The 115,343-nt window shown below is 62.0% G+C and carries 106 protein-coding genes and 6 pseudogenes (2 of these 112 running past the window's edge); 68 read left to right on the forward strand and 44 right to left on the reverse strand.

Going from position 1 to position 115,343, the window contains the following annotated elements:
* Positions 1-387, reverse strand: the 5' portion of a protein-coding gene (locus A0257_21245) for a hypothetical protein (protein ID AMR29372.1). Its footprint begins 60 nt before the window's first position; the window shows 387 of its 447 coding nt (coding positions 1-387); its start codon is at positions 385-387; its stop codon lies off the left edge, out of view.
* A gap of 841 nt (positions 388-1,228) precedes the next feature.
* Between A0257_21245 and A0257_21250 the strand changes: the two genes are divergently transcribed.
* The 3 genes and pseudogenes from A0257_21250 to A0257_21260 all read left to right on the forward strand — a co-directional run bounded on the left by A0257_21250 (position 1,229) and on the right by A0257_21260 (position 4,732).
* The gene (locus tag A0257_21250) at positions 1,229-1,690 is read left to right on the forward strand and encodes a hypothetical protein (protein AMR29373.1); all 462 of its coding nucleotides are present in this window, start codon (positions 1,229-1,231) and stop codon (positions 1,688-1,690) included.
* 423 nt (positions 1,691-2,113) lie between these two features.
* Positions 2,114-3,487 (forward strand): annotated as a pseudogene (locus tag A0257_21255) (DNA methyltransferase).
* Between the two features lie 372 nt (positions 3,488-3,859).
* Positions 3,860-4,732, forward strand: a complete 873-nt coding sequence (locus A0257_21260) for a hypothetical protein (protein AMR29374.1) — start codon at positions 3,860-3,862, stop codon at positions 4,730-4,732.
* Between the two features lie 4 nt (positions 4,733-4,736).
* On the opposite strand, the gene A0257_21265 is transcribed toward A0257_21260, so the two are convergent.
* From A0257_21265 to A0257_21335, 15 genes are all read right to left on the reverse strand, one after another.
* Positions 4,737-5,348, reverse strand: coding sequence for a hypothetical protein (locus tag A0257_21265; GenBank protein AMR29375.1), 612 nt, complete (start codon positions 5,346-5,348; stop codon positions 4,737-4,739).
* Positions 5,349-5,404: 56 nt separating this feature from the next.
* Entirely contained in the window at positions 5,405-6,001 is a 597-nt protein-coding gene (locus A0257_21270; protein ID AMR29376.1) for a cyclic nucleotide-binding protein, read from the reverse strand.
* Between the two features lie 54 nt (positions 6,002-6,055).
* The gene (locus A0257_21275) at positions 6,056-7,033 is read right to left on the reverse strand and encodes a hypothetical protein (protein ID AMR29377.1); all 978 of its coding nucleotides are present in this window, start codon (positions 7,031-7,033) and stop codon (positions 6,056-6,058) included.
* 268 nt (positions 7,034-7,301) lie between these two features.
* On the reverse strand, positions 7,302-8,453 hold the full coding sequence (locus tag A0257_21280; protein AMR29378.1) for a hypothetical protein: 1,152 nt from the start codon (positions 8,451-8,453) through the stop codon (positions 7,302-7,304).
* On the reverse strand, positions 8,422-9,246 hold the full coding sequence (locus tag A0257_21285) for a hypothetical protein (protein ID AMR29379.1): 825 nt from the start codon (positions 9,244-9,246) through the stop codon (positions 8,422-8,424). Before A0257_21285 ends, A0257_21280 begins: the two co-directional genes overlap by 32 nt.
* 171 nt (positions 9,247-9,417) lie before the next feature.
* Positions 9,418-9,894, reverse strand: a complete 477-nt coding sequence (locus A0257_21290; protein AMR29380.1) for a hypothetical protein — start codon at positions 9,892-9,894, stop codon at positions 9,418-9,420.
* Between the two features lie 69 nt (positions 9,895-9,963).
* Positions 9,964-10,944 (reverse strand): hypothetical protein, encoded by a 981-nt coding sequence (locus tag A0257_21295; GenBank protein AMR29381.1) that lies wholly within the window; start codon positions 10,942-10,944, stop codon positions 9,964-9,966.
* Between the two features lie 49 nt (positions 10,945-10,993).
* Positions 10,994-11,443 carry a hypothetical protein gene (locus A0257_21300; protein AMR29382.1) on the reverse strand — a complete coding sequence of 150 codons (450 nt, stop codon included), beginning with the start codon at positions 11,441-11,443 and terminating at the stop codon, positions 10,994-10,996.
* Between the two features lie 169 nt (positions 11,444-11,612).
* Positions 11,613-12,554: a hypothetical protein gene (locus tag A0257_21305; GenBank protein AMR29383.1), complete on the reverse strand. Its 942-nt coding sequence runs from the start codon at positions 12,552-12,554 to the stop codon at positions 11,613-11,615.
* 258 nt (positions 12,555-12,812) lie between these two features.
* Positions 12,813-13,565, reverse strand: a complete 753-nt coding sequence (locus tag A0257_21310; GenBank protein ID AMR29384.1) for a short-chain dehydrogenase — start codon at positions 13,563-13,565, stop codon at positions 12,813-12,815.
* A 94-nt stretch (positions 13,566-13,659) separates the two neighbouring features.
* The gene (locus A0257_21315; protein ID AMR29385.1) at positions 13,660-14,610 is read right to left on the reverse strand and encodes a transcriptional regulator; all 951 of its coding nucleotides are present in this window, start codon (positions 14,608-14,610) and stop codon (positions 13,660-13,662) included.
* 177 nt (positions 14,611-14,787) lie between these two features.
* Complete coding sequence (locus A0257_21320) at positions 14,788-15,654, reverse strand: ureidoglycolate lyase (GenBank protein ID AMR29386.1); 867 nt, start codon at positions 15,652-15,654, stop codon at positions 14,788-14,790.
* Between the two features lie 37 nt (positions 15,655-15,691).
* Entirely contained in the window at positions 15,692-16,111 is a 420-nt protein-coding gene (locus A0257_21325; protein ID AMR29892.1) for an ester cyclase, read from the reverse strand.
* A 307-nt stretch (positions 16,112-16,418) separates the two neighbouring features.
* Complete coding sequence (locus A0257_21330) at positions 16,419-16,976, reverse strand: hypothetical protein (protein AMR29387.1); 558 nt, start codon at positions 16,974-16,976, stop codon at positions 16,419-16,421.
* 706 nt (positions 16,977-17,682) lie between these two features.
* A complete protein-coding gene (locus A0257_21335; GenBank protein AMR29388.1) occupies positions 17,683-18,063 on the reverse strand; it encodes a transcriptional regulator in 381 nt (126 codons plus the stop codon).
* Positions 18,064-18,203: 140 nt separating this feature from the next.
* On the opposite strand from A0257_21335, the gene A0257_21340 reads away from it, so the two are divergent.
* The 5 genes from A0257_21340 (at position 18,204) to A0257_21360 (ending at position 22,861) form a co-directional block, all read left to right on the forward strand.
* The gene (locus tag A0257_21340) at positions 18,204-19,157 is read left to right on the forward strand and encodes an NmrA family protein (GenBank protein ID AMR29389.1); all 954 of its coding nucleotides are present in this window, start codon (positions 18,204-18,206) and stop codon (positions 19,155-19,157) included.
* A gap of 237 nt (positions 19,158-19,394) precedes the next feature.
* A complete protein-coding gene (locus A0257_21345; protein ID AMR29390.1) occupies positions 19,395-19,694 on the forward strand; it encodes an ethyl tert-butyl ether degradation protein EthD in 300 nt (99 codons plus the stop codon).
* 358 nt (positions 19,695-20,052) lie between these two features.
* The gene (locus A0257_21350; protein ID AMR29391.1) at positions 20,053-20,892 is read left to right on the forward strand and encodes a short-chain dehydrogenase/reductase; all 840 of its coding nucleotides are present in this window, start codon (positions 20,053-20,055) and stop codon (positions 20,890-20,892) included.
* A gap of 209 nt (positions 20,893-21,101) precedes the next feature.
* Positions 21,102-21,950 (forward strand): AraC family transcriptional regulator, encoded by an 849-nt coding sequence (locus tag A0257_21355; protein ID AMR29392.1) that lies wholly within the window; start codon positions 21,102-21,104, stop codon positions 21,948-21,950.
* 80 nt (positions 21,951-22,030) lie between these two features.
* Positions 22,031-22,861, forward strand: coding sequence for an epimerase (locus A0257_21360; protein ID AMR29393.1), 831 nt, complete (start codon positions 22,031-22,033; stop codon positions 22,859-22,861).
* 111 nt (positions 22,862-22,972) lie between these two features.
* On the opposite strand, the gene A0257_21365 is transcribed toward A0257_21360, so the two are convergent.
* Positions 22,973-24,034 carry a hypothetical protein gene (locus tag A0257_21365; GenBank protein AMR29394.1) on the reverse strand — a complete coding sequence of 354 codons (1,062 nt, stop codon included), beginning with the start codon at positions 24,032-24,034 and terminating at the stop codon, positions 22,973-22,975.
* A gap of 577 nt (positions 24,035-24,611) precedes the next feature.
* Positions 24,612-24,896, reverse strand: coding sequence for a hypothetical protein (locus A0257_21370; protein ID AMR29395.1), 285 nt, complete (start codon positions 24,894-24,896; stop codon positions 24,612-24,614).
* Between the two features lie 460 nt (positions 24,897-25,356).
* Between A0257_21370 and A0257_21375 the strand changes: the two genes are divergently transcribed.
* The 4 genes from A0257_21375 to A0257_21390 all read left to right on the forward strand — a co-directional run bounded on the left by A0257_21375 (position 25,357) and on the right by A0257_21390 (position 28,655).
* On the forward strand, positions 25,357-26,286 hold the full coding sequence (locus A0257_21375) for a transcriptional regulator (GenBank protein AMR29396.1): 930 nt from the start codon (positions 25,357-25,359) through the stop codon (positions 26,284-26,286).
* 114 nt (positions 26,287-26,400) lie between these two features.
* The gene (locus tag A0257_21380; GenBank protein AMR29397.1) at positions 26,401-27,198 is read left to right on the forward strand and encodes a short-chain dehydrogenase; all 798 of its coding nucleotides are present in this window, start codon (positions 26,401-26,403) and stop codon (positions 27,196-27,198) included.
* A 31-nt stretch (positions 27,199-27,229) separates the two neighbouring features.
* Positions 27,230-28,240, forward strand: coding sequence for a hypothetical protein (locus A0257_21385; GenBank protein AMR29398.1), 1,011 nt, complete (start codon positions 27,230-27,232; stop codon positions 28,238-28,240).
* A gap of 67 nt (positions 28,241-28,307) precedes the next feature.
* Positions 28,308-28,655 carry a hypothetical protein gene (locus A0257_21390; GenBank protein AMR29399.1) on the forward strand — a complete coding sequence of 116 codons (348 nt, stop codon included), beginning with the start codon at positions 28,308-28,310 and terminating at the stop codon, positions 28,653-28,655.
* A gap of 435 nt (positions 28,656-29,090) precedes the next feature.
* Here the strand turns inward: A0257_21390 and A0257_21395 are convergent, their stop codons facing one another.
* From A0257_21395 to A0257_21410, 4 genes are all read right to left on the reverse strand, one after another.
* Positions 29,091-29,507 (reverse strand): hypothetical protein, encoded by a 417-nt coding sequence (locus A0257_21395; protein AMR29400.1) that lies wholly within the window; start codon positions 29,505-29,507, stop codon positions 29,091-29,093.
* Positions 29,508-29,563: 56 nt separating this feature from the next.
* Positions 29,564-30,517 (reverse strand): ketopantoate reductase, encoded by a 954-nt coding sequence (locus tag A0257_21400; protein AMR29401.1) that lies wholly within the window; start codon positions 30,515-30,517, stop codon positions 29,564-29,566.
* A gap of 176 nt (positions 30,518-30,693) precedes the next feature.
* Positions 30,694-31,317, reverse strand: a complete 624-nt coding sequence (locus A0257_21405; protein ID AMR29402.1) for a TetR family transcriptional regulator — start codon at positions 31,315-31,317, stop codon at positions 30,694-30,696.
* Between the two features lie 389 nt (positions 31,318-31,706).
* Positions 31,707-32,786, reverse strand: a complete 1,080-nt coding sequence (locus A0257_21410) for a hypothetical protein (protein ID AMR29403.1) — start codon at positions 32,784-32,786, stop codon at positions 31,707-31,709.
* A 318-nt stretch (positions 32,787-33,104) separates the two neighbouring features.
* Between A0257_21410 and A0257_21415 the strand changes: the two genes are divergently transcribed.
* On the forward strand, positions 33,105-33,428 hold the full coding sequence (locus tag A0257_21415; protein ID AMR29404.1) for a hypothetical protein: 324 nt from the start codon (positions 33,105-33,107) through the stop codon (positions 33,426-33,428).
* Between the two features lie 236 nt (positions 33,429-33,664).
* Positions 33,665-33,979, forward strand: a complete 315-nt coding sequence (locus A0257_21420) for a hypothetical protein (protein AMR29893.1) — start codon at positions 33,665-33,667, stop codon at positions 33,977-33,979.
* A gap of 17 nt (positions 33,980-33,996) precedes the next feature.
* On the opposite strand, the pseudogene A0257_21425 reads toward A0257_21420, so the two are convergent.
* Positions 33,997-34,927 (reverse strand): annotated as a pseudogene (locus tag A0257_21425) (NmrA family protein).
* 426 nt (positions 34,928-35,353) lie between these two features.
* Between A0257_21425 and A0257_21430 the strand changes: the two are divergent.
* The 3 genes from A0257_21430 to A0257_21440 all read left to right on the forward strand — a co-directional run bounded on the left by A0257_21430 (position 35,354) and on the right by A0257_21440 (position 37,791).
* Positions 35,354-35,806 carry a hypothetical protein gene (locus A0257_21430; GenBank protein AMR29405.1) on the forward strand — a complete coding sequence of 151 codons (453 nt, stop codon included), beginning with the start codon at positions 35,354-35,356 and terminating at the stop codon, positions 35,804-35,806.
* A gap of 86 nt (positions 35,807-35,892) precedes the next feature.
* Positions 35,893-36,873 (forward strand): AraC family transcriptional regulator, encoded by a 981-nt coding sequence (locus A0257_21435; GenBank protein ID AMR29406.1) that lies wholly within the window; start codon positions 35,893-35,895, stop codon positions 36,871-36,873.
* 42 nt (positions 36,874-36,915) lie between these two features.
* The gene (locus A0257_21440; GenBank protein ID AMR29407.1) at positions 36,916-37,791 is read left to right on the forward strand and encodes a hypothetical protein; all 876 of its coding nucleotides are present in this window, start codon (positions 36,916-36,918) and stop codon (positions 37,789-37,791) included.
* A gap of 119 nt (positions 37,792-37,910) precedes the next feature.
* Here A0257_21440 and A0257_21445 read toward each other — a convergent pair whose 3' ends face one another.
* The 4 genes from A0257_21445 to A0257_21460 form a co-directional block, all read right to left on the reverse strand.
* Positions 37,911-38,651 carry a hypothetical protein gene (locus tag A0257_21445; GenBank protein AMR29408.1) on the reverse strand — a complete coding sequence of 247 codons (741 nt, stop codon included), beginning with the start codon at positions 38,649-38,651 and terminating at the stop codon, positions 37,911-37,913.
* 62 nt (positions 38,652-38,713) lie between these two features.
* On the reverse strand, positions 38,714-39,271 hold the full coding sequence (locus A0257_21450; GenBank protein ID AMR29409.1) for a hypothetical protein: 558 nt from the start codon (positions 39,269-39,271) through the stop codon (positions 38,714-38,716).
* 242 nt (positions 39,272-39,513) lie between these two features.
* Positions 39,514-40,167: a hypothetical protein gene (locus A0257_21455; protein ID AMR29410.1), complete on the reverse strand. Its 654-nt coding sequence runs from the start codon at positions 40,165-40,167 to the stop codon at positions 39,514-39,516.
* 243 nt (positions 40,168-40,410) lie between these two features.
* The gene (locus tag A0257_21460; protein AMR29411.1) at positions 40,411-41,106 is read right to left on the reverse strand and encodes a transposase; all 696 of its coding nucleotides are present in this window, start codon (positions 41,104-41,106) and stop codon (positions 40,411-40,413) included.
* A 100-nt stretch (positions 41,107-41,206) separates the two neighbouring features.
* On the opposite strand from A0257_21460, the gene A0257_21465 reads away from it, so the two are divergent.
* A complete protein-coding gene (locus A0257_21465; GenBank protein AMR29412.1) occupies positions 41,207-41,482 on the forward strand; it encodes a hypothetical protein in 276 nt (91 codons plus the stop codon).
* On the opposite strand, the gene A0257_21470 is transcribed toward A0257_21465, so the two are convergent.
* Entirely contained in the window at positions 41,479-41,781 is a 303-nt protein-coding gene (locus A0257_21470) for a hypothetical protein (GenBank protein AMR29413.1), read from the reverse strand. The two genes, A0257_21465 and A0257_21470, sit on opposite strands and share 4 nt — an antisense overlap.
* A 283-nt stretch (positions 41,782-42,064) precedes the next feature.
* Between A0257_21470 and A0257_21475 the strand changes: the two genes are divergently transcribed.
* Both A0257_21475 and A0257_21480 read left to right on the forward strand, forming a co-directional pair.
* Positions 42,065-42,289, forward strand: coding sequence for a hypothetical protein (locus A0257_21475; protein ID AMR29414.1), 225 nt, complete (start codon positions 42,065-42,067; stop codon positions 42,287-42,289).
* Between the two features lie 128 nt (positions 42,290-42,417).
* Entirely contained in the window at positions 42,418-42,819 is a 402-nt protein-coding gene (locus A0257_21480; GenBank protein ID AMR29415.1) for a hypothetical protein, read from the forward strand.
* 153 nt (positions 42,820-42,972) lie between these two features.
* Here the strand turns inward: A0257_21480 and A0257_21485 are convergent, their stop codons facing one another.
* Positions 42,973-43,341 carry a hypothetical protein gene (locus A0257_21485; protein ID AMR29416.1) on the reverse strand — a complete coding sequence of 123 codons (369 nt, stop codon included), beginning with the start codon at positions 43,339-43,341 and terminating at the stop codon, positions 42,973-42,975.
* A gap of 915 nt (positions 43,342-44,256) precedes the next feature.
* Between A0257_21485 and A0257_21490 the strand changes: the two genes are divergently transcribed.
* Together A0257_21490 and A0257_21495 are read left to right on the forward strand one after the other, a co-directional pair.
* Positions 44,257-44,685: a transposase gene (locus A0257_21490; protein ID AMR29417.1), complete on the forward strand. Its 429-nt coding sequence runs from the start codon at positions 44,257-44,259 to the stop codon at positions 44,683-44,685.
* Between the two features lie 405 nt (positions 44,686-45,090).
* Positions 45,091-45,357: a hypothetical protein gene (locus A0257_21495; protein AMR29418.1), complete on the forward strand. Its 267-nt coding sequence runs from the start codon at positions 45,091-45,093 to the stop codon at positions 45,355-45,357.
* 73 nt (positions 45,358-45,430) lie between these two features.
* Here A0257_21495 and A0257_21500 read toward each other — a convergent pair whose 3' ends face one another.
* Positions 45,431-45,949: a hypothetical protein gene (locus A0257_21500; GenBank protein AMR29419.1), complete on the reverse strand. Its 519-nt coding sequence runs from the start codon at positions 45,947-45,949 to the stop codon at positions 45,431-45,433.
* Between the two features lie 466 nt (positions 45,950-46,415).
* On the opposite strand from A0257_21500, the gene A0257_21505 reads away from it, so the two are divergent.
* On the forward strand, positions 46,416-47,354 hold the full coding sequence (locus A0257_21505; GenBank protein AMR29894.1) for a hypothetical protein: 939 nt from the start codon (positions 46,416-46,418) through the stop codon (positions 47,352-47,354).
* 14 nt (positions 47,355-47,368) lie between these two features.
* Here A0257_21505 and A0257_21510 read toward each other — a convergent pair whose 3' ends face one another.
* A complete protein-coding gene (locus tag A0257_21510) occupies positions 47,369-47,638 on the reverse strand; it encodes a hypothetical protein (protein AMR29420.1) in 270 nt (89 codons plus the stop codon).
* A gap of 192 nt (positions 47,639-47,830) precedes the next feature.
* Positions 47,831-49,338 (reverse strand): annotated as a pseudogene (locus A0257_21515) (biopolymer transporter TolR).
* 275 nt (positions 49,339-49,613) lie between these two features.
* On the opposite strand from A0257_21515, the gene A0257_21520 reads away from it, so the two are divergent.
* Positions 49,614-50,402, forward strand: a complete 789-nt coding sequence (locus A0257_21520; protein AMR29421.1) for a hypothetical protein — start codon at positions 49,614-49,616, stop codon at positions 50,400-50,402.
* A 186-nt stretch (positions 50,403-50,588) separates the two neighbouring features.
* Here A0257_21520 and A0257_21525 read toward each other — a convergent pair whose 3' ends face one another.
* The 8 genes from A0257_21525 to A0257_21560 all read right to left on the reverse strand — a co-directional run bounded on the left by A0257_21525 (position 50,589) and on the right by A0257_21560 (position 65,216).
* On the reverse strand, positions 50,589-51,482 hold the full coding sequence (locus A0257_21525; protein ID AMR29422.1) for a hypothetical protein: 894 nt from the start codon (positions 51,480-51,482) through the stop codon (positions 50,589-50,591).
* A gap of 264 nt (positions 51,483-51,746) precedes the next feature.
* On the reverse strand, positions 51,747-53,078 hold the full coding sequence (locus A0257_21530; protein ID AMR29423.1) for a gluconate transporter: 1,332 nt from the start codon (positions 53,076-53,078) through the stop codon (positions 51,747-51,749).
* 184 nt (positions 53,079-53,262) lie between these two features.
* A complete protein-coding gene (locus tag A0257_21535; GenBank protein ID AMR29895.1) occupies positions 53,263-55,449 on the reverse strand; it encodes a glycosyl hydrolase in 2,187 nt (728 codons plus the stop codon).
* Between the two features lie 283 nt (positions 55,450-55,732).
* Positions 55,733-58,066, reverse strand: coding sequence for a glycosyl hydrolase (locus tag A0257_21540; GenBank protein ID AMR29896.1), 2,334 nt, complete (start codon positions 58,064-58,066; stop codon positions 55,733-55,735).
* A gap of 240 nt (positions 58,067-58,306) precedes the next feature.
* A complete protein-coding gene (locus A0257_21545) occupies positions 58,307-59,797 on the reverse strand; it encodes a hypothetical protein (protein ID AMR29424.1) in 1,491 nt (496 codons plus the stop codon).
* Between the two features lie 50 nt (positions 59,798-59,847).
* A complete protein-coding gene (locus A0257_21550) occupies positions 59,848-63,321 on the reverse strand; it encodes a hypothetical protein (protein AMR29425.1) in 3,474 nt (1,157 codons plus the stop codon).
* Between the two features lie 129 nt (positions 63,322-63,450).
* Positions 63,451-64,497: a hypothetical protein gene (locus tag A0257_21555; protein AMR29426.1), complete on the reverse strand. Its 1,047-nt coding sequence runs from the start codon at positions 64,495-64,497 to the stop codon at positions 63,451-63,453.
* A 122-nt stretch (positions 64,498-64,619) separates the two neighbouring features.
* Positions 64,620-65,216 (reverse strand): hypothetical protein, encoded by a 597-nt coding sequence (locus A0257_21560; GenBank protein ID AMR29427.1) that lies wholly within the window; start codon positions 65,214-65,216, stop codon positions 64,620-64,622.
* Positions 65,217-65,640: 424 nt separating this feature from the next.
* Here A0257_21560 and A0257_21565 point away from each other — a divergent pair, with 424 nt between their 5' ends.
* The 8 genes from A0257_21565 (at position 65,641) to A0257_21600 (ending at position 74,196) form a co-directional block, all read left to right on the forward strand.
* Complete coding sequence (locus A0257_21565; protein ID AMR29428.1) at positions 65,641-67,317, forward strand: GMC family oxidoreductase; 1,677 nt, start codon at positions 65,641-65,643, stop codon at positions 67,315-67,317.
* Positions 67,318-67,336: 19 nt separating this feature from the next.
* Positions 67,337-67,930, forward strand: a complete 594-nt coding sequence (locus A0257_21570; GenBank protein AMR29429.1) for a twin-arginine translocation pathway signal protein — start codon at positions 67,337-67,339, stop codon at positions 67,928-67,930.
* Between the two features lie 166 nt (positions 67,931-68,096).
* The gene (locus A0257_21575) at positions 68,097-69,347 is read left to right on the forward strand and encodes an MFS transporter (protein ID AMR29430.1); all 1,251 of its coding nucleotides are present in this window, start codon (positions 68,097-68,099) and stop codon (positions 69,345-69,347) included.
* A gap of 141 nt (positions 69,348-69,488) precedes the next feature.
* The gene (locus A0257_21580) at positions 69,489-70,640 is read left to right on the forward strand and encodes an oxidoreductase (GenBank protein AMR29431.1); all 1,152 of its coding nucleotides are present in this window, start codon (positions 69,489-69,491) and stop codon (positions 70,638-70,640) included.
* Between the two features lie 10 nt (positions 70,641-70,650).
* Positions 70,651-71,703: an AP endonuclease gene (locus A0257_21585; protein AMR29432.1), complete on the forward strand. Its 1,053-nt coding sequence runs from the start codon at positions 70,651-70,653 to the stop codon at positions 71,701-71,703.
* Positions 71,704-71,890: 187 nt separating this feature from the next.
* A complete protein-coding gene (locus tag A0257_21590) occupies positions 71,891-72,199 on the forward strand; it encodes a hypothetical protein (protein ID AMR29897.1) in 309 nt (102 codons plus the stop codon).
* A 179-nt stretch (positions 72,200-72,378) separates the two neighbouring features.
* Positions 72,379-73,266 (forward strand): hydroxypyruvate isomerase, encoded by an 888-nt coding sequence (locus tag A0257_21595; protein AMR29898.1) that lies wholly within the window; start codon positions 72,379-72,381, stop codon positions 73,264-73,266.
* Positions 73,267-73,404: 138 nt separating this feature from the next.
* Positions 73,405-74,196: a hypothetical protein gene (locus tag A0257_21600; protein AMR29433.1), complete on the forward strand. Its 792-nt coding sequence runs from the start codon at positions 73,405-73,407 to the stop codon at positions 74,194-74,196.
* A 287-nt stretch (positions 74,197-74,483) separates the two neighbouring features.
* Here A0257_21600 and A0257_21605 read toward each other — a convergent pair whose 3' ends face one another.
* Both A0257_21605 and A0257_21610 read right to left on the reverse strand, forming a co-directional pair.
* Positions 74,484-74,936 (reverse strand): hypothetical protein, encoded by a 453-nt coding sequence (locus tag A0257_21605; protein AMR29434.1) that lies wholly within the window; start codon positions 74,934-74,936, stop codon positions 74,484-74,486.
* Positions 74,937-74,971: 35 nt separating this feature from the next.
* On the reverse strand, positions 74,972-75,859 hold the full coding sequence (locus tag A0257_21610) for a xylose isomerase (GenBank protein AMR29435.1): 888 nt from the start codon (positions 75,857-75,859) through the stop codon (positions 74,972-74,974).
* A gap of 297 nt (positions 75,860-76,156) precedes the next feature.
* On the opposite strand from A0257_21610, the gene A0257_21615 reads away from it, so the two are divergent.
* The 6 genes from A0257_21615 to A0257_21640 all read left to right on the forward strand — a co-directional run bounded on the left by A0257_21615 (position 76,157) and on the right by A0257_21640 (position 88,812).
* On the forward strand, positions 76,157-77,821 hold the full coding sequence (locus A0257_21615) for a hypothetical protein (protein AMR29436.1): 1,665 nt from the start codon (positions 76,157-76,159) through the stop codon (positions 77,819-77,821).
* A gap of 765 nt (positions 77,822-78,586) precedes the next feature.
* Positions 78,587-81,664 carry a SusC/RagA family protein gene (locus A0257_21620; protein AMR29899.1) on the forward strand — a complete coding sequence of 1,026 codons (3,078 nt, stop codon included), beginning with the start codon at positions 78,587-78,589 and terminating at the stop codon, positions 81,662-81,664.
* Positions 81,665-81,718: 54 nt separating this feature from the next.
* Positions 81,719-83,323 (forward strand): hypothetical protein, encoded by a 1,605-nt coding sequence (locus tag A0257_21625; protein AMR29900.1) that lies wholly within the window; start codon positions 81,719-81,721, stop codon positions 83,321-83,323.
* 500 nt (positions 83,324-83,823) lie between these two features.
* On the forward strand, positions 83,824-85,203 hold the full coding sequence (locus tag A0257_21630) for a hypothetical protein (protein AMR29437.1): 1,380 nt from the start codon (positions 83,824-83,826) through the stop codon (positions 85,201-85,203).
* Between the two features lie 45 nt (positions 85,204-85,248).
* The gene (locus A0257_21635) at positions 85,249-87,357 is read left to right on the forward strand and encodes an alpha-glucosidase (protein ID AMR29438.1); all 2,109 of its coding nucleotides are present in this window, start codon (positions 85,249-85,251) and stop codon (positions 87,355-87,357) included.
* A gap of 45 nt (positions 87,358-87,402) precedes the next feature.
* Positions 87,403-88,812 carry a hypothetical protein gene (locus A0257_21640; GenBank protein AMR29439.1) on the forward strand — a complete coding sequence of 470 codons (1,410 nt, stop codon included), beginning with the start codon at positions 87,403-87,405 and terminating at the stop codon, positions 88,810-88,812.
* A gap of 80 nt (positions 88,813-88,892) precedes the next feature.
* Here the strand turns inward: A0257_21640 and A0257_21645 are convergent, their stop codons facing one another.
* Together A0257_21645 and A0257_21650 are read right to left on the reverse strand one after the other, a co-directional pair.
* The gene (locus A0257_21645) at positions 88,893-89,714 is read right to left on the reverse strand and encodes a hypothetical protein (GenBank protein AMR29440.1); all 822 of its coding nucleotides are present in this window, start codon (positions 89,712-89,714) and stop codon (positions 88,893-88,895) included.
* A 632-nt stretch (positions 89,715-90,346) separates the two neighbouring features.
* A complete protein-coding gene (locus A0257_21650) occupies positions 90,347-90,541 on the reverse strand; it encodes a hypothetical protein (protein ID AMR29441.1) in 195 nt (64 codons plus the stop codon).
* Here A0257_21650 and A0257_21655 point away from each other — a divergent pair.
* The 30 genes and pseudogenes from A0257_21655 to A0257_21800 form a co-directional block, all read left to right on the forward strand.
* Positions 90,536-90,928, forward strand: a complete 393-nt coding sequence (locus A0257_21655) for a hypothetical protein (protein ID AMR29442.1) — start codon at positions 90,536-90,538, stop codon at positions 90,926-90,928. The two genes, A0257_21650 and A0257_21655, sit on opposite strands and share 6 nt — an antisense overlap.
* Before the next feature lie 151 nt (positions 90,929-91,079).
* Positions 91,080-91,364, forward strand: coding sequence for a hypothetical protein (locus A0257_21660; GenBank protein ID AMR29443.1), 285 nt, complete (start codon positions 91,080-91,082; stop codon positions 91,362-91,364).
* 9 nt (positions 91,365-91,373) lie between these two features.
* A complete protein-coding gene (locus A0257_21665; protein ID AMR29444.1) occupies positions 91,374-91,601 on the forward strand; it encodes a hypothetical protein in 228 nt (75 codons plus the stop codon).
* A gap of 29 nt (positions 91,602-91,630) precedes the next feature.
* Complete coding sequence (locus tag A0257_21670) at positions 91,631-92,476, forward strand: hypothetical protein (GenBank protein ID AMR29445.1); 846 nt, start codon at positions 91,631-91,633, stop codon at positions 92,474-92,476.
* Between the two features lie 207 nt (positions 92,477-92,683).
* Positions 92,684-92,911, forward strand: coding sequence for a hypothetical protein (locus A0257_21675; protein ID AMR29446.1), 228 nt, complete (start codon positions 92,684-92,686; stop codon positions 92,909-92,911).
* A gap of 36 nt (positions 92,912-92,947) precedes the next feature.
* Complete coding sequence (locus A0257_21680) at positions 92,948-93,298, forward strand: hypothetical protein (protein ID AMR29447.1); 351 nt, start codon at positions 92,948-92,950, stop codon at positions 93,296-93,298.
* A gap of 641 nt (positions 93,299-93,939) precedes the next feature.
* The gene (locus A0257_21685; GenBank protein AMR29448.1) at positions 93,940-94,125 is read left to right on the forward strand and encodes a hypothetical protein; all 186 of its coding nucleotides are present in this window, start codon (positions 93,940-93,942) and stop codon (positions 94,123-94,125) included.
* A gap of 101 nt (positions 94,126-94,226) precedes the next feature.
* Positions 94,227-94,730, forward strand: coding sequence for a hypothetical protein (locus A0257_21690; GenBank protein ID AMR29449.1), 504 nt, complete (start codon positions 94,227-94,229; stop codon positions 94,728-94,730).
* 40 nt (positions 94,731-94,770) lie between these two features.
* Positions 94,771-95,637 (forward strand): annotated as a pseudogene (locus A0257_21695) (hypothetical protein).
* 275 nt (positions 95,638-95,912) lie between these two features.
* Positions 95,913-96,146 (forward strand): hypothetical protein, encoded by a 234-nt coding sequence (locus A0257_21700; protein AMR29450.1) that lies wholly within the window; start codon positions 95,913-95,915, stop codon positions 96,144-96,146.
* A gap of 414 nt (positions 96,147-96,560) precedes the next feature.
* Positions 96,561-97,550 (forward strand): hypothetical protein, encoded by a 990-nt coding sequence (locus A0257_21705; protein ID AMR29451.1) that lies wholly within the window; start codon positions 96,561-96,563, stop codon positions 97,548-97,550.
* Positions 97,551-97,915: 365 nt separating this feature from the next.
* On the forward strand, positions 97,916-98,392 hold the full coding sequence (locus tag A0257_21710) for a hypothetical protein (protein ID AMR29452.1): 477 nt from the start codon (positions 97,916-97,918) through the stop codon (positions 98,390-98,392).
* 308 nt (positions 98,393-98,700) lie between these two features.
* Positions 98,701-99,675, forward strand: coding sequence for a hypothetical protein (locus tag A0257_21715; GenBank protein ID AMR29453.1), 975 nt, complete (start codon positions 98,701-98,703; stop codon positions 99,673-99,675).
* Between the two features lie 97 nt (positions 99,676-99,772).
* Positions 99,773-100,369 (forward strand): cyclic nucleotide-binding protein, encoded by a 597-nt coding sequence (locus A0257_21720; protein AMR29454.1) that lies wholly within the window; start codon positions 99,773-99,775, stop codon positions 100,367-100,369.
* Positions 100,370-100,664: 295 nt separating this feature from the next.
* Entirely contained in the window at positions 100,665-101,417 is a 753-nt protein-coding gene (locus A0257_21725; protein ID AMR29901.1) for a short-chain dehydrogenase, read from the forward strand.
* A 41-nt stretch (positions 101,418-101,458) separates the two neighbouring features.
* On the forward strand, positions 101,459-101,752 hold the full coding sequence (locus A0257_21730) for a hypothetical protein (protein AMR29455.1): 294 nt from the start codon (positions 101,459-101,461) through the stop codon (positions 101,750-101,752).
* 15 nt (positions 101,753-101,767) lie between these two features.
* Positions 101,768-102,409, forward strand: a complete 642-nt coding sequence (locus A0257_21735; GenBank protein ID AMR29456.1) for a hydrolase — start codon at positions 101,768-101,770, stop codon at positions 102,407-102,409.
* Positions 102,410-102,526: 117 nt separating this feature from the next.
* Positions 102,527-103,786: an acetate kinase gene (locus A0257_21740; protein ID AMR29457.1), complete on the forward strand. Its 1,260-nt coding sequence runs from the start codon at positions 102,527-102,529 to the stop codon at positions 103,784-103,786.
* Between the two features lie 184 nt (positions 103,787-103,970).
* On the forward strand, positions 103,971-106,343 hold the full coding sequence (locus tag A0257_21745; protein ID AMR29902.1) for a phosphoketolase: 2,373 nt from the start codon (positions 103,971-103,973) through the stop codon (positions 106,341-106,343).
* Positions 106,344-106,506: 163 nt separating this feature from the next.
* The gene (locus tag A0257_21750) at positions 106,507-107,505 is read left to right on the forward strand and encodes a fructose-bisphosphate aldolase (GenBank protein ID AMR29458.1); all 999 of its coding nucleotides are present in this window, start codon (positions 106,507-106,509) and stop codon (positions 107,503-107,505) included.
* 239 nt (positions 107,506-107,744) lie between these two features.
* A complete protein-coding gene (locus A0257_21755; protein AMR29459.1) occupies positions 107,745-108,149 on the forward strand; it encodes a F0F1 ATP synthase subunit epsilon in 405 nt (134 codons plus the stop codon).
* A 2-nt stretch (positions 108,150-108,151) separates the two neighbouring features.
* Complete coding sequence (locus A0257_21760) at positions 108,152-108,487, forward strand: hypothetical protein (protein AMR29460.1); 336 nt, start codon at positions 108,152-108,154, stop codon at positions 108,485-108,487.
* Positions 108,480-108,797, forward strand: a complete 318-nt coding sequence (locus tag A0257_21765; protein ID AMR29461.1) for a hypothetical protein — start codon at positions 108,480-108,482, stop codon at positions 108,795-108,797. The genes A0257_21760 and A0257_21765 overlap by 8 nt, the downstream gene beginning before the upstream one ends.
* Positions 108,787-109,485, forward strand: a complete 699-nt coding sequence (locus A0257_21770; protein ID AMR29462.1) for a F0F1 ATP synthase subunit A — start codon at positions 108,787-108,789, stop codon at positions 109,483-109,485. The genes A0257_21765 and A0257_21770 overlap by 11 nt, the downstream gene beginning before the upstream one ends.
* 33 nt (positions 109,486-109,518) lie before the next feature.
* Entirely contained in the window at positions 109,519-109,794 is a 276-nt protein-coding gene (locus A0257_21775) for a F0F1 ATP synthase subunit C (protein ID AMR29463.1), read from the forward strand.
* A gap of 10 nt (positions 109,795-109,804) precedes the next feature.
* Positions 109,805-110,554 (forward strand): annotated as a pseudogene (locus A0257_21780) (F0F1 ATP synthase subunit B).
* A gap of 145 nt (positions 110,555-110,699) precedes the next feature.
* A pseudogene (locus tag A0257_21785) lies at positions 110,700-112,217 on the forward strand (F0F1 ATP synthase subunit alpha).
* 187 nt (positions 112,218-112,404) lie between these two features.
* Positions 112,405-113,313 carry a F0F1 ATP synthase subunit gamma gene (locus tag A0257_21790; GenBank protein AMR29464.1) on the forward strand — a complete coding sequence of 303 codons (909 nt, stop codon included), beginning with the start codon at positions 112,405-112,407 and terminating at the stop codon, positions 113,311-113,313.
* A gap of 143 nt (positions 113,314-113,456) precedes the next feature.
* Positions 113,457-115,103: a phosphoglucomutase, alpha-D-glucose phosphate-specific gene (locus tag A0257_21795; GenBank protein ID AMR29465.1), complete on the forward strand. Its 1,647-nt coding sequence runs from the start codon at positions 113,457-113,459 to the stop codon at positions 115,101-115,103.
* Positions 115,104-115,142: 39 nt separating this feature from the next.
* On the forward strand, positions 115,143-115,343 hold the 5' portion of the coding sequence (locus A0257_21800) for an alpha-glucan phosphorylase (GenBank protein AMR29903.1). It continues 2,343 nt past the right edge of the window; only the first 201 of its 2,544 coding nucleotides appear in the window; the start codon lies at positions 115,143-115,145; the stop codon falls past the right edge of the window.

The following is a 115,343-nucleotide window of genomic DNA, read 5'->3' on the forward strand; positions in this document are numbered from 1 at the left end:
GACGGGAGGCACCGCATGTGGGGCAGTGAACAGCTGGTGCAGCGTGGCCTGCACGTTGGGCTGGTTCAACGCCGGCAGCAAGAAGCGGTAGGTGTCGGCATTAGGGTAGGGCACATAGAAGTTGCCTACCCCAGCAAAGTTGCTGCACAGGTCGAAGCAGTAGGCCACGTCCATGACGACCACGAAAGGCCGGCGCAACTCCGTACTTGGCAAGGCCCGCACGTAGCGAATGGCCTGTTCCTGGGCGGCCCGCATCATCTGCTCCCACTTGGCCGTGCCGCGCACAGGGTGGCCTTTGCGGCGCTTTTCGGCCGACTGGCCTAGCTCGGCTTTGGCCGCTTTGACAGCTTGGTCGGGCGTGTCGGTACCTTGCTTTGTTTCGAGCACGAAGCAGTTGCGCTTGTAGAGGTCAATGCGGCCGGTATTTTTTTGCCGGTCCCATCGTCAAACGCTACGGCCCGTTCCAGCACGTAGGCGTCCTGGGCAGGGTTGTCGGTGGTGGGGTCGGGCTGGGGCACGGCTTGGTGAGGAACAGGCCGTAATTAGCGCGTTCGGCTCTGCCGGATTGCTGCAAGCGGACTTCAAATTCAGAATAGGTCAAGGCGTAGTGGGCAAGCCACCAATTGGCTGAAGAGGCCAGTGGTGCGGCTTAGAGCCCGAGAATAGGATGCTGGGGGGCTCTTGCCTATTTGCCTTTTTTGAGTGCAGGCACCTACTGTCGGGGGCTGGGTGGCATCGACTGTCTGCCAGGCCACTCATGTGTAGGCTGCTGTTGCGTCTAACATGGCAAGCAGCTCGGCTGCATTGCGTTCATATAACTTGCGCGGGCCTTTGAACGGGGCCAGTAGGCTGGGGTCTGACGTGGACGCAGCAACAGGGCGGGGTATAGGGGGTCAGGATTGAAAAGCGATTAAACCCGTAATCCCTTATTAGCGGCCTGTTTCTATTGTTACTTTGGGCTATCTCAGGCCCTAATCGAATGTAACCAGCTTATTTAGAGGTGTAAATGGCCCCTTAATCTGTTAATTCAGGCTGCAAAACCTGTTTGTAAGGTCCAAATACGTGACAAAAAGCGCTGAAACTGCCTTTTATGCTATTCTTTTATTATCCTAGTTGGGAGAATACACCCTATAAAACGGGAGAATACACCCTAAGAATTCATTTTCAGCTTTTTTAACCCTTGGTTAGTGGGAGAATTCACCTTCGCTTTGCCGCTACACAATTCCTTATGCCTTACCTAAATGACTTGCGACGCGCCGTCACGGTCAATCTAAACCCTGACGATTACGAGCTGCTAGCAGACGATGCCTTAGAAGCGGGGTATGCTTCCGCTGGTACCTACGCAAAAGCCTTGGTGCTGCACCGTGGGGAAGCTCCGCCTCCCATCCGGGACCGTCGTAGCGCAGAGCAAATAGGCCGCTTAGAAGGGAAGGGACAATGGCTCTTGTCGCAATATGAGCAACTGACGGAACAGCTTATTGCGGCAGGCTTGGTGCCGCGCCCGGCCCATAGCAACTTAGACGAACCAATGCCCCGTAGCCGCGGCGCGCAAGAACGCGCCATTAAGGCGGCAGTCGTTGCTGTCAAGCATAAATACGTTGCCCGAGAAGCCAAGCTACAGACCGCTTTGGCCGCGCGAAAAGAGCTGGTGGCTACGCTGCGCCAGCAGTTAGCCGAAGCATCGGGCTAGTAAGGTTAGGTTGATTAAGAACCAGAGCAAGTGGGCAGCCGGTACGCTAAAGGCTCAGGTAAGATTTGGGGCAAGTTCCAAGTCGGATTAAGCTCTTTAAATAGGCTGGTTATAGCTCTAAAATCTTGCTCCCAAAAGTTCGATAATTCTACCTTTAGGCCCACGAAATACCCTTGTAAACTACTGATTTTCAGTAATTTACAAGGGTTATTTTGTTTCATGGGACATGTGGCGGGACAAAAGAACTCCTTTCCTCATCTTTTGAAGCTGATGTGTTCGAGGTAGCTATTATTTATTCTACTTTCAACCGTTGATAGCCGGCCTTCGCACTCCGGCCTATGTTCGTTTTGAAAAAGTAGTAGGTACTACCCAAGCCGTGTGGCACCAGGCAACTTTACCAGTTTATACTATCCTCGTCCACCCGTGGCCAAGCAAAAGAAAGAAACCGTCGAAGAGCCGCTCGAAAAGCAGCTTTGGAAAACCGCCGACAAGCTCCGCAAAAACATTGATGCTGCCGAGTACAAGCACGTTGTGCTGGGCCTCATCTTCCTCAAATACATTTCCGATTCCTTCGAGGAGCACTACGCCAAGCTGCTGGCCGGTGCGGGCGAGTACGCCGGGGCCGACCCCGAAGACAAAGACGAATACAAGGCCGAAAACGTGTTCTTCGTGCCGGAGTACGCCCGCTGGCAGTTCTTGCAAAACAACGCCAAGGGCAGCCAGGTTGCCGTGCGCGACCCTGAGGGCAAGGAAATCATCGTGGCCATTGGCGGGGCCGTGGACAATGCCATGGACTGGCTCGAAAAGGACAACCCGCCGCTGAAGGGCGTGCTGCCCAAGGTATTTGCCCGCCAAAACCTGTACCCCGCCAGCCTGGGCGAGCTGATTGACCTGGTGGGCAACATCGCCCTGGGCGATGCCAAGGCCCGCAGCGCCGACGTGCTGGGCCGCGTGTTTGAGTACTTCCTGGGCGAGTTTGCGCTGGCCGTGGGCAAGCAGGGCGGGCAGTTCTACACGCCGCGCAGCGTGGTGGAGCTGCTGGTGGCCATGCTGGAGCCCTACTAGGGCCGCGTGTTTGACCCCTGCTGCGGCTCGGGCGGTATGTTTGTGCACTCCGAGAAGTTCGTGACCGAGCACCAGGGGCGCGTAAACGACATTTCCATTTATGGGCAGGAGAGCAACCAAACCACCTGGCGGCTGGCCAAGATGAACCTGGCCATCCGGGGCATCGACAGCTCGCAGGTGAAGTGGAACACCGAGGGCTTGTTCTTGAACGACGCGCACCGCGACCTGAAGGCCGACTACATCATCGCCAACCCGCCCTTCAACGTGAGCGACTGGGGCGGCGAGCTGCTGCGCACCGATGGCCGCTGGCAGTACGGCACGCCCCCCACCGGCAACGCCAACCTCGGCTGGATGCAGCACTTCCTGCACCACCTGGCCCCCACGGGGCAGGCGGCCGTGGTGCTGGCCAAGGGCGCGCTCACCTCCAAAAGCTCGGGCGAGGGCGACATTCGCAAGGCCCTGGTGGAGGGCGGCGTGATTGACTGCATCGTGAACCTGCCGGCCAAGCTGTTTCTGAACACCCAGATTCCGGCGGGCCTGTGGTTTATGAACCGCAGCCGCCAGGGCGATGGCCGCTTCCGCGACCGGCGCGACGAGATTTTGTTCATCGACGCCCGCAACCTGGGCTTCCTAGTGAACCGCCGCACCCGCGAGCTGTCCGACGACGACATCCAGCGCATTGCCGACACCTACCACCAGTGGCGCAACCCCGGCGGCAGCTACGCCGACGTGAGGTGGTCGGGTAAAAATGGACACGGAGAAAGTAACTTTCCCTTGTCATGGAAGCAGAAAAATCAGTCGTCAAACGACCTAGAAATAAGTATGATGCCGCCTTCCGGGTCGAAGCGGTCCGCCGGGTAACCCAGGATGGCCAGGCAGCCACGCGGGTCGCGCAGGCGCTGGGCATGAGCGAGGCCCTGCTGGGACGCTGGGTGCGCGCCGCGCGGGCGCAGCACACCCGCCCGGCCGGCAGCGAGGCGTTGGAGCAGGAAAACAAGCAGTTAAGGGCGCAGCTGGCCCGCGCTCAAACGGAGCGTGATAGTTTAAAAAAAGCGCTGACGATAGCCCAAATGCTTGACGCGCATTTTCACAAAAGACGGGCCGATGAAACGCTTCGCTTTCCTTGCTTTACACGCTCACCGCTGGCCCGTGCGCCAGCAGTGCCAGCTACTAGGCGTCAGCCCCAGCGGGTACTATGCTTGGCGCAAGCGTGCGCCCACCCCGGCGGCCGAGCCCGCACCTGCCGCCTGGCAAGTAGCGGCTCAGCGTGTGTTCACCACCCATGCCGGCCGCTATGGCCAGCGCCGGCTACGGGCCCAGCTGCGCCGCGAAGGCCATGCGGCGGGTCGGCAGCGGCTACGCGGCTGGCTCAGCGTCAGCGACTTACGTGCGCTCTGCACCCGCCTCAGTACCCGGCCCCCGCGCACTACCCAGGCCGACCCGCAGGCTATTGTCGCTGCTAACAAGTTAGCCAACTGGCCCGCGGCCACCGCCCCTAACCAAATTTGGGTGGGCGACATCACCTACCTGGCCCTGGCCACGGGGCAGTGGGCCTACCTGGCCTGCTGGCGCGATGCCTTTTCCCGGCGCGTCGTCGGCTGGCACGTGAGCGAGTCCCTGCACACGGACTTGATTCTGACTGCTTTTAACCGGGCGGTGGCGGTCTGCCAGCCGCCACCCGGCCTGCTCGTGCACGCCGACCGGGGCAGCCAGTACACCAGCGACGCTTTTACTTCGCTGCTCACACGCACCCAGGCCATTGCCAGCCTGAGCCGGCCCGGCAATCCGTACGACAACGCTTTAGCTGAGAGCGGCTGGAGCACGCTGAAAACGGAACTGCTGCCACGCGGGGCCTGCTTTGACGACTTGGAAGAAGCCCGCCTCGAACTAGCCGAATATCTCGACCACTACTACAATACGCAGCGGCTGCACTCCGCCCTCGGCTACTGCACACCCCTCGAAATCAAACTCCACTAGCGCTTTAACCTACCTTAGCTCCGTGTCCACTGGCACCCGACCACCTCAGGAACTGAACTTGAGGATTTTGGGCATAGAGCTGGCGCAGCGAGGGCTTGTCGCAGTGGTCGTAGTGCGCGTGCGACACCAGGATATAGTTGAGCCCCGTCAGCTTCGTGGGGTCGAGCGGCAGCGCCGACAGGCGCTTGCCATACGGCAGCTTGCCCAACACCGGGTCAATGAGCAGCGTGATTCCGCTGAGCCGAATAAAGAAGGAGGCGTGGCCCAGCCACACGATAACGTCTTCGGTGCCGCGCAGGAAGGCCGCGGTTTGCCGAACGGGCAGCTGGTAGGGGTCCGCTCGCTTTTCCGCCCGCTGCGGGTTGCGCTCCAACAGCCATTTGGCTACCGCCAAGGGGCTCTGCACAAACGGAAACTCGTGGTTCATAAACCGGCCCCGCGCATCGACGGGCGTACCGGGCCAGCGCGAAGCCGGCAAAATAGTGGGCAGGTTGGGGTTGGAAACGAAGCGTGCGGGCATGGGAGATGGGGACGGGGCAGACTGCCCTACCGCCACGCCCAGCAGCCCAACCACTGCGGTAGCGGAGCCGGTGCGTAGAAACTGGCGACGGTGCATAACGATTAAAAGTAAGGGATGCGACCTGTTTGGACTGGCGCGGGCCGCGCCACTCGTTAGTCGGCTGCTTCGGGCGGACGGCCGAGGTTTTTGCGCACCCGGCTCAACGATTGCGAGGTAATGCCCAGGTAGGAAGCCAGCTGGACCAGGGGCACGCGGTTGGCCACATGCGGGTAGGCCGCCAGAAAGGAGCGGTACTTGGTGGCCGCGTCCTGGTGCCCGAGCGGGCTTACGCGGCTCACTTTTTCCAGCAGCGCCCGCGTAATGATATTGCGCTCCGTCTCGGGCCAGCCCACGATGGTGTGGCCCAGCGCCTGCCAGTCGCGGGCGGCGAAGACTAGTACCCGCGCCGGGGTCACGGCCTGCAAGTACTCGGTGGCGGGCAGCTGGTACTGGTAGCTGCTGAGGTCCACCATGAAGCGGTGTTCCTCCATAAAATACTTGGTGATTTCGGTGCCTTCCTTATCGAAGTAGCACACCCGAAAAATACCCTCCAGCACGAAGCCGACTTCGCGGGCCACCCGGCCAGCTTCCGAGAAATACGCGCCGGCTGGGTACTGCTGCTCCGTCGCTTTGCTGGCAATCAGGGCCAGCTGCTGGGGCGTGAAGTGGTTGAATTGCAGCAGAAACTCTTCTAATTCAGGGTAGGGCATCGCGGAGTAGAGGGGGTAGGGATGGTTGCGCTGCCGTCCGGCGGCTGCCCGGCCTTAGCGGCGCGGAGCCGCCGGGGCCGCCGGGGCCGGCTGCGCGGCCAGCAGCTTTTCGGTGCCGGCCCACAGCTCGGCCCACAGCTTGGGCTGGCGCGAAAGCTCGGAAGAAGGTACGGCCTGGCGGCCTTCAAAATACTTGCCCGTGACACCGGCCACCGCGGGGCTGGCGATGAGCCAGGCCAGATTGCGGCCGGAGGTAGCGGTGGAGTTCACGCCGGGGAAGAGGCGCAGCACGGGCATGACGTTTTTCCAGGCCCAGAGCGCCGCGCCCTTGTTGGCCCGGCCCAGCCCCGTGCCGGGCATCAGGCCGGGGTCGAAAGTGGTCACCGTAACGGCGGAGCCAGCAGCCCGCAGGCGGCGGTCCAACTCGTACATGTAGAGCAGCGTGCAGAGCTTGGAGGTGGAGTAGCGGAACTGATTGCCGGGGGCGCTGTCCGGCTTTAAGTCAGCGGGCACCTCGCCGTGGGCCAGGGGCGCGGCCCCCAGGTACTGGGCGGGCGGCATTCCGAACATCGCGGCCGTCCACAGGCGCGGCGCATCAAAGTGGGTGCCGCTGCCCACCAGGACGATACGGCTGGCCTGCTCCAGGGTGGGCAGCAACCGCTCGACGAGCACCACGTGCGCCAGGTAGTTCACCCCAAACGTCTGCTCGAAGCCGTCGGCGGTCCAGTGCTCGCCTTCGGCAAACTGAATGCCGGCGTTGCAGACCAGGGCCCGCAAAGGCGGCAGCGTGCCGGCCTGCAACCGGCTCAGCAAGTCGGCGGCGAAGTGGCGCACGTTGTTGAGCGCGTTCAGGTCGAGGGGTAGGATGGTGATGCGGCTCGGGGCCTTCAGGCTAGCCGCCGCCCGCTCGGCTACCTGCCGCGAGCGAGTGGCCCAAATGAGGTGCGCGTCGGGCGTGGTAGCCAGCAGGTAGCGGCTGGTGGCCAGGCCGAGGCCGGTGTGGCCGCCGGTAATGAGGATGGAGTGATTCACGGAGCGATACCATTAGTGTGGAGGCAAAGGTCCCCCAGCGGTAAAAGGCACCACTGAACATTTGGTAAGAAATGCCCGTGAGCTACGCCTTGGTGGAAAATTCAGTAACGCCTGATTAAGAAAAGCTTTACCAAAATCAAGTAGCTGGTGGCGAGACTTTTTACTTATACAATCCTGCCACTGGTAGCACCATCAATACCAATGCCTGGCCGATTAAGGCCAGGCATTGGTATTTTTTAGAACTGCCCCAATATATTCAAACTACGTGCTAAACAGCCTCTTGGGGTGACATGGCCCGTTTGATAAGCGCGAGGCGGTCTTCGGAAGAGCCTTCCAAGAGGACTGCCGAGGCTATTGCCGCTGCCTTCCTGGTGCGGGCAAACATGACTTCCTCGTAAGCACTCACTGCCTGGTCGGGGTCCGCCGCCGCCAGCGCACAGGCCAAATCAACGCCATCACGGATGGCCAGGTTGGCCCCCTCGCCGGCCGGGGGCATGACGTGGGCCGCATCCCCCAACAACGTGATGCCGGGCCGGTGGGACCACCGATACCCGATGGGCATGGTGTATATCGGCCACGGCCGAACCGCGTCTCCCGCCGCCGCAAACAGCTGCACCAACGAGTGGCCCCAGCCGGTGAATTCTTCCGTTAATTCCGCCTTCGTTCGGGGCTTAACCGTGGCATAGCCCGTCTTGGTCAGCCCGTCTTCGGGAACGAAGAGCGAGGCGTAGAGGCGCGCGTTGCCCGCGGCATTTCGCTGGCAGGAGATGAGCTTGTTTTCGCCAAACGCCATGTGGAGGCCGTTGCTGATGAAATGGGCTACTTCCGGGTGGTCCTGGTCCACGTTCCTTATCTCTAACTCAAAGAAAGTCAGCCCGCTGTAGTGGGGGCGCACGTCGGTAACGGCCGGGCGCACCTGCGACCGGGCACCGTCCGCTCCCACCACGAAATCAGCGTGTTCCGTCTGGCCATTGTGAAAAACAAGCTCGAATCCGCCACCTGCCGCTTCCCGCACCTGCGCCAGCTCATGGTCCCAGCGGAACCAGTCTGCCGGTATTGATTGCACGAGCAACTCGCGCAGTTGGCCCCGGTCAATCTCCGGTCGCTGGCCGTCGTTCATCTCGAAAGCCAGGTTGCCCTCGCGGTCAAACAAGCGCATTCCCTGGTCTTCAAAACGGGCGACTTCCTGAAACTTGTCAAATAATCCCAGCTGACGGATAGCAGACAGGCCACTATCCTCGTGCATATCCAGGGAGCCGCCCACGGAACGACCGTGGGCATCATCGTCCTGGTCAAAGACGGTTGCCACAAGACCCTGGACGTGCAGCATCCGCGCCAGCGCCACCCCGCCCAGTCCTGCGCCGATAACGGCTATCCGTTGGGGCTGCTTACCCCGTTGGGGGGTAGTTAAGTTGTCCATACAAAGTAAAATTGGTTTTTTGAGCGTGATGCCGCGGCTGTTCCGCTTGCGTCACGCAAAGGTCCGGGTGCTGGGCGAGGCGCAATTGTATAAATCGGTCGTCCCGGCATAATTGCCGGGGCGTGGCCCGCAGGTATTTCTTCAACTCCCGAATGCCGTGCGATTGGTCGTAGTAGCCCAGGGGCAGCAGGTCCGCCGGCCCCAGCCGCTGGGCCGCGGTATAAGCCCGCAGCATATTGCTGAACGTCTTGAGCGAGAGGCCAAATTGCCGGCGAAAATACCGATTAAGCTGGCGGGGTGCCCAGCCGGCCGCGACGGCCAACTGGGCCACCGGTTGCGTGCCGGCTTCCTGGTAAAGTTGCTGAAAAAGCTGTTGCTTGCGCGGGTCTGGGGGGTGCCCGGCCAGGTGCGCCGTGAAGCGGGCGATAAGGTGCGCGGCCAGGGCCGACAGCGTCGGAGCCGGTAGGGTGTGCAGGTCCCAAAAATCAGCGGGCAAGTCGAGTTGCCCGTTGAGCGGCAACGGACCCGGCAACAGGTAGTCGGCGGCCAGCAGCAGGAAGCTCACGCCCAGCCAGGTGGTATGGGGGGGCAACGACAGCGACAAGGGAGCGGTGCCCACCCCAAACAGCCTGGTTTGCAGGGATAAGTCAGGCGATAAGATGAGCACCAAGTCACACTTGCCGTCGGGCAGGACGGTAAACGCTACGGGCTCCGTCGTCGGGTTGTCCAACTGCCAAAACTCACTGATGAGGCTGGCTAGCTGCGCGCTGGGATTTATCCAGTTGTAAGTCATCGGGCTGGCGTATTTCAGGCAACGAAGCTGTTTAGGGAGCGTGGCCGCGCTCCCCAAACAGCTTCGCTGCCTGAAATGTCCGTTGGCTTAATCCAAATGGGGCTTCTAATTTTGGGTTCAGCGGCGTTTTCAAAAACACTTCAAGTGCTCGCTGCCAACGGCTTAGATTCACTAGGCGCTCAGAATTTGCTCCGCCACCCGCGCGTGCTGCTCGTTGGCGAGCTGCGCTTTGTCGCGGCTGGCTTGCATTTCCTGCGCTATTTGGTCGAGGCCGGCCCGCACGGCGTAGGTCCGCCCGGTCTCGAAAAACGCCAGCCAGTAGTGTAGCGCCCGCTGCCCGGAGGCGATGATGCCCAAATCCCGCGTGTCGTCGTCCTGGGCGAAGCTGCGCAGGCGCTGGTCCACCTCGTAGTGGGCTTGCATGATGTGGTTGACCGGCGCGGCCGCACCGCCTAATTCGGCCAGCGCCCGGTCGATGCGGGTGGCCCACTGCTGCGCGGTTTTGGTGCCCTGGTCGAGCACGGCCCGGAGCTGCGGGTTATGGGCATCGTGCCGGATGCCGGTGGCCGCGGCGGCGGCGATGTTGCTGCCGGTCTTCATCGCGGCCAGGCTAAACGTGAGGAGGGAGGTAAGCTGTTCAGTAGTCATTTTTGGAAGGGAAATAGGTGAACGGATGGCAAGCAAGCGGGCCAGCGGGCTGCTTCAGTGGAGGGCCAGCTAGTCAGCTTCACTTTCGCCAACCAGCACCATTTTGCCGTGGACTTTGGGCGCGGGTGCTGGCGGGCCGGTGGCCGTACCGGGGGCCGGGTGGTAGTGGGGGCTGCTGGCCCAGGCCTGCCCCGCCTGCGCCAGCGGATACGTGCGGGCAACATTAGTTTGGAGGATGCCCGCGTCCAGCTGCCGGGCCATGCGAGCCAGGTCTTCGGCCGAGGGCTTCATGCCGAACATCACGCCGTGGATGCCGTATCTGGCGGCTTCTTCCGCCGACGGCGGCTGGTTGACGGCCACCAGGTAGCCGCCGGGCTTGAGCACCCCGAAGGAGCGCTGCTGCACATCGCCGCCCACCAGGTCAAATACCACGTCCACGTCATGCACCACCGTTTCAAAGGGAGTCGCGCGGTAGTCCAGGACCTCATCGGCCCCCAGCGAGCGCACGAAATCCAGGTCCGACCCGGAGGCGGTGGCAATGACGCGCGCCCCCAGTTGGTGGGCAAACTGCACCGCGTAGGCCCCCACGGCCCCCGCGCCCCCGTGAATAAGCACGGTCTGGCCGGCCCGCAGCTGCCCGGCCCGCATCAGCCCCTGCCAGGCGGTGAGCGCCACCACGGGCACCGAGGCGGCTTCCGCAAACGAGCGCGAGGCCGGCTTGGGAGCCACGGCATCGGCCGGGGCTACGAGGTAATCGGCGTAGGCCCCGCCGGCGGAGTTGGTGCCGTAAACGGCGGTGCCGGGCGCGAGCGTCGTCACCCCCGCGCCCACGGCTTCCACCGTGCCGGCGAAGTCGAGGCCCGGAATCCAAGGGAAGGTCAGGGGCATGTGCTGCCGCATCACGCCCGAGGCGAGCACGATGTCAATGGGATTGACGGAGGCGGCGCGCACGCGCACCAACACCTCACCCGGCCCCGCCTGGGGGGTAGGGATTTCTTCGTACCGCAGGTCGTCGGCCGAGCCGTAATCGTGCAATTGGAGCGCTTTCATAAGGAAAAATGGAAAAGTTAAGGGGTTGGAAAAGGTCCGTCCGGGGCTGCTACCCCGCCGTAAGCTCGGGGGCGGCGGCTGGGGTCCGCGGCCAGCTAAGCCAGGTAGCCAGCAGCACCAGCGTTGTCATGCCCAGGTCAATGTAGAGTTGGGGCGGAAACTGGTCCATACTCTGGCCCGGCCCGAGCAGCTCCGGGTCGGTCCAGGCCGCGCCCGGAAAGAGGTTCGCGGCGGCCTGCGACCAGAACAGCGAGCCCGCGGAAAGGGCCGCCGCCAACACGTTCGTTTGCCGGTCGCCGGCCCGCCGCCAGGTGAAGAACAGGGAAGCCCCGGCCAGCAAAACCCCGACGGCCATCGTCTGCCCGTTGTGAAATTTGGCGTGCGGTGGCCAGCGCGGGTTATAGACGTGGGTAGCGTTGAAATCGGCCAGAAAGCCGCCCGTGCCCGTGATGAGCGCGTTCAGGGTAAACAGCCAGCGGCCAGCCGTGGGCTTGGTCATGGGGGGTAAGGGATAATGGGTGGAAGCCCACCGCCGCCGGCCCCAACCGTTGATAGCGCCCGGCGTAGCAGGCGCAACGGCGGCAAAGCCAGGGGGAAGCGGAATTGCTTGCACAAAATTACCGGCCCCTTCCTGACTAAAATACCCAAAAAGACCCCAAAAAATAGTCCTATCCCCGGTCCAGCTCACGCTGCGGCAGTTGCGCCTGGTAGGCTTTAGGATTGAGGCCGTGGTGCTTGGCAAACAAGCGCGTGAAGTGGCTCAGGTTAGTGAAGCCCAACTGGTAACCCACTTCCGACACCGAAAACCGCGCCAGGCTCCGCTTGGCCTCGGTCATGCGGGCGGCCTGGTAGTACTGAAAAATGCTGGCCCCAAAAACCTGGCGAAACAGGCTGCTCAGCTTCGCCTCATTCATCCCGACCGACCGGGCCAGCTGGGGTAGGGAGGGCGGCGTGGCGAGCGCGGCCAGCACCTGGTCGCGCACCTGGAACAGGGTCTCCACGTCGGCCGCGCGCAGGGAGTAGCCCGGCGTGGCGGCCCGCTGGGCCAGTTCCCGAAACAGGTAGTAAACCAGCTCCTGGACTTTGAGCCGGTAGAAAAAGCCGTCCCACGGCTGCGCGGGCCGGGGCGGGGCCAGTTCGAGCAGCACCCGCAATAAGTCGGGGGTGCCGAGGGTGTCATACGCCACCGGGGTGCGGGCCGCCAGCAACGTCCGCAGCCAGTCCGTCGCCGGCGTAAACCAGGTGGCCAGCAGGCTTTTGCTGATGGCCAGGTTCACCGTAAACAGCTCCGTGTGGGCCGGCAGGCGCGTGGTGATGCCCACGTCGTCGGAGGTGAGCAGCACGGCGGTCAGGTGCCAGGCCGCGCCGGCCGCGGCCGGCTTGCGAAGCTGGAAGCTCAGTAGCAGCACGTCGGTTTCGGCCTGGGCCGAGCCGGGCCGGAGCACCTGCTCGTGCAGGTAGCGCAGGTGCCGCAAGGCAATGACCAGGCCCGGCTCGGCGGCCACCAGCGTTACCTGGCCCGTGCCGAGCGTGGGGGGTAGGGCGTAGGTAGTGCTGGCCCCCGGCACGCCGCTGGCCAGCAACTCCGCCATGCGCTGAAAATCCGTCATTGCCCGTTCCGAAACGATGCTCATAGCCTGGGGCGAAAGGTAAAAATAGGACTGCTGGGTAGGCTCGTCCCCGGCGCAATGCGTTGTCGCCAATGCTGACACCGGGGCGCAAGATTCCATAATCTTAGCCTAAAAATTTGGGCTAACCAGTATAGCACCAACGTACCCGCCAAAAACGCGCGCCGCTACTGGAGTAACCAGGAGCGGCGCGCGTTTTTGGGCCAAGCTGACGGATAGGGAATGGCTCGCCTGCTTGCCCTATAAAACCATCCCCCCCGTCAGCTCCAGGCGCTGGCCGTTGAGCCAGCGGGCGGCATCGGTGCATAGAAAAGCCACCACGCCGCCGATGTCGTCGGGCTCGGCGACGCGGCCCAGCGCCGTGGCCTGGGCGATGTAGGCCCGGATTTCGGGGGTGTCGAGCATGGCCCCGCCCCCAAACACCGCGCCTGGGGCCACCACGTTGGCCGCAATGCCCCGGCTGCCCAATTCCAGGGCCAGGTAGCGCGTGAAAACCTCCACGGCCCCTTTCATGGTGGCGTAGGCCGACACGCCCGCGAAGGAGCTGCGCGTGGCCGCCGAGGAAATGTTGATAATGCGGCCACCATCGCGCAGCAAGGGCAGGGCCTGCTGCGTGAGGAAGTACACGCCCTTGAAGTGGACGTTGAGCATCTCATCAAACTGCGCCTCGGTCGTCTCGGCAAAGGGGGCGCTCAGGCTGTTGCCGGCGTTGTTGATAAGGAAGTCAAACCGGTCGGTGCCGAACGTATCGGCCAGCACCGCGGCAACCCGCGCGAAGAACGCGCCGAAGGTGCTGAGGTCGGCGACGTTCAGCGGCAGGGCCACGGCGCGGCGGCCCAGGGTTTCGAGGTCGGCGACGACGGCCGCGGCTTCGGCCTGCTGGCTGCGGTACGTCAGGATAACGTCGATGCCCTGCTGGGCCAGCTTCAGGGCCATGTCTTTGCCCAGGCCCCGGCTGCCGCCGGTGAGCAGGGCGATTTTGGAAGTACGCATAGAAAAGGGGGTTTGTCGGGTTGATGGAACACGACAAAGGTCCCTCGCCGGGCCGCTGGCGGCGTTGTGCCCGCCAATCAGCTTTTTGTAGAAATCAAACCGGCCCCGCGGCCAGGGTCCGAAAGGCACCGGGGCTCACGGCGGCGTAGCGGCGGAAAAAGTGCGAGAAGTGCGCCATATCCACGAAGCCCAGGCTGTCGGCAATCTCCCAGAGCGTCCAGTCGGAGTGGTGCAGCAGCCCTTTGGCCTCCTGCGCCAGCCGCCCGCCAATGAGGTCGGTAGTGGTGCGGCCGGTGCGCTCCTTGAGCACTTTGTTGAGGTGGTTGACGTGGACGGCCAGCCGGTTGGCAAAGTCCCTGGCCGTGCGCAGCGGTACGCGCTGCTGAGGCGTGGTAAGGGGAAACTGCCGCTCCAGCAGCTCCACGAAGCGCGCCGCGAGCCGGGCCGCGGCCGAGTGGGTGGAAAGCAGCGGGGTCGTGGGCTGCTGTTTTTGGCCCAGGTGCAGCAGTTCCAGCGCGTAAGCCCGCAGCAGGTCGTACTTATGGACGTAGTCGGAAGTCAGCTCCTCGTGCATCTGGGCAAACAGCGTAGTCGCCCGCGCTACCGCGGGGGGTAGGAGCTGGAACACGGGGTAGTCGCCGGCCCGGAACAGGGGCAGCTCGTCGGGGGTGCCGCCCCCGAGCACCGGCAGCAGAAACTCGGCCGTGAACAGGCAGACCTGCCCCCGCTGCGCCTCGGTGGGCCACCATTGAAACGGCACCTTGGGGGTCGAAAACACCAGGGCATCGGGCGCAATGGCAATAGTTTGGTGAGCGTACTCGGTATAGCTTCGGCTGCGCAACAGACTGATTTTATAGAAGTTGCGGCAGGCGTAGGAGGCGGCGGGCCGCCGCTGGGCCGGCTGCCACAGGTCGAGGTTGGCCAAATCAAACACGTTGAAGTGGCCCACCTCGCGCTGAATGCCTGCGGGGAGCAGCGTATTTAGGTCGAGGCCGGTGGCGGTAGTCAGTTCCTGGTAGCTGGCGCGCAGCGCGGTCGTCGTCATGGCAGCCGGTTACTTGGGAGAAGAAAAACGCGGGCAAGTTCGCTGTTAAAAACTATGCTTAGTACAGCATAGTTTTCCAGTTGCAAGCTTTTAGCCAACACCCCTGCTGCTGCCTACTGCGCGGAAACTGGCCGCGGAGCGGAGTCGTCAATAGCCAATCTGTCTGCCGTTGGCCTGCTACCCAACGGCGGCCTGCGCGTGGCGAACGCAGTGCTGCCGGGAGCTTCCTAGCCCACTGATACCGGCTTCCACCACATCGCCCGCCCGCAAAAACACCGGGGGCGACTGGTGGTAGCCCGTGCCCGTCGGGGTGCCCGTGGCAATGACATCGCCCGGCAGCAGGGTCATAAAGCGGCTGATGTAGGCCACCAGGTAGGGCACGCTGAACAGGAGGTGGCGCGTCGAGCCCTGCTGCATCAGGCGGCCGTTCACGCGCAGCCACAGGCCCAGGTTGGCGGGGTTGGGCACCTCATCGGGCGTTACCAGGTAGGGACCCAGCGGGGCAAACGAGTCGCAGCCCTTGCCCTTGTCCGCGCTGCCGCCCCGCTCCAGTTGGTAGGCCCGCTCGCTCAGGTCATCAAACAGCGCGTAGCCGGCAACGTAGGCCGGGGCTTCGGCCTCGGATACGTAGCGCGCCGTGCGCTTTATCACCACGGCCAGCTCCACTTCCCAATCCGTTTTGCGCGAGCCGGGCGGCAGCACGATGGGGTCGTGGGGGCCGCTCAGGGCGCTGGTAGCTTTCAAAAAAAGCGCCGGCTCGGTGGGCAGTGGCTGGCCGCTGGCCTGCGCGTGGGCGGCGTAGTTGAAGCCTACCCCCACTATCTTGGACGGGCGCGCCACGGGGCTGCCCAACCGGGTAGCCAGGGGCACCGGCTCCAGCTGCTGGAGCGGCCGGGCCAGGTACTCCCGGAGCCGCGCCAGGCCATCGCCCGCGAAAAAGGCTTCGTCGTAGGCTGCCGTCACGGGGGTAGCACTATAGAGCTGGTGTCCCAGGAGCACGCCGGGTTTCTCGTGGCCAACCGGCCCGTAGCTAATTAGCTTCATCCGGCAGGCCGTAGGTAAGCACTTGGTAAGCGGTTATTTAGGACTTGACTAATTGCTGCATCACGGCCGGCAAGGTATTCACGCCCCAGTGCTCGACGTACTTGCCGTGGCGCACGCGCACCATATCCAGCACGTCAATCGTCACGAACTTGCCCGTTGGGGCCAGGCCCAGCAGCGGGCCGGTGTGCGTGCCCGTAATGGCCTTGCGGGTAGTTACCAGGTCGCCCTCCGCTACTTGCTCGTAGATAATGACCTGCATATCGGACAAGGCGGGCCGCAGCACGTTTTGAAACGTGTTCCACATGCCGTTGGGGCCGTTGTCGGCTCCGGCCGGGGCCGCGTGATTGATGAACTGTTCAGCCATCAGCTCCTGAAAACTGGCGCGGTTGCCCTGTTCAATCACTTCCTGGTTGAAGCGTTGCACTACTGCCTTATTCTGTTCAAGCGCGGTGGTCATATGGTTAATTAAAAAAGATAAGGGGGGGTAGAAAAAGAAAAACCCAACCGCCATACAGGCTTTCTGCCCGGATTTTTTCGTGGCTGGCAGCATTTACGACGCAAATATACGTGAGACTTATAAGTTTACCTTACATTCACAAAAAGAAGAAATTCGCGCGCTCTTTCAGGCTAACCGGCACCGCAACGTAGTGTAATTACGACTGATTGTTAATTATTTACGAATACTTAGTTGTTTCCAACAGGCCCTACCCTCCCTCTCTGGCAGGGGGCTAGAAAGCCAGGAATTGGGTAGGGCACCCGGTGAATCAGGACAGCAGCAGGGGCGTATAAGCCTGCAAGCGTTGGAGCAGGGGCACGGCGGCGGCCAGGGTGTGCTGCTCCTCCGGCGAGAGGCAGGCGCTGATGGCGGCCGCCAGCCAGAGGTCGCGTTCCGTGCGGGCGCGCGCCACGAGTTCCTCGCCGGCCGCCGTGAGACGAATGTGCTGCTTGCGCTTATCCGTTGCGGAGGGCTGGCGCGTGAGGTAGCCCAGGGCGGCCAGGTGCTGCAACACCTGCGACATGGATTGCGGCGCAATGTTGGCCAGCGTGGCCAGCTCGGTGGGGAGCAGTAGCGGTTGCTGGTGCAACAGCGAAAGGGTCGTGGTTTCCGTCAGCGATAACTGCCCGGCGGCGCGCACCTGCCGCCGCAATCGTTTGAAGAGCAGCGAAACCTCGTTGCGCAGCGAGTAAGCCAGTTGTTGCACGTCCATGCGCCAAAAGTAAGCTAACCTGCTCAGGTTACTGAGTACCATCTCCGCGCTGGTGAGCCGGCTCAAGGAAGTCTCGCGGCTCGCTAGCGAGACTTCCGCAAAATCGGCCGTCATTACCACGCGCAGCGTAGCAGTGACGGTCGATTTTGCGGAAGTCCTATTCAGCGCCTTACCTCAATCCTCTATAAATACTAACGCGACCCCAGTAGTAGCTCGCAGGAGCGGGTTAGCTCGGTCAAAGAAAAGATGGCTTATTGGTCGAGGGAAGCCATTAGGTGGGCGGGGTAGCGCTCGCCGGGGGCCGCGCCAGGGGCTACCGGCACCCCGTGAGCCGACAGCAGGGTAAGCGCCTGGTCGTCGGCACTGGTTTCAAAGATTTCCCCTGTGGCCGGGTACTCGCGTACCGTGCGCTGCTGGGCATCTAGGTATACAATATAGGAAGTATTACGGCTTACGGCGGGCGGTACCGCTTACCATATCCTCCAAGCGAGTTTGAAACGCGGGGTCTTTCCGCAGTGCTCCACTAGCTGCACTAGCGTTCAGAGGGGACAGCTTGGTAAAGTACCTTTTGTCCTCGCGTGGAGGTTGTCTCCCGCCTCCACGGTGCGGAGGTACCCCGTATTCCACCACCCGCTGGCCGCCGTAAGTAGCTTCAGGCCACTGGCGCGGTAGCGCGGCTGCTTTAAGACTAGGTGGAGGGGGAACTCGCCCCCTCAAAGGGTGGAGTCGTCTGTAAACAGCTACCTACTGGCGCTGACTTCCTTGGGCATCTCAACCCCTGGGCCGTCTCCAAGCAGCCTGTTTGACTGGCTGCGGCGGTTCACCGCTGCCCGACCGAAACAAATTCGCCTTTTTCCCGAACGACTTGATTGCCCCATGCGGTAATCGCCTCTAAAACAGGGACGAACGTTTTGCCAAAATCGGTTAAGCCGTAAACGACTTTGATGGGTGGCTTCTCCCCGTAAACAGCTCTCGATACCAGACCGTCTTTTTCCAGCTGCTTTAACTGCAAGCTCAAGGTCATTTCGGTAATGGCGGGTATTTCTTTGCGAAGCTCGTGATATCTTTTTGCATCATCCTTTAAATGGTACAGAATGACGGCTTTCCATTTTCCCCCCACCAGGCCCATAGTCAGGCTGACCGTGCAAGGGTAAACCACCTCGTGGAGCTTCACATACTCACTGACACATTCTGTTTGCATTTTTCTTGGCCTATCCTTTTGGATAGTTATTGCAAATGTAATACGCTAAAAATACCTTTGCAACTCTAATTTTTAGAGTCCAAACTTCGCCGCCACTAGCCGGGGAGGAATGGAAGCAAATTTTAAAACAAGCGGAGGCCATGAAACAGGAAGATAAACCGCTCATCACCATCGTCGGGGTTTTGGGTAAGCAGGGCCGCAGTGCGGCACACACGCTGTTGGAGAGCGGGCAGTACCGCGTACGCGGCATTACGCGCCGGCTTGATTCGCCGGAGGCGCGGGCCTTGGCCGAGCAGGGCATTGAACTGGTAAGCGTCCCCCTCGCGCTGGGGCACGGCAAAGAGTTTGTAGAAGCATTCCGAGGCTCGCACGGCGTTTTCATGATGACGCCGGGTATTCTCTCGGTCCTGCCGGAAACCCACGAAACGGAGCTAGGCAAGCAGGTGGCGGACGCAGCGGTTGAAGCGGGGGTTAAACACATCATCTTCAGCGGCTTAGAAAACGTTGATACGCTCACCGGGGGGACGAAATTTGCGCCTCATTTCACGGACAAGGCTCGGGTTGAGGAGTATATCCGCACGCTTCCCGTTACCAGCTCGTTTATCTACCTGGCATTTTTCTACACCAACCTGCAGGAGTTTTATACGCCTCGCCTAGAGGGGGATACGCTCGTATTTCCCATTTATCTGCCGAAGGATTTCCGTGCGCCGTTTGTGGACCCGCTTACGGCCACGGGACCCGCTGTTTTAGAAATATTTTCAAATCCGGATAAATACGCCGGTAAGTCCTTGCCAGTCATTGGCGATATTATTTCACCTCAGGAAATGGTTGACGCTTTTGTCCGGGTCACCGGCAAGAAAGCGGTGTATAGTTCCGCCCTTACCCGGGCGGAGATGCAGCATCATTTTCCGGAAATGAGCGCCAACCAGCTTTTGGTGAGTGAGACTTTGGGGATGGCAGAGTACGCGGTTGAATACGGTTATTTTGGCAAAGACCGTGATTTACAATGGAGCCGCCAAATAAATCCGAATACCCTTGATTGGGAAGCGTTTCTGCGTAGTACCAACTGGCAAGGGGAGCAGGTCTCCTATTAACCATCCGCGTTGGCTCACGCCCTGGCTTTTGCCGAGGCGCGGGCCAACGCCGGCTGGGCTTCCCGCCCGCCCTGGTCGCAAAGGCCCTGCGCGCCCACGGCCATCCCGCTAACTAAGCGCTGTTGCCCTGCTCAGCACCCTGATTTGGGGGAGTGGGCAGGCCGTGTAAATCTGTACCAAACTTTTAACCAAGGCCGGCATCGCCGGCTATTTAGTGTACCACTCAACCTAAATCCAATGACTACCCTCTTCCTAACCTACCCCGGCGATGCCACCACGCGCTTCGACCGCGACTACTACGTCAATTCTCACCTGCCGCTGGTGCGGGCCACCTGGGGGCCGCACGGCCTGCAAACCGCCGCCGCTTTCTTCCCGCCCACTGACGGTGCGGGCACCATCTCGGTTTGCATCTGTGAGTTTGCGAGCGATGCCGCCCTCCAGGCCGCCCTCGCCGCGCCGCAAACAGCGAACATCATAGCTGACGTTCCGCATTTTACTGATGCTGCTCCGGCGCTAAGCCGGGCGGTGGCGCTCTAAGGACAGCACGGGGTTCTTCTTGCAAAAGCAGGACTTACGCAGGCGAGGCGCTGGCTTAGCCGCAACCGAAGGTCAGCGAAGCTAAAGCGGCGATATGTTGGTAGTAAATGCTTGATAGGCAGGCCAGCGCCGCAACCGAAGGTCAGCGAAGCTAAAGCGGCGGCACCTACGCCCGATGCCAAGTGCCGCCGCTTTAGCTTCGCTGACCTTCGGTTGCGGCGCTGTTTAGTTGACTAACTAGCAGACTACCAACATACCGCCGCTTTAGCTTCGCTGACCTTCGGTTGCGGCTACTCCGACTGCGTAAGCCCTAAAACAGTAATTTCTACTTCTTAAACAGTAATTTCTACTTCCGCCCATGACCCCAACCACGCAAAAAACCTGGCTCATTACCGGCGTTTCGTCCGGCCTGGGCCGTGCCCTGGCCGAAGCCGTCGTCGCCCACGGCGACTTCGTTATCGGCACCTTCCGCGACGCGGTACAGGCCGACCAGTTCACCAACCGCCACCAGCCCGACGCGCTGGGCGTGGTGCTCGATGTAACCGACGCGGCAGGAGCCGACAAGGTTTTCGCCCGCCTCACCCACGACTTTGGTCGGCTCGACGTGCTGGTGAACAACGCCGGCTACGGCCTGGCCGGGGCCGTGGAGGAAACGTCCGAAGCCGAAGCGCGCGCCATTTTCGAGGCCAACGTGTTCGGCCCCCTGCGGCTCACGCAGTTGGCGCTGCCGCTCATGCGGGCACAAGGCCGGGGCCATATCGTCCAGATTTCTTCGCACAACGGTTTCAAAGCATCCGGTGGCTTTGGGCTCTACAATGCCAGCAAGTTCGCCCTGGAAGGGTTTTCAGAGGCGTTGGCGCAGGAAGTCGGCCCGTTGGGCATTCGGCTCACCATTGTGCAGCCGGGGCCGTTCCGCACGGGTTTCGCCGGGGGCAGCTTCCGCTTAGCCGCTGCGCAATTGGCTGCCTACGACGGTACGGCCGGGGCCTTTCGCCAGCGGATAGGTGAGGTGAACGGCCAGCAGGAAGGCGACCCGGACAAAGCCGCGCAGGCCATTCTCGGGGTGGTGAACGGGGAGAATCCGCCCTTGCGCTTGCCGCTGGGGAAGGTGGCACTGCATACGATTCAAGCCAAGCTCGACAGCGTACAGGCCGACTTGAATGCCGGGCGCGAGGTAGCGGCCGGGGCAGTGTACTAAAGCCAGTTTCTGCTTTCGGTATAAGGGGTAGCGCAAGAGTAAGAACAGAAATTCCCGTTAAGGCTAGGTAATCGGATTTGGCAATTTGGAGGGTCTCGAAAAACGAGGGTTCAGAAGCCGCTTGCTTTAGGCACTACCCACCGGGAATTTTTACAATCAATTCGTTTTCAAGCCCCAAGCAGACCGCCCACTCCAACCCACACCCCTTTATGGCCAGCAGTGAGTCGTTGTTTCGTGCGCTCAGTCAGCACGAGAGCCTGCCCATTCGGCTGGTAGCGCCGGGCTTTGGTCACGTGTCGCCGGAAGCCGCCGCGCCCTATGCGGCGACGCACCGGCTGTCGTACTACTTCTTTTTTTTCCTGTGGGAGGGCGCGGCCGAATTCAAGGTGGACCTGGAAACCTTCGCGGTAGCGCCGCAGGAGCTAGTGTTCGCGCTGCCGCACCAGGTGCGGCAGGTACCAGCCGCCGCGCCCGGCAACGGGTACTACAAGCTGGGCTTGCAGCAGGCGTGCCTGGCCCGGCTGCCCCGGCACTACCCCTTTTTACTCAATCCGCTCCATCACCAGAAAATCCGGTTTTCCGCCCCGGCGGCGGCCCGGCTCCGCGCTATTTTTGAGCTGCTGACGGGGTTGCTGCGCACGCCGGATGCCAACCCGGAACTCATTTTGGTGCAACTCCATAGCCTGTTCACCGAAATTGACGTGGCGTATTTTGCGGCAGCGGAAAAGCCGGCGGATGAGCGGCTCACCAAGTACCTCCAGTTCAGCGTGTTTGTGGAGGACAACTTCACCGAGCACCCCACCATCGGGCACATTGCCGCCGAGCTGGCCCTGAGCCCCGACATCCTGTGCCAGCTCGTGAAACACTACGCGGGCCTGTCGCCGAAGGAGTTCATCACCAACCGCCTCATGCTGGAGGCGCGGCGGCGGTTACATTATGGGGAGTGGGTTTCCGTGAAGGAGCTGGCGTTTGAGCTGGGCTTCCACGACCCGGCCTATTTCTCGCGCCTCTTTAAAAAAACAACCGGCCAAACCGTCGCCGCCTTTGCGCGGGATTAGTCCTGAACTTCCCGGTTTTCGTCCTGCGATGCGGCTGGTAGCCCCCCGACCTTTGTGCGCACCATTAATCCAACGCACAAATGACCACCCAACCCGAAAAAATCCTACTGACCGGGGTAACCGGCCTGGTGGGAGCCCGCCTGCTCCCGCGTCTGCTCGCAGCCGGCCACGACTGCCGCGTGCTGGTGCGCCGCGCCCAGGATGCACCGGCCGGCGTGCCAGCCGTGGTGGGCGACTTGTTCAACCCGGCTTCGCTGGCCGAAGCGGTGCCGGGCGTAACCACCGTCATTCACCTGGCGGCGGTGTTCCGCACCCCCGACACGGACCTGATTTGGAAGAGCAACCTGGAGGGCACGCGCAACCTGCTGGCCGCCGTGCAGGCCCACGCGCCCACGGCCCGCTTCATCCTGGCGAGCACCTCCAACGTGTATAGTAACGACCAGGGGCACCCCGGCCGGGAAGAGGATGCCGTGGCACCGCTGCAAGCCTACCCGGCCAGCAAGGTGGCGGCGGAAAAAGAAGTGCGCGAAAGCGGCCTCAACTGGGTTGTGCTGCGGTTTCCTTTCGTGTACGGCGACGGCGATGGCCACCTGGAAGACTTGCCCAAGTACGCGGTAGCGGGCAAGTGGCACCCCGCTACGCGCATGAGTACCATCCACCACCGCGACATCGCCACGGGCATCTACCTGGCCCTGACCGGCAAGCTGGACGGCCGCATCGTGAACCTCGCCGACGAGGCCCCGACCACCATCTACGAGCTGGCGCAGCTGGTGGGCAAACCCCTGGACGCCTCGGCCGAGCCGCTGGCCAACCCGTGGTACCTGCTTAGCGATGCTTCCCTGGCGCGCAGCCTCGGCTTCGAGCCCGTCGTCCGGACGGTGTACCAGGCCGTGCAGGAGAATCTTATGTAAGGGGTAGCTCTAGATACTGTGATAAAAGGGTTGCCTATTGGGTAAAATTTCTGTAGTTTTAGCCTTCTAAAAGGAGAGCCTCCGGGTTCATCCTGTGTAGCCTCGGCCCGTTCACGTGGTCGGGGCTACTTCTTTTTCAGCCAGGTGTGCTGGGTGGTAGTGTGGGTCATAGGCGCAATCATTTTTCCAGAGCGAGTAACAGAGTACGAGCAGTTTACGCATGACGGCAATCACGCCAGGCTTGCCACTGGGCTGGCGCGCCCGCAAGCGAGCATAAAAGGCGATTTGTTGCGGGTTATAGCGTAAGCTGCTGACCGCCGGCAAATAAAGAGCCGTGCGCAAGCGTACATTGCCCCGGCGCGAAATGCGCGTGGCATGAGCGGAGAGCCCACTTTGGCGTTGCACCACGTCTAGGCCAGCGTAGGAGGCCAGTTGCCGCTCGTTCTCCACTAAGATAAAGCTATTGGTTTCGGCAACCACCACGATGGCTGTCGTAAGTCCGATGCCGGGAATACTGGTCAGTTGGCCTAGTTTGCGAGCCAGTTCGGGCTCTGCTTTGAGCAGGTCAGCCAGGTCCTGGTCCAGTGCTTTAAGTTGGCTGACCAGGAGTTGCTGCTGCGCTGCCAGCCGCGCTAACGTTCGGCTATCAGGCTGATAGCTATGCTGGTAGGCGTGAGCCCGAATCTTGAGTTGAGCGGCTTGCCGCACCAGCACTTGCCGCTCGCGGGCTAGGGCGCGCAGTTGGCGCAGGGCGGGGGTAGGCGGCTGCCAGGCCGGCAGCGCTCGCTCTAAGCCCAGGCGGCAGAGCAGGCGCGCATCGAGTTGGTCGGTCTTGCTTTTGAGCTCGGTGCTGCGGGCAAAATGCTTCACCTTATTGGGGAGTAGCACACTCAGCAACTGTTGGTTATCAGCCAGAAAGTAAGCCAGTTCTTCGTAGTAGACGCCGGTGGCCTCCACCACGAACCAGAGCGGGCTACCACCAGTATGTTGCTTGGCCACCCAGCTGAGCAGGGCCGCGAAGCCGCTCGCTGAATTGACGAGGGTCGTCTCTTTGCCGAAATGTAGTTGCTGGCTGAGCGTCGCGTGGCCAACGCAGGCCACGAAGCTGTCCTTAGCGATGTCAATGCCGACGACGCATTTAAGTAGGGCAGTGGGGGAAGAGAGCAGGGCCATACGCAAACAGAAGTAAAAAGGGGGAATTGACGTAGCCAGGCTAGGTTTTACCGCAACTTTTCTCGTACAAATGCGGGATGCTCTCAGTCGTACGACTTAGTAGCTCCCTCCATACTGTGCAGTCTTCAGGCAAAACGGGAAACGGGGCACCGTTTCTAGTGCTCAGCGTCAAAACCTCTGGGGTCCCGCGCTTAGAGTAGGATGATGTCCCCGTTTCCTTGTCTGGCTGGCCTCACCCTGAGGCCACGCAATCATACGAGAGTAGGAACAGAAAATAGCGGCAGGGAAAATCTGCGCGGATGAGCGTCTCAGAAAACGGGCGTTTTTAGGTACCGGCAGCCCACCGCCTTTTAGTGGCTGCTAACAAGACGAAACGTGGTACCCGAAACTCCTAGCGGCATTCAAAGTACCCGATAGACACTTTTGGCGGCTTTCTGGTACCCTACTTGAGGCGGCAGGGCCAGCCAGGTAACAGCCGTACCAAGCTGTTAACCAAGGCCGACACTCCGCCCTCCTCGAATCGGGAGGAACTCCAACCCGGCCGACCTGCGCTCCCTACCGTTGTTTTCCGTTCCTACTATTGTGCGACCCCGTAAGGAGGGAAAAGCTGCTGGCTCGTTTTGCGCATCTCTTTGGTGGTGCCCATGTCCTTACGGAACCGCTGAATCTGCCCCTGGTAGTAGTCCCGCTCCCGGCCAACCTCCTGCGCCACTCCCAGCAGGTGGTCGTATTTGGCCTGCGCCACCTGGGAGAAGAGCCCCATGAAGGCCTGGGTTAGCAGCACCAGCACGAGGGGGACGAGGGCCACCAGGCCGGCAGCTTTCCAATTGGTAAAGCCCACTACCTCTCCCTCAATGGACACTTGGCGCGGAAAGCCGGCCTTGGTTAAAAGTTTGGTCCAAAAGTCGCATTTGGCGGGGCGAGCTTTTGGGTAGTTGACTTCTCTGGAATCTTCACCTTGGCAAAATGCAGGATTTTGTAGCGTATGCGGCGAGAGTCAAGTTGGAATAGTCAATGAGCTGGCTGGCAGATTGCTGGTGGGCTAAGTCAGGGCTTACGCCTCAAAAGTTTAGATTGCCCGATACCGCTTGGCGACTGCATATCAGCGCCTGGGGGGCCGAAGGGCGGATTTATCCGCTAAGCTGGCGGTGAGCATTTCCCGGCGCGCAACCGGGTTAGTTGCTCCGCCGGCTTCCCATCATCTTGGTAGAGCGAGACCACCACCCGGCCTGAAAGCAATTCGGGGAAGCCGGGGTCAACAGGGGCTGGGTGGCCCCTTTCCCCCGCCTGCTTACCTTTGGATTTCGCAACTCCTGCCTCCCATGAAGACCGTCTCCGTTACCGACTTGTACCAGCAGCTGGCTACGGCTGCCGACGCGGAGCTGAGCGCGTTGCTGCCCCCCGATATTCAGCAGGAAATCGGGCACTTTAACGTCTTCAACGTGGCCGACCTTTTTCGGCACCACCGCGAGAAGCCGCCCATGCCCTACGACCGGCGGGCGTACTACAAAATCAGCCTCATCCGGGGCCGCAGCCGGGCCGAGTACGCCGATAAGGTCATCGAAATCGAGCAAAACGCGCTGCTCTTCGCCACGCCCAAGGTGCCCTACCATTGGCTGCCGGAAGACCGGGCGCAGGATGGCTTCTTCTGCGTGTTTACCGACGAGTTTTTGCTGCCCGCCAAGAGCGGCGTGCGGCTGGATGAGCTGCCCCTCTTTCAGCCGGGCGGCTACCCCGTCTTTGCCATCACAGACGCGGAATACGCCGAAATCAACGCTATTTTTCGCAAGATGGCCCGCGAGATTACCTCGGCCTACGCCTATAAGTACGACTTGCTGCGCACCTACGTGCTGGAGCTGATTCACTGGGGCCAGCGGCTCCAGCCCGCCACGGCGCTTTACCCGGCGCACACGGCCTCGGCGCGGGTTACGTCGCTGTTCGTGGAACTGCTGGAGCGGCAGTTTCCCATCGAAACGCCGCAGCAGAAGCTGCAACTGCGCACGGCCAAAGACTACGCCGACCGGCTGGCCGTCCACGTCAACCACCTTAATAAGGTACTCAAGGAGAACACCGGCCGCACGACCACCGAGCTGATTGGGGGCCGCGTGGTGCAGGAAGCCAAGCTGCTGCTGCGGCAAACGAGCTGGAACATCTCGGAAATCTCGGACAGCCTGGGTTTTGCGGAGGTAGCCCACTTCTCCAACTTCTTCAAGCGCCAGACGGCCGTGTCGCCCGGCGCGTTTCGGGGCTAGCGCGGGGTTGGTCGAGGCTGATTTGAATTTCGCAAACAATGGATTGGTCGCCGCAAACGCGGGGGTAGGGGCGGAGAGGACCTTTGTGAGGTCATTAATCAATTCCCCCACGTCATGGAACTGCACCAGCGCACTATCCTTATCACCGGCGGCACCAGCGGCCTGGGCCTGGAGTTTGCCCGCCAACTGCTGGCCCTGGGCAACACGGTCCTGCTCACGGGCCGCGACCCGGCCAGGCTCGCCCAAACCCAGCGCGAATTGCCGCAGGTCCATACTTTTCAAAGCGACGTGAGCGACCCGGCCGCCATCGAGCAGCTCTACGCGCAAGTAACCACGCATTTTCCGGCCCTGAGCGTCGTGATTAACAACGCGGGCGAAATGCGCAAGCTCGACTTGCAAGACCCCGCGCTGGATTTGCGCGATGTGACGCGGGAGCTGGATAGCAATCTGGCGGGGCCAATTCGGATGGTGCAGCAGTTTTTGCCCCACCTGCTGGCCCAACCGACGGCGGCCATTCTCAACGTGACTTCCGGGCTGGCCCTCGTGCCCTACCCCCTCGCCCCGGTGTACGGGGCCACCAAGGCCGGGCTGCGCTCCTACACCAAGGCCCTGCGGGTGCAGCTGCAAAATACTCGGGTGCAGGTAGTTGAGCTAATCGCGCCGGGGGCCAAAACGCCGCTCAACGACTCTTTTGCCGGCGACGTGCAGGAAAAGGACCTCATGGACCCGCGCCCGCTGATTGCCCAAACCCTGCGGGCCATGCAGCAGGATAAGTCGGAAGTATATCCCGGCATCGCCACGGCCCTGCGCTACCTGAGCCGCCTAGCCCCCGGCTTGCTGCTCAAGCAGCTCAGCAAAGGCGTGGCCGAGTCGCTGGCCCAGCTAAAACCGACCGCGCCGGCGGCCCGCTAGGCGGGCTGACCAAAGCCACTTCCTTTTTCTTATGCAAGCACTTAAAAACCTGCTGGGCAGCGCAATAGTCTGCTCTAGCCTGCCCCAGGCCCCCGCAGCCAGTCCCCTGCCTACCCCGATGAACTCACTGGAAACTGCCCGCGCGGATGCGCCGGGCCAGCCCGCGCTGGCCGCCGACCCGGCCTTTCGCCTGGATTCGGTCGTGTCGAAAGACGGGACTAAAATCGGCTACCGCATCTACGGCCAGGGGCCGGGGCTGCTTATCGTGCAGGGCGCGATGGGCATCGCCTACAACTACGACCAGCTGGCGCGGGCGCTGGCCCCCCACTTTACGGTGTACGTGCCCGACCGTCGGGGTCGGGGGATGAGCCCCCGGCCGTTCACCCCCGACCATACTATCGAGCGGGATGTGGAAGACCTGAACAGCGTGGTGGAGAAAACCGGGGCGCATTGGCTTTTTGGGCTTAGCTCGGGGGCTATTATCGCCCTGGAGGCCACGCGGGTGCTGCCGGCCATTCAGCGGACGGTGCTCTACGAGCCGCCATTCTACGTGGACGGGGTGCCGGTGCAGCACATCGAGCGGCTCAACCGGGAAATCGCGGCGGGCAAGCTAAACTCGGCGCTGGTCAGCATCTTCAGGACCACCAAAGTAGGCCCCCCGGTCTTCAACGTGCTGCCCCGCTTCGTGCTGAAGCCGCTTACGGCGGCCTTCCTGAAGTCCGAGGCTAAGAAAACCCCCGGTCAGTACGCCCCGATTCCGGCGCTCATTCCTTCGACCCGCTATGATTTTCAGGTGGTGCTGAACCGGGGCGGAGCCGTGCAGTCGTACCGCACGGTGGACAAGCAAATTCTGCTGCTAGGCGGCTCCAAAAGTCCGGCGTACCTGAAAAAGTCACTGACCACCCTGGCCACTACGCTACCCCACGCCCACCGGGTGGAGTTGCCCGGCCTCGACCATTCCGGCCCCTGGAACGCCGATATCGGCGGTAAGCCGACGGTCGTGGCGGAGCAGATACGCCAGTTTTTGCAGCCGCAGCCGTAGGCCGGGTCCCCGGCTGCGGGCCGCCGGTGGCCCGGACGCAAGTTATAACCCTCAACTACTCAATAACATGAAAATCATTAGCGGCCTGTTACTCCTGGTTTCCGTTGGCCTCACTGCCCGGCACGGCTGGGCGGGTATCACGGGCAACGTGAGCCCGGAAGCGGAAAAAATGATTGGTGGGCTGGGCATTGCCCCGCCCATCTTGGTGGGCCTGAGCTGGCTGAACCTGCTGGTGGCGGGGCTGCTGCTCTTCCCGGCCACGTTTTTTGCCGGCAACCTGCTCAACGCGGCCACCATTCTACTGCTCATCGCCTATGCCCTGCGGGCCGGCAACCTTCAAACGGCGCTGGTAGAAGTGCCCTTTCTGCTGCTGCCGCTGGCCCTGATTTGGCTGAAGTATCCGCTGGCCAAGTGAAGCACCTGGTGGGCGGGATATCCGCATTACGCACGCCTTATTTTCTCACCCGCTTCCCCCGCGGCCCCGGCGCGAGCCAGGTACGCGCTGGTAACCTTTATTTAACTCCTAACCTCCTGTGAGCACTCACAAAATAATCCTGATATAAGGTCGTCCTTAGGCTAGCAACGCCTTCTGCTACCGCACGATAGTAGGAGGCGTTTGCGTTGTTGGCTGCTCCCCTGAGTCTTCCATGCGGCCTACTGCCACCCGGACGGATTTATTTACGGAATTCCTTCTATTTTTGAGCATACTTGTAACCGGTAAGCTATGTCTAACTGCTTGCTAAATTGGTTTTTAGACAAGCATTCATATAGGAGTTGAGCAATGGTTTCCTGCTTGGCCTACCCCCGCGTAGGTGCCCCCCGCGCCAGGCGGTGCCGGGGGCCGGCACCGCTAGGGCTGGCGGGTCCACGTTTCGGTGCGGCCGAACAGGGACAAGCCCACGTAGCCCCGCACTTCCAGCGCGTTGGTTGCTTTCAGGCGCAGAATGCAGGCGTAGGTTTTGCCGTTGTTGGGGTCGTAAATAGTGCCGTTCGTCCAGGCCCCGTCGGCGTAGCGGAAGCCTTGCAGCAGGGTGATGCCCAGCAGCGGGCGGTGGCGCTGGGCCGGGTCGGGGTTGCGGGCATCGAGCCGGACCGGCGTGAGCGGCCCCACGACCTGGCCACTAAAAACACCGTCCCGACTGGCAATCTGGACGACGCTAATTTTATCGGCCGTGCGCCAGCGGCCCACGATGGCCTCGGCGGGCGCGGGGGCGGCCGGGTGGAAAAAGCGGAGCAGCGTCAGCAAAGCGAGCAGGAACAAAGGCATGGCGGGGGGTAGGAAAAAAGGGAATAGTAGGAAAAAAGCCGCGGTCGGGGAGCGCCCTAGCCCGGAGCCAGCAGGGGGGCGAAAAGGGGTTCGGCCGCCGCCAGCCGGGGCACGGGCACCCCGAGCCGCCGGGCTTCGGCCAGCACATCGGCGCAGCAGCGGGCGGCCTCCTCGTTGTTCGCGTAGCTGTCCACCATGACGCGCAGGGGCCGCATGAGCTGGAATAGCAGCCGAAACGCCCGGCTACCCAGCCAGGGCGGCAGCCGGTAAATGGCGAAGTCGGCCGCGTGGGCCTTCAGGTCCACCCCGCGGGCCTGGAGCACGGGCAGCAATTCGCGCACTTGCAGAATAGCCTGCCGCAGCCGGGCCACCGACTGTATCACCCGCGCCGGGGAGTGGTCCACGAACCCCTGCGCGTGCAGCCCGGCGTTCACGGCGAAGTGGGTCCAGAGCCAGCCCCGCCAGTCGCGGTGCTCCTCCACGTTGAACCCGCTCTGCCGAAACAGGTCGCGCACCGCTACTTCCCGCGCCGTGGGGTCGGTGCCGAACGTGCCGAACAGCACTTTGCCAAACAAGGCCCCGGTGATGCCCCCGCCGGCCGCAAACCCGCCGGCCTGCGGAAAGCCCCAGGCCACCTGGCCGGCGGGCAAGGGCGCGGCGGCGGCCTGCGGGTCAGTCCACAAATTATTGAATACCAACACCGTAGCGTTGCCGACGCGGGATCCCAGGAAGGCCGCTACTTCCGCGAAGCGGTAGTGCTGCACGCTGACGATGAGCAGGTCGTAGTCGTGGTCGGCGGGCAGGTCTTCCCGCAGGCGCGTGGTCCACTGCGTTTCGACCGGCACGCCCTGAATTTGCGCGCGGGCATCGAGCAGCTTCAGCGGCACCGCTGGGCCATAGGTGGCGGCCCGCCCCGGCCGGACATAGAATTCCACCGAGTGGCCCGCCTTTTCCAAAGCCCAGCCATAGAGAACGGCGATAACGCCGCGTCCAAACATCAGAATTTTCATGGGTCGTAAACTTTTCAGGGGGTAGGGTGAGAAAAAGAGGATTTAGTGGGTGACGGCTTTCTGGTCAGGCCGCCGAGGGTAAACTTCAAAACTGCCTTACTAAAAAATACTTGGTAATCAAGGCTGTAATCAAAGGTTAATAAAAGAACAGTGTTCACAAAACGAGCAAAAAAAAGTCACAAACCTGAATGCAGCACTTGGTTGAAAAGCACCAGCGCCTCCTCGATAATCGCGTCCCGGCGGTCCTCGGCGAAGATGAGCAAGCGCCGGCTCAGCAGCAGCGTAGCCAGGCCGTGAACCTGCGCCCAGACCATAAGGGCGGCGGTTTCGGCATCGGCCGGGCGAAACACGCCGGCATCAATGCCCTGCTGCACTACCTGCACCACCCGGTCGAAGGCCGCCCGGCCGCTCGCCCACTGCCCGGTATCGCTGCACGCGAGGACCGTTTCCATCGGGCCGGCCATCACGAACATCAGCTCGTACAGCTCCGGGTGCTGGAAGGCGAACTGCAAGTAGCAGCGGCCCAGGGCCTGGAGCCGCTCGGCGGGGTGTTCAAAGTCCGCAACCGGCTCGAAAGCCTGCGCCAGCTGCTCAAACGCCTGGTTTTGCAGCGTAAACAGCAACTCGTTCTTATCCTTGAAGTAGAGATAAATAGTGGCGGGACTATACTCGATGGCCTCGGCAATATTGCGCATACTCACCTTCTCGAAGCCCTGCTCGCTGAACAGGCGCTGCGCCGCCGCCAAGATGGCCCGGCGGCGTTCGATTCGGTCCCGCTCTTTGCGGTCGGCAATGCCCACGGGGGTAGAGAGTATTAAAGGGTACGAGTACGGCACAAATATACTGAACGGTGTTCATATTTCTGCGCGCTAGCTGTTCTGCCCGCGGTTCCGAAGCGCTTCTTTTTAGCTAGCTTATGCATCGGCTGGCCACTGAGCCGCCGCTATTAGCTAGCCCGCGAAGCTTAGCCTTATTTTTCATGTTACCCTACCCCCCAGCATGACAACCATCGACAGCACTACTAAACGCAGTGAAAAACGAAGAAGCGCTAACGCACATGAAGCGGGCCGCCGCGCTGGCCAGCAGCTTTAGCCCCACGACCTACACCGAAATCTGGACGCATTCCACCGGGGAGTAGTTTAAGTAGAAATATTATTATATTCAACTGTCTTCGTTGCGGGCAGAGGGCCTAGCCCCTAGCCCGCAGTTTATCCCAGATGACCAGGCCCACGGCCCCGATTATTAGGGCGGCGCTGCTTAGTAGGCGCGGACTTAGCTGCTCCCCGAGCACGGCCCAACCCAGCACCATCGCTACCAGGGGGTTCACGAAAGCATACGTACTGGCTAGGGCCGGATTCACCATTTGCAGCAGCCACCCATACGCCGTGAAAGCCAGCAGCGAACCAAAAACGACCAGGTAGGCAAAAGCCAGTCCCGAGGCGAGCGTTACGCTGGCCAGTCGAAAGCTAACCAGCTCGCCCCGCACCCCGCTGCTTAGCAGCAGCAGGGTACCCCCGCAGAGCATTTGCATCCCACTCGCCAGCCAGGGCGAGGCCGCCGCCCGGTGGCGGCTAGCGTAGAGCGCGCCGAGGGCCGACCCCAGGGCCGCCAGCAGCACGCAGCCGATGCCGAGGGCCGCGTGGCCGGGCCGGGCCACGTGGCTGGTGGCAACTACCCGCGTCAGCAAGAAAATCCCCCCTACCCCCAGGGCCAGCCCGCCGGCCACCCAAGCCGTGGGGCGGGGCGCGAGGCCGCCGAACCAGCCGAGCACCACGACCAGCAGCGGAATAACCGCCAGCAGCAGCGCCGTCAGGCCCGAGGGCAGGTACTGCTGCCCCAGCGTAACGCCCCCGTTGCCCACGGCCAGGATGCCGGCCCCGGTGAGCAGGGCGGCTCCCCAGCCCCGCCGCGTGGGCCGCGGGGTGCCGCGCAGGTGGGCAAACGTGTACAATATTCCCCCAGCTACTAGGTAGCGCGTGCCCGCCAGCAATAGAGGGGGTAGGCTTTGCAGGGCGAAATGAATGCCCAGGTACGTGGACCCCCAAAGGAGATAGATGGCAGCGAAGGCCAGCAGCAAGCTAAGCGTAGCCGGGGGCTGGCGGCTCGCTGCTGCCGCTTCGCCGGGGGCGGCTGGCTTGCCAACGCAGCCTTTCTGTGCAAGGGCCTGGAACTGAAAAAGTGCCCGCCCGCCGTCCTGCCGCAAGGCCCGCCAAGCGTTGGGAAAGTCAAATTGGGTTGCCTCCTGGTGAGAGTAGCTGGAAGATTCCATCAATAAGCTAGAAAAGAGAAGCCTTGGTTTGCCTGGCTGTTTTGGGGAGCGCCAGCGGCGCGTACAATTGCCGACGGCCGGCAAAGGCGGGTGCTGTCAAAATTACTGGCTTACTGGCCCGGTAATTTGGGCCAGTTGATTGCTTTCCTGTGCTCCAGGAATGCCTGCTGGATTACGGTCCAGCGCCTGGAGGTGTCGGGTGGCCAGCAGCTCTAGCGCGGCTTTCACCTCCGAGTTGTGCCGACGTACCTTGCGCTACCTACAAGGTCCTAGCAGCTCAGCCAGTAGCTTTGCATTTCACTCCAAACCCCCGCAGCCATGATAACGATTTCAAAGGAGCAGCCGGTCCTAACGTTGGTCAGCTTGTTTACGGTGGCCCCCAACAAGCAGGACGAGCTGGTGGACCTGCTGATTTCCTGCACCGACGAGTTCATTTCGAGCTGCCCCGGCTTCATCTCGGCCACTTATCACAAGGGCCTGGATGGTAAGAGCGTCGCGCTCTATGCGCAGTACGAAAACATGGAAGCCTTTCAGGGAGTCATCAACAGCGAGGGGGGCAAGCGCATGGTAACCGAAGGCGGCCAGCTGGCCGAGTCTTCGCAGCGCTGCCTCTGCCACGTGTACGACACTAGAACAGCCTAGCTAACTGCTTGCTAAGCAAGGGGTAGCAACTGCTTCGGCTTAAAAACAGGAATGCGCTGCTCAGTTGATGCTAAGCAGCGCGTTTCTGTTTATGATAGGACTTTTGTTTTCCCGCCCTGGTGGCCGACTGCCCCGCCGGGCGGGAAACATTGGCGGCCGGCTGGCTGTCCTACGCTACTTCACACCGTTTTCAAGTCCCTTTGATGAAAGCAGTCGCTGTCGGTTACGAGTGCCCCATTACGCGGGCGATGGCCACCGTGGGGGCCAAGTGGAAGCCCCACCTTATTTATGCCATCCGCGAACGGAAGGCGCGCTTCGGCCAATTGCACGCGAAGCTGCCCCATATCTCGCGCAAGGTGCTCGCCGAGCAGTTGCGGCAGCTGGAAGAGGATGGCATTGTGCAGCGGCGGGAACTGCTGTCCGAGCCGCTGCCCCACGTCGAGTACAGTCTCACGGCGAAGGGCTTGGCGCTGCTGCCCATCCTCTTCCAGCTGGTGGCCTGGGACCAGCAATACGCCCCAACGGCCGCGGCCGGCCTAACGACGGAGTAGGCCAGCAGCGCCCGTCCTTACGACGCGCCGGGCGTGCCTTGCAGGTACTGCCTGGCCCAGGCCGGGAAGCTGGTGGTGGGTAGCCCCAGGGCCTGCGCCTGGGCGGGCCGGGCGGGGCTGCCAACTTCGTTGAGCCACTGCTGCCCGCTCACGAACAACGGCAACATTCCCTGCGCGATGGCCTCGTCGGGGGTGTAGGCCGGGGCCGCGAGGGGGGTGCCCCAGGCAGCGGAGAGCACGGCCGCAATGTCGCGCATGGTCAGGTAATCGCCGGCTAGCTCCACCGCCTGGTGGTCGAAGGCCGCCGGATGGGCAAAGGCCGCGGCGGCGGCGGCCCCCACGTCCTGCACCGCCACCAGCGCCAGCCGGGTGTCGGGCTGAATGATGGGTCAGCAGCCGGTCCTCCGTCCAGTTGGCGAGTAAAAAGGAAGGCTTGCGGAAGTTTTCCATGAAGAATGACGGCTTGAGAATAGTCCAGTGCGGGAAGCCCGCCGCGCGCACCAGCTCCTCCGTGTAAGCTTTGCTTTCCCAATAGTTAACATCCCAGCGCCCCTGCTGCCAGCCGGGGGCGGCGCGGTGGTAGTCGCCCGCGCCCGACACTGAGGAATGCACGAACTGCGCCACCTGGGCCGCTTGCGCGGCCGCTACCAGGTGGCGGCCCTGCACGCGCTCGGTGTCGCCGCCCATGTTTTGCAGGTCGGGCATCTGCACCGAAAACACGCCCCGCACGCCCGCGCAGGCTATTTGCAGCGAGGCTGGGTCGCGCAGGTCGCCCAGCACCAGGCTGGCCCCGAGGGCCTGCAAGGTTTCGGCGGCCGGCGCGTGCAGGTCGCGCACCAGCGCCCGCACGGGCGTGCCCTAGGCCAGCAAAGCCCGCGCCACGGCACCGCCCTGCTTGCCCGTTGCGCCGGTCACGAGGACCGGCGCAGCTACTTGTTCAATAGTCATAAGTATTGCTTGAAAAAAGTGAAGACCCCCGGCCGTTGCGCGGGCTGGCCGCCCGGCGCTACCGGCGGGCCGATGATTGCCACAAAGGAACCGGGGCTACCCAAGCGGGGCAATAGCCCAACCCGGAAAGTGGTAACCTCCCCGTAACCAGTTCCGAAGCCAGGCTGCCAGGTGCCTGGCCCCAGGGTGGGCCGGGTTGGGTCTGGGGTAGAGCCAACAGGATGTAGAAATGCCGGCCTGGTTCCGTGGGGCCATCGTAGGCCGGTTCCAGGCCAGCGGGCAGCCTACTGCTCCCGTGATTTGTATAGAAGAAAACGGTTTTGTGTGGGTCTGACCCGGTCTGGTCGCCGGACATTTGCGCCGTACAATAACTCTTTTGCCGGGGGCGGCCCAGGTGGGCCGGTAGTTCTCCCACGTTCGTCGCTGATGCCTGCTACCTACCTACGCTGCCTGAGTTATCTGGCGCTGCTGCTGGCCGTTCCCTTCTGGTCGTTGGCCCAAGCCCCGGCCGATGCCGCGCTGGGCACTTGGCTCACCGAAAGCAAAGACGTGAAAATGCGCTTATTCCGGTGCGGCGACAAGCTTTGCGGTAAAATCGCGTGGATGCAGCAGCCGAACGAGGCCAACGGCCAGCCCAAGCGGGACCTGAAAAACCCCGACCCCACGCAGCGGAGCCAACCGCAACTAAACGCAACGCCCATGCGCGACTTCACCTACGATGGCCACCGCACCTGGGCCGACGGCAAGCTCTACGACGGCCGCACCGGCCGGGAATATTCGGGCAAGCTGACGCTGGTCAGCCAAAACGAGCTGGAAGTGCGCGGCTACGTCGGCTTCTCGCTGCTAGGCAAATCTACCACCTGGACGCGGGTGCCGTAGGCGGGTACGCGGGCCGGCCGTTGACCCGCATACCCGCTGCTTTGCCTACCCCCCCCCTGGCCACTACCCCCTACTTTTTCCGCCCGATGCGTACCCCTACCCCCGACTTTAAGCGGCTGACCACCGTCACCGACTATACCCGGTTTTACGGCCTGCCCGCGCCAGCGCATCCCCTGCTCACGGTGGTGAACCTGGCGCAGCTGCCCCTGCCGGCGGCGCTGGCCGCCACCACGCCGGTGGTGCAGGGCCTATACTCCGTGTCGCTCAAGCGCAACCTGCGCAATGCTTCGCTCCGCTACGGGCGGCAGCTCTACGATTTCAGCGAAGGAACGATGAGCTTTCTGGCTCCCGGCCAGGGGTGCTGGGTGGAAGAGCCGCCGGCGGCCGTGGCCCCCGCCGACCTGAGCGCCTACGTGGCGGCCCTGCGGGCGGAGCTGAGCGGCTGGCTGCTGGTCTTTCACCCCGACCTGCTGCGCAAATATCCGCTGGCCCAAAAAATAGCGGGCTACGGATTTTTCACCTACCAGGTCCACGAGGCCCTGCACCTGTCGGCGCAGGAGGAGGACTTGCTGGAAGGGCTGCTCCGGGGCATTCGCGGCGAGTACGAGCGGCCCATTGATGCTTTTAGCCAGGAGGTTATCGTGACGCAGCTCGACGTGCTGCTCACCTACGCCAACCGCTTCTACCACCGCCAGTTTCTGACCCGGCGCGCCGCCGAGCCTGACCAAATCAGCCGCTTCGAGGCCCTGCTGAGCGCCCACTTCGCCGCCGAAACGGCCCAGCCGCTGCCCACCGTGCAGCACTTTGCCGACGCGCTGAGCATCTCGGCGGCTTACCTGAGCGACCTGCTGCGCACCTGCACGGGCCAAACGGCCCAGCAGCACCTGCACCGGGTGCTGATTGAAAAAGCGAAACAGCTGCTGCTGAACACGTCGCTATCGGTCAACGAAACGGCCTTTCAACTGGGCTTCGACTACCCGCAGTACTTCAGCCGGCTCTTCAAGCGCAAAACCGGCGCTACCCCGGTCGCCTTCCGGCGGGCGGGGCACTCCCCTAAGCGCTCCTAACCGCTTGGCTGCCGTCCTTTTTCACCCTTAATTTTTTGCCTCATGCCTGAGTCGTTTGATAAAAAAATAATGCTGGTTACCGGGGCCACTTCCGGCATCGGCCTGGTTACGGCCCGCGAGCTGGCCCGCGGCGGGGCGCACGTCGTGCTGCTGGCCCGCGACCCGGCCAAGGCCGAGCGCACCCGCCAGAAACTTGTGGCCGCCACCGGCAACCCCCGGATTGACACGGTGCTGGCCGACTTGTCGTCGCAGCAGCAGGTGCGCGCGGTGGCGGCCGAGCTGCACGCCCTCTACCCCCGCCTCGACGTGCTGGTCAACAACGCCGGCCTCATGTTCGGGGCGCAGCGCCAGGTGTCGGTTGATGGCGATGAGCTGACGCTGGCTACCAACTACCTGGGTCCCTTTTTGCTCACGAGCCTGCTCCTCGACCTGCTCCGCCAAAGCCCGGCGGCCCGCGTGGTGAACGTGTCTTCGACGGCCGCCTTCCTTACCGCCGCCCCCAACCTCGACGACCTCCAGGCAGAACGCAGCTACAACGCCCTGCTGGCCTACGGCACCACCAAGCTCTGGAATATTATGTTTACGCAGGAGCTGGCCCGCCGCCTGCGCGCCCACGGCATCACCAACGTAACCACCAACGTGCTGCACCCCGGCCTGATTGCCAGTAATTTCGGGGCGGAAGCGCAAGGCCCGTTCAAGTGGTTTTTGCAGCTGTGGCGGCCCTTTATGCTGTCAACCGAAAAAGGGGCCAGAACCAGCATCTTCCTGGCCACCGACCCGAGCGTAGCTACCACCAGCGGCGGTTACTTCGTGAAGAAGCGGCCGGAGCCCGTCAAGAGTGCATTTGCCACCGCGGCCAACGCCGAGCGGTTGTGGAAATTGAGCGAGCAGTTGACAGGTACTACGTTTCTGGATTAAATAGTCGTTTAAACGTGCGCGGTTAATTCATTTTTATCGTCCCGGAGTGCTGTAGCGCATCGTTCGAGTCAGTCGTCCGGCAAAAGCTACGGCGTGAGTACTACCCCACTAACCGGCCCTTACCACTGGTTTACTTTCTGGTAGGCGAAGAAGCCCCCCGTCGGCCCATCCTCGTCCAGGCAGGCCAGCCACACGGCCGATTTAGCCCCGTATTCGACCGTGTTGGGAGCCTCGGGGCCGCCCATGTCAGTTTGCGTCCGGCCGGGGTCGGCGCTGTTTACTTTGATGTTGGTAGGTAGCAACTCCTTGGCCAGCAGCGCGGTGAACATATTCAGCGCCACCTTGGAAGCCGAGTAGCCGAGCGGCGTGGCCGTTGCCAGCCGGGGCGTGGTGTGGATGGTTTCGCCCATCGTGGTGAAGGAGCCGATGGAGCTGGACATATTCACAATGCGCCCCGCTGCGCTCTGGCGCAGCAGCGGCAGCAGCGCCTGCGTCACGGCCACGGGGGCCACGAAGTTGGTGGCCAGATAGCGGTGCAGCAGCTCGGGGGCCAGTTGCGAGGGGTTTTGCGGCTCCCGCGAGAAGAACACCGCGTTGTTTACCAGCACGTCGAGCCGGCCGTAGTCGCGGGCCAGCGTGGCGGCGGCCTGGGCAATGTCGGCGGCGCTGGTAACGTCGAGCTGAATAAAGCGGGCCTGGATGCCTTCGCTCACCAGCTGCGCCGCCGCCGCCTGGCCGGCGGCGGCGTTGCGGGCACCCAGCAGCACCGTGTGCTGGCGCTGGCCGAGCTGGCGGGCGATTTCCAGCCCCAGCCCGCGGTTGGCCCCGGTAATGAGGGCGATTTTGTGGGTAGTTTCCATTGTCGTTTTTTTTGACAAAGGTCGGCCATTCCCGGCGGCCGGCACTTGCCAAAAGGCAAGAATTAGCTCGCGGGCGGCGGGGCTACGACTTTGCGCCGGATGCGGCTGAGCGTGCTGGCGGTGATGCTGAGGTAGGAGGCGAGATGCTTAAGCGGCACCCGGCGCAGTAGCTCGGGCTGGGTTTCGAGCAGGTGCAGGTAGCGGGTCTGGGCATCAAAATGCAGGCGGTAGAGGATGCGGCGCTTTACCTGGGTGAGCACGGTTTCGTAGAGTACGCGGCCGAATTTCTCAAAGGCGGGAAAATCGGTAAATAGCCATTGCAGCTGCGGCAGAGTGGTGCAAATGAGTTGGGTGTCTTCCAGCGCCACCAGGTTTTCCAGGCTTGGCGCTTGCGCGTAGAAGCTCACGGCTTCGGTCAGAAACGCGCCTTCGCTGGCAAAGCCGTTGGTAAATTCTTCGCCCGCCGCCGTGTGGGTGTACGCGCGCACCAGCCCACGTTGCACGAAGCCCCAAAAATCGCAGCGGCCGCCCTCGCGCAGCAGCGCGGCCCCTTTGGCGAAGCTGCGGCACTCAAATTGGCTGACTATCTGCGCCAGGTCCGCGTCGCTTATTTCCACCACTGCCCGGATGCGGCTACTCAATTCTTCAAAGCAATCCATCGTTTTATTGGTCTGAACCAGTGCCCGTTACGTGTTTTCCGAGCAGCGCGGGCAGTTTTAGCAGCGCGGTTCTTACCCGCTGAAAGGTAGCCGAGCACCAAAATTGTTTCCGCGCATCGTAGCGAGCTTCCAACAAAAACCCATCCCGCCTGGGCCACAAGGGCCCAGGCGGGATGGGTTGAAATAAGCGCCAATAAGCGGCGCTAAGCCAGCTCGCGCAGGGCTTCGAGGATGCGGGCTGGCTCCAGGCGGCGCGTGTAGTCGCCCTCCACGTAGGCCAGGCGGATTTGACCGGCCCGGTCGAGCACGTAAGTGGCGGGTACGGGCAAATCCCAGGTGCCATCGGCATTGGCGGCCCCAATGTCGTTGCCAAGCTTCTGCGATGTTTCCTGGGAGAGCTGCCGCAACGTGTACACTAGGCCAAACTGCCGGGCCACGCCGTTGCCGGCATCGCTCAACACCTCAAACTGCAAGTCATTTTTTTCCTTGATGCTCAGCGAGCCGTCGGGTTTTTGGGGCGAGATGGCCACCAGCGAGGCCCCTAGGGCCTGCACTTCGGCCAAAATACCTTGGTAGGCTTTTAACTGAATGTTGCAGTAGGGGCACCACGCGCCGCGGTAAAAGGTGAGCACTACCGGCCCGTGAGCCAGCAGCTCGGCCAGGCTCACGGGCTGGCCGGCGGCGTTGGGCAGGGTGAAGCGCGGGGCCGGGGCTCCTTCGCGCAGGGCGCGGGCCGTAAATTCGGGGCTGCTCATCGCGGCCGCATCATCCAGGAATATGCTGATAACTTCGGCCGGCAGCACATTTTTGACGTGTGCCTTAACGGCGTCGAGTTGGGGTTGCAGCGCAGGCTGCACAGTGGGGGAGGAACTCATGCCAGTACTAAAAAAAAGTAGGGAAGTAAAACGACCGCTCGCTCCGGTGCCAAAACCCTCACCAGCGGAGAAGCGCCGGATAGAGGAAGCCGCCGGGGTGGGTTGTGAGGAGGCAGACGCGCCCGCCGCCGCCGCCTTACAGCTGGTTGGCAATCATTGGCCTTCGTTTTCCCAAAATCCGCCTTCTCGCCCTGCAGACCGAAAATAGTCTATTAATTTAGGGGCTTAGGAAGCAGACTTAGCATCTAGGGGCCGTTGACGAAGTTCTTTAAGCAAGACCTTATAGAGGTCCTGATAGCGATGATTAAACCGAAATTCGCACTCTTTCAAATGCAGCAGAAAGGTATGCTTGGGCACACCAGCAAACTGGTGGAGGCGACCTTTGGCAAAGCTCCAAAACGATTCAATGCCGTTGATATGGGCTGCGCCTTGGACAAATTCATCTTGGCTGTGGTGGACCCGGTAGTGGCGGTTGAAGCCGACATCGACCAGCCCATCGGAGCTACGCCAGCCGTCGGTATTAACCATCGCTGCCGGGTCGATTTTGCTCCGAATAATGCCCTGCAAGGTCTTTTTCGAGCAGTCGGGCACGATTTCCGTGTACACCTGGCCCGCCCGTTTGAATAGGCCGAATACAATAGTTTTGCCCCCGGCTCCCCGGCCTCGTTTGCCGCGCACTCGGCGTGGGCCGAAGTAAGATTCGTCCAGTTCGAGCGCCCCACCCAGGTCGGCAGGTACCGGGCAGAGCTGGTGCAGCCGGTGGCGCAACAGCAGATATACGTCGTTGACCGCCCGCACACTCAAGCCTGTCAACCGGGCCGCATCCGAGGCGGTCAAATCTACGGCAAACAGGCGCAGCAGATAGCGAAACTTAATCTCCGAAAGTTTACTGCATTTATAATAGCGGTTAAGTGGTGACATAACAGTAAGTTAAGCCCTATTTTCCAATTTTTGCTTCCTAAGCCCCTAATTTAACTGAGGTTACGCAGTCACAAGCTGCTTCGGTACGTTTAGTACGCTTATGACGACTTGCACGCTGGACCTGTACACGGATTATTGGGTGAGTTCGACGGGACCGACGACGACCACGGGCTTGTCGCAGTTGCTGGAGGGGGCCTTGAGCCACGACCACATCACGCGCTGGTTGCGCAGCGCCACGCATGGCTCGGCCGACATGTGGCGGCAAGCCAAGCCCCTACTTCGCCAGGCCGAAGCGTGCCGGCCAGTTGAGGAGTTTGCCGTGCTCATCGTGGATGATTCGGTGCTGGAAAAGGCGCATCCGATGCTAATGAGCTAATTTGTACGCCCTGGGACCACAGCCAGCAACGCTACGTCAGGGGCCTCAACTTTGTCAGTCTGCTCTATCAGGCGGGCGAGTTGGCTTGGCCCATCGCTGTCGAGTTGGGGCGCAAAACTGTGCCCGTGTATCACCCCAAGACGCAACAAACCAGCTACCAAAGCCCGTTTACCAAGAACGAATACCTGCAGCAGATGCTGCGCGTGGCCCAGCAGCAGGTGGCGTATCGCTACCTGCTGGCCGATAGCTGGTACGCCTTGGCCGAGAACATGAGCCTGGTGCGAGCCCTGGGCCACCACTTTATTTTTGCCCGCGAAAGCAGCCGCACCGTGGCCCTGAGTGAGGCGGGGCGGGCCGCCGGCCAGTTTGAGGCCGTGCAGACGCTGGCTTTCCCCGATACGCAGCCGCTGCGCGGCTATTTACGGTCCGTGCAAGACGCGGTACTCGTCACTAGACAAGTCTTTACACATCAGGACGGTAGCCAGGGCGTGTTGTATCTGGTCAGCAGCGACACCGACCTGACGCAGCCACAGCTACCCCCGATTTACCAGAGACGGTGGAAAACCGAGTCAAGGTTTTTGTGTGGAAGAATACCACAAGTCGCTCAAACAGAATGCGTCGATGGGCAAATCGCCCACCAAAACCCCGGCCACGCAGGCCAATCACTTCCTGGCCGCTGTGCTAGCCTACACCAAACTCGAAGTACTCAAACTCCGGTGTGGCATCGGTCATTTTCGCCTCAAAGCCCAGCTCTACGCCGTCGGGCTGAAGGCCATGTACCAGCCACTTGCCCAGCTCCGTGCGTAACATCAGGTAAGTAGGTGGCATATCACCCAAGAATTCGCGTACGGCTTTTTCGCTAATTCTATAATTTTTACGGCCAGCACAGGCGTAACGCAACTTTCCGTCGCGTAGCAACTGTTCAGCGCTGCGAGATGCCTAAGCGTATGGTGAGTAACCCCCCATTTGGCTTATTTGGGTCGGGCTCTCCGCTGCACCTACCCACCCAGCAGGAGCGCAACCGCCGGCTAAAACTGCTGGGCCAGACCGTGGGACTGAGCCGGGAGTTCGTCGAAGTCGGCTTTTCCGGTAAGACGCGCACTGAACAGGTGCAGCCACTATGGCAGGTCATTACCACCCACACGGCCCGCCACACCGGCGCTGCGCTGCTAGTGCTAGGCAGCGAAGGCGACCAAATACTGAAGGAGATTGCCTTGGGCCATGTGTCGGCCAGCGTGTACGGCTACGATACGTTGGCGCGCTACGGACCCCGGCTACTGGAGGCCTGGGAAGTGGCGCTGGGTACCTGGCCCGTGCCTTCAGCCAAGGCGACGTAGCCCAAGCCAGTTACAAGGTAGGTGGCGACCCCAACTACAACGAGTCCAGGCTGATGGGAATGACAGCCAATAGTGATGACACCGGCCATAGCGGTGAAAATGCTTCGACAAGCAAAAACCCCCGACCTTACCAATCGAGGGCTTCACTCTTTCTTAAAAAACACCAGTCGGAATAACCTTCTTATTAACTCCACTGAAAAACGCAGCGACTTTCTGGAATGCTTGCTCTGCGGTGTAAGCTTCCGCAGTTTCAGTTAAAAAATGCTTGTCTCTGTAAGGAACGGGCGTTGTCGCTAATAAGCAAGAGTCGCGCTCAGGATTATACAGCATGTAGAGCGGCATGGCATAATAATCTTTTGTGCCATCGAGCGCATCGTGCCTGTATAGCTGAATGTCTGCGCCACTTTCAAACCCTGAAATGCGGCGCTCAGTCCCTTGAAAAACCTCCTCGTCGGCTCGTTCCTTCGCGGGATTGTCGACTAGGTGAAAAGAGGCTGCAATGAGTTGTGGGAATGTTATCATAAGTCAAACATAAGTACTGATAACCAGACTATCTCACCCGTGCCTATCACGATGGTCGCCCGAGCAGCCTCTGGTGATTAGCCAGTAGACTTGTTCCCGAATAAGAAATGGCTGAAAATTCTCGCCGCTTCAGGCAGCTGGGAAGACCTTTTTGCTTGGCTAAGGCAGTGTCCGCTGGTTCTTCGGGCAGCCGCCGTTTCTAGCTCCAAATACTGCTTGGAAAATGACCGATTTCTTATTCGGGAACAAGTCTAGCTTCTATACTACCAAGCTGCCCACGGCGTAGGTCACGAATCACCAAAGCGATACCCTATCCCTATTGCGCTTGCCGCTATTTGTGTCCTCATCCCCCGGCGCGGTGGACGTAGCGCCCTTACCGGGGGCAGACCGGGGGCAAAACCTAAACTTGCCCCCGGTTTCTAGGAAAGTCGGTGCCGGAATCTGCTAGCTACTTCGTTGCTCACCTGGCCTACGATTTCACTGTGAGATAATTAGCATCATATTCCGGCACCGTCCGACAGAACATCGCCCCCAAGTGGGCCCACGAAAACGGCCTCTACCGCAGGGTAGAGGCCGTTTTTTGTTGCCTCCACCCGGTTTCGGTGTTTCTGTTAATAGAATGTCCGAGCTGTTTGGAAAGAGGCCCATAGCTGCCTGTTCGTCGTTGCGGGCTGACAAGTCAGTTTCTTCTTTCAAAGGCAGCTCGTGGGGGAACTGCCGCTGAAAATGCACGCCTGCCTTTATAGCAGGTCGATTCATTAGCTAGACCCGGCGAAAAGGTCTGCAAAGCCCCTAAGCGCCTTTTTATAAGCGGTAAGCGCATTTTTTACTTTTCAGGTACGCTAGTTAAAGCTATGCCCTTTAGGGCAAGACTTTAGTTGCTACTCCCTTTTGGCAGTTGGGTAGCTTTGCGGCATGAAGCAGCGCACAGGTAGTCACTCGGTTCATAAGCTAGATGTGCATTTGGTCTGGAGCACGAAGTACCGCTACAAAGTCTTGGTGGGGGAGGTGCAACTGCGTTGTCGGGACTTGTTGCGGCAAACCTGTAATACGTTGGATGTGCAGATTCTCAAAGGGGTGGTGAGCAAAGACCATATTCATCTACATGTGTCGTATCCGCCTTTCTTGAGTGTGAGTGACCTCATGCGCCGGCTAAAAGGACGAAGCGCCAAGCTCCTGTTGCAGGAATTTCCCGAACTCAAGCGTCGGTATTGGGGCGGGCATTTTTGGGGTATTGGCTACGGAGCGTGGAGCGTAGGAAATATCACGGATGACATCTTGGAGGCGTATTTAAACCATCACAAAGACCAGCCCAACGGGGACGAGAATTTCATTCTGGAATAACCTACTTTAGTAGCTGGCTTTCAGTCGGCTTTAGCCGAAACCGCCGAATTTCATTCGCCCTTAAACCTATGGACTTACAGTCCATAGTCTTTTAGTGCTCTTCAAAGGCTAAAGCCAAGCTTATGATGGGACAATTGGTCCAGGGTAGCATTCGGGCATCTAGCTAGCCGGTAGGGCAAATAAAGGCTGCCGCAACTCAGGGCGGCATGCCTTTGGGCTCGCGGAAATTTGCGAAATGGAATTGCTTGAAAGGCCGGAAGGCGTTATCAAGTGCCCCGCGCTCGTTGGAAGGGTAGCAAACTTCCTGGCGCGGACGCGTGTTAGGCCAGGCATACCACCCGCACGCCGCGCCAAACGATTTGCCGGCCTCGTGCGTATTCAGGTGCTCTCCAATACCTTTGCCTCATGGAAGTTGCTAGCTACACCCTGGCCGAAGCCACTACGGCCGCCCCTTACCTCGACTACGCGCGCTGCGTCGATGCCGACAGCCGCCCCGCCAACCACAGTGGCGACTGGCCCACCGAGGGCGAAGTTTACCCCGTGCGCGTGGTCGAAAGCCGCCTCGAAGGCATTCCGCTGGTGCACGTGCTCACCTTCGACGGCCCCGCGCCCTACTACAACGCCTTCGCGCCGCATCGCTTCGAAATGACGCACCGCATCTACCTGAATTAACTGGTTGCCAACAACACACAAAAGCCTCGGCCGCACGCGCGGCCGAGGCTTTTGTGTGAAGCAGCAAACCGGACTACCGCACGCTGGCCGTGGCCGAATCGCCGCCCAGCGTGTCGTGGTAGCCAAGGCCGTTGAGGGTGAGCGTGGTGGACGTAACGCGGTGAATGTCACGCGCATCGCAGGTAATCTTGAGGTAGGCCGAGCCAGTGTAGCCCGTTATGTTGCCAGCTGGCTGCGGGCCGGGCTTGCACACGGCATCGCGCAGGGCCTGCACCGATACGTGGGTGCGCCGGTCGAGGGCATTGAGCTGAAACACGCGCACGCTGGCTACCTGCGGGCAGCCGGCCTGCCCCGTGGTGGTCCAGTCGATTTGGACGGGCACTTTTTTAGTCGCGCCCACCAGTAGGCTCCCGGTGTAGGTGTGGGGGTAGGCGCGGGCACCCACGGCCGGCTTTACGAAGGTGGTGTCGAAGCGCAGAACTTTTTCGGGGCTGGGCGCGGTGGCATTGGGCCGGCTTTGCACGCCGGTGTTGGCTTCGCGGCACGAGGCCAGGGCCGCCACGGCAGCCAGCATAGTAAGGAGTTTTTTCATATGTATAAGTGGACGCGGCCGGTGGTAGCCAACCCCAAAGATAATAGGCTTGCTACGGAAGCTGCCCGCTGAGAGGTATCGATAGCCGGTAATGGCTGGTAAGGATAGATGCGCGGGTAGGATGTAAAAAGAACGTCATTCCAAGCTTGCCGAGGAATCTCGCCCGCTTCATTGAACGCTATCCGAACGACGCTAGCGAGATTCCTCGGCAAGCTCAGAATGACGTTCTTTTTGCGCCCTACCCGCGAAGAATAAAATCACCTACTATAACCTGAGGTTATTCAGGATAACATTTTTGGATAAAAAGACTGATATTCAAGGTCGTACCTTTACGCGGTAATTAGTCCCTGCCGCTATGCCTGCCCTGTTCCCGCCGCCGCCTACCCCCACCCAGCCAGCCAACGCGCCCGTGCCCAACGACCCGGAACAAGCGACTGGTTTTTTTCGCCATTTCCACACGCCGCACGTGGCCCTGGGCCGCACCTGGACGCTGCGCCAGGCGGGGTTTGGGCTGTTTTTGGTGTATTGCCTCACGCCTTGGGCATCGCCGCCCGTGGCGCTGGCGCTGGGCCTGGTGCTGGCCCAAACGGTCGGTAATCCCTTTCCGGCCCGCACCAAGGCGCTGACCAGCAAGCTGCTGCAACTCTCGGTGGTGGGGCTGGGCTTTGGCATGAATGCCCACGCCGCCGTGCAGGCCGGCCGGGAAGGCATCCTGTTCACGGTGGTGTCCATTAGCGGCACGCTCGTGCTGGGCTATTTTGTGGGGCGTTGGCTGGGGCTGGGACGCATCGTGGTGCACCTGATTTCGTGCGGCACCGCCATTTGCGGGGGCAGCGCCATTGCGGCGGTGGGGCCGGTGCTGCGCGCCAAAGACGAGGAAATGTCGGTAGCGCTGGGCACCGTGTTCGTGCTCAACGCAGTGGCGCTGTTTGCCTTTCCGCCCATCGGCCACGCGCTGGCCATGACCCAGAACCAGTTTGGCCTGTGGTGCGCCATCGCCATCCACGACACCTCGTCGGTGGTGGGCGCGGCCAAGGTGTATGGCGACCAAGCCCTGCAAGTAGCCACCACCGTGAAGCTGGCGCGGGCGCTCTGGATTATCCCGGTTTCCATCGGCACAGCCCTGATTTTCAGGCAGAAAGGTGTTAAAATTACCGTGCCGTATTTTATCTTCGGCTTCATCGGGGCCATGCTGCTCAACACGTTCGTGCCCGCCGTGCGGCCGCTCGGGCCACTCTTGACCAGCCTGGCCAAAATCGGCCTCACGGTTACGCTGTTTTTCATTGGCGCGGGCCTCTCGGCTAGGGTGGTGCGCTCGGTGGGCGCCCGGCCCTACGTGCTGGGCCTGCTGCTGTGGCTGGTCATTTCGACAACCTCGCTCTACGTAATTCTGCACACGGTATAGCCACGCTGTTTGGGCTAATTGGCGGGGGGTAAGCGCACCCGGCATTCCTCAATCTGGCGGGCGCGGTGGCGGTAGCGCAGCCAGCCCACCAGCAGCCCCATGCCGATGGCCCCGAGCCCTACCCCCCGCGTGCGCCGCGGCTCCAGCTGCAAAAGCGTGAGCCCGAAGGCCAGCAGCGCCAGGCTGGTGCGCACGTAGGTGAGCAGCGTGCGCTCGTTGGCCATGTGGGTGCGGGCGGCGGCCAAGCGCTGCTGGTCGTAGCTAGGGAGGGTAGGGGTCGGCATAGGGAGAGTTAAGAATTAAGAGTTGAGAGTTGGGCAAGACGCCAGATTAATATGACCGCCCTTTTTTAACGCTAGGACTTACGCAAATTGCCTTTAACGTCAGGTTCCCGCAGAGGAAAACGCGGAGGTTCGCAGAGCGCTACTGGTGATGTGCGTAAGTCCTAAACTCTTAACTCTCAACTCTTAACTTTTTTAATTGACTGGCCTGGTGTTGCTGATGAAGGCCACGTACTTGCCATCGGGCGACCACGAGGGCGTGTTCATGGTGCCCTGCCCGCCATAAACGTAGGCGATGACCTGCGGCTCGCCGCCTCCGATGGGCAGCCGCCGAATGTACACGTGCTTGTAAAACGGGTGGTCGCCGGCCGGCACTTCGTCCTTCAAAAAGATATGAATACCAGCCACTTGCCATCGGGCGACACGTGCGGAAACCAGTCGTTGAACTCGCCGTGGGTCACGGCTTCCTGCTGGCTGCCGTCGGCGCGCATCCGCCAGATTTGCATGGTGCCGGTGCGGACCGAATTGAAGTAGATATACTGACCATCGGGCGTGTATTCGGGGCCGTCGTCGAGGCCGGGGGTAGTAGTGAGGCGCACTTCCTTGCCGCCGGTGGCCGGCACCCGGTAAATGTCAAAATCCCCATTGCGCTGCCCGGTGAAGAGCAGGTGGCGCGCATCGGGCGACCAGCCGTGCAAATACGACGGGCCCTTGGGCGTGATTTGGCGGGGCGGGCCGCCCGCCGCCGGCACCGTGTACACGACGGAGCCACCAAACTTGGCGAGTTCGCTGCTCAGCCCCAGCTGCCGCCCGTCGAAGGACAGCACGTGGTCGTTGTTGTTATTCTTAACATCGCCGGTGGGCAGGGGGGTAGGCGTGCGGGTGGCCAGGTCGAAGCTGTACATGAGCCCGTCACTGTTGTAAATCAGGGTTTTGCCGTCGCGCTGCCAGTTAGGGGCCTGAATGGAGTTGGGGGCGGTATAGACGACTTCGCGGTCGCCGGTGGCCACGTTCAGCAGCTCCAGGCGACTGCCCAGGTATTGGCGGTAGGGCACCAGGCCAGCGGGGGCGGGCTGGGTCAGGCGCACATCGCGAAACACGCCGGTTTCGAGCACATCGGGGTTGTGCGAGCACACGAAAAGGCCCACGTATACGGCGTCGCCCAGTCCGGCCACCGTCTTCTGCACCACCTCGAAGGGCTGGCCAAACCGCGCCACCCGCATGGTATATACGTCGCCCTTGCGCTCCAGCTGCACCACGTCGGCGTGAGTAATGCTGGCCTTTACCTCCTCCGTAGCGGCCCCGGTGCTGGCGCGGTATTGCAGCGAAGTGAGGCCATCGCCGTGCACCACGGCGCTCACGTGGGGCGAGGAGCCGATGAGGCTCTGGCGCACCATCCAGCCCAGCTTGCGGTGGGCTTCTACCCCCTCACAGCCCACGAAGCCGGCCCGCGCGTACAGAATAAAATCGCCCTTGAGCTGCTGGTACGCGTAGTGAAACTCGTCGTGGTCGCCCCACACGTTGGCACCCGCGCCGGTGATGACATACTGCTGGGTGGCCGGCAGGTAGGCCGCCGCGCCGGGCTTCACGGCGGTGCCCACGTCTTGGTCGCTGGCAAACACGCCCAGCTTTTGCGCCAGCACGGGGCGGGCCAGCAGCAGCGCCAAAAAGAGGAAGAGCGCCTGGGTGATTTTGTACTGCATGGGAATTCAGAAAAGGGAGAAAAGAAAGGAAAGCTTTGGGGCTGCGAAGCTGCCCGCTAACCGCGCCAGGCCAGTTATCTCAGCTAACGGAAAAACGAGCTTTCAGGTGGTTGCAACCAGGTATTACTACGTGTTTAATAAGTCATTACCAACATGGGAGGGGGTAGGGGCCGAAGTTAGTCTTTTTGTTAATACCTTGACAGTCGAAATTTATCACCTCATAATACCAAATCCAGGTGGCGGTTTCTACCCCTCCCAAGCCCGTGAGAGTTGCCGTGCCGGGCGGCGATGTGGCCGGCATAAGCACCGCCCACGAGCTGGCCGAGCGCGGCTTTTTGATGCATGTGTGCGAGCGGCCGCCGACCTGCGTGGGCGGCCTGGCCGCCGCCGTGACCTTTGTCCAAAGCCTCTTCGACGTATCCGCCGAGCTGGAAAAAGCGCAAGCGGTCGCCAGGGCCGAAGTAGCGGCCCTGGCGACCGCTGTGCGGCAGAATGTGCCCAGGATTCACCAGCACGGGCAGCGGGCCAGCAGCATCGTGCGCGGGATGCTGGAGCACAGCCGCGCCAGCACCGGCGAGCGGACTTCGCTGGACGTAAATGCCCTGGCCGACGAGTACCTGCGCCTGGCCTACCACGGCCTGCGGGCCAAGGACAAAAGCTCCAACGCCACGCTGGCGACCGACCTTGCCCCCGGCCTGCCGCCGGTGGAGGGGGTAGGAGCCGACTTGGGCCGGGGGCTGCTCAACCTGTTCAACAACGCTTTCTACGCCGTGCAGCAGCGCCAGCTGGCGGGCGAAAGCGGCTACGCGCCCACCGTCAGCGTGGCGACGAAACGGCTGGCTGGTCAGGTCGAAATCCGGGTTTCGGACAACGGCACGGGCATCCCGGAAGCGGTGCAGGCCAAAATCTTCCAACCCTTTTTCACCACCAAGCCCACGGGCGAGGGCACGGGCCTGGGCCTTTCACTGAGCCACGACATCATCGCCCAGGGCCACGGCGGCACGCTCACCGTTGAGAGCCAGCCCGGCCAGGGCACCGAGTTCACGTTGCGGCTGCCGGCTTAGCGTGGTGTCGCGTGGCTATATCCGCCACAAAAGTAGCCGCCTAAAAGAACGTCATCCCGAGCTTACCGAAGAATCTCGCCCGCGCCGTTCGGGCTTCGTGCAACGATGCGCGCGAGATTCACTCGGCAAGCTCGGAATGACGTTCTGTTTTGCACCCTAATTCCGCGAGCAGCAAAGCCCTTTCTGCTACTTAAAATACTGGGCGTATTGCGTCGGCATCGCCTTCAAAGGCTTTAGCATGATGTCCTTATAAAACACCTCCGCTGCCTCGCTTTGCAACTGAATCTTACCGTGGGTGAGGGGCTGGCGCTGGCCCTTGGTTACGAAGCTGGAGTGATTGACGGCCATTACCACGCGGCCATTCACAATGTGCAGGCTCTGGCCGTTCACGTTGATGAGCTCCAGCTCGGTCCACTCGCTGGCGGGCAGCGGGGGGGTAGGGAGCGCGTAGCAGAAGTGGGGGCCGCCGTTGCCCATTGTCACTGCGGCGGCGGCGGGGGTGTAGCGCAAGGTATCGTTGGTGGCCGCGTGGGTGGCCCGGATGTCGGCCGCCGAATTGGCGATGCACCAGTAGTCGCCCATCGAGTTACCCTTCTGGTGCTCTGATACTTGAAATTCCTGACTTAGCATCCAGCTGTGCCAGTAGTCCACACCCGGCTCGCCCTGGCTGTCGTAGAGAATGCCGCTGTCGCGCGGCTCCTGCAGGCGGGGCGGCCACTTCTTTTGGCCCCAGCGCACCTTCAGTTTCAGGTCGTAGTTGGCGTAGTCCTCCCGCGTCACGAGGCAGCCGTAAATCTCGCCGCTGATGCGCAGCACCGGCTCGCCATTCTGCATGGTCACCGAAAATACGTTGGCCTCGTTCTTATCGTAGCCGATGGGGGGTAGGGGCTGGCCCTGGGCGTTGGTGGGCGGCTGGCCCTTGTCGCCGGGCACGTGGCGATGGCTTTGGTAAGTGCGCCAGTGGCTCAGGTTTTTGTCGAGCAGGCGCTCCCAGCCGCCGGGCGTAGGCGGGGGGGTAGGGGGCGGGGCCGAAGTGCATAGCAGTGCAGCGCTGAGCAGCAGCGAGAAAAAATCAGGCATAAGGTAAATGAATGAAGAGGGAGGGGGTAGGAAAAGCGGGTGCCAATACGGGCTGCGGGATTATACGCAGCCCGGCAAGTAGGGATAAATTAGCGCGGTCGGGAATTTGCTAGAACGTCATTCCGAGCTGGCCGAGGAATCTCGCCCGCGCCGTTCGGGTGTCATTCAACGATGCGCGCGAGATTCCTCGGCAAGCTCGGAATGACGTTCAAATGACTTTTTGCTACTTCTCAAACAGCTGCCGTAGAATGAGCAGTAGAATTCCTACCCCCAGCCCAGCAGCGGCAGCGCCCAATCGAGGGCCAGCACGCCCAGCAGGCCCACCACCGACACGATGGTTTCCATCATCGACCACGAGCGAAACGTGTCCTTCACCGACAAGCCGAAGTACTCCTTGAACAGCCAAAACCCGCCGTCGTTCACGTGCGAAAACAGCAGGCTGCCCGCCCCAATGGCCAGCACCAGCAGGTTAGGGTTGACGGACGAGTGGGCCAGCAGCGGCAGCATCACGCCGGCCGCCGTGAGGCCCGCCACCGTGGCCGAGCCCAGGCACACCCGAATGAAGCCCGCGATGAGCCAGCCCAGCACTAGCGGCGGCAGCCCCGTGCCGCGCAGGCTGGTGGCCAATTCCTGGCTCACGCCGCTAGCCACCAGCGCTTCCTTCAAGGCCCCCGCCCCGCCAATAATGAGCAGAATGGGCGCGATGTCGGCCACGGCCGCGCCAAACGTGCTCATGATGGCCGGCACCGCCCGCCCCTGCGCCGTGCCCAGGCTAAACGTCGCCACCACCACCGAAACCAGCATCACCACCCCAGGGTCGGCCAGCAGCGTGAGGCCCGCGCCCAGCGCGCCGCCGGCCGGCACCAGCGCTTGGGCCGCCAGCACCACCGCCAGCACCAGCACCGGCAGCAGCGACGATAAAAAGCTATTAAGCCGCCCCGGCCGCGGCCCGGCCGCCTCGGGCTCAGCCACCAGCCCCGGCGGGGGCCGCGACACGATGCCCCGCAGCGTGCGCGCATACAGCGGCCCGGCCAGCACCACGGCCGGCACCGCCACCACCAGCCCATACACAAACGTGAGCCCCAAATTGGCGTGAAACTGCGCCACCAGCGCCGTCGGGGCCGGGTGGGGGGGTAGGAAGCCATGTAGCACCGACAGCGCCGCCAGCATCGGCAAGCCCACGTACAGCGGCGGTAGCCGGTACTGGTACACCACCGAAAAAATCAGCGGCATCATCAGCAAAAAGCCCACGTTGTAAAACAGCGGAATACCGATAATAAAACCCGCCCCCAGCATCGTCCACTGCACATTGGCCGGCCCGAAGGTGCTCACCAGCACGCCCGCAATCTGCCGCGCCGCGCCGCTGTCGGCCACCAGCTTGCCCAGCATAGCACCCAGCACTACCACCAGCGCCACCGAAGCCAGCGTATCGCCAAGGCCCTGCTGCACGGCCGCCAGCAGCCGGGCGGGGGGTAAGCCCAGCGCCAGCCCTGTCGGCAGCGTCACCAGCAAAAAAGCCAGAAACGCGTTCACCTTGCCCCAACTGATGAGGCCAATGAGAGCGAGCACGGCCAGCAGGATGATGAGCAGGGTCATGGGTATTTGTGTTAAGTGTTAAGAGTTAAGAGTTTACGCGAAGGACGCTTATTATTGTGAGCGTAGCGCGGTAATCATACCTGAACGGCAGTTGAACAACCAGCGCAGGTGTCGTTCTGGGACGATTACTTCGCTGCGCTCGCAATGACAAACGTCCTTCGCGTAAACTCTTAACTCCTAACTCCTAAAGCGTCAGGCCGCCCCGTTGCCGGATGTCGTCCGAGGCGCTGCCCACCAGCACCTCAAACTGGCCCGGCTCCAGCACCCATTGCTTTTTGGCTTCGCTATAATACTGAAACGCGGCGGTGGGCAACTGCATGGTGATGGTCTTGCTTTCGCCGGGCTTCAAAAAAACTTTCTCGAAGCCTTTCAGCTCCTTGTCGGGGCGCTTCACGCTGGCTTTCACGTCGTGGACGTAGAGCTGCACCACTTCCGCGCCGGCCATTTTGCCGGTGTTGCGCACGGTCAGCTTCACGGTGGCGCTCTGCTTACCGGGCGTCACGGTCAGCTTGCCGTAATCAAACGTGGTGTAGCTCAGGCCGTGACCGAAGGCGAACTGCGGCGCTACCATATAGGTATCGTAGTAGCGGTAACCCACGAAAATATCGTCCTTATACGTCTCTTTCAGCGGGTCGCCGGGCGTGCTCGGGTATTCGCCCAGCTTCATGGCGGGCGCGTCGGCGAGCTGCTTGGGGAAGGTGAAGGGCAGCTTACCCGACGGGTTTACGTCGCCGAACAGCAAGTGGGCCAGCGCGTTGCCACCTTCCATGCCGGGGTAAAAGGCCTCCACGAGGGCCGGCACCTGCCCGGCCCAGGCCGACACGTCAATCGGCCCGCCGCCCAGCAGCACCACCACGGTTTTGGGGTTGGCCTTGAGCACGGCCGCCAGCAGCTCATCCTGGCCGAAGGGCATTTTCAGGTCGGGCTTGTCCACGGCTTCGGCGTCGTAGGCGTTGTCGCTCCACTTGGTGTAGTCGTAGCCGTGGGTCGAGCCGCCCACGTAAATCACCACGTCGGCGGCCTGAGCGGCGGCCACGGCCTGCTGCATCAGCTGCGGGTCGGATTTCTGGTCGCGGGCAATGGCGTAGCCGGGCGCGAAGGTCACTTTCACCCCGCTGCCCAGGGCCTTCTCGATGCCTTGCAGCGGGGTGATTTCGTATTTGGCGCGTAGCTGAGCGCTGCCGCCGCCGCCCGCGTTTTCGCGGGTCGCGTTGGCCCCAATCACGGCCACGGACTTCAGCTTTTTGCTGAGGGGTAGGAAATTATGTTCATTCCTGAGCAGCACGATGCCTTCCTCGGCCACCTTCAAAGCCGTGGCTTCGTGGGCCGGGGTGTTGTGGGTGCCGGCCGGCCGCTTGGTGCCGCCGAGCATATCGGTGGCGTACATCACCCGCAGGATGCGCCGCACCTTGTCGTCCACCAGCGGCACGAGGGTAGGGTCTTTTTTAATCGCCGCCAGCGCCGCGTCGGCCAGGAAAAAGCGGTCGTACAGACTGCGGGCGGGGGTAGGGGCGGCGGTGCTGGCGCTGGCCGCGCTCTGGTCCACGCTGCCGTACATCAGGCCCAGGTCGGTGCCCATTTCCAGGTCGGTGCCGTTGCGCAGCGCTTCCTGCGTATTATGCACCGAGCCCCAGTCGCTGATAACCAAGCCTTTGAAACCCCATTCCCCCTTCAAGATGTCGTTCATCAAATAGGCATTCTCGGTGGCGTAGGTGCCCCGAAACTTGTTGTACGAGCCCATCAGTGAATACACGCCGCCCTGCTCCACGGCCGCCTTGAAGCCGGGCAGGTAGATTTCGCGCAACGCCCGCTCGCTCATGTTCACGTCGATGTCGTCGCGGTGGATTTCCTGATTATTAGCCGCGAAGTGCTTCACGCAGGCTGACACGCCCTGGCTCTGCACGCCCCGGATGTAGCCTACTACCATTTGCGAAACCAGGTAAGGGTCTTCGCTCAGGTACTCAAAATTTCGCCCGTTCAGCGGCGCGCGGATGATGTTAATGCCCGGCCCCAGGATAATATCCTTGCCCCGCCAGTTGGCCTCGCTGCCCAGCACCGTGCCGTAGGCGTAGCCCAATTCGCGGTTCCAGGTGGCGGCCAGCGTGTTGTTGGTGGGCAGGTAGGTGCCGGCGTCCTTGTCGCTGGGCGTGGCGTGCCAGTCGCGGCCCTGCTCGGGGCGAACGCCGTGCGGCCCGTCCGAAGTCATCAGTTCCGGGATGCCCAGACGCGGAATCCCGCCCGCCGCGAAGGCCGAATTAGCGTGAATCATATGCACCTTTTCTTCCAGCGTCATCTTCTGGAGCAGGGCCGTAATCTGGGCCTCGTGGGTGGTGAGGAGCGCCTGGCGGTTGGCGCTGGTGGCGGGTTTCATGGTCGGCTTGGCCGGCTTGGTTTGAGCCAGGGCCGGGCTGGCGGCGGCGCAGACCAAAGCTGCGCCCAGCACGGTAGCGAAGCGGGAAAAGGGATAGGGCATGAGAGGGAGGTAAAAGAGGGGGTAGGCGTTAGGTATTAAAAATCAGTTGGCCTCTAAAATGTCATTCCGAGCTTGCCGAGGAATCTCGCTCGCGTCGTGGGAGGCCCAGGCGACGCGAGCGAGATTCCTCGGCAAGCTCGGAATGACCTTCTTTAGTAAAAGTCAGGACTTGCCCAGCGGCCTATTTCCGGGCCATTTTCAACTCCGCAACGGGCGCTTGCGGGGCCAGCAGCGGCCGGCTTTTCTCTACTACCAACGCGGCGGGCAGCTGGAAGGTGGCGCGCTGCCTGATGTTCAGAGACGACGCGCCAGCCTGCACCGAGTAGGTGCCCGCGTCGGCCACCCACGACGAAGAAGCGGTGTTGAACGAAGCCAAGTCGGCGGGCCGCAGGGTGAAAGTCAGCGTCTGCGACTGGCCGGGGGGTAGGAGCTTGGTTTTGGCGAAGGCTTTCAGCTCGCTGGCGGGCTTGTCAAGCGGGCCGGCCGGGGCGCTCAAGTACAGCTGCACCACTTCCTTGCCGGCCACTTTGCCGGTGTTCGTCACCGGGAGGCTGGCCGTGAGCGAGCCGCTGAACGAAGCCGCGCTCAGCGTCAGCGGCCCGTAGCCAAACGTGGTGTAGCTCAGGCCGTAGCCAAACTCATACGCCGGCTGCTTCTTAAACGTATTATAGTAGCGGTAGCCCACGTAAATGCCCTCCGAGTAGGTGTTTTCCGAAGGCTGGCTGCTCATAAACGACTTCGCCGGCTGGGCCTTGCCGCCGGCCAGCAGCTTGCCCGGAAAATCGGCCCCGTAGGGAATGTCGGCGTAGCGCATCGGAAAAGTAGTGGCCAGCTTGCCCGAAGGGTTCACCCGGCCGCTCAGCACGTCGGCCACGGAATGGCCGCCCTCCTGGCCCGGCTGCCAGGCCAGCAGGATGGCATCGGCCTGGCCGCGCCAGCTGGCCACCTCGATGACGCCGCCCACGTTCAGCACTACCACCACTTTTTTGCCCGCCCCGTGGAAGGCCGCCGCCACCTGTTTGAGCAGCGCCTGCTCGGCGGCTCTGAGGGTGAAGTCATTTGCTACCTGGCGGTCGCCGCCCTCGCCGGCGCTGCGGCCCAGCGTCAGCACGGCCACGTCGCTGGCCTGGGCCAGCTGCCGCAGCAGCGCCGCCGGCGGGGCCATTTCGGTAATCACCGGCACCGGCGCAAATGGGCTGGGTTTTGGCGGTAATTTGGCCTTTTCGCCCTTCAGATACTTATCATACGCCTGGCTCAGCGGCGCGCTCACGGCGTAGCCGGCGTCGCCCAGGCCCTGGGCGATGGAGACGGTGTAGGCGCGGTTCACGTTGCCGCTGCCCGTGCCGCCCGCAATCAGGTTGTAAGAAGTATTGCCAAACAGCGCCACCCTCCGGCCGGCGGGCAGGGGTAGGGCCGCGCCCTCGTTGCGCAGCAGCACCATACCGTCGGCGGCGGCCCGGCGGACCACGGCGGCGTCGGCTTTCAGCGCCGGTTGGCTGGTGTATTTCACGCCTCTGAAAGTGGGCGATTTCAGCACCAACCGCAGCACCTGAATGGCGTTGCTGTCGAGCTGAGCGGCCGAGAGCTGGCCGCTCTTTACGCCCGCCAGGATGGCTTCGGTCTGGGCGTGGGTGCCGGGCTCCAGCAGGTCGTTACCGGCTTTGAGCTGGGCCACGGCATCGTGGCCGCCGTACCAATCGGTCATCACCAGGCCCCGGAAGCCCCACTCCTTGCGCAGCAGCTCGGTCAGCAGCTCGGGGTTTTCCGAAGTGTAGGTGCCGTTCAGCTTGTTATAAGAGGACATCACTGTCCAGGGCCGGCCGCGCTGCACGGCCAGCTTGAAGCCCTTCAGGTAAATCTCGCGCAGCGCCCGCTCGCTCACGTGCGAGTTGAGCTGCATCCGGTTGAATTCCTGATTATTAACCGCGAAGTGCTTGATGCTGGTGCCCACGCCGTTGCTCTGCACGCCGCCCACCAGGGCCGCCGCCATGCTGCCGGCGATGAGCGGGTCTTCGGAATAGTACTCGAAGTTGCGCCCGCCCAGCGGGTTGCGGTGAATGTTCATCCCCGGTGCCAGCAGCACGTCAATGCCAAAATCGCGCACCTCGCCGCCAAACGCTACCCCCACCTGCCGCACCAGCGTCGTGTCCCAGCTCGACGCCAGCAGCGTAGCCACCGGAAAGGCCGTGGCGTGGTAGGTTTTGGTGGTGTCCGCGCTCCGCTTGGGGTCGATGCGCACGCCCGCCGGGCCGTCCGAGAGCGTGAGCGACGGGATGCCCAGCCGGGCTATGGCGTGGGTGCGGCCGGCCGCGCCGGGCACTTTCTCGGGCACCTTCTCGTCGCCGGGGTCGCCGGGCGGCAGAATTCCCGCTGGGAAGCCCGCCGGGTAGAGGCCCATGCCTACCACCAGCTTCACCTTTTCCTCGGTGGTGAGGGCGGCCAGCACGTCTTTCAGGCTGGCCTTGCCGAGCTGGGGTAGGGAAGCATCGGCCTGGCCTGCCTCCGTTTTGCCCACCTGCGAGCAGGCGGTAGCGCCCAACAGGCCGAGCGCGGCCACGGCCCATCGGGCCGTTGAAGTAGCTGTTTTTCTGTTCATAACCAGGAAGAAGGGTGGGAAAGTAGCCGCCTTGGGCGCTGGCGCGGGGGGTAGGGCCGCCCGGCCAGCGCCTTAAAAGTGACGGTCCGAAAAGCGAACGTCATGCTTCCCGAGGGTGAGCATGACGTTCGGCAACAAAAAGTACCAGGCGGAGGGCGGTTAGTAGCCCGGATTCTGGCCCAGGTTGGGGTTCACGTCGCGCTCGGCCTGCGGAATGGGCAGCAGGTCGTTGTAGGGCTTGATGCCTTTAGATAGCAGATTGGGGTTGTTGACCAGCGTTTTCGTGCGCTTCAAATCATACCAGCGGTCCATCTCGAAGGCCAGCTCGTATCGGCGCTCCTTTAGCACCACGTTCTGACTGAGAGTAGTGGCATTGGGCAGGCCCGCACGGGTGCGCACCACGTTCAGGGCCGTCAGGCCCTCGGCGGTTTTGCCAGTTGTGATATCAGCCTCAGCCACGATGAGGTACATCTCGGACAGGCGCAGCACCGGCACGTTGAGCGGCGAATCCCAGATGGTGGAGGCTGTGCCGGCGTAAAACTTGCGGATGTTGTAGCCGTTGGGGTCGCCCTGCAGGCTGGCGGGCTGCACCTGCACGTTCCCTTTCGCATCCTTGGGGCCGTCCGTATATAAATCGCCGGGCACGAAGACGGTCACGGCCTTGCGCTTGTCGCCGGGCTCGTAGCCATCCACGAACTCCTTTTCGGGAATGTTGAAGCCGTAGCCGCCGCCGCTCACCACGTAAGGGTTGCCGAAGAAGCGCGCGCCCCAGAACTCGTTGATGGCCGAGCCCGGCCCGTCCATCGTGTAGGCGTTCAAGCCCTGCTTGTACTGCACCTCAAACAGCGACTCCTGGCCATTTTCGTTTGCCAGGCTGAAATTGTCGCCGTAGTTGGCCCACAGGCTCTTGCCCGAACCGCTGATAACGGCCTGGGCCTGGGTGGCGGCCTGCGTCATCTTACCCTCGGTGAGGTACACCTTGGCCAGCAGCGCCGTGGCCGACCACTTGGTGGCCCGCCCCACGTCGTCGCCGGAATAGGATGTCGGGAGCTTGGTGATGGCATCCAGCAGGTCTTTCTCCACCTGCGCGTACACCGTTGCGGAAGGGTCGCGGCCCACGCTGGCCGCCGAGGCGGCATCCGGGGCCGGGGTCAGGATAAGCGGCACGTCGCCGAACAGGCGTGTCAGACTGAAATAGTAGAAGGCCCGCATAAATTCGGCCTCGCCCAAGCTGCGGTTCTGAATAACGGGGTCAATGTTCTGGATGCTGGGCACGTTCGCCAGCACCTGATTGCAAGCCCCAACACCCAGGTACGAGCGCTGAAACAGGGCCGTAACGATGGGGTTGCTCGAAGGAATGGTGTAGGTGTCGAGCTGTTGCAACTCGATGCCATCCGACGCGCCGCCGCCGCCCACGAACGAGTTATCGGCCATGATGTCCATCGACCACAGCGACTCGCCGTAATAGCCATACCCGCGCAGCTGCGCGTAGGTCGAGTTGGTGGCCTGAATGGCGTCGTTCTGGGTCTGGTAGAACTGGCCGGTCGAGAGGGCATTGCGCGGTTGCAGCTCCAGGTAGCTTTTGCCGCAGCTCCCCAGCATGCCCAGCGTCAGCAGGCTGAAGCCGATGGCTTTTTTAGGTAAAAACATAGAAGTAGAATACAAGAGGGTGGGAGATGAGAGGGGTAGGGCGCACTGGCTTAGAAGCCGATGTTCACTCCGGCCAGGAACACGCGGGACTGCGGGTAGATGCCGCGGTCCACCCCGAGGCTGTTGCCGTTGTTGCCCAGCTCCGGGTCAAAGCCCGTGTACTTGGTGATGGTGGCCAGGTTCTGGGAGGTCACGTAAACGCGGATGCGCTTGCCTTGCAGGGCGCTGGTAAGCTCCTTGGGCAGGGTGTAGCCCAGCGTCAGGAGCTTGATGCGCAGGTAGGAGCCGTTTTCAATGTAATGGCTCGAAACCCGGTTGTTCTGGTTGGGGTCATTGAACACGGCGCGGGGCACGTAGTTGCTCGTACCGGGGCCGGTCCAGCGGTCCAGGGCAATGGTGCCCGCGTTGGTGGCCGCCGACAGGCCGCCGCCTTCCAGGTAGTAGCGGTTCAGGTTGTACACGTCGTTGCCCTGCGAACCCTGAATGAAGATGTTCAGGTCAAAACCCTTGTAGCCCAGCGTATTGTTGAGGCCGTAAGTGAATTTCGGGTTCGGATTGCCGATAAACGCGCGGTCTCGGTCGTCCACGACCCCGTCGCCATTCAGGTCCCGGAACTTGATGTCGCCGGGGGCCGTGCCCGAGGTCTGGTAGAAGCCGTTCGGCGAATTCTTATTGAGCGTAGCCAGCTCGTCGGCGGTCTGGATGACCCCGTCGGCCACGTAGCCGTAGAACGAGCCGAAGGGCACGCCCTTATCATAGCGCGTCACGTTCGACCCGCCCCGGATACCCTGCCCGTTGAAGGGCGCGCCCGTGCCCAGGCTGGTAATCAGGCTGCGGTAGGCCGACAGGTTCAGGGTCGTGGACCAGGTGAAGCCGTTGTCCGGGCTGATGAAGTTATTGGTCGTTATTGACAAGTCAATGCCCCGGTTGCGCGCCGCCAGGGCGTTGGTGGCAATCGGGTCGCTGGTGCCCGACACGTAGGAAACCGGCACGTTCACTAGCAGGTTGGGCGAGGTGCGGGTGTAGAGGTCCAGCGAGCCGGTGAGGCGATTTTGCAGAAAGCCCACGTCCACGCCCACGTTGTATTGCTCGTTGTTTTCCCAACGCAGGTTGTTGTTAGGCAACCGGGTCGGCACGCCGCCCTGGGCCACGTTCTGGCTGCCCGTGCCCAGCACGTAGCCCAGCGTGGGGTCAGCGTTGATGGTGGCCACGTAGCCGAAGGTGCCCGCGTTGAGCGGGTTGCCCACCTTGCCGTAGCCGGCCCGCAGCTTCAGGTTGCTGATGACCGTGCTGCTCTTGAGAAATTCTTCCTCCGAGAGGCGCCAGCCCGCCGACAGGCCGGGGAAGAAGCCGTACTGATTGCCGGGCGCGAAAGCCGACGAGCCATCGAAGCGGGCCGTGGCCGAGAGCAGATACTTGCCCGCGAACTCGTAATTTACGCGGCCAAAAAAGCTTTGCAGGCGGCTCTGGCTGTTGCCGCCGTAGTTCGTTACCTGAGCGTTAATCGGCCCGCGGTCCAGAATCGTCAGCGTGTTGTTGGTGTAGCCCGTGCGGCTGCCGCCCAGGTAAAACCCGTCGAATTGCTGCGCCGACTGCCCCACCAGGGCCGTCAGGGAGTGCTTGCCACCGAACACGTTGCTGTACGTGAGCGTGTTCTCAATCAGGTAGCTGGGGTTGTAGTTGTTGCCGCTGCTCGCCGACGAGTTCTGGGTCGTGTACTTGGCCGAGCCCGGAATGAAGGGGTAGTACTGGTCATTCTGACTGAATTGCAGGTCGGCCCCGATGTTGGTGCGCACCCGCAGGTTTTTGAGCAGCGTCAGCTCGGCGTAGAATGTCGTCGTTACCCGGTTGAAGTTCGTATGGTTAATAGGCCGCCGGGCGGCCGTCACCGCGTTTTCCTCCCCAAAATTGTCGTTCGGCAGGCTCCCGAATTCATAGTAGCTGCCATCGGCGTTGTAAACCGGCCGGAACGGCGGGTCCTGCAAGGCCAGCTGAATGGGGCCGCCAATCTCATTATTGCCCGCGATGGCATTCCCGGCCAGCGGCTGGTCCTCCTGGTGGCTCAGCGAGAGGTTGTTACCAATTTTCAGCGCCTTATTCAGCTGAATCTCGCCGTTGGTGCGCAGCGTGAAGCGCTGGGAGGTCGAGCCGATGATGGTGCCGTTCTGCTGAAAATAACCCGCACTCACGGCGTAGCGGGCCTTTTCGCTGCCCCCATTCGCACTCACGGAATAGCTCTGGATGCGGGCTGGCCGGAAAAGCTCGCTTATCCAGTTGGTGGTGGGTAGGGCCGCGATTTTATCCGGCGTGTTAAACAGCGGGTTCAGCTGCGTGGGGTCTCCGATGTTATTGACCGCAGTTTCTGCATTGTAGTTGTTGCGGGCCTCGTTATTGAGCACCGCGTACTGCTGCGAGTTGAGCAGCGAGGGCTCGCGCCATACCCGCTGCACGCCCACGTAGGCATCCACGTTGATGTTGGAAGTGCCCGCCTTGCCGTGCTTGGTCGTAATGAGTACTACCCCGTTGGCGGCCCGCACTCCGTAGATGGCGGTGGCCGAGGCATCCTTCAGCACGTCAATCGTCTCAATATCATTGGGGTTGATGTTATTGATTTCCGTGCCGGTTGAGTTGCCGTACTGGTCCGTCGCGGCGGGCAGCGGAAAGCCGTCCACCACGTACAGCGGCGAGTTGTTGCCGGCCGAGGTGATGCCCCGCACCCGGATGGACGTGCCGCCCTGCCCGCCCGGCGCGCCCGAGTTAGACACCACCGTTACGCCCGCGGCGCGGCCCTGCAAAGCTTGCGCCGGGTCGGCCACTGGCTGCGCGGCAATCTCGCGGCCCGACACCGAGGCCACGGCCCCGGTCACGCTCTGGCGCTCCTGGGTGCCGTAGCCCACCACCACAATCTCGCTCAGCGCCTGCGCGTTTTCTTGCAGCGTCACCGCCAGGTTGTCGTTGGGCCCGGTAATGGCTACCTCCTTGCCGGTGTAGCCTACGGTGCTGAATGCCAGCGTGCCGCCTTCCGGCACGCTGATGGTAAACTTACCATTGGCATCGGTCGAGGTGCCAATGTTGGTGCCCTTCACCAGCACCGTCACGCCGGGCAGGCCGTCGCCGTTGGCCTGCGTCACGCGGCCCGACACGGGCACGTTGGCCAGCTTCTGCTTGCTCAGCACGATGCGGTTTTTGCGCACCTCATACTGAATTTTGCGCGGAGCCAGCAGCTCGTCAAGCACCTGCGTCAGGGGCCGGTCGGCCACCTTGAGCGTCACCCGGCGGCTGGCCCCAATGAGGTTGGGGCTGTACACGAACCGCACGTGGAGCTGCTGCTCCAGTTGGGCAAGTACCGACTCAATGGTCTGGTAATCAGCCCGCATGCTTATTTTCTGGTCCAGCACAATCTGCGTCTTGACCGAAGCATGCGACGCGGCCACTCCACTGAGGGGGTAGGCCAGGCAGAGGTGAAGCGCGAGCACCCCGGTGGGGCGCCAGTAGCTTCTTTGAGGGGGTAGGCTATTTTTCATTCGCCGGAATTGTTTGGGGTGGGAAAAGAAAAGGAAGACCAGCGCGCGGGGCGGCCACGCGGCAGGCGTAATGCCCGGCTGCCGTTTGCAAGGCCGGGCGAAGCAAGCGAAAAAGAAGGGGGTAGGCTACTAAACGCCGGCTTTGCAGCCGCGGCTTTCAAATAATATCTCGGCATTGTCGGCCAGCTTATAGCTGGCATCCAGCGCCTCGCAGAGCGTATCCAGCTGCTCAAAGAGCGGCTCATCCTCAAAGCTTATCGTGATGGTGCAGTCGTGCAGCGCAGCCAGGTCGTAGCGGATGTGCACGCCGTAGGCGCGTTCCAGAGCCGTGAGCACTTCGGCCACCGGGCGGTTATGAAAGTCAAGCGGCTCGGCCGTAAGCACCGCTGGCTCCGGCACCAGGTTTTTGGCCAGCCCCTGGTTAGCGTCCGAATAGGTGGTCTGCTGATTAGGCAGTAGCAGCACGCCGGCCGTGGCCGGGTGAATGGGGGTAGCGGCCAAGTCGGCCCCCTGGCGGCGCTGCACGGCTACGCGGCCCTCGCTCACGGCCACCCGCGCCTCCTGCCCGGCGTAGGCCGTGACCAGGAAAGCCGTGCCGAGCACGGTCGTAATCAGCTTATCCGTATAGACCAGGAAGGGATGCGCCGGGTCCTTCGTCACCTGAAAATACGCCTGACCCTCCAGGTACACCTCGCGGCGGCGGCCCGCCAGGCCCGGCAGGTAGCGCAGGCTGCTGCGCGGAAACAGCCGGACCCGGCTGCCATCGGCCAGGCGCAGGGCCGTGGGCCGCGCGCCCGTATTCGTGTGCTGCTCCCAGCGCGGGGCAGCCTGCGCGGCGGTGCCGGCCGGCTGCTGGCGGGGCAGCCACCAGCTGAGCGCGCCCGCGCCCAGCGTGAGCAGGGCGGCGGCGGCCCAGCGCAGGGCCGGCCCCCGCCACGCCGCGGGCCACAGAGGCCGCACCACGGCGGCCGGGGCCATCGTGTCGGGTTTAGCCGTGCGGGCCGCAATGCGCTGCCACATGGCCGTGCGGGTCATCTCGTGCAGGTGGGGGGGTAGGGGCCGGTGCCCGGCGCGGCCCAGCTGCGCGCTCCACTGCTCCACCAGATGCTGCTCGCCGGGGCCGCTTTCCCCGTCGAGGTAGCGCTGAAGCATGGCATCGAATTCGGCTTGGGTCATCATGGAGCGGGGCGTCTAAAAGGAAAGACGCGCAACCACCAGCTACCCCTAAAAGCCAGACTTATTTTTTTGAAAATAAAGCAACTTTTTTTTCAAAAAAACGTGCGGCCCAACCCAAGACGCTACTGGGGCAGCAAAAATATGAGCGCCAGCACCACGAAATCACGTAAATGGCCGCGCAGTAGCCGCATGGCTTTGGTGAGGTGATATTCCACGGCCTTGGAAGACAAGTTGAGCCGCAGCGAGATTTCGCGCACCGAAAAATGCTCCAGCCGGCTCAGCTCAAACACCTCGCGCGATTGCTCGGGCAGGCGCAGCAGGGCCTTGGCGTAGGCTTCGGACAAGTCGGCGGCGGCCAGGGCGTGCTCGGTTTCCTGGGTGGCTTCGGCCTGCGTCCAGCGGCAGTAGTCGGCGTAGGCCGTGCGCACTTTGTGGTTACGCAAGTAGCTGATAATACGCCGGTTAATCGCAGTTAGCAGGTAAGGTTCCAGCTGCTCGATGGCCTGCTCGCGGCGCTTCTGCCACAGCGTAGCGAATAAGTCCTGCACCAGTTCTTCGGCCGTTTCCCTGGCTTTCAGCTTGCGGTAGGCCAGGGCAAACATGCGGTACCAGTGCCGCTCGTAAATTTCGGCGAAGGCGGCGCGGTCGTCGGCGAGCAGCGCGGTTAGCAGCGCCTCGTCGGACCAGGAATTGTACGCACGTAACGTTGGCGAACTCACGAGATTAGGAAAGGAGAATAGGAATGGAAACCTAGCGCGAAGTATGGTAAATGTACTAGGATATGTTGGTAAAGCAACAGGGGTCTGCGAGCAAGTGAATGATTGGGTGCAGCCACGATGAGGAAGCAGAGTCAATGAAAAAAATTATAGCATAAATGCTTTTCCTGCTTAAGTTTGGTGAGTAGAAACTTGTTGTTATACTTCCTATTGCCCCTCTTTATCAGGATAACGCCTGGCTGAGTGCGGCAGGGGCAATGTCGCCACGCTATAGCCGCTTACTAAGCTACGCCTTATTACATTGCCATGTTATTTGGGCCGCCAACTGCCCGCGACCTTTGGCTCTGGTGCCGCGTTCGCCGCCTGGGCCACTGGTTTTTCTCACGCGCTTATTTCTTATTCCCACCCACTTCCTAGTAATAGCTTCATGGACAAGAACACGTATGACGCCATCGTCATTGGCTCAGGTATTTCGGGTGGCTGGGCCGCCAAGGAATTGACCGAGAAAGGATTGAAAACGATTATGCTGGAGCGCGGGCGCAACATCGAGCATATCAAGGATTATGTCAACGCCAACAAGGCACCCTGGGAGCTGCCCCACCGCGGCGGCCGCACCCAGCAGATGATTGCCGACTACCCGGTGCTGGGGCGTGACTACACCCTCAACGAGAGCAACCTCTCGTATTGGGTAAATGAGAAGGAGAGCCCCTACGTGGAGGTGAAGCCGTTTGACTGGTTTCGGGGCTACCACGTGGGCGGCCGCTCGCTGATGTGGGGCCGGCAGAGCTACCGCTGGAGCGACTACGACTTTGGGGCCAACCTCAAAGATGGCGTGGCCGTGGACTGGCCCATTCGCTATAAGGACCTGGCGCCCTGGTATAGCCACGTGGAGAAGTTCGCGGGCATCAGCGGCAACCGCGATGGCCTGGCGCAGCTGCCCGACGGCGACTTTATGCCGCCCATGAACATGAACGTGGTGGAAAAGGACGTGGCCGCCCGCATCAAAAAGCAGTTTCCGAACCGGCACATGGTCATTGGCCGTACGGCCAACATCACGCAGCCGCTGCAAAGCCGCATCAGCTGCCAATACCGCAATAAATGCTGGCTGGGCTGCCCGTTTGGGGCGTATTTCAGCACGCAGTCCTCGACGCTGCCCGCGGCCGTGGCCACCGGCAACCTCACGCTGCGGCCGTTTTCCATCGTCACCAAAATCCTGTATGACAAGGATACCAAGCGGGCGAAGGGGGTAGAGGTGCTCGACGCCGAAACCAACCAGACGGTCGAGTACTACGCCAAGGTTATTTTCCTCAATGCCTCGACCCTGAACTCGGCCTGGGTGCTGATGAACTCGGCCACCGACGTGTGGCCCGAGGGCCTGGGCAGCAGCAGCGGCGAGCTGGGCCACAACCTGATGGACCACCATTTTCGGGTGGGCGCGCACGGCGACGCCGAGGGCTACGACGATAAATACGTGTATGGCCGCCGGGCCAACGGCATCTACGTGCCACGCTTCCGCAACCTGTTTGGTGATAAGCGCGACTATATTCGCGGGTTTGGCTACCAGGGCAGCGCCGGCCGCGAAGGCTGGAGCCGCGAGATTCCGGAGATGAACATCGGCGGCGAGTTCAAGGACGCGCTCACCGAGCCGGGCAAGTGGACGATGGGCCTCACCGGCTTTGGCGAAACGCTACCCTACCACGACAACCGCACGTTCCTGGACAAGACCAAGAAGGATAAGTGGGGCCTGCCGGTGCTGGCGATGGACGCCGTAATTCGCGACAACGAGCAGAAAATGCGCATCGACATGATGAACGATGCCCAGGAAATGCTGGAAAAGGCGGGTTTGAAGAACGTGAAGACCTATAATAACGGCTACGCGATGGGCGGCGGCATCCACGAGATGGGCACCGCCCGCATGGGTAGGGACCCCAAAACGTCGGTGCTCAACGCCCACAATCAGGTCTGGGACGCGCCCAACGTATATGTGACCGACGGCGCGGCCATGACCTCAGCCGCCTGCCAAAACCCCTCGCTGACCTACATGGCCCTCACGGCCCGCGCCGTGGACCACGCCGTGGGCGAGCTCAAGAAGCAAAACATCTAACCTGTTAACTCCCACCTGTATGAATCGCCGCGATGCCCTCGCCCGCGTGGCCGTCCTGATGGGCGGCTCCGTGATTGGCGCCGAATTTTTCCTCACCAGCTGCTCCTCGCCGGCCAGCACCAGTTCAAAGGCTGGGGAAACTGCCGCCAAATTTACCCTCAACCCGACCCAATTAAGTATGCTCGATGAGGTGGGCGACACCATCCTGCCGGCCACCAAAACGCCGGGCGCGAAAGCGGCCAAAATCGGCAGCTTTATGCTCGTGATGGTGCGCGACTGCTACAAGCCTGCCGACCAGCAAATCTTCCTCACCGGCCTCACCAAGCTCGACGAGGCCAGCCAGAAACAAATCGGCAAAGCTTTCATGGCCGCCGACCCCGCCCAGCGCACGGCCGTGCTCACCAAACTCGACGCCGAGCAAAAGGAATTCACCAAAAACCAGCGCAAAGACGACCCCGGCCACTACTTCCGTATGATGAAGGAGCTGACGCTGCTCGGCTATTTCACCTCCGAGGTGGGCGCCACGCAGGCCCTGCGCTACCTGCCCGTGCCCGGCCGCTACGACGGCGACGTGCCTTATAAGAAGGGTGACCGCGCCTGGGCCACCAGTTGAGCGATAAAACATAGTTCCTAAAGAACGTTATGCTCATCTGGCGTTCACTTGTCGAAGCATCTCGCTCGCAGCACTAAACCAATCGTTTAACGATGCGAGCGAGATGCTTCGGCAAGCTCAGCATGACGTTCTTTTATCCCTTTCCCTACCCCCCTCCTTCCCGCCCATGACGCCCGCCATCCGCTTCAAGCTGTCCCTGATGATGTTCCTGGAGTTTTTCATCTGGGGCGCGTGGTTCGTGACGCTGGGCACCTATCTGCTGAAAAACCTGCACACCAGCGGCACCCAGGTGGGCGTGGCATTCCTCACGCAGTCCATCGGGGCCATTGTGGCACCGTTCATCATTGGGCTGATTGCCGACCGGTTTTTTTCGGCCCAGAAGATTCTGGGCGTGCTGCATTTGGTGGGCGCGGTGCTGCTGTGGCGCGCCGCCGGGGCTGCCAGTTTCGACAGCTTCTACCCCAGCATCTTGCTTTATATGATAGTGTACATGCCCACGCTGGCGCTGGTCAACTCTATCTCGTTCAGGCAGATGAAGAACCCGGAGAAGGAGTTCGCGCCCATCCGGGTTTTGGGCACGCTGGGCTGGATTGTGGCTGGCCTCACCATTGGCTGGCTCAACTGGGAGCAGGGTGGGCAGCTGGGCCTCACGTTTCGGATGGCGGCGGGCGCGTCGCTGCTGCTCGGGCTGTTCAGCTTTCTGCTGCCGCCTACCCCCCCCGTCCGGCGCGAAGGCCCCATTACCATCGGCGAGGTGCTGGGCCTCGAAGCCATTGGCTTGCTGAAGAATCGCTCGTACCTGATTTTTTTCCTGGCTTCGATTGCCATCTGCGTGCCGCTATCGTTCTACTACGGCTTCACCAACGCGTTTCTCAACGAGGTGGGCATGAAGAGCGCGGCTGGCGTGCAGACGCTGGGCCAGGTGTCGGAAGTGCTGTTCATGCTGCTCATTCCGGTGTTTTTCGTGCGGCTGGGCGTCAAGAAAATGCTGGCCATCGGCATGTTGGCCTGGGTAATTCGCTACCTGTTCTTTGCCTACGGCAACGGCGACTCGGCTTACTGGATGCTGATTGTGGGCATCGTGCTGCACGGCGTCTGCTACGATTTCTTCTTCGTAACGGGCCAGATTTACACCGATAACCTGGCCGGCGAGCAGTCCAAAAGCGCCGCCCAGGGCTTCATTACGCTGGCTACGTATGGGGTAGGGATGCTCATCGGCTCGCTGCTGGCGGGTCGGGTAGTGGACGCGCATAAAATCGCCGGCGACCTGCACGACTGGCGCGCCATCTGGCTGATTCCGGCGGCCATCGCGGCGGCGGTGCTGCTCGTGTTTATGGTGCTGTTCCGCGACCGCAACGCGCCGGTTACCACTGCCGACCTCACCTACGCAGAAACTACGGCCCGCCTCGAAGTATAAGTTCCAGTAATGTATTAAATGTGGAGAATGTGAAAGTGTATTAGGATGTAATAAGTTGATAATCCGGGTTTTTGTCCTCTATATTTTCACCTTCCTTATATTCAACCCATTACCTGGTTTTTTAATCCTCTGAACTAGCGCATGAAACTACGACTGGCCATGATTGGGGGCGGGCCGGGTGCCTTTATCGGGGCCGTGCATCGCATCGCGGCAGCCCTCGATAGCCTGTATGAGCTCACGGCCGGCGCTTTTAGCAGCGACCCTACCAAGTCGCGGGCCGCCGGCGAGCTCTTGGGCCTGGCACCCGACCGCGTGTATGGCTCTTACCGGGAGCTCATTGCGCGGGAAACGGCGCGCCCCGCCGCTGAGCGTGTGCAGGTAATTGCCATCGTGACGCCCAACCACCTGCACTTCGAGCCCGCCCGCCTGGCTTTGGAAAATGGCTTCGACGTCATCCTGGACAAGCCCATGACGTTCTCGCTGGCCGAGGCCAAGCAGCTGCAAACCGTGGCCGAAGCCAGCGGCCGGCTGCTGTGCCTCACCCACACCTACACTGGCTACCCGATGGTGAAACAGGCTCGTGAAATGCTGGCCAACAATACGTTGGGTCCAATTCGCAAGGCTTACGTGGAGTATCCGCAGGGCTGGCTGAGCCGGCCCGAGGAGGGCACCGACAACAAGCAGGCCGCCTGGCGCACCGACCCGGCCCGCAGCGGCATAGCCGGCGCGATGGGCGACATTGGCACCCACGCTTTCAACCTGCTCGAATACGTGACCGGCCTGGAGGTCGTGAGGCTTTGCGCCGACATCAATACCGTGGTGCCCGGCCGCCGCCTCGATGATGATGGCGCGGTGCTGCTCAAGCTCAGCAATGGCGCTAGTGCGGTGCTGATAGCCACGCAAATAGCGGCGGGGGAGGAGAACAACGTCAAAATCCGGGTTTACGGCGACCAGGGCGGGCTGGAGTGGCAACAGGTCGATGCTAACACCTTGCAGGTGAAGTGGCTGGATAGGCCGGCCGAAATCTGGCGCGCGGGCACGGGCTACGTGGGCGCGGCGGCGCGGCACAACGCCCGCACGCCCGCCGGCCACCCCGAGGGCTACCTCGAAGCCTTCGCCAACCTCTACCGCAACTTCGCGCTGTGCGTGCTGGCGCGCAACGCTGGCACCCTACCCCCCCCCGAAGCCCGCGACTACCCCAGCATAAAAGAAGGCGTGCGCGGCATGGCCTTCATCGAAAGCGTTATCGCCTCGGGCCACTCCACGCAAAAGTGGACCGAGTTCACCGTCTGATTTTTGCCCCATGACTACCATCCAAGGCCCCGCCGTTTTTATCGCCCAGTTTATCGGCGACCACGCGCCGTTCAATAGCCTGGATGGCATTTGTGCCTGGGCCAAAGACCTGGGCTTCAAGGGTATTCAGCTGCCTACGCTTGATAAGCGCTTCATTGACTTGCAGCTGGCCGCCGAAAGCCAGACCTACGCCGACGAGCTAACGGGCAAAGTGCGGGCTGCCGGCCTGGAAATCACGGAGTTATCGACCCACTTGCAGGGCCAGCTGGTGGCCGTGAACCCGGCTTATGATAAGCTGTTCGACGGCTTTGCGCCCGAAGCGGTGCGCAACAACCCGCTGGCGCGCCAGCAATGGGCCACCCAGCAGCTCATTTACGCGGCCAAGGCCTCGCGCCGGCTGGGCCTGCGGGCGCACGCCACGTTTAGTGGCGCGCTACTCTGGCCAATGGTTTATCCCTGGCCCCAGCGCCCGGCAGGCCTGGTTGAGGAAGGCTTCGCGGAGCTGGGCCGCCGTTGGCTGCCCATTCTGGATGAGTTTGATAATGAAGGTATTGACCTGTGCTACGAGATTCATGCCGGTGAAGACCTGCATGATGGCATCAGCTACGAGATGTTCCTGACGGAGGTCAACGACCACCCGCGCGCCTGCCTGCTCTACGACCCCTCGCACTTCGTGCTACAATGCCTTGACTACCTCGATTATATCGACATCTACCACGAGCGCATCAGGATGTTTCACGTCAAGGATGCCGAGTTTAACCCCACTGGCCGGCAGGGTGTGTACGGCGGCTACCAAAGCTGGCTGAACCGCGCCGGCCGCTTCCGCTCGCTGGGCGATGGGCAGGTCGATTTCAAGGCTATTTTCAGTAAAATGGCGCAGTACGATTTCCCCGGCTGGGCCGTGCTGGAGTGGGAATGCGCCATCAAAAACTCGGAAGATGGTGCCCGCGAAGGCGCGCATTTTATCAAAGACCACATTATCCGCGTCACCGACAAAGCCTTCGACGACTTTGCCGCCGCCGCCACCGATGCCAATTTCAACCGCGCCCTGCTAGGGCTGTAATCTTCTCTTTCTCATGAAAAAAGCCGTCCTCTTCCTCAGCGCCTGCGCGCTGCTTACCGCCTGCGACTCGGGCTACAAACCCGATGGCGCCGACACGGCCCGCACCAACGACAAGCCGGGCACCGCCGCCGCCGCACTAAACAGCGATAGCCTGGCCGACAAGCGCCTGAGCGACGTGAACGCGCACATGCAGGTCGATACTAACGCCATGAAAATCGGCACCGCCCACACCGGCGGCCTAACGTCGGCGGGCGCTAAGCTGATTGCGGGCTCCGACTGCCTGGGCTGCCACAAGGAAGACGTGAAGCTGGTGGGCCCCGCCTACATTGCCGTAGCCGAAAAATATCCCGATACCGACGCCAACATTGCCATGCTCGCCAACCGGGTAATTACGGGGGGTAAGGGCCACTGGGGCGACATCCCGATGTCGGCCCACCCCGCGCTGTCGCTGAGCGACGCCAAGGAAATGACCCGGTATATCCTGAGCCTGAAATAAGCAGCGAGTAGCGCGAACTTTCCAGTTCGTGCGCGAGCGCCAGCGAGCAGGCGGCACCGCGCGGCGCGAACGACGATGCTCGCTGCGCTCGCGCACGAACTGGAAAGTTCGCGCTACTCGCTGCTTATCAGCTAGCTGCGCGCGTATTTCTTTTGCCCTACCCCCCCTCCTATACCGCCATGCCCGCGCTCCCCACCCGCCGAACGATGCTCAAGAATGTGCTGGCTGGCACGGCCGCAGTGGGGGTAGCGGGCGCGCTAAAAGCGACTGCGGCCGCCCCTGCCATGATGCCAACTCCCGCGCTGAAAAACAACATCAAGCAGTCGGTGTGCCGCTGGTGCTACCAGGATTTATCGCTGGAACAGCTCTGTGTTGCCGCCGAGGAAATGGGCCTCAAGGGGATTGACCTGGTGGGGCCGAAGGAGTGGCCGACGCTGAAGAAGCACGGCCTCGACTCGCCCATGTGCAACGGTGCCGAAATCAACCTGACCGACGGCTTCAACGACCCGCGCTTTCATGCGCAGCTGCAAAAGCAGTATGCCGAGATGATTCCGCTGGTGGGCCAGGCCGGCTACACCAACCTGATTTGCTTTAGTGGCAGCCGCCGGGGCATGAGCGACGAAACCGGCTGGGCCAACTGCGTGCAGGGCATCACGCCGCTGCTGGCGCTGGCCGCCCAGCATCGAGTAGTGCTCGTGATGGAGCTGCTAAATAGCAAAATCGACCACAAAGACTACCAGTGCGACCGCACCTCGTGGGGCGTGGCGCTGGCCAAAAAGCTGGCCTCCGAGCACTTCAAGCTGCTTTTTGACATCTACCACATGCAGATTGATGAGGGCGACATCATTCGCAATATCACCGATTTTCACCCCTACCTCGCGCACTACCACACGGCCGGCGTGCCGGGCCGCCACGAGCTCGACGACACGCAGGAGCTGAACTACCCGGCCATTATGCGGGCCATCAAAGCCACGGGCTTCACGGGCTACGTGGCCCAGGAGTTTATTCCGCGCCAAGCCGATAAACTGGCCTCGCTGCGCCAGGCCGTGCAGCTCTGCGACGTGTGAGCCGTAGCGCGAACTTTCCGGTTCGCGGGCGAGCATAGCGAGCATCGGCGTTCGCGTGGTGCCGCCTGCTCGCTGCGCTCACGCGCGAACTTTCCAGTTCGCGCTACTAAATTAATACACTTTAACTCATTCAACACCATGAAAACCTGGTTGATACTTGCGGCCGCCTTGGCCGGCGGCGGGGGGGTAGCGCACGCGCAGCAGGCCGGTAAGCCCGAAGACACCGAAGTGTGGGAGCCCGTGCCCAAGGTGGTGACGCCCGGCAAAACCAGCGGCGAAGCTCCATCGGATGCGCTCATCCTCTTCAATGGTAAAAACCTGGACCAGTGGGTGATGACCAAGGACCACGCCCCCGCCCAGTGGACGGTGAAGGACAATATCCTGACGGTGAACAAGGCCACCGGTAACATCGAAACCAAGCGCTCCTTCGGCAGCTACCAGCTGCACCTGGAGTGGCGTATTCCGGCCAACATCACGGGCACTGGGCAGGCGCGCGGCAACAGCGGCGTGTTTTTGGCGTCGCTCGGCGAGGGCGACCTGGGTTATGAGTTGCAGATTCTGGATGCGTATAACAACAAAACGTACGTCAACGGCATGGCGGGCAGCATCTACAAGCAGTTTGCGCCGCTGGTGAACCCCGCCCGCCCGCCCGGCGAGTGGCAAACCTACGATGTGGTCTGGACCGCCCCCACCTTTGACGCGAGCGGCGCGATGGCCACGCCGGCCCGCGTCACGGTGCTGTTCAACGGCGTGCTGGTGCAGCACAATACGGCCCTGCTCGGCCCCACGCAGTATATCGGCAAGCCCTCGTATAAGCAGCACGGCCCGGCGCCCATCAAGCTGCAAGCCCACGGCGACAAAAGCGAGCCGCTGAGCTTCCGCAACATCTGGATTCGCGAAGTGCCGATGACCGGGCAGGAGGCCAAATAACAAATTGTTAAAATATAAGCGCCGCCGAAAAACCCTGGTGTTGGGGTCTTCGGCGGCGCTTTTGTATGCCAGCGAGGGTAGCCGGTGTTAGCTAAGTACTCGTGCAGAAGTAAACGGGTATAAAAAGAACGTCATTCCGAGCTTGCCGAGGAATCTCCTCGGGCCGTTCGGGCTTCGTTCAACGACGCCCGCGAGATTCCTCGGCAAGCTCGGAAGGACGTTCTTTTTACTCAGCTACTTTTGACTGACTGCTTAATAATTTAGTAAAATAAATATATTAAAAATATTTATTTTACCTCTACGTTGGTGGCCTGCCGTGCCGTAAGGTGCCAGGTGTTGGCTTGGTGCACCCACACATCGGTATAGCGGCGGGTCACGGTTTTGCCAGCGTTGCTGGTATTTTTTTGGGGCCGAACTACCTCGCGGCCCATCGCCACCGCCAGATTGCCGCTGCTGGTTATTCTCTCAATAATGCGGTCAAACGACACATAGTCAATCTTAACGCCCCGAATCAACGCTATAATCTGGGGCTTGGTCACGATGCGGCCATCCGGATTGTTAACCACGAAGTCGTTGGCCCACAAGCGCTTCAGGGTAGTAGTGTAGCCGGTCGTAATGGCGTGCCGCTCCAGCTGCTCCAGCTTCGTGATTTCGGCGGCTACTGCTTGCTGGCCGTGAGCAGCCAGCTGAGCCCCCAGGCTACAGGTGCCCAGAAAGAAAAGGATAGGGGCAAGTTGCATGAACTACGGCTTAATGGGTTGAATGTGCGAACCAGCTATACCAGGTTTTTCCTGATGTAAGTCATGCTTTGGGTAACGCTATCGAAGGGCGAGCCGGGGGTAGTGTCCTGCTCCACGAAGAAATATTTCATGCCGGCCTCGTTGGCGTGGGCAAATATTTTCTTGAAGTCGATGGTGCCGTTGCCCACCTCCGTGAACGAGTGGGGCGCGTCCTTAGCCATGTCTTTGACGTGCCAGAGCGGGAAGCGGCCGGGGTATTGCTTGAACAGCGCCAGCGGGTCCTGGCCGGCTTTGGTGACCCAATACAGGTCCAACTCCATCTTCACCAGGTCTTTATCGGTGCTGTTGAGTAAAATATCGTAGGGCCGCTTGCCGCCGGCCTGGGCCGGAAACTCGAAGTCGTGGTTGTGGTAACAGAGCTGGATGCCCGCTTTTTTGCAGCGCTCACCGGCTTTGTTAAGCTCTTCAGCAATTTTTTGGTAGTGGTCGAGGCCGCCGCGCTCGGCCTCCGAAAGGTAGGCACACACCATATATTTGACGCCCACGGCGGCGGCATCGTCCACGGCGCGGTCCCACTCGTGCAGGATGGTGCCCGCCACGGGCGCGCCGTTCAGCTGCTCCTCGCCCAGGCGGTGGTGGCTGCTGGGCATTATCAGACCGTGTTGCTTGAGCAGGGCCGCGAAAACGGGCGGCGTCATGCCATAAAACTTCTGGCTGCCCGTGTAAGTAGCGCCTTCCACTGAGTTGTAGCCGATTTTGGCGAGCCGAGCCAGGGTGCCGGCCGGGTCTTTTCCCATTGCCTCGCGCACCGTATAAAGCTGAATTCCAATGTAATGCTTGTCATAGGCCAGCAGCGAAGGGGCGACCAGCAGGCCCGCTGAAAGCAGCGCCGCCGACGTTAGAAATTCTCTTCTCGAAGTCATAATACAAGTAAACAAAGGGTGGGAAAAGTGGAAAAGCCCTGAGCCGGCAACTCGTGCCGAAAGCGCACTGCAAGATAACAGCTTAACGCAGTTGATGGGCAAAACTGCTACCAGGTTTCTACCCCCCTTGATGGTCAGCGCGGTGGGGGTAGGGTAGGGGAAAAGACAAAGCCTGTGTCGGTTGGGGCGACCACGTTGGTTGGGTCGGTTTCGCGGCGGCCTTCGCCCTGGCCCCAGGCTTTATCTTTGGAATTCGTAAGCCTTTTGCGGAGGGATAGGGAGTTAAGTATCAAGCAAGTGAGAATTTTTTTAGTCTTTTATGCGCTGCTATTCGCGACGGCCTTCGGTGCCGCGGCGCGCACTACCGATGAGCTATTGGCCGAGCTGACGCGGGCCCTGAACAACAAGCCCACTTATTTCAAGCAGCGGGCCGACCGCATTGCTACCCTCACGCGGCAGTTTAACGACCGCCGGGCCGACAACGCCACCCGGTTTGCCGTGGGCCTGCGCATCTACCAGGAATACAAGTCGTTTAAGTATGACTCGGCCTTTGCCTACAGCCAGCGGCTGCTGCGGCTGGCCACCAGCCTGAAAAGCCCCGAAAAGATAGAGCTTTCCAAGCTCAACCTAGCCTTTATCAACGTGTCGTCGGGCATGTTCAAGGAGGCGTTCGATATGCTGGAAAGCATTGACCCTACCCCCCTCGATTCGGCCAATCGAGTGGAATTATACTTCACTAAAGCGCGTGCTTACAGTGACTTAGCCGATTTTAATTCCAGTGCCTATTTCCTGCCCATCTATACGGCCAAGGCCATCGCCTACAGCGACACCGCCTTGCGGTATTGCCGGCCCAACTCGTACACCGCCTTGTCGGTGCAAGGCTTTAGATACTTGAAAATCAGGAATATACCGGCGAGCAAGCGGGTCTATGAGCGCATTCTGAGCCTGCCCGGCCTCACGTTGCACCAGGTGGCCGTGAACGCCAGCACGGCGGCCTACGTGGCGGAGCTTTCCGGCGAGTCGGAGGAGGAATTTCGCCTGCTTATCCAGGCCGCGCTGGCCGATGTGGAGTCGGCCACCACCGAAACGCTGGCGCTGTTCAAGCTCTCGGACCTGTGCTACCGCCAGGGCGACCTGAAAAACGCCTACACATTCATTAAAAATGCCCGCGAAGACGCCGCGTTCTACAACGCCCGGCTGCGCCAGATTCAGATTGGTGGTATCTTCTCGGTCATTGAGGGCCAGCGGATTAGCATCATTGAGCGGCAGCGCAAAACGCTGGGAGTTTATTCGCTGGCCACGACCGTGCTGATTCTGCTAGTAATCGCTTTCGCTACCGTGATTTTCCGGCAGCTCCGCCGGCTGCAACGGGCTGAGGCGACCATTTCGGCCATCAATGAGACGCTGCAAAGCAATAACGAGCACCTGAGCCAGCTCAATCAGCAGTTCCACGACGCCAACCACAAGCTCAACGAGGCCAACCACAAGCTCAACGAGGCCAACGTTATCAAAGACGAATACATTGGCTACTACTTCAACATCACGTCGGAGTACATCGACCGCGTGGAGGGCTTCAAGAACGCGCTGGAAAGGTCGCTGGCTAACAAGCAGTACGCCAGCACGCAGCGCATTGTCGATGGCATCAATATCAAGAAAGAGCGCAACGACCTGTTTAAAGGCTTCGATTCGGTGTTTCTAAAGCTTTTTCCACATTTCGTGGCTGACTTCAATGCCCTGCTCAAGGAAGAAGATAACATACACCTAACTGAGGACCAGCTACTAACGGCTGAATTGCGGATTTTCGCGCTCATTCGGCTCGGTATCGACGACAGCGAACGCATCAGCAAGATACTGGGCTACACCATCAGCACGGTTTACACTTACAAGGCGCGCACCAAAAAGAAGTCGCGCTACCCCAGCGAGGAGTTTGAAGGGCGCGTGCGGGCCATTCAGGCCACTTAACCAGTTTAGGATTTTTCGGAGTAAGCGCCTTGGGTGGCCGCTAGCAACAGGTTGCCTTGGTGGTGGAGAGCCCAAGCGCTAAGTAGGGGTAGGGGAGGCAAGTTCAGCCTGACAGAGCCGGCTGCCAGCCATGCGGGCCAGCGGCTGAATAGCCGCGGGTAAGTGAGGCCTGGCACGGTGGCTGTTACCAAATGGCTGAGGTAGCTGCCATGATTGCCCGCCTGCCCGCGAGGGGGTAGGGGAGCCATTAACCAGCAGAAGTCAGCTTGGCAGACTTCTCAATCAGCACCCGGTAATTACAGGACGCGTTACCCAGCCAAGCCGTTTCGGGGCTTCTCCAGTCCATGTTTTATTTGGGGAGCAAGTATGATTAGGCCAAAGATGAGTGGTTATTCAACAGGGGCAAACTGAGGGGTAGGGAAGAGGAGTGCAGCACGATATAAAGGCTAGATTAGCCGACTTTCGGGTAGAATTGACCTTGATTTTGCAACCCAAGTGTCTGAAGTAATCAGCTGTATTTCAAAAAAATAACTTTAGGTAACGAGTATTTTTTCTTGATATGGCTTTGACGAATTTTAGTTGATTGAGAGGGACAATTCCTTTGTTCTATCCAACCCGCTTCTTAGGGCTGGGTTTGATTACGCTTGCCGTAGCTTTGGCTAGGCAAGCAGGCTGTTTTCATCACCTAATTTCCCACCCATGCCGGTACTCCTACCGCTTTTGCCGACTAGTCGGCGCCTCGCTGGTGCGCTCTTTTTGGCTACTCTGGGCCTCAGCCCAATCTACGCTGCCTTCGCTGCGCCGGGGCTTGCTGCCTCAGCAACTACCTTCGCAACGATTGCCTTGCCTGGTGGTCTGCCCGCTGCCCTACCCCCCGCTGGCCGGTCGGTGCCGGTCGTAGCCGATGGCACCATCGGCGGCCGGATAGTGGATAACAAGGGCCAGGGCCTGCCGGGCGTGACGGTCATTGTAGAGGGCACGACCCTAGGTGGCAGCACCAACGCCGATGGTACTTTTTCCATTCAGCGGGTGCCGGCTGGGCCGCACACGCTGGTCATCTCCTTTGTGGGTTACACCACCGAGCGCCGCCAGATAACGAGCGTGGCCGGGCAGGACGCGACGCTGAACGTGCAGCTGGCCGAAAACGCCACCGCCCTTAACGAAGCGGTGGTAGTGGGCTACGGCACCACCCGCCGCCAGGATGTGACTGGCTCGGTAACTACTGTGACCGCCAAGGACTTCGTGCAGGGCCAGGTTACTTCTGCCGACCAGCTCATTCAGGGCAAAGTGGCGGGGGTGCAGATAACGACCGGAGGCGGTGACCCTGGGGCGCTCAGCACTATTCGCATTCGGGGCGGCTCGTCGCTGAACGCCAGCAACGACCCGCTCATCGTTATCGACGGCGTGCCGGTTGATAACCAGGGAATTAGTGGCGCGGGCAACCCGCTGTCGCTGGTCAACCCCAATGATATTGAGAGCTTTACGGTGCTCAAGGATGCGTCGGCCACGGCCATTTACGGCTCACGGGCGTCGAACGGCGTCATCATTATTACCACCAAGAAAGGGGTGGCTGGCGAGAAGATGCGCGTGAACGTCAGCTCGCAGGTGTCGCGGGCTAACAATTATGGCAAAGTGAGCGTGCTGAGCGCCGATGCCTACCGCACGCTGATGACTCAGGCCATCGCGGCCGGTACTATTCCGGCCGGCAACGCGGCCTACCTGGGCACGGCCAATACCGACTGGCAGGACGCCATTTACCAAACGGCCTGGACCACGGACAATAACGTGAGCCTTACGGGTAGTGCCAAGAACATGCCCTACCGGGTTTCAGTTGGCTACCTCAACCAGCAGGGTACGTTGCGCACCGGCGACCTGCGCCGCAATTCAGTTTCGGTTGGCTTGTCGCCCAGCTTGTGGGATAACCACCTGCGTATCAACATCAACGTAAAAGGCACCTGGACCGATAACCGCTTCGCCGACCAGGGTGCTATTGGCGGCGCGGTGCGCTTCAACCCCACGCAGCCCATTTACAGCGGCAACAGCAAGTTCAACGGCTACTTTGAGTGGCTTGACCCGGCCAACGGCACCAATCCCTACCCCCTCACCGACCGCAACCCGGTGGCTTTGCTCAACGACAAGCGCGACCGCAGCACGGTGAAGCGCAGCATCGGCAACATCCAGCTGGACTACAAGCTGCACTTTCTGCCCGACCTGCACGCCAACGTTAACTTGGGCTACGACGTGTCGCGCAGCGCGGGCACGGTCTCGATTCCGGCCACGTCGTCGATTGCGTACAACATTCAGGGTCAGGATAACCAGTATCGGCAGGAGAAGGACAACAAGCTGCTTGAAACCTACTTCAACTATACCAAGCAGATAGGCGACCACCACTTGGAGGCGCTGGCCGGTTATTCGTACCAGGATTTCTTCACTTACAGCCCGTTCTACTTCCCGCTTACGGCCGCCGACACCCGGCTTGACCCCACCGCCCCAGCCCAAAATCCGTATAAAACTCAATATACGCTGTTGTCTTTCTATGGCCGCCTGAACTACAATTTCAAGCAGCGCTACCTGTTCACGGGCACTTTCCGGCGCGATGCCTCGTCGCACTTCAGCCCTTCTAACCGCTGGGGCAACTTCCCGGCGGCCTCGGTGGCCTGGCGCATCAACCAGGAGGCCTTTTTGGCTGACTCGCGCACCGTGTCGGAGTTGAAGCTGCGAGCCAGCTATGGCATTACGGGTCAGCAGGACATCACCGGCGTGGCCGGCGACTATCCCTACTTGGCTAAGTATGGCATCGGGTCGGGTCAGGTGCGCCAGATTTTTGGCAAGGACACGGTGTACACCTACCGGCCGGCCGCCTACGACCAGAACCTGAAGTGGGAACAGACCACGACCTACGACGTGGGTCTGGACTACGGCTTCTTTCAGAATCGCCTTACCGGCACCATCGACGTGTACCTGCGCAAGACGGATGACCTACTGGCCGTTATTCCGGTGCCGGCGGGTAGCAACTTGTCCAACACGCTGCTGACTAACATCGGCAGCCTCGAAAACAAGGGGGTAGAGTTTGCCTTGAACTACAACCTAGTGCAGAGCGAGCGCCTGAACTGGTCGGTGAATTTCAACGCGACCATGAACCGCAGCAAGATTACCAAGCTCACGCAGGTGCAGGACCCTACCTACCTGGGCACGCCCACCGGCGACTTGGGTAACTTCCAGTTCGCGCAGATAAACGCGGTGGGCTATGCGCCCAACACCTTCTTCCTGTACCAGCAGAAGTATGAGAATGGCAAGCCGCTGCAAGGTCCCACGGCTAGCCCTACCCCCGCCCAGTATGTGGACCAGAACGGCGACGGCATTATCAACGAGCGCGACAAGGTGTATGGCAAGAACCCCGCGCCCAAAGCCATCCTGGGCTTCAGCTCCAACCTAAGCTACGGCCACGTTAGCATGGCCTTCACGGTGCGTTCCAATATCGGTAACTACGTGTACAACAACGTGAACGCGGGCCAGGGTAACTACTACGGCCTGAATACGGGCCTGCAATACTCGGCCAACGTAGTGCCCAACATCTACTCTACCGGCTTCAAGACCGGCCAGCCCTATAGCGACTACTATTTGGAGAATGCCTCCTTCGTACGCCTGCAAAACGTGACCATCGGCTACGATTTTGGCAGCCTGTTGCGGCAGGGCACCAACGCGCGTCTCACGCTGGCTGGCCAAAACCTGCTGGTGTTGACCAAGTACTCGGGCCTCGACCCCGAGCGCGCCTTCGGCATCGACAGCAATTTTTACCCCTTGCCCCGCACGATTACGCTGGGCCTCAACGTTGGCTTTTAATCACCTCTTCGCTACTTCTATATGAATTCCCACTCCCTATTTCGCCGCGGTGGTCTGAAGCTGGCCGCCGCCACGCTGCTGCTCACCGGCGGCCTGTCGGCCTGTACCAAAGACCTCGACCGTTCGCCTTTTTATGACCTCAACACCGAATCGGTGTACAGCGACCCGGCCAACTATGTTAAAGTCTTGGCCAAGCTCTACGCGGGCTTCAACCTGAGTGGCCAGGGCACCACGGGCTCGCCTGATGTGTTTGCCGGCGCGGGCAAGGACGAGGGCGAAACCTCCTACTTGCGTGCCTACTGGTATTTGCAGGAACTGACCACCGACGAGGCCGTGGTGGCCTGGAACAGCGGCCCGCTGCAAGAGCTGAACACGGGCACCTGGTCGTCGAGCAACGACTTGATTAACAACAACTACACGCGTATTTTTTACGAAGTGGCGGCCTGCAATGAGTTTATCCGCGAAACGACCGACGACAAGCTGAGCAGCCGCAACATCACGGGGGCCGATGCCGACGCCGCCCACCTCGATCGCGCCGAAGCCCGCTTTCTGCGCGCCCTGGCCTACTACCACGCCCTGGACATGTATGCCAACGTGCCCTTCGTGACCGAGGCCGACGCGCCCAGCAAGGCCCTGCCCAAGCAAACAACCCGCGCCGCGCTCTTCACCTACATCGAGAGCGAGCTGAAAGCCATTGAGCCGCTGCTGAAAGCCGCCCGCCAGGGTCCCTACGGCCGCGCCGACCAGGGCGCCGCCCAAACGCTGCTGGCCAAGCTCTACCTGAACGCAGAAGTGTACACGGGCACCGCCCGCTATACCGACTGCCTCACCTACTGCAACAAAATTCTGGGCGAAGGCTACAAGCTGGCCCCTGAGTACCGGCTCTTGTTTTTGGCCGATAACAACGTGACGGCAGCCTCGGAAATTATCTTTCCCATTGAAAGCGATGGGCTGGTATCGCAGTGCTACGGCGGCACTACCTACCTGGTACACGCCGCTATCGGCGGCAGTATGGTAGGGAGCAACTACGGCGTCAGCAGCGGCTGGGCCGGCAACCGCACCCGCAAAAACCTGCCGCTGCTGTTCCCTGCCCCCGCCACTGGCACCGATAGCCGGGCCATGTTCTTTCAGCCGGGACAAAGTCTGGAAATCAGCGATTTGACCCAATTTAACCAGGGCTACGGCGTGACCAAGTGGAAGAACGTGACCTCGACCGGCGCGGCGGGGCACGACCCCACCGGCACATTCGTGGACACTGACTTCCCGCTGTTCCGACTCGCCGACGTGTACCTGATGTACGCCGAGTCTGTGTTGCGCGGCGGCGCGGGCGGCACCCAGACCCAGGCCCTAGCCTACGTGAACGCCCTGCGCGACCGCGCCTACAACAACCCCGCCGGTGGCACCAACGGCCACATCACGGCCGCCGACCTCACCAGCCCCGACTTCATCCTGGCAGAGCGGGGCCGCGAGATGTACTGGGAAGGCACCCGCCGCACCGACCTCGTGCGCTTCGGCCACTTCACCAACGCTACCTACCTCTGGCCCTGGAAAGGGGGGGTAGCGGCCGGCAAGGCCGTGGCCGACACGCGTAACATCTACCCGCTGCCTTCGACCGATGTGGTGGCTAATCCCACGTTAATACAAAACCCTGGTTATTAGATTTTTGCGTAGCGCTAATGCTAGCCCGAACCTTGGTGCCTGGTGCGAAAAAACGGAGAAAGCGGGTGGGGAAAACCGCGCGGTTGGGGACTGCCGCGCGGCACCAGTGAACCCGGCTTTTCGGTAAATCCAGGCACCAAACAGGGTTCGGTGGGACACTTCCTCGCAGTTTCGTGCCTTTGTGCTTTACTTACTTCTGCCCGAAAGTTCTCGCCTCGGCCGTTGCTGTTTTTAGCGCCCACAGGTTACGCTCGACGTTTCTAGCAAGGCTATCGGAATTGGCTCCTTGGCTGGCGGGGGGCAGTCGCCCGGCGCGGTCACTACCTCTCACGCCCTTGGCACCGGAGCGTAGCCAAGTACCTGGTGCAAGCGTAGGTGAGCGATAAAATCACCGCCTGCCGCCTGGCCATCACTCGTTGAGCTCCCTACCCCCCCTTCTGGCTCTGGAAGGGGGTAGGCAGCCCGGCATCCTACTGGGCGCGTTGCCCGACTTCTTCTTCATGAAAAAATCAATTCTGCTGCCGTTGCTGGCGTTGCTGGGCGGCTCCCTGCCGGGGCGTGGCCAGTCCGCCTACCACGACCCCGCCCAGTACGGCCGGCCCTTCGCCGGCGTGCCCGCGAGCCAGAACGCGACCATCTACCAGGTCAACATGCGGGGCTTCAGCCAGGCGGGCAACTTTGCCGGCGTGCTGCCCCGGCTCGATTCCATCAAGGCGCTGGGCGTGAACGTGGTGTATCTGATGCCGATTTATCCCATTGGCAAGGTGCGGGCCGTCGATTCGCCCTTCGCGGTGCAAAACTACACGGCCGTGAATCCCGAGTTTGGCACCCTCGCCGACCTGCGCACGCTCGTAGACGCTATCCACGCCCGCGGCATGAGCGTGATGCTCGACTGGGTGGGCAACCACACCAGCTGGGACCATGCCTGGTTGAAAGAACATCCCGATTGGTACGTACATGATGCTAAAGGCCAGGTAATGAACCCAATACCTGACTGGAAGGATATCGCGCAGCTCAACTTCCAGAACCCGCAGCTGCGCACGGCCATGACCAACGCGCTGCGCTACTGGGTGTTCGCGGCTAATATCGACGGCTACCGCTTTGACTACGCTGACGGGCCTACCCAGGCGTTTTTCACCGAGGCGCTGGCCAACCTGCGGTCCATCAAAGGGCATAAGCTGCTGTTTCTGGCCGAGGGCGATAAGAAGAAATATTTCTTCCAAACGGGTTTTCAGCTCGACTACGATTTTCCGTTTATTCAGGTGATGCGGCGCGAGATTCTGGCTAAGGGTAAGAGCGCCAAGCTCCTCGACTCGCTCAATGCCGTGGAGTACCGGGGCGCGCCGCCCACGGCCCGCATGGTGCGCTACACCTCCAACCACGACATCAACAGCTCGGAAGGCCCGCCGCAGGAGATGTTTCAGGGCGAGCGCGGGGCGATGGCCACTTTCGTAGTGGCCGCCTACATGAAGGCCGTGCCCATGATTTATAACGGCCAGGAAATAGGCTACGCCCAACGCGTGCCCTTCATGGGGCCGCGCAAACCCATCGATTGGGCACCCAACCCGGCCGTGACCCGCGAATACAAGCAGCTGCTACGTTTCCGCAACGGCAGCGAGGCCCTGCGCAATGGCCAGCTCGCCAGCTACAGCACCGACGACGTGTGCGCTTTTACTAAAACCCTGGGTGCCGAGCAGGTGCTGGTGCTGGCCAACCTGCGCAACGCTCCCATGACCTACTCGCTGCCCGCCGCCCTGGGCCGCACCACCTGGCAAAACGCCTTTGCCGGGCCGGTGCCCGCGCCGGGCAGCGCCCTCACTTTGCAGCCGTATCAGTATGTGGTTTTACGAAATCAGTCTGGCAACGCCAGCCGCCGGTAGGGGGGTAGGGCCGGGCGTACTTTCGTAAAAAATGCCGCGTAACTCATGAAAAAACAGTTGTTCTTTTTGCTGCTGATGGCCGGCTTTTCGGCCACCGCGCAAACGCCTACCCCCCTCACGGCCAGTTTTGGCAAGGTCAAGCTAACGTTTTCGCTGGCGGCCGGCCAGCCCACTTACGCCGTCACCTACGGCGCAAAGCCGGTGGTGAATGCCTCGCGGCTGGGCATTGCTTTTCAGGGCGGCCAGGGCTTTGAGGGGCCGCTGAAGCTGCTGGGCAGCGAAGTGAAGGACGTGGACGAAACCTGGCAGCCGGTGTGGGGCGAGGTCAAAAATATCCGCAACCACTACCAACAGCTCACGGTGCACCTGCGCCAGCCGGCCGCGCCCGGCCGCCGGCTCGACGTGGTGTTTCGGGTGTTTGCCGATGGGGTAGGGTTTCGCTACGAGTTTCCGCGCCAGCTGGCGTTGGGCAATTTCGTGGTGAGCGACGAGCTGACCGAGTTTGCCCTGCCCGCCGACCACCAGGCATTCTGGATTCCCGGCGACTACGACACCAACGAGTATCTCTACACGCATTCGCGCCTGAGCGCCGTCGATAACGCGGCCCAGGTGAAGGCTTCGACGATGATTGCCGTGCGCGACGCGCCTGACCCGCAGGCCGTGGCTACGCCCCTGATGCTGAAGGCCGACGACGGGCTATACGTTAACATCCACGAGGCGGCGCAGGTCAATTACCCGGCCATGCAGCTGCACGTTGATAGAGTCAGCCACTGCCTCACGGCCCGGCTGGTGCCCAACGCGGTGGGTAGTAAGGCGTTTCTGCAAGCGCCGGGCCGCACGCCCTGGCGCACGATTATCGTGAGCGACAAGGCTCCCGATATTCTGGCTTCCAAGCTGATTCTCAACCTCAACGAGCCTGGCAAGCTGGCCGCTACTGACTGGATAAAGCCCATGAAATTCGTGGGGGTGTGGTGGGAGATGCAGACCGGCCGCACCGACTGGAAATACGCCGCCAGCGCCGACACGCTCAATGCCCAGGGCCAACTCATCCCGACCGGCCGCCACGGTGCCAACACTGCCAATGTGAAGCGCTACATCGACTTCGCGGCCGCGCACCACATTCCGGGCGTACTCGTGGAGGGCTGGAACGTGGGCTGGGAAGACTGGTTCGGTAACTGGAAGGAGCAGGTGTTTGACTTTGTGACGCCCTACCCCGACTTTAAGGTGCAGGAAATCAGCGACTATGCGAAGTCGAAAGGCGTGCAGATGATTATGCACAACGAGACGTCGGGCTCGGCCACCAGCTATGAGCAGCACTTCGACACGGCTTATCAGTTTATGAATAAATACGGCTACCCGTCGGTGAAAACCGGCTACGTGGGCCGCATCATTCCCAGGGGCGAGCACCACGACGGCCAGTGGATGAGCAACCACTTCGTGCGGGTGGCCGAGATGGCGGCCCGGCACCACGTCACGGTTGACATGCACGAGGCCGTGCGGCCCACCGGCCTGCACCGCACCTACCCCAACTGGCTGTCGGGCGAGGCGGGCCGCGGCAACGAGTACAACGCCTTTAGCATTGGCAGCCCGCCCGAGCACGAGACGATTATGCCCTTCACGCGCCTAGTGGGCGGGCCAATGGACTACACGCCAGGCATCTTCAAGCTGCAAAACTTCGAGCCCACCGGCAAGCACAGCGTGCGCACCACGCTGGCCAAGCAGCTGGCCCTGTACGTGACCATGTATTCGCCGCTGCAAATGGCCGCCGACTTGCCCGAAAACTACGACGCGCACCCCGACGCTTTTCGGTTTATCGAAGACGTGCCCGTGGACTGGGACGACACCCGCATCCTGGCCGCCGAGCCCGGCGATTATATCACCACCGTGCGCAAGGCCAAGGGCAAGGACGAGTGGTACTTAGGGAGCATTACCGACGAAAATGCCCGTACGCAGCCCGTTAAGCTGGACTTTTTAACCCCCGGCCAGCGTTACGAAGCCACTATCTACGCTGACGCCAAAGACGCCGACTGGCAGAAAAACCCCGCCGCCTACCAGATTACCCGGCAGGTAGTTACCAGCAAATCAACGCTTACGCTGCGGCTCGCGCCGGGCGGCGGCGCGGCCATCAGCTTCAAACCCGTGTCGGCTAAGTAAGGCCGCCGCCCTTTTTCGCCTTCCCTACCCCCACCCAGCTATCCGATGTTAATTGCCGTGAATATCCTGAAAAAAACGCTGACGCTAGCGCTGGCCGCCGGCCTGCTGGCCGGCTGCAAGGCCGCTGACCCGCAGCCGCCGACCCCCGTCACGCCCCCGCCGCCCGTTACTACTACGCCCGCGCCGGCGCAGTACGGCACCCCTTTCGCCAGCGTGCCCAACCGCGAAGACGCGGTGATTTACCAGGTCAATATGCGCGCCTTTAGCCAAGGCGGCAACTTTGCGGGCGTCACGGCGCGGCTCGATTCTATTAAAGCCGTTGGGGTGAACGTGCTGTACCTCATGCCTATCTATCCGGTGGGGGTAGTAAAATCGGTGAACTCGCCCTACTGCGTGAAGGACTATCTGGCCGTGAACCCCGAGTTTGGAACGCTCACTGACCTGCGCGCACTGGTGGACGGCGCGCACGCCCGCGGCCTGACCGTGATGCTGGACTGGGTGGCCAACCACACCAGCTTCGACAATGCCTGGATAACGGCGCACCCCGACTGGTACCTGCGCGATGGGGCCGGCAACATCCTCCCCCCGCCCAATACTACTTACACTGACGTCGCCCAGCTCGACTTCACCAATGCCTCGATGCGCCTGGCCATGATTGCGGCCATGAAATCGTGGGTCTATACGGCCAACGTTGATGGCTTTCGGTGCGACTACGCCGACCCGATTCCGGCCAGCTTCTGGGTGCAGGCCATCGACACTTTGCGCAACATCAGGAGCCACAAGCTGCTGCTGCTGGCCGAAGGCACGAATAGCAGCAACTTCACGTCGGGCTTCGACTACAACTTTGGCTTTGGCTTCTACGGCGGCCTACGCAGCGTGTACGGCAGCGGCGGGGCCGCTACCACCTTCACTACCCTCAATACCAGTGAGTATGTGGGCGCGGCTACCACGCAGCAAGTGGTGCGCTACACCACCAACCACGACGTGAACGGCTCGGACGGCACGCCGGTCATGCTGTACGGCGGCAACGCGGGGGCCATGTCGGCCTTCGTGGTGGCGTCGTGCTTCAAGGGCGTGCCTTTCGTGTATAATGGCCAGGAGGCGGGCATGACCACGCCCATTACGTTCCCCTTCACCACGGTGAAAATCAAGTGGGGCGCGCACTCCGACGTGAAGCTTGCTTACCAGCAGCTGCTTACGGCCCGCGCCGCCAGCCCGGCGCTCCAGCACGGCACGCCGGTAGCCTACAGCACGGCCGACGTGTGCGCCTTCACCAAAACGGCGGGCACTGACCAGGCCCTGGTGCTGGTGAACGTGCGCAACGCGCCCATTACGTACACGGTGCCCCCGGCCCTGGCCAACACCACCTGGACCAACGCGCTGCAAGGCGGCGCCTACACCGTGGGCAGCCAGGTAGCCCTACCCCCCTACGGCTACGTGGTGCTGAAAAAGTAAGTCTTAGAGCAGTTACGCGGAGGGCGACGCCGACTGCGTAACAGCCCTTACCAAGCTGCTGCCGCCCCGCCCGCAGGTGGCTACGAGGCCGGCAGCACCAGCACGGGCAGCGGGCTGTGCAGCAGCACATGCGTCGTTACGCTGCGGTGAAACAGTTCGCTCAGGAAGCCGCGGGGGCGCGCCACCAGCACCACTAAGTCGAACCCGCCGCTCGCTGCCACCTGCAAAATGCCACCCGCCGGCGTGGCGTGCACCAGGCTTTGGGTGCGCAGGCCAGCCGGCAGGTCGCGGGCGAGGCCCGTGCGCACAAGCGCCTCGCGGGCGGCGGCCGTGCCGGCCGTCGCGCTCGCTTCATCGGGGCCAACGTGCAGCATGGTCATCTCCGCAGCCAGCGCCTCAAACAAATGCCGGGCGAGGTCCGCTTGCGTGCCCAGGCTAAATGGTTCATTATCAAGGGCCAGGAGCACGCGATGCGGGATGATGGGGCTGGCGTGGGCGGGCACCAGCAGCAGGGGCTGCGGGGCGGTGCGCAGGATAGCCAGCGCACCGCTCGACACCAGCGCGTCGGGCGTCGCGTCGGTGTCGCGGTGGCCGAGCACGACCAGCGCGGGTTGGTGGCGGCGCAAGGCATCGGCCACGGCCTCGGCCACTTGGCCGTGCGCCACTTCGGCCACCACGGGCGCGGTCAGTTCGCGCGTCAGGCTTTCCAGCGCCAGGTCGATTGTCTCCTGGCTGAGCATATCTACCTGGCCGGTGAGGTGCTCGGGGTCCAGGAGCGAGTTGCGGCGAATGTGCAGCAGCACCAGCCGCGCGCCGATGGCCCCGGCCAGCGCGTCGGCGTAGGCCAGGGCGTGGTCGGCGGGTTGAAAAAAATCGGTGAGCACCAGCAGCGAGAGCGCCATGCGGCAGGGGGATAGGGAAAAAGCGAGACTGCCCGCAAAGAACCGGGCGCGCCGGCCCGGCCACCATGCGCACTATCAGCTAAGTACCTGATTTTAATCAGCAAAAAGGCCAGCACGCCGGCGGAGCCTTGCACTCGCCGCGGTGAAATCCGCCGGGTGTCGGCGGCTAAAGCTGCCGGGCCAGGCTCCCGCCGCGCTGCCCGGCGCACCGCGCGGGGTAGGGGCCCGACGATGGCGTGGCGTCGCGCAGCGGGACACACCCGCGACCCGCTGCGCGACGCCACGTTTGCGAAGCTGTCCATGTCCATCTACCCTTAGTGCCCGTGACCGGGTGGGCTGTTAACCATTTTGCGTAAGTCCTAAATTATTTACTAACGGGTACTTATCAACTGCTGAATAAGCTCCTTGCCAAAGCAGCCACTTGCCGGCTAGCCCCCGCCCGGCCAGCGGCACCAGGTCAATATCCGGCTGGTCGGCAACCTGGGCTACGGCGGCAGCACCTGACAAAAGTCATCTCTTACGGATGACTTTTGTCATAAAAAGAGGGGGTAGGCGCAGCTACTTTTAGATGGCCTGCTTTTTCTCTCCAACGATGTTTTGTTTCCTTAAAATGGCCCCCACTGCGTCGGCTGTTAGGCGCGGCTGGCCGCCGCTACCCCATTTTCGCGCCCCACACCCGCGCGAATAGCCCGGCCGTGGTAGCGCGGCCGCAAGCGGGGCCACCGCGCCAACCGGAAGCCCGCCGCGTCCTGAAAAAACCTGTTGGCGCAGCCCTGAAAATCCTCGGGTTGCTTTGGGTGGCCCTGGTGCCGGGCCACGCTGTGCATGCGCAGGCCCTGGCAGTGGAAAAAGTGCCGCCACTGGCCTATGGGGCGATGTTTCAGCACTATCCGCAGGCCCAGCAGGTGAGCTGGCGCCGGTTTCAGGACTGGTACCAGGCCAGCTACACTCTGGGCCAGACCCGCCGGCTGGTCAGGTTCAGCAGCAACGGCGATGTGGAGGCCACGGGCCAGGATATGGCGCTCAGTGCGCTTTCGCTCCCCATCAAGCACACGCTGACCACGTACTACCCCACCCGTATTTTTTGCCGCGCCATTGAGGTGACCAATGTCCGGACCGGGGACCTCACCTACGAGATGGCCACCTGCGAAACCGCCCTCAGCCGCACCATCACGCTGCTGGCCGACGGCCGGAAAGTGCCCCGCCCCGACTAGCCGGGGCAGCCTCTCCGCCCGCGATGTTTTTCGCTGTGCTGGCTTCCGCCGCCGGCGGGCCAGGGGCTGCCACCGGGGGTAAGGCTACCTGACAAATGTCAGGTAGCGAGGCAATAATCGTCAGGGTATTGCCAGGCGGCCGGGCGGAATTTTGTGGCCTGCTTACTTCCCCACCCTGGCCGGCAGCGGCCTGCTCTTTCTTCCTTTTCCCATGCAAACCCTGCAAACCTTCGCGCCGTCCGTCACGGCCGACTACCCGGCGGATGCCGTCATTGCGGCCGCCATCGAGCGGTTTTTCATAACCAAAAAAGGCGGGCCCGCGCACCTGCTTGGCAGGGCGGTGCTGGTCGGGTGCGACCGCGCGCCCGCCGCTTTCGTGGCCAGCTCGCAACGTGTGAACAACGGCTGGCGGCTCTCTGCCGCCCGCGGGTTATAGGTCAGCGTCATGCGTTCTTACCCCCGCATTAACGCGGCTGGCCTGCCGCGGGCGGCCAGCAGCCCGGCCGCCGGCCGCGTGAGCCCGGCCGCCCTGCGCATTGCCCAGGAAGCCGACGCCACCATGTCGCCCGATGGCTGGGAGGCCGACTACTCTCCGCCCGCGGTGCCAGCTGCGGTGCCGGCGGCCAGCCCCGTTGTCTCCCCTGCCCAGGTGTTGCCCACCGCCCAGGCGTAGCTTATTACCCTCTCTATTCTTTCTGAGTTATGAATCCTTCCCTGCTCGTGCTGGCTAATGTGCCGGAAGCCGCCCCTCACATGGCGCGCTACGCCGCCGCCCTGGGCCAGCCGCTGGGCCTGCGCCTGGCGCTGCTGCACTGCGGCCTCTGCGCCCCGCTGCCCGAGCCAAAATCAATGGGCGAAGAAGCAGCGCTGCCCAGCCGCAACGAGGTCCAAACCCTGGCCGCGCTGCGCGCCCTGGCCCGCCGCCTGCCCGTGCCCGCCGAGGTGGCCGAAGCGGGCGGGCAGCTGGAAGACGACGTGGCCGCTGCCGCCAACCGCTACCAGCCGCTGCTGGTGGCGATGGGTCTGGGTCCCAGGCAGCACCTGCTCGATGAACTGCTGCGCACCCAGGTGCTGCCCGTGTTGCGGGCCACCGGGCGGCCGGTGCTGCTGGTGCCCGCCGCCGCGCCGGCGGTGGCGGCAGTGCCGCCCGCCCCGCGCCGGGTGCTGGTAGCCGTGGATGGCGAGCACTTTGGCCTGGCGGCGGCTTGCCGCAACCTGGGCCAGCTACTGGGCTCGTGGGCAGCGACTTACATCGTGGCCCACATCGACCAGCACAGCGCGCTGCTGGGCACTTCGGGCCAGCACGCGCTGGCCGATGTGCGGGCCAGCAAGCTCCTACCCCCCGGCACGCCGCTGGAGCTATACGAGGTGGCCGACGCGGCCCCGGCCCCCGGCATCCTGCAAGCCCTGGCCGATACGCGGGCCGATATGCTGGTGCTCATTGCCCGGCCGCGCAGCATTCGGGGCAAGCAGTTTCACCGCAGCGTCACGGCGGCGGTGCTGCGCCACACCTGGGTGCCGGTGTTGCTGCTGCCGGCGGCGGGGTAGGGGGTAGGGGCCGTCGCTATTTTTTTTGTTTCAGATTTCTCTTCTGCAAGCCGGGTCAGAAATTTCTCCTGCCGGCCCCCGTTACCCGCGCCCGGCCCGGGGCGCACCTGACAAATGTCAGCCCGCCACCTGGCGGATGTCATGCCCGCGCCCGTGTGGAGCCGGTAGTTTCGCTAGTAGTTATCGCTAATTCTTTTTCCTCCACCTATGAGTAAGTTACTATTAGCCGTGCTGGGCAACTACAATCAGCAACTAAGCGCCACCCTGACCCAGGCCGAGCAGCGTTGGTCCGGCTTGTCCGCCATCGAAGACAAGGTGCTTTCTAAAGATGAGATGGAGGAGCGACGCCGGACGCTGCTGTTGGCGGTGGCTTATCTCGACAAGTTGAAGCAATTGCTCAGCCGCCACGCCGACCAGCCGCCGCCGGCTCATTAAAAAGCCAGGCAGCGAACCGGGAGCCGGAGCTATTTTTTGAACCCCAGCATTTTATTGACCCGCTCGCCCATGCCGCTCACCCGTTCGCCCGAAGCCGCCGTGCTGCTGGTGTTGCTGCCGCCCGCCCCGTCGGGGGCCGCGCTCGTGGCGACCAGCGCCACGCTGCACACCTTGCAGCAGCAGCTGGGCGCGGCCATCCGGGTGTTGCGCGTGGACGAGGCCACTCACCCCGCCGTGGTGCGCAGTTTCGATGGCCGGGGCCTGCCGGCCTGGGTGCTGATACGGCACGGCGTGGAGCTGTGGCGGCAGGCCGGGATGCCCGGCAGCGCCGCCACCATAGCGCTGATAAGGAGCAAATTAACCCTGCCACCCGTCGCCAGCAACTGAGCCACCCACGCCCGCCAGAGCCACCCTGAAGAGCACGGCACCGAGCAAGCCGCCCCAGCCGGCGGCCAAAAACCCCGGTTTCCCGCCAGCCAAAGCCGGGGTTTTGGGTGGGTTAGCTAGCATCTCTCATTGCGTAAAATACTAATAATTAGTTAATTATTAATATAATATGTAGGCCAGGCAAATGCCAGCTTTAGCCTGCCGCTCCTCGCCCAAGTCGTCCCGGCCTATGACGAAAATCGGGCGGAGGGCTGACGTTTTACGGCTCATCGCGGGCGTGCCGCCTGGTCCTTTGCCAGTGGTTTTCTGGTCGGTAGACTGGTCTCCGGGGCCAGTTTTGTGGGGGCCGCCGCCTCGCTGCTGTCCCGTTTTGCCGGGTGGCAGTTGGCGGCGGCCTTACCGCTTGCACCCCTCGCCGCTGCCCGGAAACCACCGGGGGCAGTGAACGAAATCAGCAAACTCCGGCATGAGCCCCAAAACCCCGGCCGCCCCGGCCATTCCTACCCCGGCCATCCCGCCGCCTCCCCACGATGGCCGAGGCGCCGCTACCGCCTCCCTGGCAGGTCGAGATTCTGGCGAAGCTCTACGGGCAGGAGCGGGTTAGGGGAATGTCCTTCATCGACTCGTACAGCCCGGAGACGATGGCCCTGGCTCCGCCCGCCTGGAGCCCCTCGGCCGTGCTGACCACCCACGCGGCCACGGCCCCTCCCTACGCCGCCCTGGGCAACTACGCCACGCCGGCCGATAAAGTAGCCGGGTTGACGAAATTTCTAACCCAGTACAGTGTGCGGGAAGTAGAGAAAAATCGGCCGCCCCGCCCAGCCTGACCGGCAGTCGCCCAGCAAACTCTCTCCGTTTGGGGCGAGCAGCATCAAATAAGGAAAGCATACCTATTTCTCACTCAACTTTTTGTCACATGCCTCAGCAAATGCTCCCCAATGTTCCGTTCATAGCCAATTCCGATACGGCCCCCGCTTTTTGGTTGTTCGATACGCTCTGGCTCATGCTCGCCGAAGGGGAGCAGACGGGCGGCAGTTTTTCGCTCGTCGAGCAGCGGATGCGTCAAGGCATCAAAGTGCCGGCGCACGTGCATAACTATAATGACGAATGGTTCTATATTTTTGAAGGAACCCTGGAGCTGACCATCGCCGGGAAGCCCGTGCATGGCAAGGCGGGCGACTACGTGTGGATTGCCCGCGGCAATGACCATGCGTTCGAGGTCACGAGCGAATGCCGGGTGCTCAACGGCTACACCCCCGGCGGCCCCGAACAGCCGGTGAAGTACCTGGGGCAGGCGACGAACATTCGGGAGCTGCCGCCCGAATCATTTCCCAAGCCCGACGAGCGGGCCATGCGGCTGTTGTTCAACCACTACTGGAGCTGCGAAGTCGGCGCGGGCTGGGAGCACAACGACGCGGACCTACGCCGTTAAGACCCTTTCTTATTTCCTTATTTCTCTTCAAAAACTTCTCATGGAAGCCATTCAATTGCCCCACTACGGCGCGGCCGACCAGCTGCGGTACGCGCAAATCCCTACCCCCCAGGCGGGGCCGGGCCAGGTGCTGGTGCGCGTGCGAGCCGCCGCCGTCAATCCCCTCGACGCGAAAATTGCCTCCGGTGCCATGCAGCAACTGTTTCCGCTCGCGCTGCCCTGGACGCCGGGCAACGACTTCGCCGGCACGGTCGAGGCCGTGGGCGCGGGCGTGACCACGGTCAAGCCGGGCCAGGAGGTGTACGGCACCAGCGCGGCCGGCGGGGCCTACGCCGAGTATTTGGTCGCCCCGGCCGATGCCGTGGCCCCCAAGCCGGCCACGCTCTCCTTTGTGGAAGCCGCCTCGGTGCCCGTGGGGGCGCTCACGGCCTGGCAGGGGCTGACGCGGGGCGGCCACCTGCAAGCCGGCCAGACTGTGCTCATCCACGGCGGGGCGGGCGCGGTGGGGGCCTACGCGGTGCAGTTTGCCCACCAGCTGGGGGCGCACGTCATCGCCACCGCCGCCGCCAAAGACCTGGATTTCGTGCGTTCGCTGGGGGCCGATGAAGTGCTTGATTACCACGCTACCCCTTTCGAGACGGTAGTGAAAGACGTGGACGTGGTGTTCGACCTGGTGGGCGGCGACACGCAGCAGCGCTCCTTCGGCGTGCTCAAAAAAGGTGGCTACCTGGTGGCCACCAGCCAGCCGCCGTCCCCGGAAGAAGCGGCCAGGCACGGCATCCACGGCGTGATGTTTGGCATGAAGCCCTCGGCCGAGGACCTGGTGCGCGTGGCCCGGCAGCTGGATGCCGGCAAGCTCAAATTTGATGTCGCCCGCATCTATCCGCTGGCGCAAGCTGCCCAAGCCTGGGCCGACAGTGCCGACCATCAGCCAAGCCCCGCCGCGACCCCCGCCGCCGGCCCGCCGCGCGCCGCCCCCAAAACCCACGGCAAAATTGTGCTGGAAATGGAGTCCGCTTAGTAAACGGAAATCACCCAGGGAATTCTTGCCGGGAAGCCGACTGGCAAAACGCGGGGCAGGGGGTAGCAAGCAGGCGCTGGCCCCTGGCCGAATCCAGCCGCCCCTTGGAAGAAAAACCCTCCGCACAAAACCGGCCTCATCTAACCTAATAACGCAACAACATGGGAAAGCTCACCGGCAAAGTGGCTGTCATCACCGGCGGCACGTCGGGCATGGCCCTGGCCACTGCCAACTTATTTGTGGAGGAAGGCGCTTACGTCTTTATCACGGGCCGCCGGCAGGAGAAGCTCGATGAAGCCGTGCGGACCATTGGCCGCAACGTGACCGGCGTGCAGGGCGATTCGGCCAACCTGGACCGCCTCTACGAGACGGTCAAGCGGGAAAAACGGCCTTAATTCCGGGCGGCGAACAGGGCGAAGGAGGAGATTGCCTACGTCGCCCTGTTCCTGGCTTCCAGCGATTCCAGCTATGTGAACGGAATTGAACTCTTCGTAGATGGCGGAATGATATGCAAATAATGCCACAAACGGCAGTAGATTCCATAATTGAACTCTTCGTAAGTACCCGTTGGCAAATACTTTATCCTATGTTCAGGTACGCCCTCTAATTTGGGCCAATGAAAGGAAAGGAGCGGAATAAGATTCTAATCTTATGGGGCGTTGGAGCCCGTTTAACATGACAATCCCCGCTCTTTTTTAGGGTCACTTTGGACAGTTCCAGTAGGCCACCGAGCCTGTATCAGGATAGTAAAAGACACCCTAGAAGTCCTTTTTTACTACTTTTTCTCCACTCTTTTACTGCTGTACTTAATGGTTATCGCCTCTTCGTTACCCGTTGTCGGCCTGGACGTGAGCAAAGCCACGCTGGCCGTCTGTTATCAAGTAAATGACCAGATTAAGCACCTGGAAGTCAGCAATACCAAAGCGGGCTTTCAGCAGCTAGTGAAGGCGTGCGGCGGGCAGTGCCAGTTTGTGATGGAAGCCACGGGCACCTATAATCTGGCCCTGGCTTACTACCTGCATGAACAGGGCGGACAGGTGGCCGTGCTCAATCCGCTGGTAATTAGACGCTTCATTCAACTGCACTTAGGTAAGGGCAAAAGCGAGCGCAAAGATGCGCAGTGGTTGTTGCGCTATGGTCAGCAACAGCCGTTGAAAGTCTGGCAGCCGGACGAAGCGGTCCTGGTCGAGTGCCGGCACCTAGAACAGGTCAATGAGCAGTTACTCAAGCAAAAAGTGATGATTAGCAACTCGTTGGAAGCCTTACAGCACCAACCTATTGTGAGCAAACTCGCTTTGAAACGGCTTCAGCAGCTGCTCAAGACCTTAACGCAGCAAGTGGAAGCGGTAGAGGCCGAACTACTGGCCCTGTTAGAACGGCGCTTTGCGCAGGAAATGACGCTGTTGTGCTCCATTCCTGGCATTGGGCGCAAAACAGCGGGCATGCTACTGCTCTTTGTCGGCGGCTTCACTCACTTCGATAACTACCGGCAAGTCATTGCCTTAGCCGGTCTCTCCCCCCGCGAGCATACCTCGGGCACGAGTATCCGCGGGAAGGTGCGCATCACCAAAATGGGTGGGGGGCTGATTCGCGGCAAGCTCTTTATGTGCAGCTTTTCGGCCAAGAAAACGAACGTGGCTTGTGCGGCCCTTTTTGACCGCCTAGTGGCCAAAGGCAAGAACAAGAAACTAGCCCTGATTGCCGTCTGCAACAAACTCCTCAAGCAGGCCTTTGCTATTATCAAATCGGGTGTGCCCTACCAAGCTGATTTTTGCTCGAAACTGGCCCAGGCCTCTTAAATTCTAACACAGTTCATGGTAAAGTAGACGGTCATGCTGAGCTTGTCGAAGCATCTCTACTGCGTAACTCACTCTAAACGTTGAGATTACTCTCGTGGTAGAGATGCTTCGGCAAGCTCAGCATGACGTTCTTTTATAGCAAACTAATTAGCAACGGATACTTAGATGGCGGAATGATGCAGGTTTAAATCGATAAATCAAGGGTTGCCGCTGCCCCGGAAACAGCGGCGGCTTAGGACTTTTTTTCGCGGCGTTCTCCCACCAGACCACTGCAATAACTCCGTTTGCTGAGAGCACTCCGAGCTAACCTGGCGCGGCCGACCCGCTCCCCACGCCCCGTATTTTCCTCAACCCATATCCTTGTTATGACACCCGAACAGCTCACGCAGCTCATCACCTTCAACCTGGCCGCTATGAAAACGGGCAGCAACATCGCGGCCGCCGCGGCCGCCGAAATCCGGCACGATGCTTACCACCCGCAGCTCCAGGAGGCCCTCGACCAGGGCACCGAAACCGCGCGGCAGTGGGCGGTGCGCATTGACCGGGCGCTGGCCGAAACGGGCGGCGCGGCGGCCCCGGTAAATCACGCCGTGCAAGCGCATTACGAAGTGGATAAGCGTCTGCGCGGCTTCGCCACGGACGACGCCACGCGGGACCTCAGCATTATTGGGTCCGGCCAGCGGGCGCTGCACTACTGGATGGCATTTTTCGGGACGTTGCGCGCCTACGCCGCGCATGCCGGCCGGCACCAGCTCGAACAGGATATGCAAGCCAGCCTGGACGAGGCCAAATGGGCCGACGAGCAGTACGCCCACTTAACGGAGCAGATTCTGAGCACCTGAACGGCCGGCCGGGGCCGCCACCGCCGGTGGAGCAACGGGCTACGCGCCGGAGGAGCGGGTAGTCCACGCCGCTTGCAGCGTCCCCGACGGGAGCTTGGGCCTGTAGATGCCGCATAGTAGGCTTGTCTATAGCTTGTTATGCATTAACGGCGAACTTTAAAGCAGGGCAACGCCCCGCGCTTTCCGAAGTGACGTGCAAGAGAAAAAAGGAAAGGGTTTTTTAGGCAGGCTGCGTTCTTACCAAATGTTCAGCATTGCCCTTTTTTCCAGGGGGACCTTTGCGCAGTCATTCACTCATTCCTTTTCCCATGAACCATTCCATTGTCATTACCGGCGGCCACACGGGCCTCGGCCTCGTCGCCAGCCGCTGCATCCTGGCCACTATCCCCGATGCCCACCTGGTGTGGGCGACCCGCTCGCGGCAAGTAGCCGAAAAGGCGGCGGCCGGCCTGGGTGCCACGGGCCGCATCACCATCCTGCCGCTCGATATGAACGCCCTGGACAGCGTGCGGCACTTCGCCGACGACCTGCTCGGCCGGCTGCACGACGGCACCCTACCCCCCCTGACCACGCTGCTCTGCAACGCGGGCATTCAGTTTGCCGAAGGCGAGTTTTGCACCACCGATGGCTTCGAGCGGACGTTTGGCGTGAATTACCTGGCCCACTTCCTGCTCGTGGAGCTGCTGCGGCCCGCGCTGGAGCCCGCCGGCCGCATCGTGCTGACGGACAGCGGCACCCACTTCGACGCGCCCCGCGTGTGGACGGCCGCGCTGTTTGGGATGCCGCCCGCGCAGTACCTGGGCGCGGGGCCCTTGTCGCGCGGGGCGGTGCCCGCCGGCCTGGAGCCGGCCAGCGCCAAAGCCAACATGTTCCGCTACTCCACCTCCAAGCTCTGCCTGCTGCTGTTTATGTACGAGCTGGACCGCCGCCTGCGGGCCGCTGGCTCGCACATCACCATCACCGCCTTCGACCCCGGCCTGATGCCCGGCACCGGCCTGGGCCGGGCCAACCAGGGCGCGGCGCTCTGGGCCTGGAAAAATGTGCTGCCCGTGCTACGCCTCTTTCCCGGCGTGAACTCGCCCGAAACCTCGGGCGCTAACCTGGCCTGGCTGGCCACCGACCCGGCCGTGGCGGGCATCACGGGCCAGTACTTCGAGGGCCGCCGGGCGGTGCCCTCGTCGGAGCTATCGCGCCAGCCCCAGCTGCAAGCCGAGCTGTGGGCCGGCACCGAAAAGCTGCTGGCCGGGCAACCGGTGCCGGCGCTGGCTGGCCAGCGCAGCTAGCGGGCCGGGCCGGGTTTTTGAGAAGCGCCCGGCCAGTTGGCCGGGCGCTCCGGACCACGCTTTTATTCCTTTCCTTTATCCGCCACCGCTCCTCGTAATGAGTTACCCTTCGCTGGAAAACTTCCTGCTGCAATTCGCCCACTTCACGCCCCAACAACTCGCGCTAATTGGTAGCAAAGCCGTGGAAAGGCATTACCCAACCGGCGCGTATTTCAGCGAGGCGGGCCGGGTGGCGAAAGAAATCGGCTTCATCGTGGAGGGCATCTTTCGGGTGTGCTACTTCGACAAGGACGGCACTGAAATCACGAAGTATTTTTTGGAGGAAAACTGGTTTGTGGTGGACCTGAACAGCTACCAGTATCAGCTGCCCGCCACCGAGTATGTGCAGGCCGTGACCCCGGCCACGATGCTGGTATTTGCGGCCCGCGACTGGCAGGCGCTGGGCCACACCATCGTGGGCTGGCCCGCGATGGAGCGCAACATCACCACGCGGGCCCTGCTGGAAAAAGTAAACCGCCTCAGCCCAATGGGGCACGAGGATGCCGCGACCAGGTACCAAAGCTTCCTGGAAAAATTTCCGGGCCTGGCCAATCGCGTGCCCCTGCACTACCTGGCCTCCTACCTGGGCATCACCCCGCAGTCGCTGAGCCGCGTGCGCAAGCACCTGGGCCGGCTGCCCGAGGCAGATGCTTAACGCTGGGCGCGAGGGGGCGGCCCGGTCCGTTTTGCCCCTGCACCCACGCCCGCAAGAGCACGGCACCGAGTAGGTAGTCCCAGCTAATTGCCAAAACCCCGGTTTTTCGTTAGCGGAAGCCGGGGTTTTTGGCTGGGTCAGCCAGCGCCACCCACTGCGTAACCTGACAAAAATCAGCCAATCAGCCAATTGTTGTCAGGGCCTGGCCAAGCCCGGCCCCGGACCTTTATGCCCAGCTTACTACCCATCCCTGGCTGGGCCGGGAGTGGCTTTGGCAGCTAAGAATACCGGCATTATGGATAAGGATTTGCAAGGAAAAACGGCCCTGGTTACCGGGGCGGCGTCGGGCATCGGCCGGGCGGTGGCGTTGCTCTACGGGCAGCACGGGGCCAAGGTCATGGTATCGGACATCGACGAGAAACAGGGCCAGCAGGTAGTAACCGAGCTGAAGGCTGCTGGGGCCGAGGGCCGGTTTTATAAAGCCGACGTGAGCGACCCCGCCCAGTGCCACCAGCTGGTGCAGGCAACCGTGGCTGCCTTCGGCGCGCTCGACGTGGCCTGCAACAACGCCGGCATCATCGGCGAGCTGAGCCTGACCGCCGACTACTCAGTCGAAGGCTGGCAACAGATTATTAATGTGAATCTTAACAGCGTGTTCTACTGTCTTAAATACGAGCTGGAAGTGATGCTGAAGCAGGGCCACGGCGCGGTAGTCAATATGTCGTCCATTCTGGGGCAGGTGGGCACGCCCACGCTGGCGGGCTACGTGGCGGGCAAGCACGGCATCGTGGGCCTCACCCAGACGGCCGCCATCGAATACGCCGCCAAGGGCATTCGCATCAACGCGGTGGGGCCGGGCTACATCGATACGCCTTTGCTCAGTGACTTCTCGGGCCAAACCAAGCAGGCGCTGGTGGCGCTGCATCCCATCGGCCGCCTGGGTCGCTCTGAGGAAGTGGCCGAGCTGGTCATCTGGCTCAGCACCGACAAAGCCTCGTTCGTCACCGGCGCTTACTACCCCGTCGATGGCGGCTACCTGGCTAAATAAGCGTGCCCTACCCCCTGCTTCTTTTTCAACCTTCTTCTCTAATGAAAAAATCCGAATCCCACCTGCGGACCATCCTGGTTGAAAATATCCAGGCCAACCTGCTGGGCCTGAACGAGCAGCACCGGAAAAAGCTGCATAAAACCGTGGCCCGCGCCGCCAAAAAAATAGCCCGGAAGTTTGCCAAGCTCCTGGCCAAACAGCCCAAGGCCGATAAAGTGACCACCCCCAGCACCGTTCCGCCGGGGCTCCGCAAGGCCAGCCGGCGCGTGGGTGGCAAGGTGGCCCCTAAGCCCGCCACCCGCCCGATAGCTAAGACCACCACCGCCAGCAGCTAGCCCACGCCCCTCCCAATGACTGATTCTTCACTTCCCCCGGCGCGCGCGCTACCCATCACTACGCTCTTCGTGGACGTCGGGGGCGTGCTACTCAGCCCCGGCTGGGGCCACGCCTCGCGGCAGCTGGCGGCCAAAACCTTCGGGCTGGACGCGGCCGAAATGGAGCAGCGCCACCACGTGGTGTTCAGCACCTACGAGCTGGGCCGGCTCAGCCTGGCCGACTACCTCCGGCAGGTGGTTTTCTACCAGCCCCGGTCGTTTAGCGAGGCTGATTTTCGGGAATGTATGTTTGCCCAATCCCTACCCTTCCCCGAGATGCTGGCGCTGATACCGCAGCTCAAAGCCCGCCACCACCTCAAAATCGCCGTGGTCAGCAACGAGGGCCGCGAGCTGAACGCGCACCGCATTGACACATTCGGGCTGGCCGGATTCGCGGATTTTTTTGTGTCCTCGTCGTTCGTGGGCCTCAGCAAGCCCGATGTTAACATCTTCCGCCTGGCGCTCGACCTGGCGCAGGTGCCGGCCGCGCAAGTGCTGTATCTGGATGACCAGCCCATTTTCATCAGCGTGGCCGCCAGTCTGGGTATTCAGGGGATTTGCCATAAAGACTACCTTTCCACCTGCACCCAGCTGGCCGCTTTTGGCCTGACGGTGTAGGGTGCGGGGCTTGCCCCCGCCCGTCGTTGAACGGCGCGTTTGAACTATAACAACGACGGGCGGGGGCAAGCCCTACCGGGTCGCTACCCCGCACCCTACTTCTAATGCTCCTCCCACATGGCCGCCGCTGCTGACCTTATTCTAGTCCTCAACGGCGGCTCGTCCAGCATCAAGTTTGCCGTGTACGAGCCGGGCGAAGTGCCGCGATGCGGGCTGCACGGTCACCTCGACCGCATTGGTCTGCCCGGCACCCAACTCACGTTTAGCGAAGGGCCGGTGGCGTCGCCCACCACCAGCCCGGCCAACGCGCCCGACCCGGCCGCCGCCGCCAGCTTCCTGCTTGATTGGCTGGACCAACGCGCGGTATTCGCTGCCCTGGCGGCCGTGGGGCACCGGGTCGTGTACGGCGGCCCTCGGCACTTGGACCCGGAACTCGTTACCCCCGCGCTGCTGGCCGACCTGCGCCAGCTGACAGCCGACGACCCCGACCACCTGCCCGGCGAAATTGCCCTGATGGAAGCGATGCACGCGCGTCAGCCGCAACTGCGGCAGGTGGCGTGCTTCGACACGGCCTTTCACCAGCATATGCCGCGCGTGGCGCAGCTGCTACCCATCCCGCGCCGCTTCGCGGCGCAGGGGCTGCGGCGCTACGGATTCCACGGTATTTCCTACGCCTATTTGCTCGAGGAGCTGGGCCGGCAGGCGGGGCCGGCGGCGGCGCAGGGACGGGTTATTCTGGCGCATTTGGGCAGCGGGGCCAGCCTGGCCGCCGTGCTAGGCGGCCAGAGCCAGGATACGAGCATGGGCTTTACGCCCGCCGCCGGCCTGGTAATGGGCACCCGCCCCGGCGACCTCGACCCCGGCGTGGCCGCCTACCTCTTCCAGGCCGAGCACCTCACGCCCGAGCAGTTCAACCACCTCATCAACCACGAGAGCGGCCTGCTGGGCGTGTCGGAAACCAGCTCCGATATGCAGGATTTGCTGGCCGCCCAGGCCACCGACGCGCGGGCCGCCGACGCGGTGGCGCTGTTTTGCTACCAGGCCCGCAAGTGGGTGGGGGCCTACGCGGCCGTGCTCGGCGGCCTCGATACGCTGGTGTTTGCGGGGGGGGTAGGCGAACACGCGGCCGAGGTGCGCGCCCGCATTTGCGCGGGGCTGGGGTTTCTGGGCCTCGAACTCGACGCGGCCCTTAATGCCACCCACGCGGCCGTGATTTCCAGCGCCGCCAGCCGCGTCACCGTCCGCATTATTCCTACTAATGAGGAGCGCCAGATGGCGCAACTCGTCCAGCAGCTTTTGCTGACTGGTGAAGAAAAAACCGCCCTCCGCGTTGCGCCTCACCCCCTAGCCCCCTCTCCAAAAGAGAGGGGGGACTAGCTCTAGTTCTAAAAAGCTAATTTCTAGATACTAAGACTAAAAACTAGTTCCCCCTCTCTTTTGGAGAGGGGGCTAGGGGGTGAGGTGCCCGCGGAGGGCGAGAAGCCGTGCGTAACGTCAGTGATAAAGACAAAGCCTTTTAAACCAAGCCCTTATGGAAACCAACACCCTCGCCCCGCCGGCCGTGCGCCCGGCGGCCACGCCGCTGACGGCGGCCGAAGCCACCCTCATCAATGCCTACTGGCGGGCCGCCAACTATCTGTCGGTGGGCCAGATATACCTGTTTGACAACCCGCTGCTGAAGGAGCCGCTGAAGCTTTCGCACGTCAAGCCGCTGGTGGTGGGCCACTGGGGCACCACGCCGGGCCAGAACTTCATCTACGCCCACCTGAACCGGGTTATCAAGAAGAACGACCTGAACATGTTCTACGTGGCGGGGCCGGGGCACGGCGGGCCCGCCATCGTGGGCAACGTGTACCTGGAGGGCACCTGGACCGAGGTGTACCCCGAAATAACGCAGGACGAGGCGGGGCTGAAGAAGTTTTTTACCCAGTTTTCGTGGCCGGGGGGCATTTCCAGCCACGTGGCCCCCACCACGCCGGGCTCCATTCACGAGGGCGGCGAGCTGGGCTACTCGCTCAGCCACGCCTTCGGGGCGGTGTTTGATAACCCCGGCCTCATCGCGGCTTGCGTGGTGGGCGATGGCGAAGCCGAAACCGGCCCGCTGGCCACGGCCTGGCAATCGACCAAGTTTCTCAACGCCCGTACCGACGGCACGGTGCTGCCCATTCTGCACCTCAACGGCTACAAGATTTCCAACCCCACGGTGCTGGCCCGCATCGAACCCGATGAGCTGGACCAGTTTTTCCGGGGCTGCGGCTGGGTGCCCTACTTCGTGGAGGGCGACGACCCGGCCACCATGCACCAGCTCATGGCCGCCACTTTGGACCAAGTAGTGGCCGAAATCCAGCGCATCCGCGAAGCGGCGCTGCTGGATGATAACGCCCCCCGCCCGCGCTGGCCGATGATTGTGCTGCGCTCGCCCAAGGGCTGGACGGGACCCAAAGTAGTGGATGGCCTGCGCATAGAAGGCACTTTCCGCTCGCACCAGGTGCCGCTGCTCGTCGATGCCCAGCACCCGGACCACGTGGCGCAGCTCGAAGCCTGGCTGAAAAGCTACCGCCCCGAGGAGCTGTTTGACGAAGCCGGCCGCCTGCGGCCCGAGCTGGCCGCGCTGGCCCCTACCGGCCTCCACCGCATGGGGGCCAACCCCCACGCCAACGGCGGCCTGTTTCTGCGCGACCTGCTGCTACCCGATTTCTGCGACTACGCCGTGCAGGTGCCCGCGCCGGGGGCCGTGGCTGCCCAGGATACGATGGTGCTCGGGCCCTTCCTGCGCGACGTTATCCGGCTCAACCAGGAGCGGCCCAACTTCCGGGTTTTCGGCCCCGATGAAACTATTTCCAATCTGCTGGGGGCGGTGTTCGACGTAACCAACCGGCAGTGGGATGCCCGCACGGTGCCCGGCGACGAGTTCCTGGCCCCCATCGGCAACGTGTTCGACGGCATGCTCAGCGAGCACCAGTGCGAGGGCTGGCTCGAAGGCTACCTGCTCACGGGCCGGCACGGGGTGTTCAACTGCTACGAGGCGTTCGTGCGCATCGTGGATTCCATGTTCAGCCAGCACGCCAAGTGGCTGAAAGTGACCAAGGAAATACCCTGGCGGCGGCCCATTGCCTCGCTCAACTACATCCTGGCCTCGCACGTGTGGCAGCAGGACCACAACGGCTTCACGCACCAAGACCCCGGTTTTCTGAACCACGTCATCAACAAAAAAGCCGACATCGTGCGGGTGTACCTGCCGCCCGATGCCAACTGCCTGCTCTCGGTGATGGACCACTGCCTGCGCACCCGCAACCTCGTGAACGTGGTGGTGGCCGGCAAGCACCCCCTACCCCAGTGGCTGACCATGAACGAGGCCGTGGTGCATTGCACGACCGGTATCGGCATCTGGCAGTGGGCCAGCAACGACCAGGACGTGCCGGAGCCCGACGTGGTGCTGGCCGGCTGCGGCGACACGCCCATGCTGGAAGTACTGGCCGCCACCTCCATCCTGCGCGAACACCTGCCCGAGCTGAAAATCCGGGTCATCAACGTGGTCGATTTGATGAAGCTTCAGTCGGCCAGCGAGCACCCGCACGGCCTGGACGAAGCTGAGTACGACTCGCTTTTCACGAAAAACAGCCCCATCGTTTTCGGCTTCCACGGCTACCCCACGCTGGTGCATCAGCTCACCTACCGCCGCACCAACCGCCACCTGCACGTGCGCGGCTATATCGAAGAAGGCACCATCACCACGCCTTTCGATATGCGGGTGCAGAATAGAATCGACCGCTACCACCTGGTGCAGAGCGTGTTGGATTACCTGCCCAACCCCGGCAGCAAGGGAGCCTATTTGCAACAGCTGATGCGGGACAAGCTCATCGCGCACAAACTCTACATCGACCTGCACGGCGAGGATATGCCCGAAATCCGCGAGTGGAAATGGAAATCGTAAGCGGCTGATTGTTAAACGGAAGAAACGACTAAAAACGCCGGTCATGCTGAGCCTGTCGAAGCATCTCTGCCGCGTAACTAACGTCTAAAGTTAGGATTACTTACGCGGTAGAGATGCTTCGACAGGCTCAGCATGACCACCTTTCTTTATAAATAATAACATCATGAACCTAACCACCTTAACTACCACCGCGCAGGCGCTAATGGCCCCCGGCAAGGGCCTGCTGGCGATGGACGAAAGCACTGACACCTGCAACACCCGCTTCGCCGCGGCGGGCATTCCGCAAACCGTGGAAGCCCGCCGCGCCTACCGCGAGCTGCTGGTGACCACGCCGGGCCTGGCCGAGGGCCTCAGCGGGGCCATTCTGTTTGATGAAACCATCCGGCAGCACACCACGGCGGGCGTTTCCTTCGTGGAAATCTTGCAGCAGGCGGGCATCATCCCCGGCATTAAGGTGGACCTGGGCGCGCACGAGCTGGCCGGCTTCCCCGGCGAGCAGGTGACCGAAGGGCTCGACGGCCTGCGCCCGCGCCTGACCGAATACGTGAAAATGGGGGCCCGCTTCGCCAAGTGGCGGGCGGTGCTCACCATCGGCCCCAACTTGCCCAGCCGGGCCGCCATCTCGGCTAATGCTCACGCCCTGGCCCGCTACGCCGCCCTGTGCCAGGAGGCCGGCCTGGTGCCCATCGTGGAGCCCGAAGTGCTGCTGACCGGCCCGCACTCCCTGGCCCGGTGCGCCGCCGTGACCGCAGACGTGCTGCACGAGGTATTTAACCAGCTGCGCACCCAGGGCGTGGCTTTGGAAGGGATACTATTGAAACCCAGCATGGTACTGGCCGGGGCCGACAACCCCGAGCGGGCCACCACCGCCCAGGTGGCCGACGCTACCGTGCAGTGCCTGCTACGCACGGTGCCGGCGGCCGTGCCGGGCGTGGCGTTTTTGTCGGGTGGGCAGTCGCCCGAGGAGGCCACGCGCCACCTGGCGGCCATGCACGAGCGGTTTGCCGGCCGGCTGCCGTGGGCGCTCACGTTCTCGTTTGGCCGGGCGTTGCAACAGCCGGCCCTGGAAATCTGGGCCGGGCAGGCGGCTAATGTAGCTGCTGCCCAGCAGGCGCTGCTGAAGCAGGTGCGCCGCAACCACGCGGCGGTGGGGGTAGGGTAGGGCAGTGGCTATTCCCGTAAAAGCAGGGCAAACAAATTATTGGTAAGTACCGGTTGATAATTAGTTTGATATAAAGCATATTATGCTCATCTGGCGTCCGCTTGTCGAAGCCTCTCTACCGCTTCATTGAACGGCGCGAATGAAGCGGTAGAGAGGCTTCGACAAGCGGACGCCAGATGAGCATGACGGATGATTTTTATAAAATACTGATTAATAAAACATCAACTAATCCCCTACCCATGAGCGATGACCTGATGCACCTGAAAGTGCTGCTGCCGTCCGAGGTTTTTCTCGATGTGGCGGGGGTGCGCCGCGTGGTGTTTGAGACGAGTGAGGGCGCGTATGGCCTGCTACCCCACCGCCTCGACTGCGTGGCGGCGCTGGTGCCCGGCATTTTGACTTACCAGACTGAAAACAGCGCCGAGCAGTACGTGGCGGTGGATGAAGGCGTGCTGACTAAGGCCGGGGCGCAGGTGTCGGTGGCGGTGCGGCAGGCGCTGGGCGGCTCCGATTTGGCGCAGCTCCAGGCGGCGGTCGATAAGCAGTTTGTGGCGCAGGAAGCCACCGAGCGCACCAACCGCCGGGTGATGGCGCAGCTGGAAAGCGGCTTCATCGCCCGGCTCGAAAAATATCGCCCCACCTAGCCATGAAGCCCCCTACCCCCCCCGAAACCGCCTTTAGTCGCCTGGTGGGCGAGAAGGCCCGCCGCAAGCGCCAGGCCCCGCCCGACGATAGCCCCGTTATCTGGCAGGGCCTGAGCCTGTTTGGCACCGTGGGCTGGACGGTGGTGGTGCCCACGCTGGCCGGCGCGGCCCTGGGCGTGTGGCTCGATAAGCACGAGCCCGCGCCCGCCCCCTTGTCCTGGACCCTTACGCTGCTGCTGGCGGGCCTGGTGCTGGGGTGCGGCATGGCGTGGTTCTGGGTGAAGCAGGAAGATAAAGAAACTCCCCCTTCAAAATCAACTCCCAAAACCGATGACTGAACCCGTTAGAATGGCCCTGGCCCTGGTCGCCGGCCTGGCCCTGGGCACCCTGTTTTTCTACGGCCTCTGGCTGACGGTGCGGCTCAGCCTGGCCTCCCGCGTGCCGGCCCTGTGGGTGCTGGGCAGCTTTTGGCTGCGCGCGGGGAGCGTGGGGGCGGGGTTTTACCTGGTGGGGCGTGGGGGCGACTGGCGGGCGCTGCTCGCCTGCCTGGTCGGCTTCGTGGCCGCGCGCTATTTGGTGGCGGCCGGCACCCGGCCGGCAATGCCCCCTACCCCTCCCATCCCTAGCCCCCTACCCCATGCATCTTAGCTCGGATGAAGTTGTCTTCTGGCAGCACGGTTTCGTGACCATTAACCTCACGCTGGTGACCACCTGGGGCATTATGCTGCTGATGGTGGGGGCCGCCGCCTGGGGCACCCGCCACCTGAAAACCGGCCTCCACCCGGCCCGTTGGCAGTGTGCGCTCGAACTAATCGTGTCGGGCATTAACACCCAAATCGAGCAGGTGGGCCTGCCGCAGCCGGCCCGGTACATCGGCTTCATCGGCACCCTGTTTCTGTTTATCGCCCTGGCCAATTTCGGCATCGTACTGCCCTACTACCAGGCCCCCACCGGCTCGCTCTCGACCACGGTGGCGCTGGCGCTGGCGGTGTTTCTGGCCGTGCCGGCGTTCAGCATCTCGCAAACGGGCCTGCGCCATTACCTGAAAACCTACGTGCAGCCCACCTTTATCATGCTGCCCTTCAACCTCATCACCGAGGCTTCGCGCACGTTGGCGTTGGCCGTCCGGCTGTTTGGTAACATCATGAGCGGGGGTCTGATTGTGGCCATTCTGCTGAGTATCGCGCCCCTGTTTTTTCCGGTGCTTATGAGTTTGTTGGGGCTGCTCACGGGCATGGTGCAGGCGTATATTTTCGCCATTCTGGCCACGGTTTATATCGCGGCGGCCGTCACTAAAACTCCCGCCGACCAGCCCGTGGCTGCTCCTGCTAAATAACCCCCGTTACCCCCACTTAAACACCAAAATTTTATGGATAGTCTCACCACTATTGCCATGATTTCCATCATCATGGCCGGCTTCACTACCTCCATTGGCATCATAACGCCGGCCCTGAGCGAGGGCAAGGCGGTGGCCGCGGCCATGAGTGCGCTGGCCCAGCAGCCCGATGCCTCCTCGACCATTACGCGCACCCTGTTCGTGGGCCTGGCCATGATTGAATCGACCGCCATCTACTGCTTCGTGGTGTCGATGATTCTCATTTTCGCCAACCCGTTCTGGAACCACGTCATCGCGGGCCATAAATAACGCGACGGTCATGAAAATCAACTGGTTCACGGTCATTGCACAGCTCCTTAACTTCGCCCTGCTGGTGTGGTTGATGCGGCGCTTTTTGTACGCTCCCATCCTGGCCGCGATGGACCAGCGCGAGAAGAAGATTTCGGCGCAGCTCAAAGCCGCCAAAACTCAAAAGGACGAAGCCAAAGCCGCTCACGACGAGCTGACGAAGAAAACCGCGGACTTCGACGCGCAAAAGCAGGCCCTGCTGACGGCCGCCACGAACGATGCCGAGGCCCAGCGCCAGAAGCTATTGGCCGCCGGCCGCCAGGAGGCCGATGACCAGCGCGCCAAGCAGCAGAAAGACTTGCAGGAAAGCCAGGCTACCCAGCAGGCCGACCTGGCCCGGCAGACCCGGCAAACCGTTTTTGCGGTGGCCAAAAAAGCACTGGCCGACCTGGCCTCGGTGAACCTGGAAGCCCAGGCCGTGGACGTATTCGTGCAGCGCCTGCACGCGCTGAGCGACCACGACAAGCAGCCCCTGGTCGCCGCGTTTCAAACCAATAAAAAGCCGATGCAGGTGCAGAGCGCATCCGCCCTCACCCCGAAGCAGCAGGCGACCATTAAAACAGCGCTGGTGGCCCTGCTGGGGGCGGCCCCGGACCTGGAGTTTACGGCCAACCCGGCCCTCATCAGTGGTATTAGCTTGAACGCGAATGGCTTTAAGCTGGCCTGGGACGTAGCCGACTACCTGGTGGCGCTGGAAAAAGCCACGCCGACCCCCAAATCGGCCCCCGACCCAGCCGCCAAGCTAGCCTCTGACCCAGCTCCCAAGGCGGCTTCTGACCAGGCCCCCGCGCCGGCTCACGCCGCAGTTCACGCCAAGGCTCCCGCACCTACCCCTGCCCCTGCCCCGCACCCTAAACCCAAGCCCTATGTCGTCAAGTAAGCTGCCCGAGGCTTTGAGCGACGTTTTTGCCGAGGTAGTACGGGCCAGCGAGGCGTTTGTGCCCGCGCTGGTGCCCCGCGAGCTGGGCACGGTTATCAGCGTGTCGGCGGGGGTAGTGCGGGTGGCTGGGCTGCCGGGGGCGGGCTTTGAGGAGCTGCTGACGTTTCCCAGCGGCCTGTTTGGCATTGCCTACAACCTGGATGCCGACGAAATCGGGGTTATCCTGCTGGGCGAGGACTCGCGGGTGAGCGTGGGCGACGAGGTGGCGCGCACGGGCCGCGTCATGGACGTGCCGGTGGGCGACGCGCTGCTCGGCCGAGTCATCAATCCGCTGGGCGAGCCGCTGGACGAGCGGCCGCCCATCCGCACCGCCACGCGCCTGCCCATCGAGCGGCCGGCCGCGGCCATCATGGACCGGGCCGCGGTCGATACGCCGCTGCAAACCGGCCTCAAGGTGCTCGATGCCCTCATTCCCATTGGGCGGGGCCAGCGCGAGCTGATTCTGGGTGACCGGCAGACCGGCAAAACCGCCATTGCTCTCGATACCATTCTCAACCAGCAGGGTAAGAACGTGTTGTGCGTGTACTGCGCCATCGGGCAGCGGGCCTCGGCGGTGGCCAAGCTGATTGCCATCCTCCGCAAGCACCAGGCAATGGCCTACACCGTGGTGCTGGTGGCGGAAGGCAACGACGCGCCGGGCCTCGAATACATTGCGCCCTACGCGGCCACCAGCATAGCCGAGCACTTTATGGAGCAGGGCCGCGACGTGCTCATCGTGTACGATGACCTCACCCACCACGCCCGCGCCTACCGCGAGCTGTCGCTGCTGCTGCGGCGGCCGCCGGGGCGGGAGGCATTTCCGGGCGATATTTTCTACATCCACTCGCGCCTGTTGGAGCGGTCCACGCACCTGAGCCCGGCGCTGGGCGGCGGCTCGCTCACGGCCCTACCCGTCATCGAAACCGAAGCCCAGAACATCTCGGCCTACATTCCGACCAACCTCATTTCCATCACCGACGGCCAGATTTACCTCTCGCCCAAGCTGTTTGAGGCGGGCATTCTGCCGGCCGTCGATGTGGGCAAATCCGTGTCGCGGGTGGGCGGCGTGGCCCAGCTGCCCGCCTACCGCGCCGCCACCGGCTCGCTCAAGCTGGACTACGCGCAGTTTGAGGAGTTGGAAAACTACGCCCGCTTCGGCACCCGGCTCGATGCGCACACGCAAACCGTTATCGACCACGGCCAGCGCATCCGCCAGTGGCTCAAGCAGTCGGAGCTGCGCCCGCTGGCGGTAACCGAGCAGCTGGTGGTGCTGCTGGCCCTCACCAGCGGCTACTTCGACCAGGTGCCCCTGGAGAAAATGCCCGATGCCCAGGCCCAGCTCATCCAAAGCAGCCAGGCCCTACCCCCCGACCTACTCCAGCGCCTAGCCTCCGAAAAGCCCCTGCTCCCAGCCGACCACGATGCCCTGCTGGCCAACGCCAAAACGGTGCTGGCCCCTTTTCAGCCCCCGGCCCCGCCGCCACCTCCGGCGGACTCCAAGCCCCCGCCCCCGGCGGCTCCCACGCCCCCGCCCCCGGCGGCCTCTAAGCCTCCACCCCCGGCGGACTCCAAGCCCCCGGCCTGATAAGTAATCTGGCAAAACCAGCTGAGCATGACGGCCTTTTTGCAAAATCAATTGTGCTGAACTACTTATGGAAACGCTGCTACAACTGACCCACAAAATGGCGGGTGCCCAGGATATTAAATCCGTGGTGCGGGCCATGAAAGCAATGGCGGCGGCCAATATCAGCCAGTATGAAGCGGCAGTAAGCTCCCTCGCGGAGTACTACCAAACCGTGGCGCTGGGCCTGGTGGCCTACTTCGCCTCGGAGCCCCGCGAGCCTTTGGACGCCCCGAAGCCAGCGCCTCCAAAGGCTCCCCCGCCCCGCATTTGCGCCCTGGTTTTTGGGTCCGACCAGGGCCTGGTGGGTTCCTTCAACAGCTCGCTGGCCGACTTCGTGGCCCAGGCCCTGCACGCCCTGCCCGGCCCGAAGGAAGTATGGGGCGTGGGCGAGCGGGTGCAACAGCTGCTGACTGACCACGGCCTGCCGGTTACCACCCGGTTCAGCGTGCCCAGCTCGCTCAAGGCCGTTACGCCGCTGGTGGGTAAGCTGCTGCTCCAGGCCCAGCAAAACCTGGCCAAAGGCGAGTTGACGGAGTTCTACGTCTTTCACAACCAGCCCACCCCAGCCGCTGGCTATCAGCCCGTGCAGCAGCGCCTGCTGCCGCTGGATGCCCAATGGCGGGCCGACATCGCAAAGCTCACCTGGCCCACCAAGCTAGCGCCCCAGGTGGCGGGCGGCCGGCCGCCCACGCTGGCAGCCCTGCTACACGAGTTGCTGTTTGTGTCCCTGTTCAAGGCTTGCGCCGAATCATTGGCCAGTGAGAACGCCAGCCGCCTGCAAGCCATGCAGCGGGCCGAAAAAAACATCAACTCCCTGCTCGATAATATGTCGCACCAGTATTACCGCCAGCGGCAGAGCGCCATTGACGAAGAGCTGTTCGACGTGGTTTCGGGGTTTGAGGCGTTGAAAAAGGACAAGGGGCGCGCGGGGCGGTAGGGCGAGAAGCTGTCAATTGTCACCCCTTTGGCTGATTTTCGTCAGGCTGGCCGCACCGGCCGGGACGTAATTTTATTCTGCTTTTACCCGCCGGCTCTCGCGGTTACCGACCAGCGGCTAATCAGGCAACCCTACCCCTCCTCATGCAGCTAAGCCCTTTGGCCGGCAAGCCGGCCCCGCCCGATATCCTGGTCAACGTGCCCCGACTCGTCGCGGCCTACTACACCGATAAGCCGGACCCGGCGGTGCCGGCCCAGCGCGTGGCGTTTGGCACGTCCGGGCACCGCGGCTCGTCCTTCACCCGGTCCTTCAACGAAGACCACATCCTGGCCATTACCCAGAGCATTTGCCTCTACCGGAAAGCGCATCAGATTGACGGCCCGCTGTTTATGGGCCTGGATACCCACGCGCTTTCGGTGCCAGCCCTCAATACGGCCCTCGAAGTACTGGCCGCTAATGGGGTAACGGTCCGGCTGGCCGCCGACGGCGAGTACACGCCCACGCCGGTTATTTCGCACGCCATCGTGGGCTATAACCAGGGTAGGAAACACGGCTGGGCCGATGGCATCGTGATTACGCCCTCGCACAACCCGCCCCACGACGGTGGCTTTAAGTACAACCCGCCCCAGGGCGGCGGGGCCGCCACGGCCGTGACGGAGTGGATTGAAGCCAAGTCCAACGAGCTGCTGACCAATAACTTAAAAGGAGTGCAGCGCATGTTGCTGGAAAAAGCCCGGCGGGCCGCTACCACCCAGACGCACGACTACCTCAATACCTATATTGCCGACCTGGGCAACGTGCTCGATATGGACGTTATCCGGGGGGGTAGCCTGCACCTGGGCGTGGACCCGCTGGGCGGGGCCGGGGTGCATTACTGGGGGGCCATCGGGGCGCACTACCGGCTCAACCTCACGGTGGTTAACCAGACCGTGGACCCCACTTTCCGCTTCATGACGGTGGACTGGGACGGGCAGATTCGGATGGACCCGTCCTCGCCCTACGCCATGCAGAGCCTCATTAAGCTGAAGGACAAGTTCGACATCGCCTTTGCCTGCGACACCGACCACGACCGGCACGGCATCGTGACCCGCAGCCACGGCCTGCTACCCCCCAACCATTACCTCACCGTGTGCGTGGACTACCTGTTTCGGCACCGGCCCGACTGGGGCGGGGGCGCAGCCGTGGGCAAGTCGGTGGTTACCAGCCAGCTGCTCGAACGGGCGGCGACCCGGCTGGGCCGCCGGGTGTTTGAAACGCCCGTCGGCTTCAAGTGGTTTGCGGCGGGCCTGCTTGATGGCTCCCTGGGGTTTGCGGCCGAGGAAAGCGCCGGGGCCGCGTTTTTGCGCCGTAATGGCCAGGTCTGGACCACCGACAAAGACGGGTTCATCCCGGCCCTGCTAGCGGCCGAAATGACGGCGCGCCTGGGCCACGACCCCGGCGAGCTGTACCAAGCTATCACCCACGAGCTGGGCGACCCGGTAACCAAGCTGGCGGAGGCCCCGGCCACGCCGGCCCAGCAGCAAAAGCTCGCGGCCCTCACCGCCAGCGAGGTAACCAGCACCGAGCTGGCCGGCGAGAAAATAACCGCTATCCTGACCCAGGCCCCCGGCAACCACGCGCCTATCGGCGGCCTGAAAGTAACGACCCAGAACGGGTGGTTTGCCGCCCGCCCCTCGGGCACGGAGGCCATTTATAAGATTTATGGCGAGAGCTTTCTGGGCGCTGAGCACCTTGCTAAGATTATGGCGCAGGCCCAGGAAATGGTGGATGCCACTTTGGCGAAATCCTGATTTAGTAACAGTGTCGCCCTCCGCGTGACCCCAACCCCTATGACTACGGACAGCCCAAATTTCAGCCGAAGCCACGGCTTCCTACCCACCGAGCTACCCGGCCTCGACACCCTGACCGAGCTGGCCCTCGACCTGCAATGGTCGTGGAACCACGCGGCCGATACGCTCTGGCAGCAGCTCGACACTGAGCTGTGGGACCGCACCCACAACCCTTGGGTGGTGCTGCAAACCGCCTCGCGT

This window comes from Hymenobacter psoromatis (assembly GCA_001596155.1).
GTDB lineage: Bacteria > Bacteroidota > Bacteroidia > Cytophagales > Hymenobacteraceae > Hymenobacter.

Bases quoted from the DNA above. Each gene is read 5' to 3' on its own strand.
- A0257_21250 (AMR29373.1), top strand. From the start codon at position 1,229: ATGCCTTACCTAAATGACTTGCGACGCGCCGTCACGGTCAATCTAAAC.
- A0257_21260 (AMR29374.1), top strand. From the start codon at position 3,860: ATGAAACGCTTCGCTTTCCTTGCTTTACACGCTCACCGCTGGCCCGTG.
- A0257_21265 (AMR29375.1), bottom strand. From the start codon at position 5,348: ATGCACCGTCGCCAGTTTCTACGCACCGGCTCCGCTACCGCAGTGGTT.
- A0257_21270 (AMR29376.1), bottom strand. From the start codon at position 6,001: ATGCCCTACCCTGAATTAGAAGAGTTTCTGCTGCAATTCAACCACTTC.
- A0257_21280 (AMR29378.1), bottom strand. From the start codon at position 8,453: ATGGACAACTTAACTACCCCCCAACGGGGTAAGCAGCCCCAACGGATA.
- A0257_21285 (AMR29379.1), bottom strand. From the start codon at position 9,246: ATGACTTACAACTGGATAAATCCCAGCGCGCAGCTAGCCAGCCTCATC.
- A0257_21290 (AMR29380.1), bottom strand. From the start codon at position 9,894: ATGACTACTGAACAGCTTACCTCCCTCCTCACGTTTAGCCTGGCCGCG.
- A0257_21295 (AMR29381.1), bottom strand. From the start codon at position 10,944: ATGAAAGCGCTCCAATTGCACGATTACGGCTCGGCCGACGACCTGCGG.
- A0257_21300 (AMR29382.1), bottom strand. From the start codon at position 11,443: ATGACCAAGCCCACGGCTGGCCGCTGGCTGTTTACCCTGAACGCGCTC.
- A0257_21305 (AMR29383.1), bottom strand. From the start codon at position 12,554: ATGACGGATTTTCAGCGCATGGCGGAGTTGCTGGCCAGCGGCGTGCCG.
- A0257_21310 (AMR29384.1), bottom strand. From the start codon at position 13,565: ATGCGTACTTCCAAAATCGCCCTGCTCACCGGCGGCAGCCGGGGCCTG.
- A0257_21315 (AMR29385.1), bottom strand. From the start codon at position 14,610: ATGACGACGACCGCGCTGCGCGCCAGCTACCAGGAACTGACTACCGCC.
- A0257_21320 (AMR29386.1), bottom strand. From the start codon at position 15,654: ATGAAGCTAATTAGCTACGGGCCGGTTGGCCACGAGAAACCCGGCGTG.
- A0257_21325 (AMR29892.1), bottom strand. From the start codon at position 16,111: ATGACCACCGCGCTTGAACAGAATAAGGCAGTAGTGCAACGCTTCAAC.
- A0257_21330 (AMR29387.1), bottom strand. From the start codon at position 16,976: ATGACGGCCGATTTTGCGGAAGTCTCGCTAGCGAGCCGCGAGACTTCC.
- A0257_21335 (AMR29388.1), bottom strand. From the start codon at position 18,063: ATGCAAACAGAATGTGTCAGTGAGTATGTGAAGCTCCACGAGGTGGTT.
- A0257_21340 (AMR29389.1), top strand. From the start codon at position 18,204: ATGAAACAGGAAGATAAACCGCTCATCACCATCGTCGGGGTTTTGGGT.
- A0257_21345 (AMR29390.1), top strand. From the start codon at position 19,395: ATGACTACCCTCTTCCTAACCTACCCCGGCGATGCCACCACGCGCTTC.
- A0257_21350 (AMR29391.1), top strand. From the start codon at position 20,053: ATGACCCCAACCACGCAAAAAACCTGGCTCATTACCGGCGTTTCGTCC.
- A0257_21355 (AMR29392.1), top strand. From the start codon at position 21,102: ATGGCCAGCAGTGAGTCGTTGTTTCGTGCGCTCAGTCAGCACGAGAGC.
- A0257_21360 (AMR29393.1), top strand. From the start codon at position 22,031: ATGACCACCCAACCCGAAAAAATCCTACTGACCGGGGTAACCGGCCTG.
- A0257_21365 (AMR29394.1), bottom strand. From the start codon at position 24,034: ATGGCCCTGCTCTCTTCCCCCACTGCCCTACTTAAATGCGTCGTCGGC.
- A0257_21375 (AMR29396.1), top strand. From the start codon at position 25,357: ATGAAGACCGTCTCCGTTACCGACTTGTACCAGCAGCTGGCTACGGCT.
- A0257_21380 (AMR29397.1), top strand. From the start codon at position 26,401: ATGGAACTGCACCAGCGCACTATCCTTATCACCGGCGGCACCAGCGGC.
- A0257_21385 (AMR29398.1), top strand. From the start codon at position 27,230: ATGCAAGCACTTAAAAACCTGCTGGGCAGCGCAATAGTCTGCTCTAGC.
- A0257_21390 (AMR29399.1), top strand. From the start codon at position 28,308: ATGAAAATCATTAGCGGCCTGTTACTCCTGGTTTCCGTTGGCCTCACT.
- A0257_21395 (AMR29400.1), bottom strand. From the start codon at position 29,507: ATGCCTTTGTTCCTGCTCGCTTTGCTGACGCTGCTCCGCTTTTTCCAC.
- A0257_21400 (AMR29401.1), bottom strand. From the start codon at position 30,517: ATGAAAATTCTGATGTTTGGACGCGGCGTTATCGCCGTTCTCTATGGC.
- A0257_21410 (AMR29403.1), bottom strand. From the start codon at position 32,786: ATGGAATCTTCCAGCTACTCTCACCAGGAGGCAACCCAATTTGACTTT.
- A0257_21415 (AMR29404.1), top strand. From the start codon at position 33,105: ATGATAACGATTTCAAAGGAGCAGCCGGTCCTAACGTTGGTCAGCTTG.
- A0257_21430 (AMR29405.1), top strand. From the start codon at position 35,354: ATGCCTGCTACCTACCTACGCTGCCTGAGTTATCTGGCGCTGCTGCTG.
- A0257_21435 (AMR29406.1), top strand. From the start codon at position 35,893: ATGCGTACCCCTACCCCCGACTTTAAGCGGCTGACCACCGTCACCGAC.
- A0257_21440 (AMR29407.1), top strand. From the start codon at position 36,916: ATGCCTGAGTCGTTTGATAAAAAAATAATGCTGGTTACCGGGGCCACT.
- A0257_21445 (AMR29408.1), bottom strand. From the start codon at position 38,651: ATGGAAACTACCCACAAAATCGCCCTCATTACCGGGGCCAACCGCGGG.
- A0257_21460 (AMR29411.1), bottom strand. From the start codon at position 41,106: ATGTCACCACTTAACCGCTATTATAAATGCAGTAAACTTTCGGAGATT.
- A0257_21465 (AMR29412.1), top strand. From the start codon at position 41,207: ATGACGACTTGCACGCTGGACCTGTACACGGATTATTGGGTGAGTTCG.
- A0257_21480 (AMR29415.1), top strand. From the start codon at position 42,418: ATGCCTAAGCGTATGGTGAGTAACCCCCCATTTGGCTTATTTGGGTCG.
- A0257_21485 (AMR29416.1), bottom strand. From the start codon at position 43,341: ATGATAACATTCCCACAACTCATTGCAGCCTCTTTTCACCTAGTCGAC.
- A0257_21490 (AMR29417.1), top strand. From the start codon at position 44,257: ATGAAGCAGCGCACAGGTAGTCACTCGGTTCATAAGCTAGATGTGCAT.
- A0257_21495 (AMR29418.1), top strand. From the start codon at position 45,091: ATGGAAGTTGCTAGCTACACCCTGGCCGAAGCCACTACGGCCGCCCCT.
- A0257_21500 (AMR29419.1), bottom strand. From the start codon at position 45,949: ATGAAAAAACTCCTTACTATGCTGGCTGCCGTGGCGGCCCTGGCCTCG.
- A0257_21510 (AMR29420.1), bottom strand. From the start codon at position 47,638: ATGCCGACCCCTACCCTCCCTAGCTACGACCAGCAGCGCTTGGCCGCC.
- A0257_21525 (AMR29422.1), bottom strand. From the start codon at position 51,482: ATGCCTGATTTTTTCTCGCTGCTGCTCAGCGCTGCACTGCTATGCACT.
- A0257_21530 (AMR29423.1), bottom strand. From the start codon at position 53,078: ATGACCCTGCTCATCATCCTGCTGGCCGTGCTCGCTCTCATTGGCCTC.
- A0257_21535 (AMR29895.1), bottom strand. From the start codon at position 55,449: ATGAAACCCGCCACCAGCGCCAACCGCCAGGCGCTCCTCACCACCCAC.
- A0257_21545 (AMR29424.1), bottom strand. From the start codon at position 59,797: ATGTTTTTACCTAAAAAAGCCATCGGCTTCAGCCTGCTGACGCTGGGC.
- A0257_21550 (AMR29425.1), bottom strand. From the start codon at position 63,321: ATGAAAAATAGCCTACCCCCTCAAAGAAGCTACTGGCGCCCCACCGGG.
- A0257_21555 (AMR29426.1), bottom strand. From the start codon at position 64,497: ATGACCCAAGCCGAATTCGATGCCATGCTTCAGCGCTACCTCGACGGG.
- A0257_21565 (AMR29428.1), top strand. From the start codon at position 65,641: ATGGACAAGAACACGTATGACGCCATCGTCATTGGCTCAGGTATTTCG.
- A0257_21570 (AMR29429.1), top strand. From the start codon at position 67,337: ATGAATCGCCGCGATGCCCTCGCCCGCGTGGCCGTCCTGATGGGCGGC.
- A0257_21575 (AMR29430.1), top strand. From the start codon at position 68,097: ATGACGCCCGCCATCCGCTTCAAGCTGTCCCTGATGATGTTCCTGGAG.
- A0257_21580 (AMR29431.1), top strand. From the start codon at position 69,489: ATGAAACTACGACTGGCCATGATTGGGGGCGGGCCGGGTGCCTTTATC.
- A0257_21585 (AMR29432.1), top strand. From the start codon at position 70,651: ATGACTACCATCCAAGGCCCCGCCGTTTTTATCGCCCAGTTTATCGGC.
- A0257_21590 (AMR29897.1), top strand. From the start codon at position 71,891: ATGCAGGTCGATACTAACGCCATGAAAATCGGCACCGCCCACACCGGC.
- A0257_21595 (AMR29898.1), top strand. From the start codon at position 72,379: ATGCCCGCGCTCCCCACCCGCCGAACGATGCTCAAGAATGTGCTGGCT.
- A0257_21600 (AMR29433.1), top strand. From the start codon at position 73,405: ATGAAAACCTGGTTGATACTTGCGGCCGCCTTGGCCGGCGGCGGGGGG.
- A0257_21605 (AMR29434.1), bottom strand. From the start codon at position 74,936: ATGCAACTTGCCCCTATCCTTTTCTTTCTGGGCACCTGTAGCCTGGGG.
- A0257_21610 (AMR29435.1), bottom strand. From the start codon at position 75,859: ATGACTTCGAGAAGAGAATTTCTAACGTCGGCGGCGCTGCTTTCAGCG.
- A0257_21630 (AMR29437.1), top strand. From the start codon at position 83,824: ATGAAAAAATCAATTCTGCTGCCGTTGCTGGCGTTGCTGGGCGGCTCC.
- A0257_21635 (AMR29438.1), top strand. From the start codon at position 85,249: ATGAAAAAACAGTTGTTCTTTTTGCTGCTGATGGCCGGCTTTTCGGCC.
- A0257_21640 (AMR29439.1), top strand. From the start codon at position 87,403: ATGTTAATTGCCGTGAATATCCTGAAAAAAACGCTGACGCTAGCGCTG.
- A0257_21645 (AMR29440.1), bottom strand. From the start codon at position 89,714: ATGGCGCTCTCGCTGCTGGTGCTCACCGATTTTTTTCAACCCGCCGAC.
- A0257_21650 (AMR29441.1), bottom strand. From the start codon at position 90,541: ATGCACAGCGTGGCCCGGCACCAGGGCCACCCAAAGCAACCCGAGGAT.
- A0257_21665 (AMR29444.1), top strand. From the start codon at position 91,374: ATGCGTTCTTACCCCCGCATTAACGCGGCTGGCCTGCCGCGGGCGGCC.
- A0257_21670 (AMR29445.1), top strand. From the start codon at position 91,631: ATGAATCCTTCCCTGCTCGTGCTGGCTAATGTGCCGGAAGCCGCCCCT.
- A0257_21675 (AMR29446.1), top strand. From the start codon at position 92,684: ATGAGTAAGTTACTATTAGCCGTGCTGGGCAACTACAATCAGCAACTA.
- A0257_21685 (AMR29448.1), top strand. From the start codon at position 93,940: ATGGCCCTGGCTCCGCCCGCCTGGAGCCCCTCGGCCGTGCTGACCACC.
- A0257_21690 (AMR29449.1), top strand. From the start codon at position 94,227: ATGCTCCCCAATGTTCCGTTCATAGCCAATTCCGATACGGCCCCCGCT.
- A0257_21700 (AMR29450.1), top strand. From the start codon at position 95,913: ATGGGAAAGCTCACCGGCAAAGTGGCTGTCATCACCGGCGGCACGTCG.
- A0257_21705 (AMR29451.1), top strand. From the start codon at position 96,561: ATGGTTATCGCCTCTTCGTTACCCGTTGTCGGCCTGGACGTGAGCAAA.
- A0257_21710 (AMR29452.1), top strand. From the start codon at position 97,916: ATGACACCCGAACAGCTCACGCAGCTCATCACCTTCAACCTGGCCGCT.
- A0257_21715 (AMR29453.1), top strand. From the start codon at position 98,701: ATGAACCATTCCATTGTCATTACCGGCGGCCACACGGGCCTCGGCCTC.
- A0257_21720 (AMR29454.1), top strand. From the start codon at position 99,773: ATGAGTTACCCTTCGCTGGAAAACTTCCTGCTGCAATTCGCCCACTTC.
- A0257_21725 (AMR29901.1), top strand. From the start codon at position 100,665: ATGGATAAGGATTTGCAAGGAAAAACGGCCCTGGTTACCGGGGCGGCG.
- A0257_21730 (AMR29455.1), top strand. From the start codon at position 101,459: ATGAAAAAATCCGAATCCCACCTGCGGACCATCCTGGTTGAAAATATC.
- A0257_21735 (AMR29456.1), top strand. From the start codon at position 101,768: ATGACTGATTCTTCACTTCCCCCGGCGCGCGCGCTACCCATCACTACG.
- A0257_21740 (AMR29457.1), top strand. From the start codon at position 102,527: ATGGCCGCCGCTGCTGACCTTATTCTAGTCCTCAACGGCGGCTCGTCC.
- A0257_21750 (AMR29458.1), top strand. From the start codon at position 106,507: ATGAACCTAACCACCTTAACTACCACCGCGCAGGCGCTAATGGCCCCC.
- A0257_21755 (AMR29459.1), top strand. From the start codon at position 107,745: ATGAGCGATGACCTGATGCACCTGAAAGTGCTGCTGCCGTCCGAGGTT.
- A0257_21760 (AMR29460.1), top strand. From the start codon at position 108,152: ATGAAGCCCCCTACCCCCCCCGAAACCGCCTTTAGTCGCCTGGTGGGC.
- A0257_21765 (AMR29461.1), top strand. From the start codon at position 108,480: ATGACTGAACCCGTTAGAATGGCCCTGGCCCTGGTCGCCGGCCTGGCC.
- A0257_21770 (AMR29462.1), top strand. From the start codon at position 108,787: ATGCATCTTAGCTCGGATGAAGTTGTCTTCTGGCAGCACGGTTTCGTG.
- A0257_21775 (AMR29463.1), top strand. From the start codon at position 109,519: ATGGATAGTCTCACCACTATTGCCATGATTTCCATCATCATGGCCGGC.
- A0257_21790 (AMR29464.1), top strand. From the start codon at position 112,405: ATGGAAACGCTGCTACAACTGACCCACAAAATGGCGGGTGCCCAGGAT.
- A0257_21795 (AMR29465.1), top strand. From the start codon at position 113,457: ATGCAGCTAAGCCCTTTGGCCGGCAAGCCGGCCCCGCCCGATATCCTG.